The following is a 115,343-nucleotide window of genomic DNA, read 5'->3' on the forward strand; positions in this document are numbered from 1 at the left end:
CGTATACTACGCTAACCTTTTTTATTCGTCAAGATCTTTTTTAAAATTTTTGATCTCACTTAATCACCAACTCTTCGCCTGCTTGTCGCTGACTGCGTGTCAGTGGATGCGCATTATAGGGGCTTAAAATTTTTGTGCAAGCAAAAAAGATAAAATAGTTACCCGGTCGCGCAAGTTTTAATCTTCATAAACTTTAATGGCATGATATTTATTAAGATTATAATCAGATAGTTTTTCAATCAACTTTTCTACAGACTGAGTATAAACTGTACTTAATACAATATTTTCGGACGCAGAAGGAATTATTTGGTCCAGATTATATTTATCATTTAGTAAATTACAGACCCTTGTTGCAATCGCATAACCTGAATCTATTAGACTCGCCTGAGGAAAAAGCGTCTGTAATTCTGTTTTAATAAAAGGATAATGCGTACAACCTAAAACTATTGTATCGGGGATTATTTGTAGTCCAAGCCAAGGTTGCATTAGTTCTTTTAACTGTTTCATATCTACATTAATGCCTTGTAATTTATTTTCGGCTATAATTGCTAATTCCGATAAACCTAACATTTTAACAGTACAATGTGAAGCAAATTGCTGTATTAAATCGGTTATATAAGTTCTTTCAACTGTTGCCTTTGTTGCTAATAATCCTATACATTTATTTTTAGTAAGTAAGCTAGCTGGTTTAATCGCTGGTACAACACCAATAATAGGGAAAGAAAATTTAGCGCGCAAACTAGGTAAACAGATAGTACTAGCTGTATTACAAGCAATAACTGCTAAATCAATTGGATAAAATTTAGTAACAGCCTCAATGACAGAGTTCACTCTATTAATTAAAAACTCTGATGATTTATCACCATAAGGGAACATCTCATTATCGAATACATAGATATAGTGTGCATTAGGTATTTTATTGTAAATTTCATTATAAACAGATAAACCACCAATACCTGAATCAAATATTAACACTGAAGGAGATTGTTTTACGATATTCATTTTAGCTATAGGATATTAAATAATAAATTAGAAACGCGTCATATCGTAAATTGATTAAAAATTAATGCAAGTATTTTACCCAAGCTAATGTTGCATTTAGTTCCATAAATTATAAACTAGACGTCTAGACGGTAAAACTGCTAAAATAAATACTTACTAAAGCTAAATATTATATTTCGAATATTGTGCAAGAATAAGTTAAGGGGGTATTCTATGTCAGAGTTTCTATTTACTTCAGAATCTGTTTCAGAAGGTCATCCAGATAAAATTGCCGATCAGATATCTGATGCTGTACTTGATGCAATTTTAAAACAAGATCCGAAAGCGCGTGTTGCTTGCGAAACATATGTAAAAACCGGTATGGCCTTAGTTGGCGGTGAAATCACTACTTCAGCTTGGGTAGACATTGAAGAATTAACTCGAAAAACAATTAATGATATTGGATATACCAGTTCAGAAATGGGATTTGATGCAAATTCATGTGCGGTGCTTAATGCTATTGGTAAACAATCTCCGGATATCAATCAAGGAGTTGATCGAAACGATCCTCTAGAACAAGGTGCTGGTGACCAAGGTATTATGTTTGGTTATGCTACCAATGAAATGCCAAATCTAATGCCTGCTGCTATAAGCTATGCTCATGACTTAATGCGCCGCCAAGCAGAAGTTAGAAAAAATGGTACACTTCCTTGGTTAAGACCTGATGCAAAAAGCCAAGTAACATTAATTTACCAAGACGGTCAGATAAAAGGTGCTGATACAATCGTTCTATCAACTCAGCATTCAGAAGGTATTGAGCAAAAAGCATTACATGAAGCCGTCATGGAAGAAATCATTAAACCAACATTGCCAGCCGAATGGTTAACACCTAGAACAAAATACTTTATTAATCCAACTGGACGTTTTGTTATTGGTGGCCCTATGGGAGACTGTGGACTAACTGGACGCAAAATCATTGTCGATACGTACGGTGGAGCAGCTCATCATGGTGGTGGTGCCTTTTCTGGAAAAGATCCTTCGAAAGTTGACCGCTCAGCAGCTTATGCCGCACGCTATGTTGCAAAGAATATTGTTGCTGCAGGACTTGCTGACAGATGTGAATTACAAATATCTTATGCAATTGGTATTGCCAATCCTACATCAATCTATGTCAATACTTTCGGCACAGAAAAAATCCATCACGATAAAATTGTATCGCTTATTAAAGAATTCTTTGATTTAAGACCTTATGGATTGATCCAAATGCTTGAGCTAATTCAACCGATCTATCAACAAACTGCAAGTTACGGTCATTTTGGTCGAGATATATTCCCTTGGGAAAAAACTGATAAAGCGGCACTACTACGTGATGCAGCAGGACTATAAACGCATACCAATTTATTTACATAATCAAACTATGGCTTGTTTAAGAACTCACTTAATGCAAGCCAATCAACGTCTACATTCCCAATATAAAGAGCCTAAGATCATTTATAAACCCAAAGGCAGTATTGCTGGTAGTGCCTTTTTAACACGTTGGGAAATTCAACTTAATTCGATTATGTTGCTAGATAATGGTACTCAATTTATTGAGGAAGTTGTGCCTCACGAATTAGCACATCTCATTGTCTTTAAAGAGTTTGGCAAAGTAAAACCACATGGTAAAGAATGGCAATATATTATGTCAGAAATATTAGGAAAAATCCCTGCAACAACTCACCGTTTTCCTATTCAACGCAATACTTATTTATACTACTGTAGTTGTCAACAACATCAATTAACCTCAATAAGACACAACAAAATTCAAAATAATAAAACTAGTTATTTATGTCGTAAATGCGGTACTATACTCAAACTTAAAAGTGCCATTTAGTACTAAGATATTATATGTGTAAGTTAGATTTTCATTTTTACAAAAGTTCGTTATTAATTCTCACTCTTGGCATTATCCTATATATTACGGGAAATTGGTTTATACCTTTATACAATGGAATGACGGTTGTAGTGATTGAACATATTCAATCTCTCTTCTTATTATTTATGTGCTGTTATACCTATTATTATGCAAAACGAGGATCTGAACATTCTGAGCTTTATAGATTTTGGATTTGGACAATTTTCTGGTGGTTTATGCTTTTTGGTCGAGGAATTAGTTGGGGAAGAGACTTTTTCCCTGAGGTACCTCGTTTCTATTATAAAATCATTGCTAGTATATTAATAGCGATCCCAATACTAAGTATATTTTTACCCACGATTCGCCGAGAAATTGCTCGTCGCTACAAATACGAAAAAATACCATTTTGGCATATATTCTTTGCTTTTTTATTCTTAGGTATAGCTGATATTGCTGAACATCGCCGTATTGGACATGAATTTCTAGTTATAACAAAAGAGCGAAAAGATCTCATTGAAGAATTAATGGAAATTCCTTGTCTTCTTTGTTTATCCTTAATAACCTTTTATATGCAAAAAAATGAAAAAAAGAGAGTAGATTCCCTATGCTAAGCTACCGCCACAGTTACCATGCAGGAAATCATGCAGATGTATTAAAACATATTGTTTTAACATTATGTATTGAATCATTAAAGGAAAAAGAAAAGCCTTTTTTATATTTAGATACACACTCGGGGGCTGGACGATATCTATTAAGAAGTGAACATGCAGAAAAAACGGGTGAATATTTATCAGGAATTAATTTACTATGGCAACAATCTAATATTCCTGAATTGCTTAATACATACATATCGGTACTAAGACGTTATAATCCTTTTGAGGAAATAAAATATTATCCTGGTTCACCATTAATTGCGAAGCAATTATTACGTGAACAAGACAAGCTCAACCTTACAGAGTTACACCCAACTGATTACCCTTTATTAAAACAAGAATTTAGTAAAGATAAACGAACAAAAGTTTTACGTGAAGATGGATTTTCCCAATTAAAATCAAAGTTACCTCCACTATCTCGTCGTGGAATAATATTGATTGATCCTTCTTATGAAATTAAAGACGATTATAAAAAAATCCCTGCAGCATTATTTGAAGCATATAAACGTTTTGCAACAGGTGTTTACTTAATTTGGTATCCTGTGGTATCTCGTACACAAACTCAAAAAATGATTGATAATATTGTTAACTTAGGCATAAAACGAATTTCACAATTTGAGCTGGCAATAAAGCCTGATAATAACCAAAAAGGCATGACAGCATCAGGGATGATAGTAATTAACCCACCATGGAAATTACACGAACAAATGCATACAATTTTGCCATGGCTAAAAACAACACTAGACGTTGGAAAAACAGGAAATTTCATCATTAGAGAGCTAAATGGAGTTGATCCTTTATATTAACCATAAGTATCCAATGCGTTAATTTCTTGAAAAATTTCCCCATCGTAAGTAACGATGGGGAGTTGTTTTTAATGATGATCAATAAAAATAAATTTTAAAGCAAATAGTAAAGCAAAAATTATTACACAAAGATTTAATTGTTTAAATTTGCCAGTAAAGGTTTTTAACACTACATAAGAGATAAAACCTAGTGCAACCCCTTCAGTAATTGCAAAGGCAAATGGCATCATAATTGCTGTAATAAAAGCTGGTGTTGCCTCTGTTAAGTCAGACCAGTTAACTTTAACTAAGCTTGAAACCATTAAGATCCCAACAAAGATAAGTGCGCCTGATGTTGCATAGGTAGGTACTAAATGTGCCAGTGGCGAGAAAAAGGCTACCAATAAGAATAATAGTCCAACTACTACTGCGGTTAATCCTGTTCGACCACCCACAGAGATACCTGCGGAACTTTCAATATAGGTTAACACTGATGATGTACCAAATAATCCACCTAAAGATGAGCTAAAACTATCAATTAACAGCGCTTGACGCATTTTGGGGAATCGACCTTTTTCGTCACTAATGCCTGCTTTATCTGTTAGTGCTAAAATAGTGCCTGATGAGTCGAATAAGCTGACAATCATTATTGAAAAAATAACGCCCATGATACCGATATTAAGCGAACCTGCTAAATCTACATGACCAACAACGCTAGTTACACTTGGTGGCATAGATATAATACCTTGGTAAGTGATATTTGGATCGAGCCATAGTGCTAATAAAGTTACAACTAAAATTGAAATTAATACTGCTGCATGAAAGTTACGAGCCGCTAAAATGACAATGATGAAAAAACCTAGTGATCCTAATAGGACTTTAAGCGATAAGATATTCCCCATAGTTAATAGTGTGGAAGGAGAAGCGACTACAATGCCCATATTTTGAAATCCCATAAAAGCAATAAATAGTCCAATACCTGCACTAATACCTACACGTAAGCATTGTGGAATGTGTTCAATTAACCAGTGACGAACTTTAAATAGTGATAACGCAAAAAAGACTAATGACCCCCAAAATATGGCTCCCATACCGACTTGCCAAGAGTAGCCCATTGCACCACAGACGCCATAAGCAAAGAAGACGTTCAGCCCCATTGCCGGTGCAAGTGCTATTGGTAAGTTAGCAAATAAGCCCATTAAAATCGTTGCCAATGCAGTAATTACACAAGTTAGTACAAACACCGCAGATTTATCCATGCCAGTTGCAGATAGAATCGATGGATTAACAAAGATGATATAAACCATTGTTAAAAAGGTAGTACAACCAGCGATAATTTCAGTACCGATAGTTGTTTTTTTCTCTTTCAATTGAAAGGTTTTTTCGAATATTGACTTCATAAGTTTAGGCCTAATTTAGATTGATAAGTAAGAGTAAAAGTTTATAAACAGTTTTACCTATTTTTTACTAAAGGGGAAAAATAAAAAAGATGAGGAGTATTTACTCCGCACCTTCAAATAAACAAAAATTTTTCAGCGTCAATTATTGCTAGTTATTTATTTTGGTCAAGCGTTATTCTAGTTATTTCTCTTTGCTGTATTATAATGCTACAGAATCAGGTTTATTTAACGTGATTTTTACTTTAAGAATTCTATGACTTTCTATTTCAGCTACTTCAAATAAATAATCGCCAATTTGCAAGGTTTCACCAACATTGAGTAAATGTTGAGCTTTTTCCATTAATAGCCCCGCTAGGGTATGATATTCACGTTTATCATCGATCGGTATTGGTACAAAACGGACTAGCTCTTCAACTGGAATATAACCATTAGCAATCCAGCTATTATCATCTAGACATTGAATATCATGTTTAGCATCAATTTCCTCTTCTTCTGTTGGAAAATCACCAGCAATGGTTTCGATAATATCTGTTACCGAGACAACCCCTTGCATTGAACCAAATTCATCAACCACAAAAGCAAAATGAGTTTTGGCCTTTTTAAATTGTTCTAATGCAACCAGTAACGATACGGTTTCTGGAAAGATTAAAGGTTGTTTGATTAGTGAGTGTATATCGATCGGTGCTTTGCTTTGTAGTACATCTTTTAAAAGGTCATTAACTTGGATAATGCCTAAAGGCTCATCAATTGAGTCATTATCAGTGACAACTAAACGAGAATGAGGATTATCAAAGATTTCTTTTATTATAACATCACGATCGTCATTAATATTGACCATATCAACATCAAGTCGAGATGTCATAATGCTACTGACCGAACGCTGTGCAAGTCCAAGTACTCGTTCAACCATGCTGAGTTCTTGATGATTAAACACTGATACTTTTTTATTAGCATCAGATACGATATCAATATTATGAGTATCGGGATCTTCCTCAGCATCACCTTTTAGTAGATGTAAAATAGCTTCGGCAGTACGTTCTCGTAACGGTTTTTTATTTAATGCTTTACGGCGATTTAGTATGGCTAATTGATTAAAAAATTCAATCATGATTGAGAAACCGATCGCCGCATATAAGTAACCTTTTGGGATAATAAAATCAAAACCTTCGGCAACAAGGCTAAATCCTATCATTAATAAGAAGCTCAAACATAGGATCACAATGGTTGGATGGGCGTTGACAAAATTAGCCAATGGTTTGCTTGCAACCATCATAATACCTATTGCTATACAAACGGCAATAATCATCACTGGGATATGTTCGACCATTCCAACAGCTGTAATAACTGAATCAAGCGAGAACACTGCATCAAGTACAACTATCTGAGCAACGACAGTCCAGAAGTGGGATGTCTTTTTAGGTTTACCATCCTCATTTGATGTGCCTTCAAGGCGTTCATTGAGCTCCATGGTAGCTTTAAATAGCAAGAATATACCACCAATTAGCATAATTAGTTGTCGGGCATTAAAACTGATCTCGGATATCGAAAATAGCGGTGTAGTGAGTGTGACTAACCAACCCGTAAACATTAATAATAAAATTCGAGTGATTAATGCAAAAGCAAGACCGGTAACGCGGGCTTTATCTCGTTGTTGGGGTGGAAGTTTCTCGGCAAGAATGGCTATAAAAACAATGTTATCAATACCAAGGACGATTTCAAGTACAACCAGAGTGGATAAGCCAATCCAGATTGTAGGATCCATGATCCATTCCATATGTCAGGTGATTACCTCTAATAAATACAGCACATGCTGCGTTGTAATTCTGTCTGTAATTGAGCAAATAATCAATAAAATATTTATAAAAATTGCATATCCTGTTAAAAACTTTCAGGTAACTATGTGTTTCAGTATAAATTTAGCTTTTCCAAAATGTTGGTGTGAATAAAACTAGTAAGGTAAATATTTCTAATCGCCCAAATAACATGTCAACCACCATTACCCATTTTACTATATCACTGACACTAGCAAAATTATCACTTACACTACCAAGACCAACCCCTAAATTGTTAAGTGATGATGCTACTATGTAAAAAGAGTCAGTGGCATCAATGCCTGTTGCCATAATAATAAATAAGCTAACTAAAAAGACCAACGTATATGCAGAAAAGAATCCCCAAATCGCTTCGATTATGCGTTCAGAAACCACGCGATTATTTAATTTTAAAGTATAAATAGCGTTAGGATGAATAAGGCGCTTTAGTTCACGTGAGCCTTGCATAAACAAAATTAACACACGAACCACTTTTAAACCGCCACCCGTTGATCCCGCACAACCACCAATAAATGAAGCGCACAATAAAAAGATTGGTAATGATGATGGCCATGTGTTGATATCATCGACACTAAAGCCTGCTGTTGATGATATGGATACCACTTGTAAAATAATTTTATCAATGCTCAGGCGGTGTGGTTTATAGAAATAAATAACAATTGTGCAGATAGCAACTAGTATCAGTAGAATAAATATAAATGTTCTGAACTCTTGATCACGCCAGTACTCTTTAATCGAAAAGCCACTTAGTGCGGCAAAATGGAGCGCAAAATTACAGCCGGATAAAATCAAAAAGAGGGTGACGATGTAATTGATTACCGGACTATTAAAATAGGCTAAATTATCATCATGGGTTGAAAACCCTCCCATTGATATTGTAGAGAAACTATGTGACACAGCATCAAATACATTCATACCAGCCAGCCAGAGACAAATAGCACAAAGCGTTGTTAGCAAAATATAAATTGACCAAAGTGTTTTAGCTGTTTCAGCAATACGTGGACGCATTTTACTGTCTTTTTGCGGACCGGGAATTTCGGCACGATAAAGTTGCATTCCCCCTACCCCCAGTAATGGTAAGATAGCAACAGCTAGCACGATAATCCCCATCCCTCCAAGCCATTGCAATAATTGGCGATAGAAAAGTAAAGCTTTAGGTAGATGATCTAACTTAACAATTGTGGTGGCACCTGTTGTGGTTAAGCTTGAAAATGATTCAAAAAATGCAGTATTTAAATTTAAATTAATATGTGTATCAAAAATAAAAGGAAAAGCGCCAATTGATCCTAGAACAACCCAAAATAGTACGACGATAAAAAAGCCTTCACGTGTGCTCAGCTCGTGGCGATGATTACGATTAGGAAACCATAGTGCAATTCCTAAAATTAAGGCAACAAAAAAAGAGCGAACAAAAATTGCACCAGCCCCATCGCGATAGATTAATGCAACAAGTGCTGGTAATAACATGAATATCGATAATAGGGATACTAATAAACCGATAATTCGTAAAATTGATCGCCAATGCATCATGATGATAGTCTCTACTTAAATCCACGTGATGCTTTGATAAGATCATAGGCCGCTTGAATCTCTTGTGCACGTTTTTTGGCGGCTTCAAGCATCTCTTTCGGTAAGCCTTTCGATACTAACTTATCAGGATGATGCTCATTCATTAATTTACGATAAGCTCTTTTTATTTCTGAGATTTCAGCTGTAGCTGCAACACCTAAAATTTTGTAAGCATTTTGTAGGTCGGATTGTGGTGAGCGACCTTGATAATTTCCATAATTATTACTGCGTTGGTATTGGTCTCGTTGTCCGTATTGGTTACTATAGCCATTTTGACGGAAGTGATAACTTCCCATCATCATTTGGATATATATTGCCATTTGTTGACGTGGAATATTAAATTCTTCAGCCACAATAAATAAAATTTGTTGTTCTTTTTCGTCTAAAACGCCATCAACTAATGCGGCTTGGATCAATTGCTCACAAAAAATATTTAACACATTACGTCGAAAACGATATTGTGCGTATAGCTCAGCCAAACGAGATCTTAGTGGGTAGTCACTTGCTTTACCATTATTAAATGAATCTTGTGCTAGTTTTCGGCCGTTTCGGTCAAGTTGTAATCTATCCATAAATTGACTGGCAAGATTAATATCATCTTGTGTAACGACCCCTTTAGCTTTACTTAAGTGACCTAGAACTTCAAAAACAACAGTTAAATAAAGTGTTGGATTTGCTTGTGTTCTTTGTTCGGTCAATTTATTACAAAACATGCGGTAAAGCATTGGCCCAACAAAAAGCCCAAGAATAAATCCCCATCCTGTTTTTAATACAGTGCTCAAAACAAAGCCTGCAATTATTGCCCAGATAAAAGACATATTATTCGTTCACCTCTATTTTATCTATCTTTTGTAAACCTCTCGGTAATGGTGTACCTTTTCGTGCTCGCTCTGCCTTAAATTTTTGTAAATCAGCAGGATATAATGTAAGTTTGCGTTTACCAACATATAACGTTATTGAAGTGTCTTGTGTAATTAATAGAGTATAAGTAAGGCAGTCATCAGCACCTGAAAGTGATACTATTTTATTTCCTTTACCTTTAGCAAGTTCAGGTAAATCTTTTACAGGAAATATGAGCATTCGACCTGCTTTGGTGATTGATAGTAGTAAACTATCTTCAGATGTGATTTCAATTGGTGGCAATATTTTAGATTCTTTAGGCAAATTAATAATTGCTTTACCATTACGATTGCGAGCAATCAAATCACTAAATTTACCAATAAATCCATAACCAGCACTTGAAGCAAGTAATAATTTTTGATCATCATTTTGAGACATGAGCACATGTTCAACTGTTGCACCAGCGGGTAGTGCTAATTTACCAGTTAATGGTTCGCCTTGACTTCGTGCTGATGGTAACGTGTTTGGTTCTATAGCATAACTACGTCCCGTTGAATCGATGAAAATAACAGGTTGATTACTTTTGCCTTTGGCGGCAGCTTTAAAACTATCACCAGATTTATAACTTAAACCAGCAGGATCAATATCATGACCTTTTGCTGTTCTTACCCAACCCATTTCAGATAAAACGACAGTAACAGGTTCAGATGGTGTTAACTCTTGTTCACTAATAGCTTTAGCTTCACTGCGCTCAACAATTGGAGAACGACGGTCATCGCCATATTTTTCAGCATCCTCTTTTAGCTCTTTTTTAATTAAATTACTCAATTTTTTAGGCGAAGCTAACAAAGCTTGCAGATGATCACGCTCTTTTGCAAGCTCACTTTGTTCGCCTTTAATGCGCATCTCTTCAAGTTTGGCTAAGTGGCGAAGTTTTAACTCTAAAATCGCTTCGGCTTGAATTTCAGTTAAGGCAAAACGATTAATTAATTCTTGTTTAGGTTCATCTTCGTGACGAATAATTTCGATAACTTCATCAATATTTAAAAAAGCAATTAATAAGCCATCGAGAATATGGAGTCGTTTTAATATTTTATCTAAACGGTAATTTAAACGTCGAGTGACGGTATTTTTTCGATACTCTAACCATTCAGTAAGAATTTCAACTAAGCCTTTTACTGATGGGCGATTATCAAGCCCAATCATATTCATATTAACCCGATAACTTTTTTCGAGATCGGTTGTGGCAAATAGATGATTCATCACTTGCTCTAAATCTACTCGATTTGAACGTGGCACAATGACCAGACGAGTTGGATTTTCGTGATCAGACTCATCACGTAAATCTTCAATTAAAGGTAGTTTTTTGGCTCGCATCTGAGAAGCTATTTGTTCTAAGATTTTAGCACCCGAAACTTGATGAGGCAGATCTGTAATTACAATATCACCTTCTTCTTTCTTCCAGACAGCACGCATACGGATTGAACCACGACCCGTTTTATAGATTTTCGCTATGTCTTCTGGTGAAGTAATAATTTCAGCTTCTGTTGGGAAATCGGGGCCTTGTATGTGAGCCATTACTTCGTTTAGCGTCGCATTGGGGTTATCAGCAAGCATAATTGCCGCATTCGCGACTTCACGAAGGTTATGAGGCGGTATATCAGTTGCCATGCCGACCGCGATACCTGTTGTACCATTTAATAAAATGTTGGGTAATCTAGCCGGTAACATTTTAGGTTCTTGTAAAGTACCATCAAAGTTAGGCGTATAATCAACCGTTCCTTGTCCTAGTTCACCTAATAGTAGTTCGGCATATTTTGACAAACGTGATTCAGTGTAACGCATAGCGGCGAATGATTTAGGATCATCAGGTGCCCCCCAGTTACCTTGCCCATCAACTAATGGATAGCGATATGAAAATGGTTGCGCCATGAGCACCATCGCTTCATAACAGGCACTATCACCATGAGGATGATATTTACCAAGCACATCCCCGACGGTACGCGCAGATTTTTTAAATTTGGCTTGTGCGTTAAGTCCTAATTCAGACATAGCATAAACAATGCGTCGTTGCACTGGTTTTAAGCCATCTCCAATAAATGGCAAGGCACGATCCATAATGACATACATTGAGTAGTTTAAATAGGCACTTTCGGTAAAAGTGCGTAACGACTGGATTTCTACTCCGTCATGAGTTATCTCACTCATTATTGTTCCTCTAAATCATTCTGTTTGTTAGACATCAAGTTCAACTTGATCGCCTTTTTCTTGTAACCATTCGCGGCGATCTTCTGAGCGTTTTTTAGCAAGTAGCATATCCATTAATGCCATCGTTTGCTCAGCATCATCAAGCGAAAGCTGTACTAAACGACGCGTATTGGGATCCATTGTTGTTTCGCGTAGTTGTAGTGGATTCATTTCACCTAGACCTTTAAAGCGCTGCACATTGGGCTTGCCTTTTTTACGTTTAAGCTGTTCTAAAATGCCTTCTTTTTCTTCTTCATCTAAGGCGTAATGAACTTCTTTTCCTAAATCGATGCGGTAAAGCGGCGGCATAGCAACAAAGACATGCCCATGTTCAACCATCGTACGAAAGTGCCGAACAAATAAAGCACAAAGTAATGTTGCAATATGTAGTCCATCTGAGTCAGCATCGGCTAAAATACAGATTTTACCATAACGTAATTGGCTTAAATCATCGCTATCTGGATCGATACCGATAGCAACAGAAATATCATGGATTTCTTGTGAGCCGAGTACTTCATCGGACGAGACTTCCCATGTATTTAAGATTTTGCCTTTAAGAGGCATAATGGCTTGATATTCACGATCTCGCGCTTGTTTAGCCGAACCTCCCGCAGAATCGCCTTCCACTAAAAACAGTTCAGTACGACTTAAGTCTTGTGATGAGCAATCAGCCAATTTGCCTGGTAATGCTGGACCACTGGTTAATTTCTTTCGAATGACTTTTTTGGACGCTTTTAAGCGTTTTTGTGCACATAAAATTACCATTTCAGCTAGTAATTCGGCTATTTGTACATTTTGATTCAACCAAAGACTAAACGCATCTTTCACAATAGCCGAAACAAATGCCGCACTTTGGCGCGATGATAAACGTTCTTTAGTTTGACCCGCAAACTGAGGCTCTTGCATTTTGACTGAAATAACATAGGCACAGCGTTCCCATATATCATCGGCGGTTAATTTTAATCCTCGTGGTAACAAATTGCGAAACTCACAAAACTCACGCATTGCGTCTAATAATCCTTGACGTAAACCATTAACATGGGTGCCACCTTGTACGGTTGGGATTAAGTTAACGTAACTTTCAGTTAATAATTCTCCACCTTCTGGCATCCAAAGCAGTGCCCATTCTACAGCTTCTGTTTCGCCAGTATGATTACCTGTAAAAGGCGTTTCAGGTAAAAGAGAGTAACCGCTGACAGATTCCATTAGATAATCTTTTAGGCCATCTTCATAACACCAACGTTGTTCGGTATTATTGATTTCATCTTTAAAAATAATTTCAAGGCCAGGGCAAAGTACCGCTTTAGCTTTTAGTAGATGTGATAAGCGTGGGACAGAAAATCTAGGCGAATCAAAATATTTTTCGTCAGGCCAAAAATGAACTTTGGTACCTGTATTACGACGACCACAAGTGCCCGTAATATGCAGATCTTCAACTTTATTACCGTTTTCAAAAGCTATTTCGTACACTTGTCCATCACGATGAACTGTAACTTCAACACGTTTTGATAATGCATTGACTACCGAAATACCTACACCGTGTAAACCACCTGAAAATTGGTAATTTTTGTTCGAGAACTTTCCGCCAGCATGTAAACGACAAAGCAATAATTCAATCGCTGGTACACCTTCTTCAGGGTGAATATCAACCGGCATTCCTCGCCCATCGTCGATAACTTCTAGTGAATTATCTTGAAAAAGGGTAACCTTAACTTTACGAGCATGACCTGCGATAGCTTCATCAACACTGTTATCAATGACTTCTTGCCCTAAATGGTTTGGTCGGCTTGTGTCAGTGTACATTCCTGGTCGATGACGAACTGGATCAAGGCCTTTTAATACTTCAATATCAACGGCATTATAAGTAGATTGTGACATAGTTTTTCTATTTATTCGAATAAATGACGGCTATTATACCAATCTTTGTTTAATAAGACCAAGGTCAATGGTGAAGGCGTTTGATTTGCAATGCTAAACTATATTTATCATAATAAATTAATCATAATGATTAAGGTGGACAACTTATTGAGAGTGAATCATTGGCGCTGTCCTTTAATTGAATTTTATACCTAAATCTCTATGTGCAAATAAATTCATAATGTATTGTTGATCGTGAATTACGGTTGATAATTTAATACCTAGAACAAGTGTTGTATTTATTTTTCGTTTTATATTGTCAATATAGTTTATAACAAAATCAACACCTTTAACAAATCTTAACGAATCTTAACAAAAGTTAATATTTTTTATCTTTAAATGATACTATTTCTTGTTTAAAATTAAATCAATATCCTCTTAATGGGTGATATTTTGTGCATTAATACTACAGAAACACCATTAATTAATGGTCAATAATAACTCAAATATTTAATTCTTTAAAATAATCGTAAATTCACAAAATAGAATAGGTAATGGTATAATGTCATTTAATCATACTTTTCAACAACCAAAAAATTTGATTTCTCTGAGATCGTTACTTTTTAATTGTAAGGTACAGCTATTTTATCCTCCATGTAAACACCTTCTTTCACTTATAAAATTTTTCTCTTCACGTTTAACTCTATTTACTTGTATTTATCTTCTTTTACCTGCAAATAGTGCAATCGCTTTATCAGCAACGACCAATAAAGTAATACGCGGTAGTGCGCCGTATTTAACGTTTGATGGTGGAGCAACCAAGGTAAAAAGCGTTGAAGGGTTGTTAGGCATAAAACTGCCGAATAGTAGCTATATACCACCAGGTATAAATAGCGCTCTTTACCCAAATGCAACGGTAGATACCTCAAATGCAAATAACCCAATAGAAATGCCAAATATAACCAACACTTTCGCCGATATTCAAACCATAGTGCCTATTTCAAATTATCCTAAAGTTTCGTTAACTAATTTGGTTAATGCTTATGGTCGAGATGATGACGGGGATGGTAGCATCAGTGCATCAGGTCAATTAACGATTAAATGGCAAGACAAAAATGGTAAAGACATTACTAATGAGGTTAAAAAACAACCAAATAAGCCATTAAATATTTGTAATGCACCTTATAAACTAACATTAACCGCAACTGATACTAGGTTACAGACAACGTATGGTATACCAGGAGAAAGTGAATTCTCTGGGGCTAGCCACTCATATTACATCAAACCCAATATCAATAAACCTTTGGTGTGTTATGCTCAACCTAATTTAAACTATGGTACGAACGAATATGCTGGTCCAGAGGAACAATGGGATCCAAATCATGGATTTAAAGTACAAGACCTTGGCAATGCATCAAAGAATTTCCCTACAACTGGAGCAAATAATTTATATTTTAAATTAATACTTGAAGGTATGACAGCAAGGCAAATGATTGCTATTAATGGCAATAAAGTAAATCCAGTATTAGGTAAGGGGATTACGCTATCATTGTCAGCTGAAAATAATGCATTAGAGGGTAATATTGTTCGGATAACCTTAAAAGGACCAACACAGAATTCGATAAATAAAACGTTTCACCCAGCAAGATTTGAACTTTATAGTGATAAAGCAAAAAAAAACTTGATTTATCAATTTAAAATAGAGCATTGGTTTATCGTAAAATCAGGGGATACAGGTCAAAATTTCAATAATGCGCTTTCGTTTTGTAAAAATCTTTCTTCACCACAAACGTATTTTGTCCCTGAAGTACAAGATTATACAAACGCAAATGGTTTTGGTTGGAACTTTGGGGTGCCAGGACAAGGCAATACGTATCAACGCAGAATTAGTTATTGGAATTCTTCTAATAATAAATGGGTTGGAGGATTGTTTAATGAATGGGGAATTATTTATGATTATCGTGATGCAGGTTGGGATTTTGGCGACTATTGGGTAATTAATGAATCTCAGGGTAAAAGATATAATGTTTTCGCTCAATTTGGTGATGTAGATTTTCTATTCAATCACCCTTCTAGTGACAGGGTTGCTTGTTTTACTTGGATGAGTGACTTTTAGAAAACACTGGATTATTTACACTTTATGGTTAGAATAACCCGTTAAAAACTCATAAAGCGTTTTCCCCGAAATCGCTTTATGGGGTTTAATCTTATATAATTCTAACAGCTATCTATTTAATCATCATTTCATTCGATTCTTATTAATTTAAACAGTTTTCGTTTTTAGTTTGTTTATTTCTTTTTTAGTATTATTATCAACAAATCCCATATTTATATCAGGGAATAATGTGAGTAAACTACAGAATAAAATAACCCGACGTAATTTTTTACAAAAATCATTAACTATAGCAGGTGTATCTGTACTAACGAATAATATACAATTGCCTTTTGTCTATGCAGAGCCAAACACCAATGCTAGAAGTAAGATAATCCTTACTAATTCCACAGATGAAGAAAAGATTGTTTATAGTGCTTGTTTAGTAAACTGTGGTAGCCGTTGTCCTTTAAAAGTTCATGTCAAAAACGATATTATTACTAAAATATCATCAGAAGATGGGATTAATGATTCCGTTTTTGGCTTGCATCAAATTCGCCCTTGTCTTCGTGGTAGATCTGTTCGTTGGCGAACTTATGATCCTGAACGTTTAAAGTATCCTATGCTACGCATTGGTAAACGTGGTGAGGGTAAATTTAAACGTATTTCATGGGATCAAGCCATTAGTCTACTAGCCAATAAACTTAAATATACCATTAATCAGTATGGCAATGAGGCAATTTATTACCAATATGGTTCAGGTACAACAGGAGCTAATCTTTCTGGGCGTAATGCATGTAAGCGTTTTTTAAGTACAATTGGTGGTTTTTTAAATTATCATGGCGATTATTCGAGTGGGCAGATTTCAGCTATTCGCCCTTATATTTTTGGTAATGCTAAGGATTCTTTACTTGATCAGATAAAGCATTCTGATTTAGTTGTGATGTTTGGACATAACATTGCCGAGACCCGAATGTCGGGTGGAGGGCAAGTTACAGAGCTTTTTCATGCATTAGAACAAAGTAATGCCCGGGTGATTATAATTGATCCCCGTCGCAGCGAAAGTGTGGTGGCGTATAATGCTGAGTGGATCCCGATAATTCCCGGTACCGATGCTGCGTTAGTTGCTGCTATTGGCTATGCTTTACTTGAAGAAAATCGTATTGATGATGCAATGCTCAATCAATATTGTGTTGGTTGGAACACTGAGTCATTGCCTGACAGTGCACCGCCTTTTAGTGATTTTAAATCTTATATTCTCGGATTGGGTAACGATAGAACGCCTAAAACACCAGAATGGGCAGCTAAAAAGACAGGTATTCCTGCGGAACAAATTCGTAAGCTAGCACTGGATATTGTTAACGCTAAAGCTGCATGGATTTCTCAAGGTTTTGGTGTACAGCGCTGGCAAAATGGCGAACATACCGCACGTGCGATTATGATGCTACCTATTATTACAGGACAATTTGGTAAACCTGGTACCAATATTGGGACGTGGGGTGGGAGTGTTATTTATCCTATACCTAGTTTTAACCTTCCAAATCCTGTTAAAACCAGTATTCCTTTCTTTCTATGGACGAAGGCAATTGAAGATGGGCCAAGTATGACAGCTAGAAATTCTTATCTCAAAGGTAAGGAGAAGTTGGATGTAGGTATTAAATTTATCTGGAATTATGCTGGTAATGTAATTGGCAATCAACATTCAGATCTAAATCGTACTCACCAAATTTTACAAGATGAATCTAAATGTGAATTTATTCTTGTTTGGGATACGCATATGACTGCATCAGCCAAATATGCTGATTTATTGCTGCCTGATGTTTCATCAGTTGAAAATAATGATTTGATTAATAACTCTTATTCATCTGGTGCGTATAGTTATTTAATTCGTATGCAACGTACAATTAATCCGCTTTGGGAAAACCGTGCAGCTTATGATGTATTAACCGATCTTTCTGAAAAGCTAGGCGTAAAAGATAAATTTACTGAAGGTCGTTCTCAAGATGAATGGATAGAATATTGTTATGAGCAATTGCGAAAAAATGAACCTAATTTACCTCCTTTTGCTGATACCTATGGTATGGGAGTAATTGAGCGTAGGCTTGCCGATAGTGATAAACAAATTGGTTTAAAAGCTTTTAGAGATGATCCTATTAAAAACCCATTAAACACGCCGTCGGGAAAAATAGAAATCTATTCAGAGGCATTAGCTAATATTGCCAACAAATGGGAGCTTGATGCCGAAGATGTTCTGTACCCAATTCCAGCATATTTGCCTGCTATCGAAGGGAGCGAAGATAAACCAAAACGTAAAAAATACCCGTTGCAACTTATTGGATTTCATACTAAAGGGCAATGCCATTCCTCTTATAGTAATTTGCCGCAATTGCGTGAAGCTGTTGCTAACAGCCTTTGGATTAATCCATTCGATGCCGAGCAAAGGCAGATTAAGCATAGGCAATTGGTCGAGGTTTATAACGATCGTGGTCGTTTGTATATTCCTGCTAAAGTTACGCCACGTATATTACCAGGAGTGATTGCGATTCCGCAAGGAATGTGGGCAAAAACCAATTCTATAGGGATTGATATTGGCGGATGTATTAATCGGTTAACATCATTGCGCCCAACAGTACTTGCAAAATCGAATCCGCAGCATACCAATCTGGTTGAAGTTAAACCATTATCGGTTTCAGGATTAACGTCGTAAATTAAAGAGCGGATAATAAAAATGCAATATGGATTTTATATTGATTCATCAAAATGTACCGGTTGCAAAACCTGTCAACTCAGTTGTAAAGACGAGAAAGACAATGCTTTAGGTGTTCATTTTCGCCGTGTTTATGAATATGGTGGAGGTACTTGGCAGTTGGTTGATGGTATGTGGCAAAACGATACCTTTGCCTATTATTTATCTATCTCGTGTAATCATTGTGAAGAACCAACTTGTGTACAAGGTTGCCCAACAGGTGCGATGCATAAACGAAAGCAAGATGGTTTAGTGGTTGTTAATCAAGATGTTTGTATTGGTTGTCGATATTGCGAAATGCGTTGTCCTTATGGAGCACCGCAATTTGATCATCAAAAAAAGGTCATGTCAAAATGTGATGGCTGTTATGAACGTGTAGCCGAAGGTTTAAAACCAGTATGCGTTGAATCTTGCCCTCAGCGTGCGTTAGATTTTGACGAAATTGAAAAACTACGTCACCGTTATGGTGATGAATGCAATATTGCACCACTACCAAGTTCACAGCTGACTAAACCTAATATTGTGATAAAACCACATGCACATGCTAAAGCATCTGGTGATACCTTAGGTAAAGTACTTAATCCTGAGGAGGTATGAGTTATATGCATGAATTACCATTGGTATTTTTTACGGTACTCGGTCAATTATCTGCTGGGATGGTGCTGATTGGTGGCATATCATCTTTAAGCCATTATTCATACAGTTTAATTAAGATAAATAAAATGAATATGGCGGCTCTGATTGTAATGGCTGTTGCAATGCTTATTGCTTCGCTACATTTAGGTCATCCTTTTCGGGCTCTTAATGTTATTTGGGGTATTGGTCGTTCGCCGATGAGCAATGAAATTTTTTCCTTTGGTCTCTTGTTTGGAATAACATTAGTATGTGTATTACTAACTTATTTTTCTTATCATAATGATGGTAAAAAATGGCTATTGGTCAACTCACTTTGTCAACGTATATATCAAATCCCCAATTTTTCTAAAATATTATCTTTATTGTTGATCTTTTTTAGTTTAATTTTTGTTTGGATGATTGCTCTTACTTATATGCTACCAACGGTTAAAACCTGGAATACCTATTACACAGCCATTCAGATGTATACCTCTATGCTAGTGTTAGGAGGAATTGTTGCAATAGTTTTTGGGATATATCGAATTGGCATAATTTCTTTCTTTATTGGAGTAATATCGATTCTGTTATTAAAAATTCCTTATATTAATTTAATAACCTCAGTATCACCTGAACTTACCCCAAAACAATATATTTGGATGTTAATTCAATGCCTATTATTAGTACTCGCACTTGTTTTAGTTTTTGTAAATATTTATCGATCTAAGCAATCAACAATAATTTACTCTGTTGCTTTTATTATTGTTTTATTTGCCGAGTTATGTGGGAGAATTGCGTTTTATAATTTATGGACTATTCAAATGTAAAATTAATAACATTTTAATGTTTTTAATAACAATAAAAACATACTATACAATAGGGACTGTTGATTTTTTTACAAAAAATAAACAGATATACTAGTGTCTTTCTATAAAAATAACGACTATCTTCTATAAATAATTAATACCAAGATCAAGCACTTATTGATAGCAAAAACTTGACATTATCTCCCCTGGGGTCTAGAATCTTGCGACCCAAAACTTATACACATAGGTTTTGGTCTACAGTTATTAATTACGTATCTAAAAAGCAATTTTAAATTTATTTTAATTAATCAGGAGCTTATTAATGGCAACAATTAATCAGCTGGTACGCAAACCAAGAGCACTAAAGGAAGCAAAAAGCAACGTTCCTGCCCTTGAAGCATGCCCGCAAAAACGCGGTGTTTGTACTCGTGTTTACACAACTACACCGAAAAAACCAAACTCAGCATTACGTAAAGTATGTCGTGTACGTTTAACCAACGGTTTTGAAGTTACTTCTTATATCGGTGGTGAAGGTCATAACCTACAAGAACATAGTGTAATTTTAATCCGTGGTGGTCGTGTTAAAGACTTACCAGGTGTTCGTTACCACACTGTTCGCGGTGCATTAGACTGCGCAGGTGTTAAAGATCGTAAACAAAGCCGTTCTAAATACGGTGTTAAACGACCTAAAGCTTAATGGAACTCCGTTAAGTAAGGCCAAACTATATAATTCCATTTAACTCATTTGAGTTTTGGGTAAACCTGAAAATTTATAACATATAAACGGAGTATTCCAATGCCACGTCGTCATGTTGTCGGTCAAAGAAAAATTCTTCCTGATCCGAAGTTCGGTTCAGAGTTACTGGCGAAATTTGTAAATATTTTAATGATAGATGGTAAAAAATCTATCGCAGAATCAATCGTATATTCAGCTCTTGATAAATTAGCTGAGCGTAGTGGAAAAGACCACTTAGCAGCTTTTGAAGTTGCATTAGATAACGTAAGACCAACTGTAGAAGTTAAGTCACGTCGCGTTGGTGGTTCTACATACCAAGTTCCTGTTGAAGTGCGTCCAGTTCGTCGTAATGCACTTGCAATGCGTTGGATTGTAGATGCTGCACGTAAACGTGGCGACAAATCAATGGCTTTACGCCTAGCGAATGAACTTATGGATGCTTTTGAAAACAAAGGTACCGCTGTGAAAAAACGCGAAGATGTTCATCGTATGGCTGAAGCTAATAGAGCGTTTGCACACTATCGTTGGTAATATTCGCACTTATAATTGTATAAGTGACTTGAATTTGGACTGATAGCCCTTATCTGCTATCGGTCACCAAAATGATGTTTTATTAAGCAAACGATTCTAAACAGAGGATTAATATGGCTCGTACAACCCCTATAGCACGCTACCGTAACATCGGTATCAGTGCACATATTGACGCAGGTAAAACAACAACGACTGAACGTATTTTGTTTTATACTGGCGTTAGTCACAAAATTGGTGAAGTTCATGATGGTGCAGCTACCATGGACTGGATGGAACAAGAACAAGAACGTGGTATTACTATCACATCTGCAGCAACAACAGCTTTCTGGTCTGGCATGGGTCAACAATTTGAACCACACCGTATCAACATCATCGACACCCCTGGACACGTTGACTTTACAATCGAAGTTGAACGTTCTATGCGTGTTCTTGATGGTGCAGTAATGGTTTACTGTGCGGTTGGTGGTGTGCAACCTCAATCAGAAACTGTATGGCGTCAAGCAAACAAATATAAAGTTCCACGTATTGCATTTGTCAACAAAATGGACCGTATGGGAGCTAACTTCTTACGTGTTGTTGATCAAATCAAAACTCGTTTAGCAGCGGTTCCAGTCCCTTTAGTTTTACCAATCGGTGCTGAAGAAGGATTTACTGGTGTTGTTGATTTACTTAAACGTAAAGCAATTAACTGGAATGATGCTGATCAAGGTGTAACATTTACTTATGAAGATGTGCCAGCTGACATGGTTGACCAGGTTGAAGAATGGCGTTCTTTCTTAATAGAAACTGCAGCTGAAGCAAGTGAAGAGTTGATGGAAAAATACCTTGGTGGTGAAGAGTTAACTGAGCAAGAAGTGAAAGCCGCATTGCGTGAGCGCGTACTTGCCAACGAAATCATCTTAGTAACTTGTGGTAGTGCCTTTAAAAACAAAGGTGTGCAATTCATGCTTGATGCTGTTATTGAATACTTACCAGCGCCAACTGATGTACCAGCAATCAAAGGTGAATTACCAAATGGTGAAGCTGCTGAACGTCACTCAAGTGATGATGAACCATTCTCATCATTAGCGTTCAAAATTGCAACAGACCCATTTGTTGGTAACTTAACATTCTTCCGTGTTTACTCTGGTGTTGTTAACTCTGGTGATACTGTTCTTAACTCTGTAAAAGATAAGAAAGAACGTTTTGGTCGTATCGTTCAGATGCATGCTAACAAACGTGAAGAAATTAAAGAAGTTCGCGCAGGCGATATTGCTGCTGCAATTGGTCTTAAAGATGTCACAACAGGGGATACTCTTTGTGCTGAAAGTGCACCAATTATTCTTGAAAGAATGGAATTCCCTGAGCCGGTAATTTCGGTTGCTGTTGAACCAAAAACTAAAGCTGACCAAGAAAAAATGGGCCTTGCTTTAGGTCGACTAGCACAAGAAGACCCTTCATTCCGTGTTCACACTGATGAAGAATCTGGTCAAACTATTATTTCTGGTATGGGTGAACTTCACTTAGAAATCATCGTTGACCGTATGAAACGTGAATTTAAAGTGGAAGCAAATGTTGGTAAACCACAAGTTGCTTACCGTGAGACAATTCGCAATGAAGTAGAACAAGAAGGTAAATTTGTTCGTCAGTCTGGTGGTCGTGGTCAATACGGTCATGTATGGTTAAAAATCAAACCATTGGAAGCTGGTGGCGAAGGCTACAAATTCAACAACGAAATCGTTGGTGGTGTGGTTCCTAAAGAATACATCCCTGCGGTTGATAAAGGCTGTCAAGAACAAATGAAAAACGGTGTTCTTGCTGGTTACCCAATTGTTGATGTTGAAGTCACTATCTTTGATGGTTCTTACCATGATGTTGACTCATCAGAAATGGCATTTAAAATTGCTGGTTCAATGGCATTTAAAGATGGCTTCATGAAAGCTAAACCTGTGCTTTTAGAACCAATTATGAAAGTCGAAGTTGAAACTCCAGAAGATTATATGGGTGATGTTATCGGTGACTTAAACCGTCGTCGTGGTATGATCGAAGGAATGGAAGATACTGCAACAGGTAAAACTGTTAAAGCACAAGTTCCACTTTCAGAAATGTTTGGTTATGCAACAGACCTTCGTTCACAAACTCAAGGTCGTGCTTCTTACTCAATGGAGTTCTTGAAGTACAATGAAGCACCAACAAATATTGCAACCGCAATTATTGAAGCTCGTAAAGCGAAATAATTTTATCTAAATAAAGTAACGCTCCCCTTAATAATTTAAGGGAAGCGATTTAATAAAGGAACATTAAGATGTCTAAAGAAAAATTTGAACGTACAAAACCCCACGTTAACGTTGGTACAATCGGCCACGTTGACCACGGAAAAACAACTTTAACTGCTGCAATTACAGCTGTACTTGCAAAAAAATACGGCGGTCAAGCTCGTGCATTCGATCAAATCGATAACGCACCAGAAGAAAAAGCACGTGGTATCACCATCAACACTTCACACGTTGAATACGATACACCAACTCGTCACTATGCACACGTAGACTGCCCAGGCCATGCTGACTATGTTAAAAACATGATCACTGGTGCGGCACAAATGGACGGTGCTATCTTAGTAGTGGCAGCAACAGATGGTCCTATGCCACAAACTCGTGAACACATTCTTTTAGGTCGTCAAGTAGGTGTTCCTTACATCATCGTATTTTTAAATAAATGTGATATGGTTGATGACGAAGAATTATTAGAATTAGTTGAAATGGAAGTACGTGAACTTCTATCTCAATATGATTTCCCAGGTGATGATACTCCAGTAATTCGTGGTTCTGCGCTTAAAGCGTTAGAAGGCGATGCAGCATGGGAAGACAAAATTGTTGAATTAGCAGAAGCATTAGATAGCTACATTCCAGAGCCAGAGCGTGATATCGACAAACCATTCCTATTACCAATTGAAGACGTATTCTCAATTTCAGGACGTGGTACAGTAGTAACTGGTCGTGTTGAACGCGGTGTAATCAAAGTTGGTGAAGAAGTTGAAATTGTTGGTATCAAGCCAACCACTAAAACAACTTGTACTGGTGTTGAAATGTTCCGTAAATTGCTAGACGAAGGTCGTGCAGGTGAAAACGTTGGTGTATTACTACGTGGTACAAAACGTGAAGAAATCGAACGTGGTCAAGTACTTGCAAAACCAGGTTCAATCACACCACATACTGATTTCGAATCAGAAGTGTATATCTTAAGTAAAGATGAAGGTGGTCGTCACACTCCATTCTTCAAAGGTTACCGTCCACAGTTCTACTTCCGTACAACTGACGTAACTGGTACTATCGAATTACCAGAAGGTGTAGAGATGGTAATGCCTGGAGATAACATCAAAATGACAGTATCATTAATTCACCCAATCGCAATGGCAGACGGCTTACGTTTTGCGATTCGTGAAGGTGGTCGTACTGTTGGTGCGGGTGTTGTTGCTAAAGTTATTAAGTAAAAACTTACCGTAATAAAGAGCTACTATTGACACTCTTTATAATCATTAAAAAAGGTGCATTTAGGTGTGCCTTTTTTATTTTTTAATCCAAAATTACATATATACTTAAAGTTAATTAACCGTAGTAACCTTATATTTTCTACAGCATTATAAAACGTCAAGCCTCGAACATATTTCCGTTAAAAGAAAGCCTTTAGCCAATTATTCTAAATGTCTATTAATACTTTTACTATTAACAGTTATACATAAGGTTGTTATTAGTGAATTTAATTCATGATACTATCAATTAGAAACTTATTTATTTCAATAAATATAAGGGTTAGAATAATTTATCGAAAATATATTATTCGCTTATTGTTAGAAGGATAAAGTTTATTCAAATTAATTTTTACAAGGGAGGATTTTATGGAATATTTACAACTTGGCAACTCTGAGATTAAAGTGTCTCGTCTTTGTTTAGGATGTATGAGTTTTGGTGATCCTGCCAGTAAAATGCATGCATGGACACTTAATCCCGATCAAAGCGAAACAATTATTAAACATGCACTAGATTTAGGAATTAATTTTATTGACACTGCCAACACTTATTCTGCCGGTACAAGCGAAGAATATTTAGGACGGGCAATCAAAAAAAATATCGCTCGCGACAAAGTCATATTGGCAACAAAAGTCTATTTTAACGAAGGACACCTATCAAAAGCCGCCATTGAAAGGGAAATAGACGGATCGCTTAAACGACTTGGCACTGACTATGTTGATTTATACATCATTCATCGCTTTGACGATACAACACCAATGGAAGAAACAATGCAAGCTTTACACAATCTTGTCAAGGCAGGAAAAGTCAGAGCTTTAGGAGCTTCTGCTATGTATGGATACCAATTTTATAACATGCAACTTGTGGCAAAGCAAAATGGTTGGACGCCTTTTATTTCTATGCAAAATCACTACAATTTACTATATCGTGAAGACGAACGTGAGCTTATTCCTATCTGCCAACAATTTAATGTCTCTTTAACACCCTATAGCCCTTTAGCCGCAGGCAGACTTGCTCGTTTAGAGTGGCAAGCCGACACCTTACGCAGCCAAGCCGACCAAGTCGCCAAGTCTAAATATGACAGCACGCAAAAAGCCGATACCAGCATTGTACAAAAGGTTAATGAACTTGCCGAAAAATATGGGGTAACCATGACACAAATAGCACTAGCGTGGCAATTTGCTAAAGGAGTGACAGCACCAATTATTGGAGCGACTAAAACTAAATATCTTGATGATGCAGTTGGGGCGATTTGATTTGTGAAATAAGATGATTACGAAGAAGTTAGCAAACTTTTTAGCCATTTGATGAAATAAATAGCAGTATGATTTGGGGGGAATTTGTGCCTCCCTAATGTAGTAGTTAAGTTTTCTGACACAGCTAATTAGTTTTATTCCAACAATAAAAGAGGATATACCCATTCTCTTTTTAACGTATCAAGCAAGCATTTAAAAATAACCCCAATCAAAGCCCAAAAAATAACATAGATAGCCATTGTTTAGAATTCGTCTTGTTTTTTGATAAACCCGTACTTTGTTATTTCTGACTGGCAGAGTAAAAGTAACCTTTTTTAGAATTTAGATCCTCTTTTTAAGTAATTCAGTCTTTTTTTCATTTTTTTATTTTGATGATCTTGACAAAACCCACAAATAAGTTTGTGTATTTGCCTATTTTGAACAACTCTAATGAGTAAAAATAAGGTACATATAAAATAGACAAACAAAAATTGAGACAAATGGAAGCACAGTTAGCCAAAAGCATAAAAATATTATAAAAGAATTGAATTATAATAAACAATATAGTGGTGGAGCTGGCGGGAGTTGAACCCGCGTCCGAATTTCAATATCAATATAAATAATAACAATTTTTTATTTTGTTTGTTTTTTGCGTGCATTGGGCGTGCATTTTATTTCGATGCTTTTTTGATTGATGTATTACCGTCGTATGATTCAAGGTACGAACCGTAATGCCGAAATAACATTTCAGGCCCTTTATGCCCCATTTGCTCTGCTAACCAGAATAGATTAACACCGTTGCTTAGATGATATGTTGCAAACGTGTGTCTAGTTTGATACGGGTTGCGGTAGCGTACTCCAGATCGTTTTAACACTGGTACCCAAGCTTTTTTTCGTATTGCATCAGCACCTTCCCATTGTTTATTTGTTTTTGGATCCAAAAAAACATACTCATTATGTAAAAAACTAAATTTCTTTTGTTTAGCTAATGCTATTAGTGCATTATTATCCAGATCAATAATACGAGTTCCTGCTTTTGTTTTTGTCCCTTTTTCAACTCCAACTACTCGAGCAGAATTTACATGTACTTTGTTTTTAATAAAATCAATATTTTTCCACTTTAGTGCACAAAGTTCACTAGATCTCATACCGGTTGCAAATGCAAATCTGAATAAATTTTCCCATTGCTCGTTACTACAAAATTGTAATATCGCATTAACTTCATCTGGCGAGAACGGATCAACAATGTAATCACTTTTATCTTGCTCTGTGCTTTTGTCATGATATTTAGATACTGATACAGACTGAACGGGATTAATAGAAATTATCCCATCAATAATAGCATCATCAAGAGATGATTTAAGGTAAGATAAGTTATTACGTTTAGTCTTAATTGATGTTGTTTGTTCTTGTACCCAATTTTTTATAATTCCTGGTGTTAATTCAGTTATGCAAATATCATGAAGATCATGAAGTGCATTAATGCACTTCTGATAGCCGTTGATCGTTGATGGAGATAACTTACGTTTTTCACATAAAGATAAATAACTATCTAAATAGCTCTTAACTTTTAATCCTTTACTCGAATAGCCGAATATTTTCAGCTTACTTGACTTTGGAAAGTAATCAGCATAATTGAAAGTTCCGCGTTCAATACTATTTAATATTTCACCTCTTTGTCGTTCTGCATATTTTATGTTTGATGGCGTAACTGGTAGGCCTCGTAGCGGTTCACGACAGCAAACACCTTTGAACGTAAATGTGATAATTAATGTTTGAACGTTTGCGTGTTTTCGAATTGTTACACCACGCGACATTTTTGCTTTTCCTTTCCTTTCCATTCATCAACCGCTACTATATCTACTTGGCGTTCTTTTATACCTTCAACACGGAAAACATGTACTCCGAAAGCCCAAATGCCTCGTTTGAGCCTTTTATCAACAGCACCTACCGTGTCGCCATATTCACTACAATATTTAGAAATTGGTAAATAACGTATCATTTTTTGCACTCCTTTTACTCCACAAAATTATTAAATAATTGTTATCTGCAACTTAACAATCATTTTGAAACCAAACACATTTGCTCTGCATCGGACATTGCATCATGCAATGCATTATGTTTCATAAAATTAAATGATGAGTAATGCTCTTTAATATAACCACTATTAGTACGATTTAGGGCGTCTATATAAGTCCTAATGTCTCTTACTTGATTATATTTCCATGGTATTGATAATCCATATTCTTCAAATGCATTTTTCAAAATAACCGGATCAAAGTCGGTACCTCTAAAATAGAACATAATTTCAGGGTTATTTTCCTTCCATTCTTCTATTTTGTTAACTAATGCATTAAGAACTTTATTCAAAATTAGGCTTTTGCCATTATTTAAAAATATGTCTTTATGATTATTTGATGGTTGCTTTCTCCACCAATCTAGTGTTGATTGACTAATTGTTCTTCGGGAGTAAAGTAATTGGTTATTTAGATCGCAAACACAATAAAAATGGTAGGTGCTAGTACTTTCATTAAAGTAAGTGTTTTTCATATTTTCTAAAGTTGCATTTAAATTAAATCTATCAAATGCAAATGCTCCAATTGACAATATAATTGCCGTCGGTTTTGTATCTAATGTTTCAATATCAATAATAATAGTGTTAATTGTCATAGTTAGACCTTTATTTTATTTGTTTTTTATATTCATATTCAGTCATAAACTGATTAAATCCGTTTTTACTATTAATCATATTTATAACTTGTTGTTCGCTAAGTTCTGCAGTATTCGGTGTTGCTAACCAAAATTGGGTTAACCTGTGTAACGGGTTGGCTGTTTCCCATAAATTCACTTGAAACTTTGCCAGATAATCAGATAGTTCAGATGTAAAATACTCATTAGCTGTTATAAATGTGTCTGTTTTTAAATATTCGCGTTTTAGTTGATCTCGACAAATAACACCCGCCATTATTTGCCATTTATAACGTACTTCGTTTAACATTCTTGCTTCAAATGATTTAGGTTTGATTTCAGAACCTTTGTAATAAACAAACACATCAATAGCAGTGATATCTAAGATCATGTAATCCTTGGCCACAATTCTAGATATTTGTTGATATTTTAGTGTTGGGTTATATTTTTTGTTTCGCTTCTTTTTCATAATTACGTTCTAGCATTTATTAACTGCAGTTATAAATTACTATCGATATAAGATAATAAGTTTTTGGTTAGGCTTCTTAGCTTGATATAACTATCAGGAACTACATGTTCGGTTGCTTTATTCATAATGTCATTTTTATTTTTTATGCTATGTATTTCCTTGTTCAAAGATGCATTTAAATTAGCTAACTCACCATTTAGAACTTGATACCATTCTAGGCTATCCTTTTGCTTCTTAACCTCAGATTGAAGGTCTTTTATTGTGTTATGATTTCTTGCTAACTCATTTTTTTGTTTTGATATTTCCGTTTTTAGTGAAGATATTTCTTCTTGCATACCATCACTTTTTTTTATTTCTTTTTTCAATAGTTCATTAATTTTAGTTTTTTCATTATCTAATTCGTTGTAATTGTTGCATGATGCATTATATTTTTTAGTTAATTCAGATAGTTTCTTATTTAATAAAATAATCTTTTCATCTGTTTGAGATTGTTTTACAACTGCACTTTGGTCTTTGGAGTTAATATCAATGCTGACAACGATAAAACCGTTTTCAATTCCATTTGCTTCAATGTCAAAACTGGTAATAATCGCTTCAACTGAGTTACCAGGATCGTTTCTATCCTTGATAATTAATGTGTCCCCAATCATGGGATCACGTGCAGTAGTTAGAACTAAAAACTTTTGTTGCCCAGATGAGATTTCAATAAAATTAGAACTATTAACCTTTACGCCATATTCTGCCATTTTTACATCTCCTGTTTGATCAACTCATAAAATCGACGCATGAAGCGGTTATAAGCAACACCACTTGGTACTGGCTCTATTTTTCTCTCAAGCAATGGAATGTCTTTTAACATTGGCCACTCTTTGCCATCATTAGCTATATCACGATGCTCAGTTGCTAATAAAATAAGGTCAGCTTGTTTAACTTCAGGAGAAATAGTTAATGGCAAATTAAATTTTTGCCTGATAACTTGATCAACCTTGTCTTCAACTAGGCGGTAATCAGGTAATAATTTTTTTAGTGGTGACGGGATGTCTTTGCAGTACGCTTCAACAGCATCATGTAACAATGCTTCTAATTTAAATTTATCGGCAACAACGTAACTACATTCAACAGAATGTTGAGCTACAGAATAAAATCTATCAAGCTGGCCAGTGTAACGGCATTCATGAGATAAGCCTTTTGCGATATCTTCAATACAGATTGCATTGGCTGTAGGGTTTTGATAATCAAAATGTAACCCTGAATGTGTTGTAATCCAAGTCATATTAATACTCCACGGTTTAAATTTATAGAACGCCTGCACTCGTTCGGGCTTTCATTATCGAATCAATACGTTTATGTACTAGTTGCACATATTTAGGATTCAATTCACATAAAATTGCTATTCTATTATTAGCGATTGCAACTCCTGCGGTTGTTCCTGATCCTCCGAAAGGATCAAGAATAACGCCATCATCAGGACTGCCACTTAGAATACATGGTTCAACTAATTCTGGTGGAAATACAGCAAAGTGTGCATCTTTATAAGGGCGAGTATTTATCGACCATACCGAACGACGATTTCTTAAACAAATACCATTTTTAATCCTGCATTTATCTCGTGTGCGACTAACATTCGCGTTTGGCTGAATTTGTTTGACAGATGGTTCTAGTAAAATTTCATTATTAAAATAATAGTTTTTTGATTTACTTAATAAAAATAGATATTCATGCGAAGTTGTGCATCTGTCTCTAACGCTAGATGGCATTGCATTTGGTTTATTCCAAATAATATCTTGTCGCAAATACCACCCATCAGCACGTAGAGCGAAAGCCAACATCCATGGGATCCCGATTAAATCTTTTGCTTTTATACCGTGCTGTGGCCATGTTTTTGGTATTTTTGATTGAGCTCCTTGAGGATCAGGTATATAACATTCTTTTTGCGCTTCTTTATTATTCCAGATTCCTTTACCACTTCCTGCATAAGTATCACCGATGTTAATCCATAAAACACCATCATCTCGCAAGACTCGCTTCACCTCTTTAAAAATAGCAACCAGTTTATTTATGTATTCATAAGGGTCCGTTTCTAAACCAATTTGACCATCAATTGAGTAATCACGTAATCCATAATATGGGGGAGAGGTAACACAACAATTAATTGTTTTATCATCTATTTTTTTTAATGACTCTAAGCAATCGCCAGTTAGAACTGTCAGTTTGGAAAACATATAATACTCCACATTTAATTAATAACGTCTGCACTCGTTATTTGTAATTTAAAAATTTTTGAAAAATTATTCTTTTTTAGAATCCTTATTATTAAATTCATCGCATATAATATTTGCTGCTTTTATGATTGTGTTCATCTGCTCATATGTGATAAAACAACCATTGTTTTGTTCATCTATTTCTTTCATAATTGAACAAACTAAGCGTATTTGGTCTACTCTAACCTGTTTATTAGTTGGCATAATCACGCTCATTCTTGCTCCAGTTGTTTTAAATTTTCATCAATTTGATGCTGTATTTTTTCAATTCGTTTTTCTAATCTAAAATTTACAGCTTGCGTTGCGTCGTTTAAACTTGAATGCAATAAATAATCCTTCTTATCAAATCTTGTTTTGTTAAAATAAACAAGATTTTCTGTTATTTTTGTAATTATTAGTTTTTCTGGTTTTAACGCGTGTTGATCTGCATACCAAATAACATCCCCAACTTTTAGCTTTTTCCACTCTTCATCTGTAATCATAATTTACTCCGTTTTTTCAGCCCAGTCACAGCAGTCACCACCACGTTCAAAACCAACTAAAAACTTGTTTTTATCATCTATTAAATTGTTGTCTATCCATTGCATATTATTTAACCTCTTTTAACTCAAGCACTGCATCATTTGAATACACAGACTCTTTTATCTCACCCCAACAAATATCAACGAAATCATGATTATCGTTTTGCAAATAAAAATCCAAGCATTGTTCAGCATAGCTTTTTGCTTCTTCTTCTGTGTTGTGATATTCAAAACCATCGCCGTTGTGGTCATACGTAAAATATTTCATAATCTAATCCTCAATATATATTCAGCTTTATCAATTTCGATTTTTTCTTCATTTCTTGACGGTCCAATCCGTGCATACACAACAAACGTTATTTTTTCTGACATAATTACTCCTTGTTGTATTAAGTAATTGCCACTCTGTCGCCAACGGCGTACCGTCTGGAAATGGTTTTAGACTTGTATATTTCAAATTAGTGGGCTAACCGCATAAGGGACAGATCACTGCTAACACTAATTATCAACGCATATACCAGACGCCCCACTGCGTTATTGCACCGCTTTAGTAAAATCGTTGATTAAATTAGCTAGTTCATTAGCAACTAAAAAGAAATCAGCTTCTATTCGTTTTGCTTTATCATCTAGTGAGATATCGCTATTTTCATCTAACATTTCAGATGAATAGCTAATTTTGGAAAAAACGAGCTCAGTATTTACTGTAAAAACTGTTTGCTGTTTATATGAGAACGATAGCGATTTAATTTCACGCCCGCCATTTAGATAACTTTTGACTTCTTCTGCAGTGAGGTTTTCGTCAATAAGCTTTATTTTCCCATTACCTTCTAATGGGTCGGCTAACATTGCATCATTGAGTACAAAAAAGTTAGGTGGAGTGCTGTCATTACATACCCATTCTTTTAACGTGAATGATATATTATTTTCAACAGAAAGTGGTTTGAGTGCTAATGCGCCTAATTCTTTTCTTATCAAGGCAAGAACGTCCTCGGCTTTTTTAAAGCTGGCTGTTTCTACCGCTATAAATTTATCTTTATCATTAATCCAAACATAGACGTATTGATCTTTTGTGAAAGCAACAGGTAATAAGTCAACAATAACATCATCTTTTGCACGAAGTCTTTCACTCTTAGTAACGCTACGACCTAGTTTTTGTTCGAGTTTTTCAATTCGTTCAGATGTTTTTTTCTTGATAACAGATGATGGTAACAGCTTGCTTTCAATGCGTAACTTTAATAACGAGTGCCCTTGGACCTGTAATTTTAATACGTCATCGTCATCAATTGGCGAAACAAAACCTTTTTTAATTGAATCTGTTGGTCCGCAGGGTGTGAATGCCATGTTTTTTAACATGTCGTTGTCTAAACGTTCTATGCCGCTGTTATTTTTATCGAATTGATAAATAATTAGGTTTTTGAAAAACATATTTAATACTCCACATTTTATTTTATCTTTCTGCACTAAGATGTTTAATTAATCGCAATGGTTCGGGTAAACAAAGTCGTCTATCATGTCACAGTCAAATACAAGTTTGGATTGTCCGTAATAAAGAGCAATAATTAAGTTTTGATATTTTGTGTTTGTGGGTTGAATCAATTTTCCAATACATTCGCCATCAATTTTTGCTGAATAAACTTCATAAGCGTAACATTCATCATCATATTCGCCGCATTTACCTTTTATTTTTTCGTCTAAACGGCGACAAGCGAGATTGTTGTCCAATTCGTACTCACTTCCATCCATGTATGATGAATAACTCTCATTTTTAGGTATCTTATCAAAATAGATATGCATATAATAACAACTGCTTTCATTAGTTCTGACGTCTGGTCGATCCCATCCCTTCTCCATGGCTTCTTCTGCATATTCTTCAACAAAAGCCTCCAGTAAATCAGAAAGATAAATATATTCAGGAATAGGGTATTCATTAATAATGTTATTAAGCATTTTTGTCGCTTTATCCACAAAATTTTGCTCAACATTCGATGAAATCCATTGTCGTTGAAGCGAGTTGACAATTAATTGGTTATATTTAGGTAGAGAAATAACATCTTGAATATTAGCAGGTAATGCTTCTTTGAACGCTTCTTTTACAGCTAGCCCAAAATCGCTATACCGGCCAAATGCAGATTCAATTGTATTTTTAAATAATTCTTCAAGTGCTTCATCAATTATTGAGGCAGGTTTATCACTATTGTTAAAACGGTCAACACCTTCTAGTAACAAGTCTTTTAATGTTTTATCTGTCATTTTCATTCTCCACAAATGTTGTAAATAATTTTGTTCGTGAGCCCTCTGCACAGGACTCACATGTTTGTTATTAATAAAAACGCTCTGGTCTGCACTCCAAGAGCGTACGATTTACTCCACTAATCATTCTGTAATCAGGAATTGCATTAACTAAGTGTGCCTATCTTTATACTTGTTAGGCTCAAGTGTCCTTTTTGTCACCACAACAGTAAGGAATTTATTTATAAAATAATGTTATTTATGTATAATTTATACACCACAACAATAAGGATAAGACTAATGTCAAATGAAGAACAAAATATAGCAATATTACATGCGACCATGAAAGCAAGACCTAAAAAGCTTCAGCCAGTTTATGAGCCTAATCAGGAAGAAAAAGGCGCTCCACCAAAACCACGTCCACAACCAAATCCTAATAAATAAGGTAAATTGTTATGAGTGATGAGGATAAATACAAATATAGTGTTCCCCCTAAAAAAAGGCCAACACCTATACCAACACCTAAAAAGTAGAGATAAACGTGAATAAACCAAAATTCAACGGAGGTGTTCCTCCTAAAAAACGACCAACACCAAAACAAGACAATACAAAAAATAAGTAATGCTGGTTGTTTTACCACTCACAGCTATCGTGGTAAGATTAGTTGTCACGCCAATCTTAGATTTAATAATTTAAGATAAAGGGGAGTATTATGTCTGAAACTGACCAAACACAAGAATTATCATGTCGAGATACTTTAATTTTCGATATTCACTATAACTATTACAGCAATAAAATGACTTCACTCCTATTAGGACGAGTTGATCGTTTTTTGTCTTTTATTGTTGTATTCTTAGGTGGTGCTGTTTTTGCTGATGTTAAAAACTCTATGTGGTATGGTTTGATAATTGCATTATCAATGGCACTTAAACAAGTATTTCAGTTCTCTGAATCATCAGCTAGAGCTGACTCTCAGTGTAAAGCTTTTCTTCGATTGATTAGAGATGAATCTCATATTAATTGTGATTTAGAATTGACAAAACAAATTCAAGATGTAGAAAAAAATGATATACATCATTTGAAAGCAATCGAATTCGCTGCTATGCAAAGGGCTACTATTGTTTTAAGGGCAGATGTTGAATGTGATAGTGTCGTTTCTTTATCTAGACTTCAAAAATTAGTTGCATGGTTTGCTGGCGATCTTCCCGAAGAGAAAGACTACAAAAGCTTTATCAAAAATTAACCCCAAATATAAAATACACTTAGTTAATACTGTTCCTGATTTTTAAAGAACTATCAAAACAATTCATTAAAAAACACTGTATATAAATTCAGTATTTTATTATAATGAATAACTCTAATTAACTGATCTAAAACTATGGACGAGATTAAAACAATAAAACACAGTTGTGTTATATGCCAAAGCCAAGAATATCTTTTCGAACATGAACCTAAGCTAAATCCAAATGATGAAGCGGTTTTTGTGAAAAGCATTTCATGCGCTTTATGCGGTTATCCAATTTCAGCAATAGAATTCATGGAATCAGAAACGGGGTTTAAATACGACGAACTGAAAACAAGAATAATTAATTAGATGTTTTGATTTTTAAAGAGCTATGTAAAATTAACTGCATCCAATTTTAGATAACTAAACAAAAAAGTCAATATTATTTTTATAGAATAATAAAATAATTTTAGAAAGGTAAACGTTATGGTAGGAGAAAGTGACCTTATCAGGTCACTATTTTAGTGTTATTTTATTTTGCACGTTTTTTCTACATCTGTAACGATATTATCGTAGTTATCAAGATCAAAAAATGCAATAAATTCCGCTTTGGTATTTTTTGTTAATGGTTTCATTGTAACAATGATACGTTTCTTATGTTTCATGAAGTTAAACACTTCTGTAACATCGAGACTACCTTGTTCTAGTTCTATATACTCACCATTAGAAAACATTTTTTTTCTAATGGTGTTTTTATTAAGATCCTCAATTAAAACCTCTACCTCACCTGCATTTTTGAAGTTAGGGTCTTCTGTGTAAATGAAAAATCTTAAATCCCCATTATCATTTACACTAAAAAGATCTGTGCAACCGATCGACATTGAAGTGTTTTTTTCAGAGCTTCTTTCTGCATGAATACTCGCTGTTATTTCTGTTTGACCTTCTTTTTTTACTTCCCAGTCCGCATAAGCCATATTGCTCATATAGCTCAACAATAAAATTAATGATATACATTTATATTTCATACTCGTCTTTTCCTAAATATTCTATGTTCAACCATTGTACCTATTATACGTATTTGCTGGTTTAATGTGCTCATGGGGCTATAATCTGGGTTTAATGGTATTAATTCAAACTGCATCCTATTATGCTTGTCATAACCTAATTCACGATATTTTTTAAAGGTTGCTTCTGATTCGCCGTTCATTGCGACAACAAATTCACCAGGATATGGACGTACTTCAGGATCTACGATTATTAAATCACCTTCTTTAAACTCGGGCTCCATTGAATCCCCTTTTATTTTAAGTGCAAATGCTTTTTTTGATAGATCTAAAGAGGTTATTATATATTCAAATCCTGTTGAGTCTCTTAGTTCACAAGACTCTGTCCACGCTCCAGCTTGGACGTAACTAATTAATGGTACTTTGTATGAATGTAATTCTACTGGGACTATATTAGATTCAAAGTTTCCCTTTAATAACCACGCAAAATCACAATTAAGAGCAATTGACAGATCAAATAAATTTTTAGAACTGGGTGTAGATATATCTGACTCCCATTGCGAAACAGAAGAATGGTTTGCCCCTTTTATTGATTTAGCTAGTTCGCGTTGGGTTAAGCCCAGTTCTGTTCGTTTTTGTTTTATTCTAGATCCAATTGTATTCATAAAGACACCTATTAATAAATAGTTTAGTTATCTTAACACCTGTTGACTTTAGATAAATAAACATATAATATTTAGAAAACTAAACAAAAAAGGGGGCGTAAATGTTCAAAAATATTGTTTTAAATTATTTTAATGGTGTAACTCCATTAGCTAAAAGTTTAGGTATATCAAAAGGGGCTATCTCTCAATGGGGAGACATTATTCCCGAAAAAAATGCTTATCGGATACAGGAAATAACTAATGGAGCATTAAAAGTTGATACAAAATTATATCGAAATAAACATTAAAACAACCACAAAGAATAAGAGGCAAATGTGGACAATAGAAATTACCCAACACCGAAAGAGATAACCGATGCTATTCATCAGTTAATCACATCATTTGACGGTAAGTACCCTGAAATGGCAAAACGTCTAGATCCAACATCAGGTACAGAGAATGCATTGCGCAATCGAGTGCGTCAATTAAACGGGCAAATGGTACCGCTGGGAATGATATTAGAAATGGAAGCAGAAGCCAATTCTAATGTTATTACAGAGGCAATTGCAAAATATCGAGGCGGTGTTTTTGTTAAGTTACCTGAATTTAATGAATTTGATAACGATGAGTTACTAAATAAATTTAATAATCTTATTGCAGAACTGGGTCAATTTTGTCGGCAACATAATGAATTTACTGCAGATGGAATATTAGATAAAAAAGAGAAAAAGTCATTAAAAGCTACGTCGTATGCAATTCAATGTAGATTGAGTGAAATTATCGTTATAACTGAGATGATTTTTGGAAAGGGTGACCGATAGCAATTTTGCAGAAGGCTATCGGTCGGTTGCGAAAAAACACTTGTGGAGTATTAGTCGCATGAATAGTTTAACACTAAATTGTACTGTAACGCAATTGCGTTGTAAGTTTTCACAATCAGGCTTTGAATATGAAGCTATGATAAATCACATCTGGACACCTGTCAGCCACAAAATTGCCGAAGAATTGTGGGAATATTTCAAAAGGTTTTATGTATGAGCCGATTATTTGATGTTGTTTCTCAAATGAGCGGGCAACGGAATAATATTAGTATTCCACGCCCTTACATTATATTTTGCAAAGGCGATTACAATCTTGCTGCCGTTCTTGCTCAACTTGTTTTTTTATCAGGGTTAGGAATGCGTGATGATGGTTGGTTTTGGAAAAAAAATGAAGAGTTGGGAGATGAGCTTGGTTTGACGGTTGACCAAGTTAGATATTCGATCAAGAAGTTAAAGTTATTACTCGGTAATAGTTTAGAAACGTGTAAAAAGAAAGCATACGGAACGCCAACAACTCATTATAGGTTTAATGAAAATGAGCTGGTTAAATTATTGTTTCCTGAAGAAGTCCGATTCGGTAAAGTTCCCGAATCAGAGGGGGAACCGTTACCGCACTCATTCGGTAAAATTACCGAATCGAAACGGGAAAATTCCCGAAACCATGGATTCGGTAAAATTCCCGAATCTATAACAGATCCTATTACTAACATACAGATCCTAATTTCTTTGTCTCGAAATTTTTCAAATTCACAAGACGAAGAAAAATTAAATAAATTTTTATCCAAATATCCTGATGCGTTTATCTATACACCTGGTGGTAAAAAATGGGGTACCGAGGACGATTTAAAAGCTGCCGATTATATTTATAAAAAAATTCAGGATGTAAATCCAACCGCACAGGTACCGAATTGGTTCGAGTGGGCTAATGATATTCGATTACTAAGAACACAAGTGCTATGCGATAAGTTTAGTAATCCACATCATGAAATTTGTCGCCGTTTCAAAATAGCGTATCAAGATGATTTTTGGAATAAAAATATTTTAAGCCCAGCAAAACTACGTAAGCACTGGGATAGATTCCATTCTACAACAAACAATAAACCAACATCATCAGAAATTGATTGGCACAGTACAGGCTGGGCAGGAGGAACGGTATGAAATCGTTAGCCGAAATTTATGACAATGGTAATGGTTTAGCAGTTAAAGCTCAGCCTGTTGATCGCAAAACTTATGTTATTAATGAAATTGAAAAACAATTCAATCAAATATTCATTGCGTTAAAAGCGGTATTTCCTGCGATAACTGCTGTTATTAAAACACAATCAGATCTGGATACGTTTAAAAAACAATGGTTATTGTCATTTGCTGAAAATGGCATAACAACGTTACGTCAGTTTGAAATTGGTATGAAGAAAGCACGCCAACAAAACACACCATTTGTCCCATCGCCTGGTCAATTTATATCATGGTGCAAAGAGGGCGAGGCATCAGATATGGGGTTACCAACAGTTGCTCAAGTTATGCGAGAGTTCAACAAGTATAGTGCTGAGATTGGTTTTTCATGTCAAACAGCAGAGCAATTCCCTTGGTCTCATCCAGTTATGTACTGGATTGTTACCGACCTTAGAAAACACATGCGCCAATACAACCAATCTGAGTTTGAGGTTGAAAAGCGTGCAGAAATGCTAATTAACAGGTGGGCCAAGAAATTGATGAATGGTGAAGTAATACCTGAAATTCGTGTCCAACTAGAAGAAAAAAAGTCAGGCTACGGCGTATATTATTGCAATTCTGATGCAGTCAACGCGATGAGAGAAAGGGCGAGAGAGAAAGCAAAAAGGAGTATAGCAGAAAATGGCTAAAGTTGATTATAAACATTCAAAAAGCAAAACTGATTCAGATATAAAAGATCTATGGCAAACGCCGATTGAGTTATATGAATTTTTAAATGCTCGCTTTAGTTTTGTTTGTGATGTAGCTGCTAGTGATCACAATCATTTGCATTTGAATTATTTAACTGAGACATATGATTCGTTACTAAATGGATGGTCACACTTAAAAAGCGGTTTTGCTTTCTGCAATCCACCTTACTCTCGTATATTGCCATGGGTCAAAAAGGCACGTGAAGCCGCAGATCATGGTGTTGGTACCGTGATGTTGTTACCCGTTGATACATCTGTTGAATGGTTTAACGAATTACGAAAATTAGCTAGTGAAATTTATTTTATTGTTAATGGTCGTATTTCATTTGTCAGATCTGACAATAAACAAAAAATTCACGGTAATAATCGTGGTTCATTATTTGCGGTATTCAATCCCAAGGCGTTTGGTGATTGCCGTGTTTCATTTGTTGATAGAAGTGAAATTTATGCAACATACGAAAAAATTAAAGAAGCATTGCCAGATCCTACTGTGAGCGCTGTCTGGCCAAAAGAGGTTGATCAGATATTTAATTCAATTGAGTATGCAACAAATTTAACAATTGAACATCAAACAAAAGTTAAACAAAGCATTAACAAAATGATTATTGATCGGCTATCGCCAGAGCAAATCAATAATGCTGCTCGGTTTTTGGTAAATAGAATGGAGGCTATGCCGTGATTGTTTTATCTTTATTCGACGGCATCAGTTGCGGTCGTGTTGCGCTCGAACGTGCAAATATTAATGTAACAAAATACTACGCTAGCGAAATTGACAAATACGCAATACAAGTTAGTCAAAACAATTATCCCGATATTGTCAGACTTGGCGATATCAATAACTGGGAAAATTGGGATATTGATTGGTCAGGCATTGATTTGATCTTAGCAGGTTCTCCATGCCAAGGGTTTTCATTCGCAGGCAAACAATTAGCGTTTGATGATAAACGCTCAGCGTTATTTTTTAGATTTGCCGAAATACTATCGCATGTCCAATCAGTTAATCCCTCTGTTAAATTTTTACTCGAGAACGTCAGAATGAAAAAAGACTACGAAAGAGTAATAACATCAGTTGTCGGCGTTGAACCGATAATGATTAACAGTGCATTGGTGTCGGCGCAAAACCGTAAAAGATTGTATTGGTGCAACTGGCATGTAGAGCAACCTGATGATAACGGTATTCTATTAAAAGATATTATTCATGAAAATATTGTTATTACAGGTTGTAGTGAATTACCTAAATTTAATTGCAATCCTAGTGGCAAAGGCATGAACGGGATGGTTACACCTGTGACAGCCACAAAAAGCCTAACTTTAACAACCAATAAAGGGGAAGGGCCAAAAATCGCAATACCATTTGATTCAGTTATTGGAATACGCCAAAAACCTCGAGGAAAAAATAAAGGGGGCGTTTATGCCAACAAAAGCCCAGCTTTAACAAGTAATTCTTGGGAACATAATAATCATTTAATGTTTGCTGTTGATAAAGAAAAAAGTAACTGCATAACATCGAGTATCGGTAGAACCACGGATAGAGAATATTTTTATAAAAACCAAGGTCAGTTAGTTTATTGTTTGCAGCCTTATATTGTCCCTTTTGATAAAACGTTACAAATTTTGGATAAAGAGGTTATTAAAGGAAAGATTGGTTATTTTCGCACAGACAGCCAGGCAAATCGTGTTTATAGCATACATGGTAAGGCAGTAACGTTGTGCGGTGATGCCGGAGGCGGAGCGGCAAAAATGGGGCAATACCTATTTGGTTGTATAACTCCCGATAGAATCGAAAAGAGACAAAACGGTCAACGATTCAGCGAAGGTAAAAAATTCTATACACTAACCTCGCAAGATAAGCACGGCATTTTAATAGACGGCTACATTAGAAAGCTAACACCAATAGAGTGCGAACGCCTGCAAACTCTACCGGATAATTACACAGCAGGCATTAGCAATTCACAGCGTTATAAATGTCTTGGAAATGGTTGGACGGTTAACGTTATAGCTCATATTTTAAAAGGTATTGGGGTGGAGTGTAAAAAATGAAAGCATTTGCATTAGCACTAACTTTTATTTCTATTTTCTTTATCGGATATGGTGTTGCACATAGTGAAATATCAACAGAATGCCAAAAGCTTAATGCTTTTTATGTTGGTAATGTTGTATATGAATGTAGGGTCAAATAATGATAAATATTAATTTAGAACGCTTGGAGTTTGAAAAAACAATGCGTAAAAAAGGGTGTCCTGATATTCATTTAAGAAAGGACCGAAAGGGCGGATATTTAAGAAAAAACATGGAGTCAGCATTTCAAGGTTGGATATTAAAAGCGACTCAAAGCAGCATGATGACTAAACAAGCTACAGTAACTGTTTCATGTGATTTATTAAATGAATTGCTATGTGCTCAAAATGAAATTATTGTTAATTATAAAATAAATAAAGGTGAACATATTTATTGTGGTCGCTGGAATGAAGAAATTAATGATTTTATTGAAACGTACAATCAAGTCGCAGAAATACTTAATATTGAAAAAATGAAGTTGGTTCCAAATGATTGAATTAACATTACCATTCCCTCCATCAATGAATACTTACTGGCGCAACTTGAATGGCAGAACGCTACTAAGTGTTAAAGGTCGAAAATATAAAACTGCGGTTATTGCAGCAGTCTATGAGCAATTAAAAAAGAAGCCTAAACCAATTACAGATAATGTCGCTGTCAAAGTTGAATTTTATCCGCCTAATAATATTAGGCGTGATATGGATAATTATTTTAAGGCTTTGTTCGATTCACTTACAACAGCAGGGGTTTGGGTTGATGATAGTCAAATAAAAAGAATTGAATCTGACTGGCTTAACGATAATAAAGGAATGGTTTTAATAAGCATTTGTGAAAAAGCTGCATAAAAAATAAATAAAAACCCGATTTACTGGGTTTTTATTTTTTCAAATTCACAAAATCAATTATTTATCATATTTAAATTTATGTATTCTAATCTGCTTAATATATCGTAATTTGTTATCTCTTCAAGTTTATCAGCCAATAAAAACAGTAAACATACCATCTTACATCTTTTATTTTCTTTATAATTTTATATAATGTATATATTAACAGTGTCAGAGTGCAGACTGACATATTGCGAAAAGGTGCTTAACAATGCAGATGTTAAGCGTGTATTGAAAACAAGTGGAGTATTAAAATGTATAGACAATCTTCTATGGTGGTAAGCAATGCCACATCAACAATGCCGTCATGCAATCAGTTAACCATGTCTAGCCGTGAAATAGCTAACTTAACAGGTAAGTTACATGCACATGTGATTAGAGATATAAACAGCATGCTAAACGACCTATTAAAAGATGATCCAAATTTGGATGATGAAATAAAACAAAATGTTACGTTTGAATATGATAGCAGAGAGTATGTTTCTAACGTTTGGCTAGGTCGTAAATATATCGAGTGTTTACTCACTGGGTATAGTTCTTCGTTAAGAATGAAAGTAATTAAGAGATTACATGAACTAGAAGACAGTGTATTTCAATTACCAAAAACTTTACCAGAAGCATTGCGAGCATATGCTGATGAATGTGAAAAAAATTTAAAATTGGAAAGTAAGATACAAGAGGACGCTCCTAAAGTCGCTTTTGTTGATAATTATGTAACAAGTCGCAATTCTAAATCTCTGCGAGAAACAGCAAAGATTCTCAAAATGTCAGAAAGAGCTTTGATAGATGCATTGATCAGAGATAGGTTTTTGTATCGGTTATCAGGTAATTTGTTGCCTTATTCTCGCCCTAGCATAAAACCCTATTTTACTGTTAAAACTGGTTCCGCCGAAAATGGACATGCATACTCACAGACTCGAATAACTGCAAAGGGAATTTCGTGGATAGCTAGCCGTTATGCATCAGAATTAATGGTTAACTAATGAAAGCAATACTTACTCCATATTGCCAACCAGAACTTGGGCTAGTCATTCTTAAACCTGGTGCAGAGTTACTAAAAAAACTGTGCACAGGTAATCGTATTATTATTTCTCAAAGCGGTGAGGAACACGCGGGTATTAAATCGGGTATTATTCAAGATGAACAACCGTTATTAAATAATAAATATATCGATCCATTTATATTACATGACACAGTAGTTGATAAACTAAAAAATCTATATAACTTTGATTATTGGTTAAATCAACGATATAAATGCCAGTTAGAAGATGGCGAGTATTGTCATCATGAATTAGTGAATGAAAAAGTTGGCAATTCAGCTATTCGTGTGTGCTGGCATCACAATAAAGATTTAGTTATTGATGATAAGGTGAAAATGCTAGCAAAGCGCAACTTAAAACAATTTCTAATTGAATGCATTATAAACCAGTTAAAGCATGATAGTAACCATCGGTTATCAATTCAAGAACTGGCTTGGTGGTCCGTAATCAACAAACTGCATGAACTCATACCTGAGAACATGGCCAGATTACTACATAATAGGACAATTGAAGAAATAAAATCTGTTTATAAAGAATCTGAATTAGTTGCTAGTGATGACCGTTCAGAGCCTAGATTACAAAATGAAATAAATAACACATACCAACACCTACAAGCACTATCTAAACCAGTTAAGAAAATAGCTGTAGATCCTGAGTCGCCAGAATCGTTTATGCTTAGACCAAAAATGAAGCGGTGGGAATCAGCGAAATATACTCAATGGGTAAAAGCTCAGCCATGTGTTTGCTGTGGTAAACAAGCTGATGATCCTCACCATATAATCGGTTATGGACAAGGCAAGATGGGAGGAAAGGCTCATGATATCTTTACATTGCCACTCTGCAGAATTCATCACAACGAGTTGCATAAGAACGCCGAAGAGTGGGAACAAAAGCACGGTTCACAAATATTATTGTTAATTCAATTTTTGGATCGTGTTTTTGGGATGAAAGTAATCACGTAACAATAACTTTTTAAATTTTATTGATAAATAATTTTGGACTTCTTTACGTCTATGTATCTAGATGGTAAAATGACATTATTGTGGAGTTTGAGCAATAAACAGAGTGCAGACTGTTTTTGTGAAAGTCCTCTCTATAATTTTACGGAGAGTATATGAAGAGAGATATTAAACAAGTCCTTGTCGCATGGGCTAATGTTAGACGTAGTATAAGAACGGGTTTAGAATACCCTTATAAATCCCCATCAATACTTAACAATAATAATGGCTTTGATTCTCGACCATTACTAAGTGAAGCTGAAGCTCAGCTCGTTGATAATGCAGCGCTTAAATTATCGAAAATAGATCCGATTTCATATTCAATTTTAAAATCTGTTTATATTCATAAACAGTCATGCAGACAACTCGCAAAAAATATTCACAAAAGCAACGATTTTGTTGGGGATAAGCTAAAAATAGCGGAAATCTACGTGTTAGCTAAAATCGATGACGCAATGAATGATGTCATATTATAAATTTTTATATTTGAGGCTTGACGTGTCGCGATGTCTCGACATATAATGTGCCTAAATTGCGGTTTTCGCATTTAAATTAAACCCCGACTTATTCAGTTGGGGTTTTTTATTGCACAGAAATTATGGCGAGAGATATAAACGCTATTACTCCACATTAGCTCCACAGTGTTTATATCGCTGCAACTCGCCGCCTTTCTTTATGTGATGGGGGACTGATACATGTTGCTGCATGTAGCAGTCATCAATACCCACGCGTCATGGTCATGAGTATCAACCAAGCCCCAGCTGATCAGCGGGCATATTCTACAGGACTACTGTAAAAATGACCAGTAAAAAAAGCGATCAAATTCAAATAGATAACTTAACATTGATTCATGATGATTGTCTGAATGTACTTAAATCATTGCCTGATAATCATATAGATCTCATTTTAACTGACCCTCCGTACTATAAAGTTAAATCAAATAGTTGGGATAAACAATGGAAAACTGCGGATGATTATTTAGCTTGGCTAGATGATATCTTTGCTGAATTCTGGCGAGTTTTAAAGCCAGCGGGTTCTTTATATGTGTTCTGTGGTCCCCACTTATGTGCTGAAACTGAAATATTAATCAAACAAAGGTTTAATGTTTTAAATCACATTGTTTGGGCAAAGCCTAATGGCACATGGTTACGGCAACATAAAGAATCATTACGAACATATTGTACATCTAGTGAGCGTATTATTTTTGCAGAGCATTATAATGCAGAAGGTAAATTTAAAGGGCAAGTTGGTTACGCGTCAAAGTGTGAGAATTTGCGACAGACTATATTTGCTCCACTAATTGAGTATTTTAGGAATGCGCGTGATGAACTTGGTGTTTCCGCATCAGATATTAATCGGGCAACAGGCAGACAAATGTGTTCGCACTGGTTCAGCTATAGTCAATGGCAGTTACCGAATGAAAAACAGTATAAAGCCCTACAAGAGTTATTTAATCAAATAGCAAAAGAAAAAATACAAAAAGGTCAGCTGCATGAAAATTGTAACGTTTTATCAAGTGAATATTCTGTATTAAGCCATGATTATGAATTTCTATTTAAGCAGTATGATGAATTAAAAAAAGAATACGAACACTTACGACGCCCATTTAATGTGACAAAGCATGTTCCTTATACGGACGTTTGGACACATAAGCCAGTCGCTTATTATCGAGGTAAGCATCCATGTGAAAAACCATCAATGATGTTAGAGCAGATAATAAGTGCAAGTTCTAAAGATGGCGATTTGGTCGCTGATTTTTTTATGGGCTCAGGTTCAACATTAAAAGCAGCTAGAAAATTAGGTCGCTTTGGACTTGGGGTTGAGTTTGAAGAAGAAACGTTTTTGAAAACAGTTTCAGAAATTAAAGAAAACAACTATTTAAGTTAAAAGGGTAAAAACATGCAAGAGCCAGCCACTACATCAGCATTTTTAGCGGTAATGTGCGCTATTGGTGTTGTGTCTGGATCTGACGCATATCCAGTAATAATTAGTTCATTTGCCGGCGCAACACTATATATGACATCTAGTCATAATATTAGTTTGAGTCGGCGGTGGTTGTATTTTATTTTGTCATTTTTTCTTGGTATCACGACATCTAATGCCGTTGGGAAAATTATAGCTGCATTGGTCCCATTTGTTCAGTTAACTGTTGATCAGTCATTAGGTGCGTTGTTGTCCTCCGCATTTATTGTAAAAGTGCTGGTGTATTTTTTAGAGAATAAAGATGTCGAAAAATCTATTTTTAGTTCAATTATAAAATGGCTCTCCAATACTAGGAGGGATGATTAATGTATCTATTAGCTAGTTTATTTAACTTCGATATGAACTCGGTACAACCCTTCCTTAAATGGATTGTGGTTTTATTGAGTTTATCATCTGCAGGCGTGTTGTTTTGCTATAGACGTGGTAAGTCAAAGTTTAGATTCTTTCCATCTCTTTTGGCTTATTCATTAATGCTTGCAATGATTTCCGATCCTATTCTGGTATTTATAGGTCAACCTAAAATAATTGATCTTACGGAAATATTAGGTAGAAGTTTTATTCTGGCTGTTTTGTTGGCACACAACGGTAATGTTGTTGGCGCATTTAAAAATGCAACATGGCCAAGGATATTTAATTTTCGGAGGAAGAATGAAAACAAGCATTAATGGAAAATCTAAATTAAAGTCGTTTGAGGGATTACGGTTAATAGCATACCAATGCTCAGCAGGTGTTTGGACTATCGGTTGGGGTCATACTTCAGGAGTAAAAGAGGGCGATAAAATAACAGTCGGACAAGCTGAAATTTTCCTAACGGGTGATTTAGTTCAGTTTGAAAATGCAGTGAATAAATTAGTTAAAGTGCCGATTAATCAAAATCAATTTGATGCTCTAATTTTGTTGGTTTTCAATATCGGCATTACTGCATTTACTGGTTCAACATTATTAAGAAAATTAAATGCGGGTGATTATTTAGGGGCATCTAATCAATTTTTGGTGTGGAACAAAATCAGGGTAAATGGCGTTAAAAAACCGAGCCTTGGTTTGACTCAACGTCGCCAAGCTGAAAAAGAGTTATTTGATAGAGCGTAATCATGAATAAAAAAATAGCAATAACTATCTTTGTTCTGATCGTGTCGTTAATTTCAAGTAATGGTTTTTGGGTTTATAACTATGAACGCTTAAAGGGCAAAATTGCAAAAATACAGTTGAGTTACGCTCAAGAAGATTTGAAGCGAGAGAAAGAGTATGTTGGTAAGTTGGAATATCAGCGCGAACTGACAAAAAGTTCAATCGAAACAGTTGTGCAAGAAACAAATCTTTATATGAACTTAAACGAGCAGTTACAAGGTGAATATGATGTATTACAGAAAGATATGGATGCATTACTTAAAAGTGACGAGTGTGGCAATAGTAATATTGCTGATGATGTCCGCCGTAGGTTGTTCTCAACAAACTAAAATTCAGTATGTAACTCCGACTTACATTCCATTGCCAGATAACATATCGAAACAAAATCCTGAACCTTCAATAAATGAGCAAAATCTTGTTAAGTGGAAAGATGCGCTTAAATTAATGAATGAATATAAAACATGGGGTGAAAAAGAGCGGAATCGTGCTAACTCATGTATAACTATTTACGAAAAAGTGATTGGTGAAAATAATGCAAACAGTAAAGATAAACACAAATAACAACACAATTATTAGCGAATGTGATTCAGTAGTGATAGCTAGACCTGGTCAACTGATGTTTGATTCAGCTATTGATGAAGCTGTGAAAAATGGTTATGACAGGCCGGAAAGCATGATTGTGACGGGTGGTGCTACTGAAATCGAAAATGGTGTTTATCGTGACGATAGCACTGTTTTTATTCATCCTCGCTATATCAATGATAAATCCGAGATTATAGGTTTGGTTTGCATGTCAACAAGCGCAAAAGATGAGCTTTCATATTTGTTTATTTATGAAGGTGAAAGCGTCTTTATAACAAACTCTAATGGTGTCGAGATTGAGGTGTTGAGGTGAGATGTAAGGCAAAAGGCTGTTGTGTTTGTGCGTATTCAGCAAGTGGTTATTGTGATAAACATTTATACATGATCAAGGTGAATAAAATAAAACGGCAAATGGATTGGTCTGTTTGTAATAAGAAGGGATGTAAGAACAAAACATCACAAGGAAAACGTTACTGTTCTCAACATAATTGGTTTGTCTAATTTGGAGTTAATATGCCAGCTCGCACACCAAAAGCGTGTAGAAAACAAGGTTGCCCAAGGGTTACAACTGATGCGTCAGGTTATTGTACAAGTCACAAACCAACTGAGAACGGTTGGGCTAGGTACCAAAAAGGTCGCTCTAGACATGAGCGAGGGTATGGATCATCTTGGGATAAGCTAAGAAAGCAAGTCTTGCAACGTGATAAATATATTTGTCAGTGTGATGAATGTAGGGGTTTAGGCTTAGTTAAAGAAGCTACTCATGTTGATCACATCATTGCAAAAGCACATGGCGGAACAGATGATCTAAGTAATCTGCGTGCAATTAATAAGCACTGTCATGACAAGAAAACAGCAAGAGAACGGCTTAGGTAGGGGGGATCAAATCTCTGTAGCTTTTCTTCCTGAGTACCGCCCCCCTAGGCAAATTTTTACAACCGCGAAAAATGAACTTTAAATTGGAGATGTTATGGCTGGAGCAAGCGGACGGTCAGGACGTAAGCCAAAACCAGTCGCAATTAAAAAGCTCACGAACAATCCGGGCAAACGTAAACTCAATAAATATGAACCCACATTTACACCAATAAAAGGTGTTACCCTTCCAGAATGGTTTGTAGAAGCTGAATTGCACCTCGCTATTATAATGTGGGAGCTAACAGCAAAAGAGCTGTGTGCTGAAGGACTATTGTGTGTAACCGATTTGAGTATTCTTGAGCGTTGGTGTGTCGCATATGAATTTTGGCGTAGAGCTGTAATTAATATTGCTCGGCAGGGTAATACCGTGATCGGCGCAACTGGTGGACCAGTAAAAAATCCTGAGTTAACTGCCAAAAAAGAACAAGAATCTGAAATGAACACAACTGGCGCACTGCTGGGTTTAGATCCTAGTAGCCGTCAAAGATTGATTGGTTTAGCGACTAAAGAAAAATCAAATAACCCATTTAGTAATTTATAGTTATGGCCAAAAAATCATATAAAAATGTTAATGCTGCAAATCAATATGCAAGAGATATTGTTAAAGGAAAAATTATTGCGTGTAAATATGTAATTGACGCATGCCAAAGGCATTTAGATGATTTAGAACAAGAAAAAAATAAGTCATTTAAATATAAATTTAATAAAGATCTTGCGGAAAAAGTATGTAAATTTATTCAATTATTGCCGCATACAAAAGGCGAATGGGCATTTAAACGAATGCCGATCACATTAGAGCCGTGGCAATTATTTATATTTTGTTGTGTATTCGGATGGGTTCATAAAAAAACAAATTTACGTCGATTTCGTGAAGTGTACACTGAAATTCCGCGTAAAAATGGGAAGTCGGCAATTTCAGCAGGAACGGGGTTATACTGCTTTTCGGCGGATAATGAATTTGGTGCAGAAGTTTATTCTGGTGCCACGACTGAAAAACAAGCTTGGGAAGTTTTTCGTCCTGCTAGATTAATGTGTAAACGAACCCCTCTTCTTTGTGAAGCTTTTGGTATAACCGTAAATGCATCTAATCTTAGCCGAATTGCAGACGGTGCACGCTTTGAGCCGTTGATTGGTAATCCTGGTGACGGGGCTTCTCCGAGTTGTGCAATTGTTGATGAATATCATGAACATGATACCGATTCACTTTACACAACAATGCTAACCGGTATGGGTGCACGTAAACAGCCGTTGATGTGGGCGATTACAACCGCAGGTTATAACATTGAAGGTCCTTGTTATGACAAGCGTCGAGAAGTAATTGATATGCTAAATGCAACAGTCCCGAATGATGAACTGTTTGGCATTATTTACACGATTGATGAGGGCGATGACTGGACAGATCCATCCGCACTTGAAAAGGCCAATCCCAATATAGGAATTTCTGTTTATCGTGACTTTTTATTAAGCCAACAACAACGAGCAATTAATAATGCAAGATTGGCAAATACGTTTAAGACTAAACATTTAAATGTGTGGGTTTCAGCAAAATCAGCATTTTTTAATATGATCAGTTGGGCAAGCTGTGAAGATAAAAGTTTATCATTAGAGCAATTTGAAGGGCAATCAGTAATACGCGGATATGATCTTGCCAGAAAATTAGATATGAACAGTGGAGTCAGACTATTTCACCGAATTATTGATGGTAAACGCCATTATTATTGTATTTCTCCAAAGTTTTGGGTGCCATATGACACTGTTTACGGTGCTGATGTCGAAGATAGAAAAACAGCAGAACGCTTTCAAAAATGGATTAATACTGGGCATCTAGATGTTACTGACGGTGCCGAAATTGATTATCGTGAAATATTACATGACGCTATTGAGTCAAACAAAGATAATCCTGTCACAGTTTCAGCGATAGATCCGCACGGGGCAACAAACTTATCGCATCATCTAGCTGACGAGGGATTAAACCCAGTCACAATTATTCAAAACTTTACTAATTTAAGTGATCCAATGAAGGAATTGGAGGCTGCTATTCAGTCGGGTAGGTTTCATCACGATGGTAACCCCATTTTGACGTGGTGTATTAGTAACGTTGTTGGAAAAAACGCACCAGGTAATGATGATATTGTTCGACCAATAAAAGAGCGAAACGAAAACAAAATTGATGGAGCGGTAGCGTTAATAATGGCTATTGGTCGAATTATTCTATCTGAACAAGATGATGAAGATTCTATTTACGAAAAAACGGATGTCTTATGCTAAACATAATTATTTTTTTAATTGGTATTCTTGGCGGTGCTTTAGTCTCCTACGGGGCTTGGCTGATATTGCCAGCATGTGGTTTTATTACTGCAGGTTGTATTTTTATCATGTGGTCATATTTTGCTTCAAAGGTGATTGCTAACTCACAACAAATTGAAAATAAAGAAGGTTAATAATGTTTACTCCCTCAATGTTCAAAGGGCATAAAATTCAACAGAGTGGAGCTTGGCGTTGGATTAGCTCTATTTCTGGAAAATCAAGCGCGTCAGGGGTGATGGTAAATCGTGAAACAGCATTTTCACAAAGCGCAGTTCAAGCGTGTGTTACTCTTTTAGCCGAGTCTGTAGCACAGTTGCCCTGTGAACTCTATCGTCGTGGTAAAAATGGACAGCGAGAACGAGCAACAGATCACCCTTTATATGATTTAATTCATAATCAGCCAAATAAAAAAGACACTATTTTTGAATTCAATGAACAAAAGCAAGGCTATCTGGGCGTTGATGGAAATAGTTATTCATTAATAGAGCGTGACGGAAGTGGTTATGTAACAGAGTTAATCCCTGTAAATCCTAAAAAAGTTCAGGTTTTAAAAGGTCCTGACGGATTACCTTATTATAATCTTTTAGATCACAACGAAATTGTCCCCATGCACATGATGCATCATGTTAAAGCATTTTCGTTTGATGGTTTTGTGGGTGTTTCACCGCTACAAACTAATGCCGATGTTATCGGTTTGAGTATTGCCGTTGATCAGCATGCATCACAGGTGTTTGCCAACGGTACAACAATGAGCGGTGTAATTGAACGACCTAGTGATGTCAAACCAATTGAATCTCAAGAAAAAGTCGATGCTATTTTAAATAAATGGAGAGAAAAGCATAGCGGTATACGCAATGCATTCTCAGTAGCGTTACTACAAGAGGGCATGACTTACAAACAATTGGCTATGGATAACGAAAAGGCACAACTACTAGAAAGCCGCCAATACGGAGTAATTGAAGTCTGCCGATTATATAAAGTTCCTCCTCATATGATCCAGTCCTTGGACAAAGCCACATTTAGCAATATTGAGCATCAAGGGTTACAGTTTGTTATTTATACTTTATTGCCGTGGTTAAAACGTCACGAGGCAGCAATGATGCGTGATTTATTATTACCGTCAGAACGTAAAGATTTATATATTGAATTTAACGTGTCGGGATTGCTTAGAGGCGATCAAAAGGCACGATATGAATCGTATGCAATTGGGCGTCAATGGGGGTGGTTATCTGTCAATGATATCCGAAGAATGGAAAACCTAACCCCAATATCTGGCGGCGATACTTATTTAACACCATTGAATATGATTGATACATCAATGTTAACAGGAATTAAAAAAGCAACGCCATCTCAAATAAAAGAAATAGAGACAATACTATGCCGAAATTAATTAATTATCCTCATTTAGCTAATCAGGTTTTTGGAGTTCCTCATTATGCAACACCGCAAACATTGAACGCAGTAAAAGCGGTTGTTGTTCCGCGGATGCTAAGTGGTTCATTGACATTATCAGATCTGGAATTGAATAAAATCAATTTAAGCACAAATGATGTTGAAGCAACTGCTGTGACAAGCACAGCTAGCCCAGTTAAAGTTATTCCCATTCATGGTTTGTTAACTACACGTCGTGGCTCAATCAATGCCGCATGTACCGAGCTTGTTAGCTATGAGAAATTACGTACTGATATCAATCAAGCACTGAATGATTCATCAATAAAGGAAATTGTGCTTGATATAAATTCTGGAGGTGGATCAGCAACAGGTTGTAAAGAGCTGGCTGATTTTATTTTTCAAGCAAGAGAAATAAAACCAATAACGGCTATTGTTAATTATTGCGCTTTTTCTGCTGCTTATTTCATTGCTTCGGCATGTTCTAAAATTATTATCAGTGAAACATCAGGAGTTGGATCAATTGGTGTAATTCTAGAGCATATGGAAATGTCAAAGCTGGAAGAAAATGCTGGCGTTAAATTTACAACACTCTATCGAGGTGATTATAAAAATGCAGGTTCAATTCATGAGCCATTAAGCGATCATGCGATGGAATTTCTTAACGCACAGCTTGACTGGATGTATAAATTATTTACTGAATCAGTTGCTAAATATAGAGGTGTTGATGTTCAAACGATTATCAATACACAAGCAAGATGTTATTTTGGTAATGAAGCAATAAGCGCAGGACTAGCGGATGAATTACAAACGCCTCAAAATGCAATTAATTTAATTGCATCACAGTATCAACAACAAGCAAAAGCTCAAAATAACATTAAGATTCGTGCACAGGCAATTGATCACGCATCACGAATTTAATAATTTTTTACTCTCATCAAGCGACTTCGGTCGCTTTTTTTATATCTAAATCAAGGTGAAAACATGTCTAAAATTCTAGAATTACGAAGAAAACGTTCAGAAGTAAATGATAAAGTGCAAGCTTTAGCAAAAAAGTCAGAAGCTGGGTTAACGAGTGATGAGTCAGCTCAGTTCACTCAACTTTGTACTGAATTTGATGAAATTACAGCGCAAATAGAACAACTTGAAAAAGCAGAAAAAATGCAAGCAGCTATTGCACAACCAGTTAGTGCCGTTAATGCTCCGGCAGTTGTTGTTAAGCAAGATCTTAAACAATATCCTGGTGCTGGATTGGCCAGAATTGCAATGTCTATTGCTGCAGGTAAAGGTAATCTTCAAGATGCTGCAAAATTTGCCGAAACAGAAATCGGAGATAAAGGCGTTTCAATGGCAATTAGTACTACACAGGCATCGGGTGGTGCATTAATTCCGCAAAATTTATATAGTGAAGTTATTGAGCTTTTACGTGATCGCACTGTAGTTCGAAAACTGGGGGCTCGTTCAATTCCATTGCCAAATGGTAATTTGAGTTTGCCTCGTATGTCAGGTGGCGCAACAGCTTCCTATGTTGGCGAAGGTAGTGATGCAAAAGCCACAGAGTCAAAATTTGATGATGTTAAATTAACGGCTAAAACAATGATTGCGCTGGTGCCGATGTCTAACCAATTAATTGGTCGAGCAGGCTTCAATGTTGAACAAATGGTATTAGCTGATGTGCTGTCAGCAATTGCAGTACGTGAAGATAAAGCCTTTTTGCGTGATGATGGTAATAACAATACACCGAAAGGGTTTAAAGCCACAGCAATGGATAACTCACGTAATGTTGATTGGTCGGGTGCTGTGAATTTGAATGAAGTTGATAAATATTTAGATTCATTGATTTTAAAACTAATGGAATCAAACAGCTTGATGATTAAATGCGGATGGGCTATGTCGCCTCGTACGTGGATGTATCTGTTTGGGCTACGTGATGGGAATGGCAACAAAGTCTATCCAGAAATGGCGCAAGGCATTTTGAAAGGATATCCGATCGAACACACAAATGCCATTCCATCAAATTTAGGTACAGGATCAAATGAAACCGAAATTTATTTTGCGGATTTCAATGATGTTGTCATCGGTGAAGATGGCAATATGACAATTGATTATTCACGAGAAGCGACATATATCGACGCGAATGGTAATCAAGTTTCAGCTTTTGCACGTAACCAATCATTAATTCGTGTTGTTACTGAACATGATATCGGGTTCCGTCATCCTGAAGGATTATCACTCGGGTCAAAAGTTGCATTTTAATTTAGATAATTTGTCTAATTAAAAACATCAATAATAAAGCCATCGAAGATACTGATGGCTTTATTTTTAGGAGAATATTATGAGCAAAACTAAAAATCTAATTGCTGATGCACAATTATCTGTACTGTCGATAAACAAAGAGCAAATCTTAGCGAATGGGACAGATCAAGCAGTTATTACAATTCAATTAAAGGACTCAGACGGTAATGATATTAAAAATCTGTCTAGTGAATATAAAGTTGCGTTAATTTCTGAAAGTAAAAGTATTTTGTCTGCACTGACAAGCAATGACGACGGTACATATACCTGCACTGTTTCAACAACTAATGTTGGTGCAGAAACATTTAGCTTTAGCGTGAATGATGTGGTTAATCAAAATTCAATTGAATTGAAATATATTGAAGAAAAAAGTCCAGATTTACCACCGTTACCACCTGATGATAAAAAAACACAGCAACCGCAAAAAGGTGCTAAAAACGATACTAAAGTTAAAGTTATTGTTGAATTTATTTGTCCTTTTAGTCGTTATTCACGTGGTGATATTGCAGGTTTTGATACTAGTTATGCAAAAGAATTAGTTGAAACACGGAATGTGGCCAAATTTTATAAAAAATAATTGAGGCATCAATATGATTGTTGACTTAGGAATAATGAAGCAACATCTATCTATAGATAATGACTTAACAATTCATGACGAATTAATTAAATCTTATATTCAAGCAGCTCATCGGCATATTGAAAACGAGTTAAATTCTAAAATAGTAACATCATCAGAACAAATATCTGAATGTGGATCAAAAAAAGTAATCTATGTTGATGAATCTTTGCGCCAAGCTGTTTATTTAATTGTTACTCATTGGTTTGAAAATAGAGGAATTATTTCAGTTGGGAATAATGTTAATAAATTACCTATGGCTGTGGATGTTTTATTGTTTCCTTACCGAGAACACTTTATAGGCTAACAAAAATGATCCATTCAGGTGAATTAACCAAATACATATTAGTAAGAACAAGGGAAGATATCCCTATTCACGCTTATGAGTTACAAAAAACTCATGTTAATCGATTCCATACTTTTGCGAAAATTGTTCATGCAAAATCATCAACATATTTAAATTCTGCACAAATAGATAACACAATTACTCATTATGTGATTATTAGACGTCGAGATGATAAATGTTTAACAACCGACAATGAAATTGTTTTTAAAAATAGAATTTATAGGATCAAAAGAGTAAGAGAAATAGAAGAGTCTACCAGTTTTTTACTAATTGAATGTGAGGAGATTGGCACAGATGAATGATTACAACGTTCATGTTGATTTTAAATTAACAGAAGTAGCTGAACTTGACCGAAAAAAAGTGCGTAAAACCTTCGTCAAAATCGGTAGAAAAATTCAAGCAACATCACGCGCATTAGTTAGTAAAAAACAGGTTTCCAAAAGTGGCGAATATCCGGGATATCGAAGTGGTAAGTTGAGTCGTTCAATCGGTTATAAAGTCCCAAGACCAACATCACGTCGCCCAGGATTAATGGTTATTGTGATGCCAAATGTTAAAGGCGGTAGCAACATGGAAAAACTGATGGGGCCATACTATCCAGCATTTCTATTTTATGGTGTTCGGCGTAATGCCAAACGAGGGAAAAGCCATAAAAAAGGCGCATCAGGAGGAACGCCCTGGCGCATTGCACCACGTAAAAACTTTATGATTGACGCATTAAATAAAGAATCGTCATGGAGTAAATATGTATTAGCTAAAGAGCTAGTTAACGCAATGAAGCAGGTTAAACAATGAAACTATCACATATTGTTCACACATTACGTCATTTTAGCCCTAGCTTTGCAGGCCGTGTTGGTGGTGCTGCTGAATTTTCAGCTATCAAAGATACGGCATTTTTAAAATTACCTGCGGCTTATGTTGTTCCGCTTGATGATAGAGCACAAGATAACCAGTCGCAAACTGATTATTGGCAAAATGTGACAGAGGGATTTGGGGTTATTGTTGTATTAAAACCGCTAGATGAACGGGGGCAGCACGAAGCATACGACATTGTCGAAAATATCAAAGTTGAACTGTGGCGAGCATTGCTGGGGCTTGAGCTTTCACCCGCCCATTACCCTATTCAATATGATGGTGGTGATTTACTTGATTTAGATCGAGGGAGAATTTTTTATCAATTTAATTTTAGCGCAGTGCGGGAAGTTGGGTTTGATGATACTCGACAATATTTTGATTTAAACGCTATTGATAACCCAATTCCTGATCCTGACTGGCAACCCGATATAAACAAACCAGATATTACCGAACCTCCGCAGTACAACCCGTTAAACATCGGCGACTTTGATACTTTAGCAGGGGCTGTTAATGAACAGGATTCAAAGGTAACCGTTAATTTTGAACACAATAATATCTATGAGGGCAATAATGATAATTAAACCAGTGAGTGGCAAGCAGGTATATGACCCCAATAGCGGGGATTATTTACCAGCAGACGGTCGTAATGTTGAGTTTAACCAATACTGGGCTAGACGACTAACAAATAATGATGTTGAAGAAGTTACAAACATCAAAGTAAAACAAGAAAAAAAGGTAGCTAAAAATGACAATTAGTTTTAACAACATTCCTAGCAATATAAAAGTGCCGCTATTCTATGCGGAAGTGGATTCCTCTGCGGCCAATACAATCCAAGATAGCGGTGCTTCATTAATTATTGCTTATCCATTGGCTGAAAGTCCAATTGAGCGTAATAAACTTATTATTATGCCAACAGCAGATCACGCTAAAAAACTCGCAGGACGAGGCAGTCAATTATCTAGAATGGTTGAAGCCTATCGCAATATTGATAATTTTGGTGAGCTTTTTGTCATCGCTGTAGATGAACCCACAGCAGGCTCGAATGCGTCTGGTACTATCCAAATATCAGGTATAGCAGAAGAAACAGGCACATTAAGTCTCTATATCGGCAACAGTAAAATTCAATCACGAGTAACCGTCTCTGATACTGCAGAAACCATAGCAAACGGATTACATAATGCGATTAATACTCATCTTGATTTACCTGTTACCGCAACCGTGACGAATAGTACAATAACGCTAACAGCTAAAAACAAAGGGTTGAGTGGCAATGACATTCCTTTGTGCTTTAACTACTATGGCACAATCGGCGGAGAAGAAACCCCAGACGGTTTAAATATTGTTATCACTCAAATGCACGGCGGAACTGGCACTCCAGATTTAACTCCCGTTATTGCGGCTATGGGGGATAAACTCATTGATTTTATCGCATTCCCATTTAATGACTTATCATCTTTGGCAACATTTAATCATGAAATGGATGATACTACGGGTAGATGGAGCTATGCGCGCCAATTGTATGGACATGCTTATACCGCTAAAAAAGGTGATTTATCCGAACTTGTAGAGTTTGGCGATAAATTAAATTACCAACATATTACCGTTGCAGGTTATGAGAAAACCATTCAAACGGGTATTGATGAATTAATTGCGATGCGAACTGCTCGTAATGCTGTATTTATTCGTAATGATCCGGCTCGACCAACGCAAACTGGATTATTAAATGGTGCATTGCCAGCATCTGATAGCAATCAGTTTACACTAACAGAGCAACAATCATTATTAAGCCATGGCATTGCGACAGCATATGTTTCTAGCGGTAATTTATTAATTCAGCGAGATATCACCACATATCAACGTAACAGTTACGGTGTAGCCGATAATAGCTATCTTGATAGTGAAACACTTCATACGCTCGCTTATGTATTACGTAAATTACGTAGTGTGATCACATCTAAATACCCAAGGCATAAATTGGCTAATGACGGAACCAGATTTGGTGCAGGGCAGGCAATTATTACACCCGCAGTAGCTAAGGCGGAAATCAACGCCACTTATCGTCAACTAGAATTATTAGGCTTAGTTGAAAATTTTGAAGTATTCAAGAAGAACTTAATTGTTGAACGAAATGTGAACGACCCAAATCGATTGGATGTGCTATTCCCACCCGATCTCGTTAATCAACTACGCGTTTTTGCTGTGTTAGCACAGTTTAGATTGCAATATCCAGAGGAGAAAAACTAATGACACAACGACGTATTGCAGGAACAACTTACATTAAAGTTGATTCTATCCAGTTATCATTAACGGGCGGTATTGAAGTCCCAATGAATACTAACGTTAAAGAAAGTATTTTGGGGTTAGATAATAGCGTTCACTACAAAGAAACATTCCGTGCTCCATACATTAAAGGGACTTTTAAAGTACCGAGTGATTTTCCAATCGACAAGTTAATGTCTAGCGATTCAATGACCGTTACCGCAGAATTGGCCAACGGTAAAGTTTACGTTTTATCTAATGCTTGGGTTGAAGGTGAAGTTAATCACAATGCCGAAGAAGGTACAGCAGAAATCGAATTTCACGGTGAAGAAGGATTTTATCAGTAATGAAAGAATTTAAATTATCACAGCCGATTATGGCACACGGCAATGAGTTACATGTGCTGGAATTAAAAGAGCCAACAGTCAAAGATATCAAAAAATTAGGCTTCCCATTTGATAACCAAATGATTGGTGACCCTAAAAAAGTGGCCGATTACATTGTTGCGCTAGGTAACGTTACGCCAAGCTCCGTTGAGCAACTTACACCCTATGATTTTTTAATGATTACGAGTGAAATTATGATGTTCTTCGGCCCAAAGGAGAAGGTGGAGAATACAGCGGAGGAACAACCGACAGCGGAATAATTACAATCGAATATCTTGTAAACCTTTGTTTTGACCTTGCCAAGTACTGGCAACTCTCCCCTTTTTATATCATAGAAGAACGTTCACTATCCGAAGTTTTTGAATTATGTGAACAAGCAAATCGCATAGAAAATAGCAAGGAATCATAAATGGCAGGCTTTAACTTAAAAGCAGTGGTGACATGTGTTGATAAGCTGTCACCTCAATTAAATACCATGAAAGGCAAACTTGAAAAGTTCCAAAAAAGCATGAACAAATCAGGCTTTGGCAAACTTGGTTTAAAAGATGCAGTAACTGGGCTAACTATCTCTGCGCCGTTTGTTAAAGGGGTGAAAGATGCGATGGGGTATGAAGAAAAAATGGCTGACATTAGGAAAGTCGTTGACTTTGATACGCCTGAACAATTTAAACAAATGGGTCAAGATATTCGTGAAATGTCATTACGCTTACCAATGGCGGCTAAAGATATCGCCTCTATCGTTGCAGAGGGTGGTCAGGCAAATATCCCAAAGGATGATTTGCTACGATTTGCCGAAGATGCCGTAAAAATGGGTATTGCGTTTGATACCACAGCCGAAGAAGCAGGCAGTACAATGTCAACATGGCGAACTGCTTTAAAACTGACTCAAAGTGAAGTAGTTGAATTATCTGATAAGATTAACTTATTAGGTAATAGCCAGAATGCGAAAGCAAAGGAAATTTCAGATGTAGTTACACGAATGGGTACGCTTGCCGCACAATCAGGGGTTAGTGCTGATAAATTAGCGGCATTAAGTTCAACAATTATTGCAACGGGTACCAATACCGATCAAGCGGCTACAGGTATTAAAAACTTTATGCTGACGCTAACATCAGGTAAAGCAGCGACAGCGAAACAACAAAAGGCATTTCAACAACTTGGATTCACATCAACCCAAATAGCAAAAGGGATGCAAAAAGACGCACAAGGGACAATTATGTCTGTGTTAGAGTCATTAGGTAAGGTATCGGCTGATAGACGTGCAGCGGCATTAACAGTGTTGTTTGGAAAAGAAAGTGTTGCCGCAATATCGCCATTACTCAACAATATGGAGTTATTAAAAAAGAACTTTGATCAGGTTGGTGACGCATCTCATTATGCTGGGTCAATGCAGAATGAATATGAATCCCGTTCAAACACAACTGCAGGCAAATTACAATCATTTAACAATGCTCTTACCGATGTTAGCCTATCAATTGGTGATTCATTACTACCATCTTTCGCAGAATTATTAGTTGGACTAAAACCATTAGTGGTTTCATTCGGTCATTTCATCCAAGAAAACCCTGAACTAGTGAAAATGGCTGCGATGGCGGTTGCGGGGTTAATTGGTCTTCGTGTTGCGTGTGCGGGGGTGAATATCATTGTTGGCGCGCTATCAACAGGGATCAGTATTTACAACGGCGTGCTCAAAGCTAATGAATTGGCAACAAAGTTTCATTCGGCAGCTCAAATAAAATTATCAAATGTATTTAAAAAGGTACGTGCAGCATCAATGGCTTTAAATGCGGTAATGGCGGCGAACCCAATAGGATTTATTATGACTGGCATTGCTATCGCCGCAGTGTTAATTATCACATACTGGGATGATATAGTTAAATTTTTTAAGTGGTTGTGGGGGGTGATTAAGCCTTATGTAATGCCGATTATCAATTTCTTTATTGAAGGGTTCAAAGTTGGAGCTTCTTTTATTGTTAATGCTTGGGGTGCTGTTAGTAAGTTCTTTAGTGGATTATGGGAATTTATCAAACCCTTTGTCATGCCTATCATTAACTTCTTTATAGCAGGTTTTAAAGCAGGCGGTGAAGGGATTGTAAAATCATGGGAAGTTGTAGGTAAATTCTTTAATGGTATCTGGGAGTTTATCAAGCCTTATGTAATGCCGATAATTAATGTATTTGTCGAACCATTTAAAAATGCGGGGGAAGCTATTCCAAAAGTGTGGGAAAGTGTTCAGAATTTCTTTAAAAACTTGTGGGATAACGTTAAGTCAGGCATCCAACCGCTACTAGATGCGTGGGACTATATTTTTGGTGATGATGAAAAGGAAGTAAAAGTTAAGATTGATACGGCAAATTTACCGAAAGAAATGGCGAAACCAATGGTTACATATCCGTATTATCAAGCACCACAAATGCCACTAAACAACTTTTCAAATAATAATGTAAATCGCAACAGTAAAGGCGAGCTTGTTGTTAAGTTTGAGAATGCACCGAATGGCACAGTAGTAAAAGAGACAAAACAGGCATCAGGTTTTAATACTAAAACTGACGTTGGCTGGAATCCCTACGCTAACTTTGGGAGAAATTAATGAGTTTTATGAGCTTTATGAACTTAAACTGGTTAAATAATTTATTGCCGGCCAGTTTCCGAGGTGTTCCTTTTCAAGTTAGTGGCACCTCATCAGAATTCGGGCGGCGGAATCAGACGCATGAATACCCATTCAGGGATGTTCCATACACCGAAGATCTGGGACGTTCAGCACGTAAAAATAAAATTGACGCCTTTGTGGTTGGTGATGATCACAAAGAACAAGCTGAAAAACTGGTAGAGGCAATTGAGGAAGAGGGAGCAGGAACATTAATACATCCTATTCTTGGCGAACTTAATGTCAATATTGTGGGTACAGCAACTGTCAGCAACTCCGTTGAAAACGGTCGAATGAGTGTTATTTCATTTTCATTTGTCGAAGCAGGTGAGTTAATATTCCCTGATTCGTCGGTAGCGACTGATGATGTAGTTGATGAAAATGCAGATAATGTAGATCAAGCACTATTAGATGCGTTTGAAGATTTTGACTTAATTGATGCGCCTGATTTTGTACAGCACAGTATTCTTGATGACACCATGTCAATTTTAAATGATATCGCAGATGCTTATAATGCGATAACTCCATATGTTAATGATGCGGTTAAAATCCTAAATGGTGACTTGTCGCCAATCCTTGGTGCGGGTGGTTCATCCATTATTAATTCAATCAAAAATGTTTGGAAGAGTGCAACAAAATTTTCCAATTCTATAAATGGGTTGATAGCAAGAGTAAAGGTGTTTAACGGTATATCATTTATAAAAAGCATTTTACCCGGTGCTATTTGGTCAACCGATAGCAAATCAACTAAAAAAAGAAAGAAAAATCAAAACTTAATTAATACTGCTATTCGAGTAACCGCACTAACAGAAGCATCACGAATAATCGCATCACTACCGAAACAGGTTGAAGATAAAAGGAAGCAAGCTTTTGCTCCTGTGGCATTAGAATCAACAAAAGGTAAAAAAGAGCATTCTTTTGACCAAGATCATACGTTACCAACTCATCATTCAACGGCTAACATAACAAACACTCCCGTATCAACATCATCAACAGTTGAAAAAAGTAACACAATTTCATTTGATGATTTACTGGATATCAAAGAATCCATTAATGGATTCTTTGATAAAGAATTGTCACGAACCGAGCATGATGGTTTATACATTGCGCTAGTAAAATTAAAGGCTGCGGTTAACCAAGATATCAATGCACGCTTAATCAAAATAGAAAAAACAATTGTCTATATTCCTAATGAAGTGTTGCCTGATTTGGTTTTAGCTCACTATCTTTATAACAATGCTATGCGTTGTGAGGATATATCGATTCGTAACAACATTCTTCATCCTGGTTTTATTCCTGTTAAAGAGCTGCGAGTACCGAAACCATGAATCAAAATAAAGTTTTTTTGAAAGTTAACCGTCAGTATTTTGGTGGCTGGACTGATGTAAGTATTTCGGCAGGTATTGAACGGCTAGCCCGTGATTTTAATGTCACTATCACCCGCCAATGGCCTTCATCAACTGACAATACAGAAACAAAAATTGATGTTAAAAATGGTGATTTAGTTGAAGTGTATATCGATGATGATGTGGTTTTAACCGGTTACGTTGAAGCGTTGCCGATTCGGTACGATGCAGGGTCGCTATCAATGGGCATTGTCGGTAGGAGTAAAACGGCTGATTGTGTTGATTGTAGTGCGGTACCCAAACAATATAGCGGTAGTTCAACTATTCAAGTTATTCAAGATTTGGTTAAACCATTCAAACTGAATGTTATTAATCAAGGCAGTGATGCAGGTTCCGTTAGTATTCAAGCGGATCAGGGGGATACCGTTTTTGATGTCATTAGTAAAATAATGGGCATGCAACAAATTGTTGTGTTTGATGATGAGCAAGGGCAAGTAATAATTGGTGATATTGGTTCAGATGAGGCAAACACAGCTTTGGTTTTAGGGGCTAATATTTTGTCTGCGGATACTGAAAAGAGTATCAAAGAACGGTATTCCGATTATTTTGTCTCAGGGCAAGGCGTCGGTGATGATGAAAACTTTGGTGAAGCAACACTAGCATCAGTTAGATCCACATCTAAAGATGAAGGGATCTTAAGATACCGCCCTCTAATCATTAAACAGTCTGGCGATTCGAATAACGGTACTTGCCAAGAACGCTGTGAAATGGAAAAAGTGCTGAGAGCAAGCAAAACCAGAGAAGTTACATACACGGTTCAAGGTTGGCGGCAAGGTGATGGAACGTTATGGAAACCGAATCAAATGGTTGTCGTTGATGATCCGCTACTGGGTTATGATAATGAAAAACTGGTTATTGCCGAAGTTAAATACAGCTTAAGCAGTCGAGGAACGTTATGTGAATTAAAAGTAGGACCCGTTGAAGCATATTTGCCAGATAGGAAGAAAACCAAGAAGAAAAAAGGTAAGAAATCAGATGGTGAGGTATTCTAATGCGTAAAGTTTTAAATAAAATAATGAACCTTGTATCTCGTGGCTATATCACATTCAGTAACAGTGCAAGCAAATGCCAGACGTTGCAAATCAAAATGTCGGGCGGTGAACAAAAAAGTGATGTCGAGCATATCGAGCCATACGGGTTCACATCAAGACCATTGGATGGCGCAGAAGCAGTGGCGCTATTTTTAGACGGCGATAAATCGCATGGTGTGATTCTTGCTGCTGGCGATCGTCGCTATCGTATTAAGTCGCTTAAAAAAGGTGAAGTTGCTATTTACACAGACGAAGGTGATTACATTATTTTTAATCGCAATAATGAAATCAATGTAAAAACTAAGCGATTTATTGTGAGTGCTGATGATGAAATAGTGTTAAATACAAAAAACTTAACAGTTAACGCATCATCAGGAACGCAATTTAATACACCATCATTAAAATCGTCTGGAGAAATAGAGGATAAAACTAGCACTATTTCAAACATCAGAACCATTTATAATGGTCATACGCATAACGAAACAAACTCGGTCACACAAACTCCTAATCAATTATTAGAATAATTCTCACTTCATTACATAAACCGTCATTAGACGGTTTTTTTATGGCTAAAACAAAATGATATTAACAGTAAATGGTAGAAATACTTATCCCACTAATATTCAAAATAAGTTATATCGTGCGCTAATAATTTCGCTATTCACATGGCGACGAAAAAACACCAGTGATGATTCAGATCATCCGTACGGTTGGTGGGGCGATTCATACCCTAGTATAGCAAATGACAAAATTGGGTCACGCCTTTATTTATTGGCTCGCTCAAAATTAACAAATCAAACAGCTAACTTTGCAAAAATTTACATAAAAGAAGCGGTGCAATGGATGATTGATGATGGGCTGGCATTACGTATTGATGTTTCAGTAAAACGAACCGATTTAACCGTTTTAGTTGCTACTATCAATATTTACAAAAAAGATGGTAGCAATGAAGAATTTAGGTTTGACAACTTATGGAGTGATATTAATGTCTAGTGGATTTTCAAGACCAACATTACCGGATTTAATCACAACTATACGCAATGATTTATATGCGCGCCTAGCTGTTGATGATGAATTAATTTCATTACGACGTAATGACCCGGAAGTGTACGGGCGAGTTATAGCTGGGGCCACACATGTGTTATTGGGCTATATTGAAAATATGGCCAAAAATATTTTACCCGATCAAGCAGACGAAGCTTGGTTGATTCGGCATGGAAATATGAAGCGTTGCTATAGAAAACAACCTACGCCTGCGGTTGGTTATATTCGATTTGATGAAGTGGCTGATGGCATTGTTATTAATAAAGACCAAAAGGTCAGGCGTCAAGTTGATCAGTGCATGTATACAGTTACCAAAACGACAACATCCGCAAATAATGTTTTAAGAGTGCCCGTAGTGTGTGACGAGACAGGCAAAAAAGGAAACTGTGATGATGGTACCAGTATGTCACTGATTACACCTGTTACTGGTCTATCATCAACTTGTTTTGCAGATTCTATTGAGTCAGGTGCTGATATAGAGGATTTAGAATCTTTTAGAAAACGAGTTATCGACAGGTGGTACTACACACCTCAAAGCGGAGCCGATCAAGATTATGTACAGTGGGCAAAAGAAGTTCACGGCGTTACACGGGCTTGGTGTTATCGTCATTGGGCAGGAGCGGGGAGCGTTGGCGTGATGATTGCAAATAACGATCCGGTAAATCCAGTTTTAGACAGTACCACAATTCAACATGTCAAAAAACATATTGAGCCATTAGCACCCGTTGCCGGCTCTATGCTAATCGTTTTTTCACCGATACCTAAGCCCATTAATTTTAAAATTATGGTCACACCTGATAACCCAGAAATTCGTTATCAAATAGAAGCCGAGTTAAAAGAATTTTTGTTACGCGAAGGGAGACCACAATCAACACTATTTAGATCACGTATTAGCGAAGTGATTAGTTCATCATTCGGCGAGTATGCTCATGAATTAGTTTACCCCGATAAAGATATTTTTGTAGAAAAAAATCAGGTAGCGGTCTTCGGGGGGATTGAATGGATTTAGAAAAACAATACCGAAGCATGGTAGAGCACTTATTGCCCTACGGTCCAGCGTGGGATAAATCAGAGCCAATCCTTTTATCACTAGCATTAACACTATCAAAAACGCATATTCGATTAGATGATTTAATGCAAGAAATCAATCCCAAAACGACAACAGAACTCATAGATAGATATGAGCAAATTTGCGGATTACCCGATAGTTGTTACCCATCGGAGGTTCAAACGCTAACTACTCGACGCAACCGTTTAGATTCTAAGATAAATTTGGTAGGCGGCATAAGTAAAGAATTTTTTCTACAAGTTTTAAAAGCCAACGGCTATTTAGACGCCACGATCACAAACTATAACAATGATGTTTTTACCTGTGAATCAACATGCCAAGACTATTTATACGATGAGGAGTGGCGTTTCTATTGGATTGTAAACATACCTCACAATTATCAAATAACAGAAATGACCTGTAATGATGGATGCGATTCACATTTGAGAACGTGGGGGGATAAGCAAATCGAATGCATAATTGAAAAATTATGCCCATCACATACTTATGTAATTTTTAAATACGGAGCAATCAATGCATAGAATTGACACACCAACAGCCCAAAGAGATAAGTTTGGTCAAGGGAAAAATGGCTTTACTCGTGGTAATCCACAAACAGGCACACCAGCAACGCAATTAGATTATCTTTATTGTGATGCTATCCAAGAAGAAATTGCTAATGCGATTGAGTCAGCAGGTATTAAACTGGATAAATCAAAGCATGACCAACTCGCTACAGCTATTAAAGAATTTGTCAAAAAAGGGAGTGTAAAGCTTAACTCAGCAACCAACAGCACATCAGAAACAGAAGCAGCAACGCCGAAAGCCGTGAAAACCGCATACGATTTAGCGTCAAACGCAGTGAAAAAGTCTGGTGATGAAATAACGGGACAGTTACGGTTTTCGCCAACATCTTATGGAATAAAATTTTTGCATGAAAACAAAAATGAAATGGTACTGCGACCGTCAGGTGATAGTTTTATATACGCATTTTATGACGCTAAATCAAATACATGGACAAACAAATTACGATACGCAGCAAACGATAACACATGGCGTTTTGAAAACATTGATGATGTTGCGATTAATGGTAAATCAGTTTTAAAAGCAGGCGATTACGGTATCGGCTCATCCGTCGGTGCTATTGCTAATAATTTTGATGATCATTTGGTGGGTGGATTTTATCAATGTAGAACGACAGATTTTACCGATTTACAACTATCAGGTAATAGCACAGCAACATTATTAGCATATCCGAGCAGTAGCTCAACATGGAAAGTTGAACAGCTATCAGTAGTTAACTCAAAAGAGCCACGCATTTATTATCGCTGTGACACGAAAGAAGGTAAGCAGCAATGGCACGAAGCAATTACTACAGCAAATATTAATGATTATTTACCGGTTGGCATCCCGCAACCGTGGCCAACTGCTACACCGCCAGCCGGCTGGCTAAAATGCAACGGTTGGAAATTTGATAAAAATAAATATCCGAAACTTGCAAAAGCATACCCGTCGGGTTATTTGCCAGAAATGAGAGGGGAAACTGTTCGCGGGTGGGATGACGGTCGCGGAGTTGACCCCGGTCGTGAAATTTTAAGCTGGCAAGGTGACGCTATACGTAATATTTGGGGTTGTTTAGAAACGTTCATGACAGGTGCAACGCATCAAAATATTAGCTCGGGGGCGTTCCACGCAAGCGTGAATTCCGTCGGTGCGTATCAAACCGGGAACTGGTCGGGTGGTTCACATCAAAAATTAATATTCGACGCAGCTAAACACGTTCCAATTGCCCATGAGAATCGCGTTAGAAGCGTGGCATTTTTGTACATAGTTAAAGCAGAATAATTAAGGAGATTTATAATGAAATATCAATTAAAACCAAAAGCGGCACAGTTTGATAAAGATGGTTTTGTAACAAGTGAGGGATGGGCATTAATTTATAACACAGATACAAAAACAGGCGAATTTATCAACGCAACATACGAATATGTTGCGGAGGGAATCGGTTTACCGGATCATGTTTGTTTAGATGCCCCGAATCCAGTTGATGATGAGCACGCAATCGTTAGAGTAGGCGACAAGTGGATATATCCAGTAGACCACAGGGGTAAAAAAATCTACTCAACAAAAACAGGAGCAGAATCAACAGTAACCGAAATCGGCGATATTCCTAATGATTACACGCTGTTAAAACCAAATTCTGAGTTTGATTTTTGGGACGGTGCGTGGGTATTAGATGAAAATAAACAGCATCATCATTATGTCATGTTAGCATCAGTGCAAAAAAATCAGTTACTAAGCGAAGCCAGCTCACAGATTGATTATCTACAAGATGCTATTGATACTGATATTGCAACAGACGAAGAAAAAGCACTGTACGCATCATGGAAAAAATACCGGGTTTTACTAAATCGTATTGATGTTGATACTGCGCCAGATATCGATTGGCCAGAAAAGCCATAATAAAATTAAAACACACTATCAATCTTCAACTTACAATACTCAACAGCGTCATGTAGCATCTCGGCGATATCGTATAGTGTTTTATGCGTTTGATAGAACACATAATTGTGCTAGTCGTCGCTGTTGAGATGAAGTAATAAAATGCTCTGGAAAAATTTCACGTGCATTTCACGTGCATTTTTATGTCCTGATATAGTCTATTTTGAGTCAGTTTTATGTATAAATAAACAGTGGTTTTATTTTTTAATGTTTTGATTTTATTAATTTTTTGTTTTAATGGGTGGTGGAGCTGGCGGGAGTTGAACCCGCGTCCGAAATCTCTACATCCTCGGTACTACATGCGTAGTTTGTTTTTGAATTTCATCTACCCGCTGCGAACAAACACGCTACTGATAGACTAGCTTGATTAAGTTTAATGCTTCCGCCCCAAGCAAGGCTTCCACACGATCTCGTTTGGGTTTGACTCCTCTTGATCCCCGTCCTACGAGCGGAGGCTAGGGAGAGAAGGCTCTATACAGGTTATTAAGCTGCTAGTGCGTAGTTTTCGTCGTTTGCGACTATTTTTTTGCGGTTTATTTACGAGGCCTACCGCACCTCGGCATGCACCTTGGGTTTCGCAAATCCCGTCGAATCCAGAATCAGCCCCAATTGTGAATTGTAAATAAAAAAACAATATTAAGGCATTATAGGTGAATTCAAAATGGAATACAAGTTAGCTAGCTTCAAGGTTGGTCTAGTTATCGGCAAATTTTTCATCTTTTAATGCTGCGTGATATTATTAACAGCACATTTTTTCCTTCACATATCACATTTCAGCCATTGCAGAGCTGACTTGAGGTGATAATAAAACATTATAAATGTTTGTCGTAAAAGGGGAATTGGTAGGTAGTGGCTCAATTTCAAATGCATCAAGTCCTGTGGCTTTGCTCGTTTTATTTTTAGTACTTCAAGCGGCGCTTGTTGATCAACTATTTTTCACAGGCATCATTAATAAGTATTGCCGAAGGCCTCATTAAAGCTAATTTTTCTTTTGTAATAGTTGAATAGTTTTTTTTGTTAATGGGAGAATGGTAACAACAAAATTGGCTTGTTTTAATACATTGCCTAAAAATATATAATCATGCGGCTAAGTTAGCTGGTAAAGTAGCAGAGCGTAAATATTTTTCAGCTATGTCACTTAATATCAAAGTAATCATTAAATATTCCAATAAATATACATAGCCCAAATAACGCCTTATCATCAGCAGAATATTATGCGTTGACAACATAAAATAGCCATCAAAAAACAGCCATAAAATGTAAACATTTTATTACAACATTTACTTGAATTGTCATCACACTTACTTTTTAAACCAAATTCATAATTAACTAACAATCATAAAAAAATTATAATTTAATAAATAATAAAAATTCCATTTACTATTATGTAATTTTGTGTTTACATAATAACCGAATATGTAATTATTATTTTACATTTAAAAATATAAATGATTTTAACAAGGAAAATAAAATGTTAAAAGATACTTTAAATAATGTTCGAATCAGAGACGAACATATGTTAATCACACCTGAAGAAATCAAACAGCTTTACCCTCTTTCTCATGATTTAGAAAATCAAATTGCCTTATCACGCCAAACTGTTGTGGATATCTTAGAACGACGTGATCACCGCTTACTTATTGTATGTGGTCCTTGCTCTATTCATGATCCTGTTGCTGCAATTGAGTATGCGCATAAATTAAAAAGACTATCGGACGAAGTTAAGGATCACTTATTTATTGTCATGCGTGTTTATTTTGAAAAACCAAGAACCACTGTTGGTTGGAAAGGTATGATTAACGATCCTCACATGGATAGCTCATTTGATATTGAGCATGGACTAAAAAAAGCCCGTAAATTACTGCTTGATATTACTCAAATTGGCTTGCCTATTGCAACTGAAGCACTAGATCCCAACACACCACAATACATTGGCGATTTAATTAGTTGGTCTGCAATCGGGGCAAGAACTACTGAATCACAAACGCATCGAGAAATGGCATCTGGCCTATCAATGCCTGTTGGTTTTAAAAATGGAACTGATGGCAGTTTAGATGTTGCAATTAATGCGATGAAATCAGCCTCTATGCCTCATCGTTTTGTAGGAATTAACCAAAAAGGACAAGTAACGGTTTTACAAACAACAGGCAATCCACACGGCCATGTTATTTTGCGTGGCGGTAAAACACCAAATTATGATGCTGAAAATGTCGCATTGTGCGAAACACAAATGAAAAAGGCAGGATTGTTACCTAACTTAATGGTTGACTGTAGCCATGCAAATTCAAATAAAGATTATCGAAATCAACCTATTGTTGCTAATTCCATTATCGAGCAAATAGAAAAAGGCAATAATTCAATTATTGGTGTAATGATTGAAAGTAACTTATTTGAAGGAAATCAGCCTTCCGAGCAACTACCAGAAAACTTTAAATATGGCGTATCTGTGACTGACGCATGTATTAACTGGGAAGAAACAGACGAGCTATTACGAAAAATGGAGCACGTTTTAGCGCAGCCACTTATCGAAAGACAAAAGCACTCAGTTACTGCTTAAACTACTCAACAAATAAACATATCGCCGACACCATTGTCGGCGATCTTTGTTTTATTTAACCTAATTGCTTACGAGCATTACGGAATATTCTCATCCAAGGGCTATCTTCACCCCAGTTATCAGGATGCCATGAATTAGTTACTGTTCTAAATACCCGTTCTGGATGTGGCATCATAATAGTTGCCCGCCCATCTTGAGATGTCACTGCAGTAATACCGTTTGGCGAACCATTTGGATTAGCAGGGTATTGCTGTGTTACTTTGCCAAAATGGTCAATATAACGTACGGCAATTAATCCTGATGCCTCTAAACGGCTTAGATGAACATCATCACCCACTTCAACACGTCCTTCCCCATGTGAAACAGCAATTGGCATATGCGAACCAGCCATATCAGTAAATAGCAACGAAGGGCTTGATTGAATTTGCACTAAACTAAAGCGGGCTTCAAAACGTTCTGACGAATTACGAACAAAACGAGGCCACAAATCCGCTCCCGGAATTAGATCTTTAAGATTCGACATCATCTGACAACCGTTACAAACCCCTAACGATAAAGTATCTTTGCGATGGAAGAATCGTTCAAACTCATCACGCACTTTTTTATTAAATAAAATAGATTTAGCCCAACCTTCACCTGCTCCTAAAACATCGCCATAAGAGAAGCCACCACAAGCAACCAGTGTACTAAATTGACTAAGTGTAATTCGACCAGAAAGTAAATCTGTCATATGTACATCGATTGCTTGAAAGCCTGCTCTATCAAATGCTGCTGCCATCTCGACATGCGAGTTAACACCTTGTTCACGCAAAATGGCCACTTTAGGTTTTGTACCTTTGGCAATATAAGGCGCAGCAATATCGGCTTGCAGATCAAAAGTTAGCTGCACATTTAATCCTGGATCATCTTCATTTTGTTTAGCTTGATGTTCTTGATCTGCACATTCAGGATTATCACGTAAACGTTGCATTTGCCATGTCGTTTGCGCCCACCATGTTCTCAAGGTTAAGCGTGATTCACTGTATACTGTAGCCGAGTTATCACGCATAATAATTTGTTGACCAGTTTTAGCACTACCAAGAACATGAACCGCATGGGATAAGCCAAACTGCTTAAAGCAAGCCATCACATCATCTAAACGATTATTAGCTACTTGAATAACTGCGCCTAATTCTTCATTAAATAACGAAGCAATCACATCATGACCTAACGAGGCAATATCTACATCAATACCACAATGTCCAGCAAAAGCCATTTCGGCCAATGTCACAAACAGTCCACCATCAGAACGATCATGATAAGCAAGCAAAGCATTTTGGCTTACTAAAGCCTGAATCGCATTATAAAAAGCAAGCAGCTCTTTAGGATCATGGACATCCGCTGTTTTTTGCCCTAAATGACGATACACTTGGGCTAGTGCGGTGGCTCCTAGTGCTTGATGGCCTTTCGATAAATCAACCAACAATAAAGTATTATCCTGATCAGTACGCAATTGTGGTGTCACTGTTTTACGCACATCTTCAACACGCGCAAATGCCGAAATCACCAATGATAATGGTGAAGTCATGGTTTGTTGCTCACCATCTTGTTGCCATGTCGTTTTCATGGACATCGAATCTTTACCAACAGGAATAGCAAGCCCTAAAGCTGGGCATAACTCTTCACCAATAGCTTTAACGGCCTCATAAAGACCAGCATCTTCGCCCGGATGTCCTGCTGCTGCCATCCAGTTAGCCGAAAGCTTAATCCGTTTGATATCACCAATATTGGTTGCGGCAATATTCGTAATTGCCTCACCAACTGCAAGCCTTGCTGATGCGGCAAAATTAAGTAACGCAACGGGCGCACGCTCGCCGATTGACATAGCCTCACCATAATAACTATCCAAACTTGCAGTAGTCACAGCACAATCAGCAACCGGCACTTGCCAAGGACCGATCATTTGATCACGAGCAACCATACCCGTCACTGAACGATCGCCAATGGTAATTAAAAAGGTCTTTTCGGCAACGGTTGGCAAATGTAGAACACGTTTGACCGCATCATATAAATTAATTTCAGACGTTGAGAAATTATCACCATGTGCTTGGTGAGTTTTAACATCACGTTGCATTTTAGGCGTTTTACCAAGTAGCACATCTAATGGCAAATCGATGGGATGATTATTAAAATGCTCATCATGCAAGATAACCGCCTTATTGACGGTTGCCTGACCAATCACCGCATAAGGTGCACGCTCACGCTGACAAAGTTCAGCAAATAATGCCAATTTATCGGGATGAATCGCAAGCACATAGCGCTCTTGCGATTCATTACACCAAACTTCTAGTGGTGACATACCTGGTTCATCGCTAAGTATTTTACGAAGCTCAAACTGACCGCCACACCCACCATCGCTAACAAGTTCAGGCATTGCATTAGACAAACCTCCAGCACCAACATCATGAATAAATAAGATAGGATTATCTTCACCAAGCTGCCAACAGCGATCGATAACTTCCTGACAACGGCGCTCCATTTCAGGATTATCACGCTGAACAGAAGCAAAATCCAAATCAGCATCGGACTGACCCGACGCCATAGACGAAGCCGCCCCACCACCTAAGCCAATATTCATAGCAGGGCCACCTAACACAATCAGTTTAGAGCCCGCTGGAAACTCACCTTTTTGGATATGTTCACGGCGAATATTACCCATACCACCAGCTAACATAATCGGTTTATGATAACCTCGAAGCTCCTCGCCATTATGGCTGTTAACCTTTTCTTCATAAGTACGGAAATACCCTAACAAAGCCGGACGACCAAATTCATTATTAAACGCCGCACCACCTAAAGGGCCATCCATCATAATATCAAAGGCGCTCACAATGCGATCAGGCTTACCAAAATTTTGCTCCCAAGGTTGTTCAAAATTAGGAATACGTAAATTAGAAACTGAAAACCCTACTAAACCGGCTTTAGGTTTAGCACCTCGACCAGTTGCCCCTTCATCACGAATCTCACCTCCACTGCCCGTTGCCGCACCCGGCCAAGGTGATATAGCTGTTGGATGATTATGTGTTTCAACTTTCATTAAAATATCTGCATATTCTTGATGATAGCAGTAGGTTTTATTCTCATTATCCGCAAAAAAGCGCCCAACGATTGAACCATCCATCACTGCGGCATTATCTTTATAAGCGGACGAAACATAATCAGGAGTGTGTTCAAAAGTATTTTTGATCATCTTAAACAGTGATTTAGGCTGCTTTACCCCATCAATAACCCAATCGGCATTAAAAATCTTGTGACGACAATGCTCAGAATTGGCTTGTGCAAACATATAAAGCTCAATATCAGTAGGATTACGATTTAGTTTTTTAAAGTTCTCAACTAAATAATCAATCTCATCAGATGCTAACGCCAAACCTAATTTAAGATTAGCCTCATCTAATGCCGCACGCCCCTGACCTAATAAATCAATGGTTGTAACTGGTGCAGGTGATTCAACATGAAATAACTGCTCGGCTTGATCAACATGGCTAAAGACCGCTTCCATCATGCGATCATGAATTAATGCTATAAAATCGTTTTTTTGCCAATCGGTTAATTCTGAACTTACTTGCACATAATAAGCAATCCCCCTCTCGATACGGCGAATCTGTGATAAACCGCAATTATGTACAATATCAGTTGCTTTTGATGACCAAGGCGAAATCGTTCCCACTCTTGGCGCCACTAAAAAGAGTTGCTTACTAGCCGTTTGTTTAACATTGATTTGTGCATTTTTTGGACCGTATTGTAATAATTTATCTAACGTTAACTGTTGTTCAGCCGTCAACTCGCCAACCAAATCAACAAAATGCAGATATTGGGCTTCAATATCGATAACAGGAATAGATTTTTCACAACAAGTAGATAATATTTTATTAATACGAAATGCAGATAAGGCCGAGCAACCAGCTAAAATTTTCATGAAAATTACTCTTTTTAAGCTAAAAATAGAGAAGAAATAAGACAATATTATAAAAGAAAGCGCACGATGTGGCTATATTAAATACAGTTAATCAAGAGATAGATAAAAAGTCTGTTTTTCAACCAAAAGAAATAACTAAAAAAGAAAAACAAAATCAATATGATAGAAAATTATTTTTTACCAAGAATTGGATCTATTTTGGTAAGTGAAATAAATTAAGTGTAAGGATTAGGATATTTTGATACAGGAATAAGATAGGTATATTGACCTTGCTGTGTTATGGAAAAGCTTTTTACTCTAAAATCATTCAGGTAGAGCATTGATTTTATTAAATTTTTATTTAAGCGTTTTTAGTGAAATCAAGCATTTATAAGATATTTAGTACTAAAGCTTTTATATTTCATTTAACTGTTAAATTTTAGCAAAGAAATTTCAATTAACTAAAATTTTAAATAAAAAAACAAATTATTATCAAGTTACTCTAATGATAGTTTATTCAAACATATTGATTTATTGATTAATTACTGATTTACTGTTCATCAGCAAAATACTAACTTATTATTTTAATTAACTATAAAAACAAATAAGTAATCATGAAATAAAAAATATAAGGAAAAATTAGAATGGAATTTCTTTTTTATTTCTTCTTCTTCGCAGTAGTAATAATTATAGTGGCATTTATTAATCTTTTTAGTTTGAAAGATCAAATTGTCCGGTTAAGAATTCAGTTAACAGAGGTACAAGGGGTCCTTTTATCACTCAAAGAACAACTTTATCAACAAAATAGTTCGGCTGAGTTAGAAGAAAATTCAGATGAAAAAGAGGATATTGAGCTCGATAATACTAATTCGCAATTTGAATATTCAAATAGCAATACTACTGAAGAAACAGCGGATATTGCTGTTCAAATAGAGCCTCCAACCGAAATTTCTTTACCTTGTGCAGCTAATAATAACCATTTAAACGATGGACTTTTGCAACTTAATGAGCAAAATGAACCCGCCCTGTTACAAGAAAATATGCAACTTGATTCAGTAACAGTAGAACAACCCGATTCTCAATATCAAGAATTCAGTCAGGAAGAAGAGTTACCAACATTAGCTAGCGAATCTCTGGCGATAGAAACTCCAGAACAAGAAAAAATCAATCTTGATGAAGCTGCATTACAAACAGCAGATCCATTTAACCCACAATACAGACCAGTTACAAATACTGGACCCAATCCGTTATTTATTTTTTTTAATTGGTTAATTAAAGGCAATGTAATTGCCAAAATTGCTATTGTGATCTTATTTTTAGGTCTAACCTATCTATTTAAATACAGTATTGAACATGATTATATTTCACCTGAGATCAGAATCTTAGGAACCTTAGTATTAGGTTTTGTTTTGTTAGGAATCGGTTGGAAATTAAGACATAAACGAGAAATCTACGCCTTAATATTACAAGGCGGTGCCTTTGCTATTTTATATCTGACCATATTTGCCGCCTATAGGTTATACGAACTTGTACCTATGTTAATTACGTTTGCTATTTTGTTAATTATTTGCTCAACAAGCATTTTATTTTCCATTTTGCAAAGAGCTATGAGTCTAGCAATTATAGCCTGTATCGGCGGTTATGTGACACCGATTTTACTATCCAATGGTTCAGGCAATCATATTGCTTTATTTAGTTATTATTTGATGATTTCCAGTGCTATTTTAGTTGTTAGCATCTGGCAGTCTTGGCGAATACTTAATTTATTAGGATTTTTATTCACCTTTGTAATATCTCTACTATGGGGAATGAGTAATTTCCGCCCTGGGTTTTACATTGAATGCCAAATATTTATCATCGCCAATATGTTAATTTATGGTATTTTAGCTGTTTTATTCTCGGTTCGAAGTTTTAATAAAGAACATAATCAAAATGCTATTGATTTAATTTTACTATTTGGCACACCGTTATCCGGTTTTGCATTACAATATTCTATTACCAATCAGTGGGAATTTGGACCTGCATTTTCATCATTGGCATTTGGTCTGTTTTATATTATTGGCTCTTATTTCATTCTGCGCTTGTTGAAATCTTCAGCAAAAAAAATCTCGCTTTATGGCTTGGCCATTGGTCTATCATTTAGTACGTTGGCTATTCCACTTGCCTTTAGTGCCAATTGGACTGCCACAATTTGGTTATTTGAAGGAACAGCATTAAGTTGGATTATGCTTTCGCAAAAACATTATCGTACTGCTTTATTAGGTGTCGCAATTACATTATTTGGTATTGTTTCAGCTTGTATATCTTTCGAATATGAACAATTAAATCCGAGCTCGCTTACACTACTACTTGGTATTATAAGTGCCATTTTGCTAGTGAATGCCTGTTTATGGCATTGCTATGGTTGTAGAATTAATACAAATAATTTACTTAAAACGATGTTTATCGCTGTTGCTGTTATATTTTGGGTAATATGGATTTTATCAAGTATTTATTTACATATTGACAATACAACACCAAAAGTATTACCAATTTTATTATGCTTCACTTTTTCTTCATGGCTATGGTATATCGTTGGGAAAAAAATCAATTGGCATCAGCTCTGTTATTCTGGGTTAACCTTATGGCTAATGATATTACTAGCTTTATTTAAAAGCTATGCCGAATCCTACTATTTATTAAACTCTGGCATTTGGAGCGTGGTTTGGATCATAGCCTTTGTTAGTGCTTACTATTATTTACATATTGGAAAGGCACTTATCACAAACAGTATTGTAAATCGTAGTTTTAAAATAAATAAACAAAATACTTATCGTTTATTTGATATGTTACACATCAGTTTATTTTGGATGATTTTATACTGGATAACACGAGAATCTACTCATTTACTTAATCAATTACCATGGGGATACGAAGTAATAAAATGGAGTGTAACTGCAACTATTGCTAGCAGCATTATTCTACTATTTTATATACTGATTAAACGCCAAATTATGACCACAATATCATTAATTAAATCTTATTGGATGATAGGTTTATTACCTGTTGTTATCTATTTAGGATTTTATTTAATAGTTGGGCTTGGTATGAGTGGTCAAATCATTTATTGGAATTATGTTCCTATCATTAATCCACTTGAAGAAAGTGCAATCTTTGCTTTAATGATGTTTAGCGTTTGGTTAAAACTTGCAATAAACCATTTACAACTAAATAGCAGGATAATGAATCTTGCAAGCTTTAAAATACCATTACCTAATATGGTTCTAGTGCCTTTAATTGTTTTAACCTTTTTCTGGGGAAACAGTATCGTTTTACGCTGCTTAAGCCAAATGTTTGACATATCTTGGACAGCTAATTCTTTATGGCACAATAATATTGTCCAAATGACTGCATCATTACTTTGGATGTTAACTGCAGTAATATTGGTGACTATTGGACACCGTTATTCACTTCGGAAAATATGGTATAGCGGTGAATTTATTCAAGTGATCGTTATTATTAAATTAATATTTGTAGATATCCGTGAGCTTGATGGATTACTTCGTGCATTTGCCTTTATTGGTGTTGCGTTATTAATGCTGTTAATTGGGTATTTAGCACCATTACCGCCTAAGTTAAAAAATGGTGATACTGATGAATAAATACACTATAAAAAATAGGTTTAAGTTTAACAATGACGTTTTCAGAAATCATTCTGATAATATCATTCAGTTTAATATAACAATAAATAAAAATTTGTGAATGTCATTGATTATTATGGATAAAAAATTATGAAAAAATTTCTATTGAGTTCGCTGTTATTAATAAGTGGATTTAGCCAAGCGATAGACAAAACTAACCAGTATGCCTATGGTGCCATGATTGATATCTCCAACGATACTAGCATGTATAGCAGAATAGAACTGACTCATGATGTTTATACACAAACATTATCAAGTTCATTAGATGATATTCGCATTTTTAACCAAAAAGGTCAGCCTGTACCTTATGCATTAGTCAATGTTTATCAGCAAAGTGATAATAATCAAACTTTTCCAGTGGCTATTTACGCGTTAAATGAAAACAAAGATGAAGATCAAAGCAAAATGGCGATTGAACAGTATAATATCAATATCAACAATAAAGATGTTCAAATCTATCTCGATAAAGCAAATAGCCAAGGTGACTATACCGCAAGGTATTTATTGCAAATTCCCGAAAATGTTAAGTTAGAACAAGCCATAAGTCGTTTATCCATTGATTTTGATGTAGCTGAAAATCAAAATTGGCAAGCAATTGCTAAATTGCTTTATAGCCAAGATTTAAGTAATTGGCAAACTGCACTCAATAATGTTCCAATGATGTCTTTGACTGATAACAATAGTAATCAGTCACTTAGAGTAAATACAATTGATATACCAACAAACACTAATTACAAAGCACGCTATTGGATTTTATTATTAAAGTCAGATCAATCCACAGTTCCTAACGTCAAAAAAATTGAATTTACTTCAAGAAAAGAAACACCAAAATTAGCTCTTTTCCCAATTAACTTCGAACTAACATCATCAGATGGTCAAGAAGCAACTTATCAGTTACCATCACCTCAACCAGTTAGAGAGTTATCAATTAAGCTACAAAACCCACGTATGGTTTTACCTACTAGCATCTATTATAAAACCGATGACAAAGATAAAACATGGCATAAACTTGATGACTATATTATTCGAAACATAGATAGCAATGATCATAGCCAACATATCAGTGCTGGATTAATTATTAAACAAGTAAAAATTAAAGCCATCAACGCAAGCTTTGATGAAGCACCACAACTAACAGCTTACCGCAATCGCATGAGTGTTGTTTTTAATAGCGCCAATAATGGTCCCTTCATTTTAGCTTGGGGATCAGCAAAAGCAACGTCTGCATCGTTAAGTGAAAAAGCATTACTTTCAGATTCAATATCTGTAGTTGATGTGCCACAAGCCTTTGTTGGTGAAAATATTAAACTAGCAGGTAAAAAAGTATTATCCCAAGCAAATAATGATCCGACAAGAGATTCAATTTTACCTAAATGGTTAATTTGGGTTAGCTTAGTTATTGGCGCTATCATATTAATTATTATTGCATTAAAATTAATTAACGAAGTTAAAAAGTCATAAAAATGACTAGAAATAAGCACTTAATAGAAATTTACTCCATTGAGTGCACCACACATCTAAATACTGATAATTTTTAATTAGATAAGATGATAGAGACAATAAAAGGTTTTGATTTTAGCTTAAGTCATTGTGGTAACGAACATTCGCCAACTTAAGCCGGCGAATTGTAGCATATTAAATTACGCTTCGTTCCAGCTATCTCTTAACCCTACGGTTCGGTTAAACACTAGCTTATCTTCAGTTGCAAACTTGCTATCTAAACAGAAATAACCTTCTCGTTCAAATTGATAAGCTTTCCCCGCCTGAGCTTTTTGTAAACTAGGTTCAACAAGACCTTGCTTAATCACTAACGAAGTAGGATTAATGGTTGATAAAAAGTCCTCTGCTGCACCTGGGTTTGGCGTATTAAATAGACGGTCATACAGGCGAATTTCGGCTGGTTTTGCAAATTTAGCTGAAACCCAATGAATTACACCTTTGACTTTACGTCCATCTTCAGGATTTTTATTTAAGGTTGCTGGATCATAACTACAATAAATAGTTTGAATATTACCTTCGGCATCTTTTTCAACTCGATCTGCTCGAATCACATAGGCATTACGCAATCGCACTTCTTTACCTAATACTAAGCGTTTGTAGTTTTTGTTGGCTTCTTCTCGAAAATCCGCACGATCAATATAGATTTCACGAGTGAAAGTGACTTCTCGATGACCCAGTTCAGGACGATTTGGATGATTTGGCATATTAAGCACTTCATCAATAGTATCCGAGAAGTTTTCAATGACAACTTTAACCGGATTAAGCACCGCCATAGCACGAGGCGCATTTTCGTTAAGATCTTCGCGAATACAAAACTCAAGAGTACTCATTTCTACGGTATTTTCTTGTTTTGTCACACCAATTCGACGACAAAATTCACGGATCGAAGCTGGTGTATAACCACGACGACGTAAGCCTGAAACAGTCGGCATACGCGGATCATCCCAACCATCAACAATCTTTTCTGACACAAGTAAATTTAATTTACGTTTTGAAGTAATCGCATATTCAAGATTTAATCTTGAGAATTCATACTGATGAGGCCGTGCCTCGATTGTAATATTATCTAATACCCAGTCATATAAACGGCGATTGTCTTGGAATTCAAGTGTACAAAGTGAATGGGTAATATTTTCGATCGCATCAGAAATACAGTGGGTGAAATCGTACATTGGGTAAATACACCATTTATTACCTGTTTGGTGATGTTCTGCAAATTTAATACGATATAACACTGGATCTCGCATCACAATAAATGGTGATGCCATGTCAATTTTAGCACGCAGACATGCTTTTCCTTCGGCAAATTTTCCCTCTTTCATTTGGGTAAAAAGCGCTAAATTCTCATCGATGCTACGATCACGATAAGGGCTATTTTTACCCGGCTGAGTAAGTGTTCCTCGATATTCACGGATTTCATCAGCTGAAAGCTCATCAACATAAGCAAGTCCTTTATTGATTAGCTCAATAGCATATTCATATAATTGGTCGAAATAGTCAGATGAGTAACAAATTTCGCCATCCCATTCAAACCCTAACCAACGGACATCTTCTTTAATCGACTCAACATACTCTATATCTTCTTTAGTCGGATTGGTATCGTCAAAACGTAAATTACATTTACCTTTATAATCTTGCGCAATACCGAAATTTAAACATATTGATTTAGCATGACCAATATGTAAATAACCATTAGGCTCTGGAGGAAAACGTGTGTGCGTAGTTTTATATTTTCCTGCTGCTAAATCAGCATCAATAATTTGACGAATAAAATTAGATGGACGATTATCTGTTTCGCTCGGTAATGAACCGCTCATAAAAAAACCTCTGGTGATATATTTATTAATAACAAATTGAGAATATTTGCTATATTATTGCTTATTATGTAATGAATATAACAAATTTTTCTTATTTCTGAAATGGAAAACAGACGATTCCCATCGACAAAATTAGTCTTTGATTAAACCCTGCTATTTTTAACAAAAAAACATATCTTTTTAGCAAAAACACAAAAATAAAAAATTAAACAAAATAAAAGCTCTACCTGACGGTTTTCGCTAAAAATACAACTAATTATTTTTATTCATCACCCGATTTCAATGAAACCACAAATCTTGCTCCACCTAGTGGGCTAGTGACAACAAAGGCTTTACCATTATGAAATTCTGCCATTAGTTTTACATAAGCTAAACCGAGTCCATAACCTCCAGTTGAGCGAGTTCGGCTCGTATCAAGTCTTGCAAAAGGCATAAAAATCTTTTCACGTGCATCAAAGGGAATGCCCACACCATCATCATCGATTTCAAGAATGACTCGATTTTCTTGTTTTGTGATATTCAAAACTGCTTTATGTGCTGCATACTTAAAAGCATTTAGTAACAAATTTTTAACTATGGTTTCAACTAAATTAGTATCAATCATTGCATATGCATCTTGGCTATTACAAGTTAGTTCAAATCCTTTTGGTTTAAATAATGTTAAGGATTGGCAAACTTTTTCACTCCACTGTTTTAATGATACCCTCGTGAAGTTTAATTCAACATTGCTTTGCTGCATTTTAAAGTAATTTAAACTAGCATTGATTAATGTCTCAAGTTCATTAATATCATCACTCATGCCTTTTTGTAGCAAAAATCTCTCTTTTTCATCGGTTGACTCTTCAAGCATACTAAGTTCAAATCGCATACGGGCAAGAGGTGTACGTAATTCATGAGCCATCGCATGAGAGATTGTTTGATTGGTACTAACTAGATGTTCAATATGCGTTCCCATATTATTTAAAACATTTGCTAGCGGCTTAAATAACCAACCTTTAACATTTTCGGTTCGGGCTTTTAAATTACCTTGCCCTAACTGCTCGGCAGTTTGTCTGATATTAACTAGATCCTTCCATACGGCACTAAAAGCCATATAAATTAAAATAAAAAAAACAATAGCACTAAACAAAGCCCAAATAACAAGAAAGATGGTCAACGACATGGTATTGGATGCCAAAATATCCCGCATTACAATCGGGCCTAATTGAAGCAAATTGCCATCTTTTAAATCTATATAAACAATCTCATTATCACCATCATAAGAAAAACCAAGTTTTTTTAACTCGTTAAGCACAGTATCAGGTAACGGTGTGTTAATTGGTAACACTTCGATAGGGTAGCCAAAATAAGGTTGCAATTCATTAACCACTTCTTGAAGGGGTCGATCTTTATGTTCTTTAATTTGCATACGAATCAGATTCACTGTACCTCGTTGAGATTCACGAAATACAACATGATCATCTGGCATATCGGTTAATGATGAAGGTAATGAATCAAAAACCAATAAAGCGCCATAAGCAATAATACTTTGCAATAAAAGTAAAATAACTAGATAAAATACAATACGGCGATTAAAAAATAGCGGCTTGGCTAATAATTGACTCAATGATTTTCTCCTTCTCGCATAAATAAGTAGCCTTTTCCTCGCACTGTTTTTATGCGAGACGGATTATCTGGATCATCGAGTAATTTACGACGAAGTCTTGAAACACGAGCATCAATAGAACGATCGCTACCATCAAAATCGATCCCTCTTACTTGAGAAAAAATATCATCTCGAGAAAGAATAGTTCCCGCATTATAAGCAAGCAACCATAGCAGATCGAATTCGGCAGTAGTTAAATCAATTTCTTGCTCGTGCAAGAGTACTTTTCGGTTTTCACCGTCTATGACTAGATTATCAAATATTAAAGTTTTATTATTCTGTGGTAAAACAAACTCTTTCGTATTGTCTTTGTCGGTTTCTATCTGTTTCCGTCGTAATAAAGCTCGTATTCGCGCTAGTAATAATCTGGGTTCAACTGGTTTTGCTAAATAATCATCCGCTCCCAATTCAAGCCCAACAATTTCATCAATATTATCTTCACTTGCTGTCATGATCAGTATAAAATTACTAAACCATGTACGAATATCTCGACAAATATCAAAACCTGTTTTTACAGGTAACATTACATCTAAAATAACTAGATCGGGATTAAGTTGTTGAATCTTTTCTTCTGCCCCTTCTCCACTATTATGCCATTCAACAAGATATCCTTGCCGAATTAGATAAACTTGAATTAAATTAGCTAAGCGCTGATCATCTTCAATGATTAATATACGTTCACTCATTATCTGTTCTCGATTACTGTAGCTTGTACCTAGAGATACCTCATTATACAGATAATTTTTTTCCCGTTACAAAATATATACAAAGAGGCTACAAAGTTTATAGCAACTCTATGAGAGAATTTACGCCAATATCTATAAATAGACTATTTTTTATCAAAATGAATACTTTTTCATCAATAGCGAACCATCTTTTTCATCCATCTTATCCACAAAATCACACGCCAATTGTTTTGTGTGATTTTGATGGTACGATTAGTGTTAAAGATGTCACCGATACTTTACTAAGCCACTTTGGTCAAAATGGTTGTGATGAGCTTGAAGAATTGTGGATTAACGGTAAAATTGGCTCTCAAGAGTGTATGAGTAAACAAATTGCATTAATGGATGCAAGCTTAGATGAACTCAATCAAGTTTTATCACAAATTGAAATAGACCCGGATTTTAAAGCTTTTATTCATTATACCGAACAGAACAATATTCCCGTTCATGTGGTCAGCGACGGTTTAGATTATGCCATTGAGTTTATTTTAAAACGTCATGGTATTGAACATTTACCAATTTTTGCTAATAAATTAATGCATAATAACGCACGCAGCTGGCGCCTTGAGTTTCCTTACGCAAACAAGGACTGTATTAAGCAAAGTGGTAATTGCAAATGTAATCATGTAAAAAAACAACAGCACTTTTCGCAAATATTATATGTTGGTGACGGTACATCAGACTATTGCGTATCACATAATGTTGATTTCGTTTTTGCCAAAGACAAGTTAGTTAATTATTGTGAAAAAAATAAAATTGAACATTGTAAGATTACTAGTTTCGCAGATGTAACCTCGGCATTAAAACGGGCACAACATGCCGTTATCCCTGTCATGATGGTAAAATAAAGGAATATTAATGAGTACAATTCAAGATTTATCTTACTTTCTACCAGGTAATAAAAATGGCGTACTTTTGATTCATGGTTTAACTGGTACCCCTAATGAAATGCGCATTTTAGCTAATGGATTAAATAAAACTGGATTTACTGTCTATGCAATCCAATTAGCTGGGCATTGTGGTACTGAAGAAGATCTGTGTAAAACAACATGGCAAGATTGGTATAAAAGCGTACAAGATGGCGCAGATTATTTAGCACAGCATGTAGATAATGTTTTTGTTGCTGGATTATCAATGGGTGCGCTACTTGCACTAAAACTTGCTGCCGATAGACCTGAACAAATTAAAGGTGTTGGCGTTTTAGCCCCCACATTTTGTTATGATGGTTGGAGTATGCCATTTTGGGCAAAAAAACTTTTCTTCTTATTAGTCTATTTTAAAAAATTGGGTATTTTTCAAAAAAAGGTTTTCATTGAAAAACCACCCTATGGACTTAAAGATGAACGCATTCGCGCAGTAGTGTCCGAAAGCATGTTAAGTGGCGATGCGGCATCAGCAGGGCTTGCTGGTAACCCGTTTCCTGCACTTGCCGAAATGCAGTTATTGGCAAAAGAGATGCGCAAACAATTACCTAAAGTAATTTCGCCTTGTTTAATTATGCATTCAGGCAATGATGATATCGCCAATATAGAAACTAATGCCAAATTGGTTGAAAAATCGGTATCAGGCTCAACAAAATTAGTGGTCTTAAATGATAGTTATCATTTAATTACTATTGACAGCCAACGCCGTGAAGTGATCAAAGAGTGTGCATCGTTCTTTGATAATATCGCAGAAGGAATAAAAGCATAATGTCACCATTAGTTATTATACTTTGGATTAGTAATATCTGTTTTGATACGCTAGGACAAGTCGCTTTTAAATTTGCAGCCATCGCGCCAAATAATCGCGATGGCTGGTACTACTGGCTAGATTTATCGAAAAATAAGTGGATTTGGGTTGGTGTTATATCTTATATTGCTGAATTTTTATTATGGCTAGCCTTTTTAACCTTAGTCCCTCTTTCTCAAGGCGTATTACTTGCTTCATTTAATATCATTACGATTATGTTAGTTGGTCGAATTATTTTTAAAGAATTACTAACCATTTATCGCTTAATTGGGATGCTATTAATCACAGCTGGTGTCATTTTTGTAGGAATGTCTTAATATGGCTAGATTTTATTTAATTGGATTTTCTGTATTGCTCTTTTTTGACACAATTGCGCAATGTAGTTTTAAATTAACGGCTATCGAAGCTCAACCATTAGAAATGAGTATTCAATGGTTAATCCGAGTATTTACCAATCCTTGGATTTATATTTCAATAGTAGGATATATTCTTACTTTCTTCACTTGGATGACATTATTAAAAAAAGCACCTGTAGGCCCTGCTTTTGCTGCATCACATTTTGAAGTTGTGACAGTTATGATTGTTTCAATCTGGTTATTTCACGAACCTATTACATTATTCAAGTTAATAGGTGCAATATTAATTGTTTCAGGTATTCTCTTTTTAGCTTTAGCAGAAAGTAAATTATCTAAACAAAATTTACACAATCATCAACATTAAATTCTGATCACAATAATGGGAAGGTAGGTAAGGCTTTATACCTAAAATACCTGCTTTCCTAAAACTTTTTTGCCAGTTTATACTGCTAATGCCTTTAATAAGGTTAAATTAAGTTGATGTTGCTCTCGTTGCCAATTGATAAGCTTATCTGGCGATATGGTAGGTTGTTTATCGAGCGAACTGAGTAAACGTTTGAACCAATTTGATGGCTGCCATATAGATAGCTCTCCCGTAATATCACTACCAATAATTCTAGGTTTTATTGATGATATAGTATCAAGAATATGATATTTTTGTAGTTTACCTTGATCCCAATTGGTATGAATTACATCTTCGCTCAATGCATCTTTATCAATCGATAAGTAAACGGGTTGTGCACTGTGATACTGTTCTGATAAAAAGCTCGCAATAAGATCATCTGGTGTTGCAAAATGTCGAAAAGCGTGTCCTAAACCAATTTTTTTGGCCCATGCAACATTGACTTCCAAGCTCCAATAAGTCAACTTTTTATGAAAAAGCGCTGACCATCTATTTTCCCAAAAATGAGAAAGCCCAATATCATGAGACGTAATACCAAGTACATGTACATGACTAACAAAAGGCAAACTTGCCACATAACTAACCCATGAACCACAATGAATACCAAACAAATATCGCATATTGTCTGGATGATTATCAAAAATTACGACTTGAATTGGATTCTCGGCAGAGTATTGTTTAGCTAGATTTTCAATCAGTAATAATGAAATATGGTGATAATCACCACTACCCATTAATACCGTGCCATGGTTTTCAGGTAAAGATTGCTGTAACACATCATTAAATTGGTAAAATTTTTTCTTAGTACAACCAAAACGAATCGCATCTTGCCATTGGGTAAAATCAATCGTTTTAGCATGACAAATTTCACCAACACTTCTATCAAAATTGAGAATAATAGGACATGTCATGTTACTTTCTCCTTGTCACTTTCAAAATGACCAATGAATCTACGCAATACGGTTCTTAATAATGGGTTGCGAATATAGACAAGATGTTTAGTAAAGGTGAATTTTGCACCTAACGAAGCTTTTACTTCGGGATCAGTCCAACCTGCAATATAGTGACTAAGACCTTGCTGTAAAGCATATTCAAGATTAACAAACCAACTTACAAAATAGAGATTAAGTTCCCTTGCCTGTGGATAAACCATACCGATATATTTATCAACTAGCATATTATTAACAACAAAACAAATATTGAACCCCACCAACCTATCATTATAGTGATAAGTCACTATATGTGCATTTTGGGTTTTACATTGTAATAGTTGGGTGAAAAATGGTTTGGTCAATAAGTCAAAATGTATTTCACTTTGCTGATAAACATTAAGATACAATTGATAATACTCATCTAGAACAGTATCATTAAAAAAACAATCATCACCACTATGCAAAACATTAATATTTAATTTTTCACGTGATCTTAATTTTCTTCTAAAATTTTTACGTCGGCTATAAGAAAACCGTAAAAAAACCTCGTCCATATTTGCAAAATCAATCGGAACCCAAGCTAATGCCTGTCCTTCAACTTCTATAAAACCATTTTCTTTTAATGACGAAATAAAATCCATTGAATAATGGTTGTCTTTTTCGTTTAGTAAAGGAGACGCAACAGGAATATCTTTAACAATAAAAAAAGGATACTGCTTAGCATAAGCTGCTTTAAGGTGTTCAGCCAATTGATTCGCATCAACGTTATCAGTTAATAATGCATATTCCGAAACAGTAGCACCAACAAAACAAGTATGAGGTTGTAAATAACGCCGCCATTTATTATAAAAAGGAAGTTTCTGAACTTTATGCCTGAAATCATCATCTGCAGTAGTAAGAAGATCAAACTTAGCAGAAAAAATAGGCACACCATCTTCGCTCAGCCATGCTGAAAAATCTTGCGGAGGATGAGCTAAAAAATTGTCTATTAATTCATTAGGTTCTAACTGATTAAGGTATTTCATAAGGTAAATCTATGATTGGCTGTAACACATAATCCCGCCAATAGACATTGACGGGATTATGAAGATCAAACAATTAAAGTTCTTTTTTCGCTCGGGTAATTAACTGATCTAGAAGTTCAATACCTTGATCAATTTCCTGACGAGAAATGTGTAAAGATGGTGCAAAAGTAATCACATTTTTATAGTAACCACCAATATCAAGCACTAATCCCATTTTGGTACCTTTCCAATCAAGATCACCTGACATACCAATATCAACCATTTTGTCAACTAAGGCTTTATTAGCTGTAAAGCCATCTTCTGTACAAATTTCTGCGCGAAGTGCCAAGCCTAAACCATCAACTTCACCAATTTCTTTATGTTTCTTCTCAAGTGTTTTTAAACCCTCAAGGAAATAAGCACCACTATCCATTACCATTTTTTCGTAATCTGTTTCAGAAGTCATTTTTAATACTTCAAGACCAACAGCTGTACCTAATGGATTTGATGCAAAAGTTGAGTGGGTTGAGCCAACTGGGAATACTTGAGGATTGATTAATTCTTCACGCGCCCATAAACCACCTAGTGGATTAAGACCATTAGTTAATGCTTTAGCAAAAACAACAACATCAGGTTTAACATCAAAGTGTTCAATTGACCAAAGTTTACCTGTACGATAAAAGCCCATTTGGATTTCATCAACCACCAATAAAATACCATACTGATCTAAAACTTTTTTAAGTCCTTTAAAGTAATTACGAGGAGGAACAATATAACCACCTGTTGCCTGTAAAGGTTCAGCATAGAACGCTGCATATTCAGCTTGCCCAACTTTTGGATCCCAAACACCGTGGTATTCAGTTTCAAATAAACGCGCAAATTCTGCGACTAAATGTTCACCATACTCTTCTGCTGTCATGCCTTTTGGACGACGGAAAGGATATGGGAATGGAACAAACATAGCACGATCACCAAAATGACCATAGCGACGACGATAACGATAACTTGATGTAATTGATGAAGCACCTAGAGTTCGGCCATGGTATCCACCTTGGAAAGCGAACATTAATGATTTACCACCAGTAGCATTACGAACAACTTTTAAAGAGTCTTCAATACACTGTGAACCACCTACATTGAAATGTACCCGCCCTTCATAACCAAATCGCTTTTCCATACCTTGAGCAATAGTTTTAGCTAATTCAATTTTAGTTGGGTGTAAATATTGGCTAGCACATTGTGGTAAGGTATCAATTTGCTTTTTAAGAACATTATTTAAACGCTCATTGGCATAACCGAAGTTACATGCAGAATACCACATTTGCAGATCAAGGAAAGCTTTGCCTTCTTTGTCATACATATAACTACCTTCACAACCATCAAAAATTTTTGGTGGTTCTACATAATGCACTGTATCACCGAAAGAACAATATTTTGCCTCATCTGCTAACAAAGTAGCATCATCAGGACGGCTATTAATCATTTCTAAAGTTGGTTTACTCATAAGTTGTCTCACTAATTGATATTCAAACATGATAAAATGTGGCATTATTATTCAGGAAATTTGTTTGTTACAATGTACAATTAATGTATAGATTGTGTGACGACAAAACTAACCATCAATAAGATATAAAATTAGTATAAATAACGACAGGTGATCACCTTTTATATATGGGTATGAAAAATGAAAAAAACATTTTGTACACTATCTATTTTATCAATAATAACTTTAGGAGTTACCCAAATTGCATTAGCTGACACTACCTCTATCGGGGTTGGTGTGGGTCGGACTAATTCACCGTATAAAAGTTATAGTGCTAATTATTACCCTATTCCTCATATTGATTATGATAATGGTCTGTTTTTTATCGATGACTTGTCAGCAGGTATTTATGCTTATAATCAGGACAATCAAAGCGTGTCTATTGGCGCACGTTATTTATCTAACGAATTTAAGCCACATGATTCAGATAACCACCAATTAAGACTACTTGATAGCCGCCATTCAACATTACTTGCAGAAATCGAGTATTCTATTGATACCAATTGGGGAAGTTTTTCCAGTAGTGTAGGAACTGATGTATTAAATGAAAGTAATAGTATTTTAGTAAATGCTGATTATACCATTCCTTACATGCAAGGCAATTTGATTGTTGCGCCCACCATCGGTATAAATTGGGCTAATAATAAGCACAATGATTATTATTATGGTGTTTCACATAAAGAAACCTCTCGTTCAGGATTACGATACTTTAATGCTGATGCGTCATTGACACCTTATGCTGAATTAGCTGCACAATATTCATTAACCCCAAATATTGCGACATTTGGTGGTGTTCATATTGACAAATTAACTGGTGATGTGGCAGATAGCCCAATGGTGGACAATAGCACTGTAACCTCGATTTATATGGGTGTTTCTTATAGCTTCTAATAAATATACATTTATACTCAATCACTAAATAATGACAGTTTATTATTCTCTATAAGCTGTTACTTATTTAAACAATGATAACCCTTTATCACAAAATGCAGGAAATAGAAAAGTATGCTTTGGTTTAAAAATGCCATAATTTACCAACTTAATAGCGACACGTTACTTAATAAAGATGCAATAGAAAAAGCGCTAAAGTCTCACCCTTTTACTCCATGTGGTAATTTAGACACCACAAAAATGGGTTGGGTTTCGCCTTATCATGATAATAACCAAGATGATTTTATAGTTGATATGCAAGGGCATTTATTATTACGGATCAAAAAAGAAACAAAAATATTACCAGCACCCGTAATAAAACAAGCTTTATTAGAAAAAATCGATAAACAAGAACAAGCACTAAGCAGAAAACTAACTAAAAACGAAAAGGCGACTTTAAAAGATGAAGTTATGATTGATCTAATGCCAAGGGCTTTTAGTAAATATAATCATTATTGGTTATGGTTAGATACGCATAATAAACGCATTATTGTTGACTGTAGTAGCTTTAAACAATCAGAAGATATCTTAGCGATTTTACGTAAAGAGCTTGGCTCACTCGCTTTAACCCCTTTATCGATTGATAAACCACTTGAACAGGTTATGACCTCATGGGCTAAGGAAAACCTAAAATTCCCACCATTTTTATTAGGTGATCAAGCCGAACTAAAAGATCCTCTTGAAGGAAATGGAATTATTAGCTGTAAAAATCAAGAAATCACCAGTGATGAAATGCGTGTCCATTTCGATTCAGGGAAATGGATCACTAAAATTAAAATTATTGATGAAAGAGGCGTTAGCTTTATTGTTAATAGTGACTTAACATTTAAACGAATTAAGTTTGATTCTGCTATTTTGGATGAAAACGAAGATATCGGTTCAGATGAATTTAATAAGCGATTAGAAGCTGACTTTTTTATTATGGCTAATGCATTAGCAAATACTATTAATGACTTTTACATAACAATTAACAAAATTATTTGATAAAATTATCTAAATTTTTTTTATTGTAACTGCAATAACTATAGATTTGCCTATTATCTATGCTATACTTGACAACAGATTATGGGTAACATAATTATATAAAAATAAGTATTGTTCTTTTTAATTTAAATGAATTTTAAACAATAAAAGAAACTAAACATCGTCTATAACAACATATAAGTTGAGGCAATAAAATGAAAAAAACTACTCTAGCTCTAGCAATCGCAGTTGCAAGTTTAACAGCTACTGCAGCTAACGCAGCATACGAAGACAACACTTTTTATACAGGTGCTAAATTAGGTTGGTCAGAGCTTTATCGATTAGATGCACATAAAGTTCGTGGCTTTGATAAAGATGAAGTTGGTATTAAAACTTCAAATCGTAGCAATGTTGCTGGTGGCGCTTTCCTTGGCTTCCAAGCAAACCCATATTTAGCATTTGAGTTAGGTTATGATTGGTTAGGTTCTGCTAAATATAAAAGAACTTGGACTGATGATAAGACTAAAGCGGGTAATAGTAAACTTTCTGCACAAGGCGTTTCATTAACCGGTAAATTAAGCTACCCTATCATTGGCGATCTAGATATTTATGGTCGTGCTGGAGGCATGGTTACTATTGCTAAATGGAAGAATGATATTAAAGAAAGATACGGACGTGGTGGCACAAAAACTGACCTATCTCCAGTTTATGCATTAGGTCTTGACTATCGTTTAGACGAAGACTTCTCTACTCGTTTAGAATACCAATATGTTCAACATATTCATACTAAAAGCAAAGCAACTCCAGACGCAGGTACTGTAAGCTTGGGTATTACTTATCGTTTAGGTTCACCAGCTACTCCAGCACCAGTTGAATTAAAAACTGAAGTAAACCGCTATGTATTAAATGAAGATGTGCTATTTGCTTATGCGAAAGCTGACTTAAAAGAAGAAGGTCGCCAAGCATTAGACAACTTACTAACAAATCTTGTTAAACTTAACCCAACTGAAAGCGCTATCGTAGTAATTGGTCATACTGACCGTATCGGTTCAGTTAGTTATAACCAAAAACTATCAGAACAACGTGCTAACTCAGTAATGAAATATTTAATTGCTAAAGGTGTTCCTTCTAACCTAATTAGTGCTCGTGGTGTGGGTAAATCTCAACCAGTTACTGGTACAAAATGTAATGCTCTTCGTGGTGCTAGCTTAAAAGCTTGTTTAGCTCCAGATCGTCGTGTTGAAATTGAAGTTAAAGCACTTAACGAGAAAGAAGTTCAAGTAACTAATGAAACAAATTAATTTTTTGTTATTTAGATACTTCATTAAGACCCGGTTATAAGCCGGGTTTTTCTTATTTTTATTGTTAACAACTAAATTAAATATTACCTTAGATCTACAAATTATCCACAAAAAAGATTATAATACTTCACGATATTGTTAGTAAGCAAAGTTAAAGGAGTTGCCGTGCCTACCGCTATTTGGCAAGATTGCCTTTCTCAATTACAAGAAGAAATCCCCACAACAGAATTCAACTTATGGATTCGCCCGTTGCAAGCGGAAATGGTTGATAATAAACTCTATATCTATGCGCCCAATAGATTTGTCCTAGATTGGGTAAGAAATAAATATTTAACTACTATTTCTCAACTATTAAATAAACTAATTAATGACGATTCTCTAAAATTATTTCTTGAAGTTGGTTCAACCGTATCCGCAGATAAAAAAGAACAAAATAACCAAAAGAAAGCAGAGGTTGTTCCTGCATGGAAAACAACAAAAGAAACCAATAATAATCATGTGTATCATTCAGGTATTAACCATAAGCACACTTTTAATAGTTTTGTTGAGGGTAAATCAAACCAACTTGCTGTTGCGGCTGCAAAACAAGTAGCTGAAAATCCAGGAAAAGCTTATAATCCACTATTCTTATATGGTTCCACCGGTTTAGGTAAAACGCATTTATTACATGCAGTTGGCAATCAAATAATGGCAAAAAAAGCCAACGCCAAAGTTGTTTACATGCATTCCGAGCGCTTTGTGCAAGACATGGTCAAAGCACTACAAAATAACGCTATCGAAGAATTTAAAAATTACTACCGTTCTGTTGATGCTTTACTTATCGATGACATTCAGTTTTTTGCAAATAAAGAGCGATCTCAAGAAGAATTTTTCCATACCTTTAACTCTTTATTAGAAGGTAATCAGCAAATTATTTTAACGTCAGATCGCTATCCTAAAGAAATTAATGGCGTTGAAGACCGACTAAAATCACGTTTTGGTTGGGGACTAACCATTGCAATTGAGCCACCAGAACTAGAAACACGGGTTGCAATTTTAATGAAAAAAGCCGAGGAAAATCATATTAAATTACCTGAAGAAGTCGCTTTTTTTATTGCTAAACGATTACGCTCTAATGTTCGTGAATTAGAAGGTGCTCTTAATCGGGTTATCGCTAATGCTAATTTTACTGGTAAGGCCATTACCATTGATTTTGTTAAAGATGCCTTAAAAGATTTACTCGCTTTACAAGAAAAACTTGTCACCATTGAAAATATACAAAAGACAGTTGCCGAATATTATAAAATTAAAGTATCAGATTTACTTTCTAAACGTCGTTCTCGTTCTGTGGCAAGACCACGGCAAGTAGCAATGGCGCTTGCCAAAGAGCTCACCAATAAAAGCCTACCTGAAATCGGTGACGGCTTTGGTGGAAGAGATCACACGACTGTATTACATGCATGTAGAAAGATCGCAGAGTTAAAAGAAGAAAGTAATAACATTAAAGAAGATTACTCCAATTTAATTCGAACATTATCAACTTAAAAAGAATCAATACTATGAAATTTATTATAGATCGTGAAAAACTAATAAAGCCATTACAACTTGTAAGTGCACCATTAAGTAGTCGCCCTACACTACCAATTTTGGGGAATTTATTATTACAAGTGAGTGATAACACGCTATCGATGACAGGAACTGATCTTGAAATAGAGATGATATCTCATCTACCATTAATTGAACCAAGTGAACCAGGTGCAACAACCGTGCCAGCAAGAAAGTTTCTTGATATCTGTCGAAATTTACCTAATGACGCCAAAATTTCGATAAGCGTTGACGATAACCGATTGATGATTCAATCAGGACGTAGTAAATTTTCATTATCAACACTACCAGCTACCGATTTTCCAAATCTAGAAAATTGGCAAAGTGATGTTGAACTTTCAGTTCCACAAAAAACCATTAAACGCCTTATTGATGCAGTACAATTTTCAATGGCGAATCAAGACGTAAGATATTACCTAAATGGCATGTTATTTGAAATTGAAGATGGTTTACTAAAATCAGTTGCAACAGATGGACATCGATTAGCTTTATGCTCACAACCTATTGAACAAGATACTAAAACTAATCATTCTGTCATTTTACCAAGAAAAGGGGTACTAGAGCTTGCAAAACTGGTTAGTGATAACGAAGAATTAATCAATATGCAAATTGGTAATAATAACTTACGGGTTAATCTTGGTGATTTCACTTTCACATCAAAACTCATTGATGGAAGATTCCCTGACTACAAACGAGTATTGCCACGCAACCCAGATAAACCACTTGAAGTATCTTGCGAAGAACTCAGAAACGCCCTATCAAGAGTTGCGATCTTATCTAATGAAAAATTCCGTGGTATTCGACTTTATGTCCATAACAATCAAATAAAGATTACAGCAAACAACCCAGAACAAGAAGAAGCAGAAGAAGTTATTGACGTAAAATATGAATCCGCAGAGCTTGAAATTGGCTTCAATGTAACCTATCTACTTGATATATTAAATACATTGAAATGTGATAGCGTACAACTATTATTAACCGATGCAACATCAAGTGTACAAATAGAAGATATCAATAATCAGACAGCAACTTATGTTGTTATGCCAATGCGCTTATAATCCAATCTTACTTAATATTCCGGCTTCGTCCGGAATAATTTAAAGCATATGACTCTTTCAAAAATCAAAGTTCATCATTTTCGTAATATTAGTTATGCACAGCTAACTTTATCGCCAAATTTCAACTTCATTGTTGGCGATAACGGGAGTGGAAAAACGAGCTTACTTGAAGCTATTTATATGCTTGGTCATGGTCGTGCATTTAGACATACTCAATCTAATCGAATTATTCAACACGAACAGCCAGAACTAGTATTATTCAGCGAACTAAACACAGCCAATCAACAAAATCACTCAATTGGGCTTGCTAAATCGCGTAATAATGATAATAAAATCAGAATAGATGGAGATGAAGGTTATCGATTAACCGATTTAGCCAAATTATTACCCATTCAACTAATCACACCTGAAGGATTTGATTTATTGACTGGTGGACCTAAATATCGCCGAGCATTTATTGATTGGGGATGTTTTCATCACCACCCTGAATTTGTTCATTTATGGAATAATTTAAAGCGTTTATTTAAACAACGCAATGCATTATTAAAGCAATCCCATAGTTATAATCAATTATTACCTTGGGACAAAGAACTTGCACCCATCGCTGAAAAAATTAGCCACATTAGAGAAAACTACTCACAACATATTTTTCCTGAAATTATACAAACTTGCCATGATTTCTTACCCGAATACCAACTTAATTGCCAATATTACCAAGGTTGGGAGCATGGTACTGATTATGCTGAAATATTACGCAAACAGTATGAACGAGACAAACTCCTTAACTACACATCAGCCGGACCACATAAAGCAGATATTCGATTACGTGTTGATAACATTCCAGTTGAAGATCTATTATCACGTGGTCAATTAAAATTATTAATGTGCGCATTACGTTTATCTCAAGGTGAATATTACTCTAAGCAAAATACCCAAGCTTGTATCTACCTACTTGATGATTTTGCATCTGAATTAGATAACAATAAACGCGAATTGTTAGCCAAACGTTTAAAACAAGCTAATTCACAAGTATTCATAACTGCAGTTAACCAATCGCAAATTACCCATATGATCGATGAAAATGATAAGATTTTTCACATAAAATCTGGTATAATTTCGTAAATATACAGAACGATATAAACAATCAAAAAAGTCGAGAAATCCATGTCCAATTCTTATGATTCTTCTAGCATTAAAGTACTCAAAGGGCTTGATGCTGTCCGTAAACGTCCAGGTATGTATATTGGTGATACTGATGATGGTACAGGACTTCACCATATGGTTTTTGAAGTTGTTGATAATGCCATAGATGAAGCATTAGCTGGATATTGTCACCATATTGAAGTAACAATCCACCCTGATAACTCTGTTTCTGTACGTGACGATGGTCGCGGTATTCCAACAGGTATTCATGAAGAAGAAGGTATTTCAGCAGCAGAAGTTATCATGACCGTATTGCATGCTGGCGGTAAATTTGATGATAATTCTTACAAAGTATCTGGAGGTTTGCATGGTGTAGGTGTTTCAGTTGTTAACGCCTTATCAGATAAATTAGAATTAGTTATTTATCGTGATGGAAAAATCCACCAACAAGTTTATAACTTAGGTGTCCCGGAAGCTCCCCTAAAAGTAATTGGCGAAACACCTGAATCTGGCACTTATGTACGCTTCTGGCCAAGCCCAGAAACATTTACCAATATTGAGTTTGTCTACGAAATATTAGCAAAACGACTACGAGAATTATCATTCTTAAACTCAGGCGTATCAATAAGATTACTTGATGAGCGCACAGGCAAAAATGAACATTACCATTACGAAGGTGGCATTCAAGCGTTTGTTGAATACTTAAACAAAAATAAAAATCCTATTCATCCTAAAATATTTTACTTCAGCACAGAAAAAGACGGTATTGGTGTTGAAGTAGCACTACAATGGAACGATGGTTACCAAGAAAACATCTATTGCTTTACTAACAACATTCCACAACGAGATGGCGGTACTCACTTGGCGGGTTTCCGTGGAGCAATGACGCGCACATTAAACAACTATATGGAAGCTGAAGGATACAGCAAAAAAGCCAAAATCAGCGCCACAGGCGATGATGCTCGTGAGGGTTTAATTGCGGTAGTATCAGTTAAAGTACCTGACCCAAAATTCTCATCACAAACCAAAGACAAATTGGTATCATCAGAAGTAAAATCCGCCGTTGAATCCGTAATGGGCGAAAAGTTAACAGAATATCTACTTGAAAACCCAAGTGATGCCAAAATTGTTGTCGGAAAAATCATCGATGCTGCAAGAGCACGAGAAGCCGCCCGTAAAGCGCGCGAAATGACACGTCGAAAAGGCGCCTTAGACTTAGGCGGATTACCAGGTAAACTTGCTGATTGCCAAGAAAAAGACCCAGCTTTATCTGAATTATACTTAGTGGAAGGGGACTCTGCGGGGGGCTCAGCAAAACAGGGGCGCAACCGCAAAAATCAAGCAATCTTACCGCTTAAAGGTAAAATTTTAAATGTCGAAAAAGCCCGTTTTGACAAAATGCTCTCATCTCAAGAAGTCGGAACACTAATTACCGCATTAGGTTGTGGAATTGGCCGTGATGAATATAACCCAGACAAAATGCGTTACCACAGCATTATTATCATGACCGATGCCGACGTTGATGGCTCGCATATTCGAACATTATTATTAACATTCTTCTACCGACAAATGCCAGAAATCATTGAGCGAGGTTATGTTTATATTGCACAGCCACCTTTATACAAAGTCAAAAAAGGCAAGCAAGAACAATATATCAAAGATGATGAGGCAATGACGCAATTTCAAATTGCCTTAGCGCTTGAAGATGCATCGTTACATGTCAATGACCATGCACCTGCACTTGCAGGCGAAGCATTAGAAAAACTAATTGCTGAATATCAAAAAGTCGAAAAACTTATTACAAAAATGGAGCGTCGCTATCCAAAAGCGTTGCTATTGGAATTAGTTTATCATGATGTATTAAACGAAAGTATTTTACAAAACCAACAACAAGCCGAAAATTGGGCAAAAACCCTTGTTGAAAAACTATCAAATAAAGAACAACATGGTAGCAGCTACCTTTATTCAGCTGAATATAATGAAAAAGCACAACTATATGTGCCAATCATTAAAGTAAAAACTCATGGTGTAGATACTCATTATCCATTAGATCAAGTATTCATCCATAGTAATGAATACCGTAATATCTGCCACCTTGGTGCACAATTAAAAGATCTACTTGAAGACAGCGCCTTTATTCAACGTGGAGAACGCAAACAACCCGTAGAATCTTTTGATGAAGCTGTTGATTGGTTAATTAAAGAATCACGTCGTGGATTAACTATTCAGCGTTATAAAGGACTAGGTGAAATGAACCCAGAACAGTTATGGGAAACCACAATGGATCCAACCAGTCGTCGCATGTTGCAAGTCACCATAAAAGATGCAATTGAAGCGGATCAATTATTTACCACATTAATGGGGGATGAAGTTGAACCACGCCGACTATTTATTGAAGAAAATGCCCTTAAAGCGGCGAATTTAGATTTTTAAATATTGTCGTGATAAAAAGTAAAAAAATCAGACATAATGTCTGATTTTTTTTGTGCAAAGGAATTAGGCGTTGTTTTTTACTCTAAAATTGCTCAGGTAGACCATTGATTTTATTAAATTTTTTATTTTTAAATGAAATCAAACAATTATAGGCTAGCTATTTTTTTATTACGTTGAATTTGGCTTTTTAAGAAAAGCGTTTTTGTTATTTGATAATAGCTATTAATAACAACTTGTTAATAACAACCAGTTAATAGCAAAAGCGCAAGCTTTTAAGGCGTATCGGTCGAGGTGCTATTTTGGTTTTCTGCCATCAAAGCTCAAAGCTCACAAACTTTGCCTGCTCAGCGCCCCAACACTTGCGCTGGGGCTTTATTCTTTTTTATATTTTCCTCTCTGGCACCATAACCACCCCCGCGCCCTAAGGATTAAGAACTAAACGCTAAAAACTAAGGTGTGGTGCAAACAGCACCGAAGGCGTAGGAAGAAGCGCCAGTGCCGCCGACGGAGCCTTCGGACGAGGGAACAAAGAAGCCATTGCTACCGATCGTGTCGCTTGTCCAGCAGGTGTTGTTGAAGAAGCCCGCACCAACGTAGTTGCCCAAGTAGCCCCACTCCGTGAAAAAACCTGCTCCTATATGACGCATGTAACCATTACCACTAGACGGCGGCGTGGCACCTACTGCACCAGTACAAGGAGCGTAACTATTCATGCCCCAGCCAGAACAAACCGCATTGGTTAAATCCCTTACCCGTGACAAACGATAACCCAAACTATCACACCATGTGCTTTGATTAGAAAGGCTATCTCTTCGAAGTCCCCGATCGACGAACCACTGCCTCAACACAAATCCATACCTAACCTCATTACCTTGACTATCCCTACCAACCAACTCAAATGTCTGTGGCAAAGAAGGACGTCTAAGTGGACTTGGATTATCTGAATTCATCTGAGTACTATCAGCTTTAGGACCATTCAATGTTACCTGCGTGTTTGAGTAAACCCAATTCACCGTTGCTGTTATATCACCACTACCACCATATGTGGTAACAGACCAACTCAACTGACTTGCATCTATCCCAACTATATCCAAATCAAAATACAATCTATCTGCACCTGTTGTTGGAAAATTTAAACCGTAAGATGATGGATTTGTTGACTGAACTAAAAAACCCTTTGCTGGATTCCACATGCTAGGTGGACCTGCATAATCGCCTGTACCTTTATTTAGATTTGGCCTGACCGCACAAATAACGGGCTGTGACGGTAAAGTGATATAATACTCCGCTGTTCCTCCACTAAAAGTACTACTATCTGGCAAACCATATTGTGTAGTTAAACTACCTCCTGTACTACTTAAGGTTACCTTATAAGGTGCATTACATATATCTAATGCATCGCCACGACTAACAGCATTTCCATCTTTATCAGTTATTGCTAACGATATACTTCCTAATGCGGTAACACCATTTGTACCCTGACCATCTCCATCATCATCTCCCCATTTACCTTGTGTCACTAAGTCATTTATATTTATTGAGTCGCTTAATGGCGGGACTATCATTTCAATATCAGCCAAGGTATCCCCTACATTAGGTAACTTGATTGGCGCTGTTGGTGATGAAGAATTATTTTGCGATGTGAATGTTCGACCATCCGATAACTTAATACCTAATAAGTCCTCTATTTTAGTCACTTTAGTAACACCGCCATCAAAGGTTAAATAAGGTGCAGTACCCTGAATGTAATTAAAAGTAGTAGCCGATAATGCCTGCGATTCTAAGGAGTACGGCAATAACAACAACGGCACTAATGCCAATGGGATTTTTAAAGATAGTTTTGTGGATAATTTCGATGATATAAATGAGTTTCGTGCAAAAACTCGTCGAATAGGATTATTTGATAAATTTAAGACATAAGTTTGCCGGTGCTTGTACCTAGAATGATAATGCATTATGGTTTACCTATTAAGTAATTATTTATTTTATTTAGATTTTTATAATTGTTTGCTTATTTAATAAGCTTGTTTTCCTATAATGGCGAAAGTATAACCATTTATAAAATAGTTGGCTAGTTTTTTAGCGGACTTTTTTGTAAAGAAATGTAAAGATAAAAACGATTTGTCTTTATAGATAGGTGAATTTTCTAATTAAAATAAGGTGTTAGTTTTATAATTTTTTGTATTTTGCGGAATGATTAATATTGCTGATAACATCTAAAACACAAACACACCCAACAACCTAGTTTAGCGTACTAGCTTTACTTCGTTATCGGCATATTTTGATGCTGTGATAAAGCTGGCTGATTAACATTGTAGTGCTATAAGCGTGTTTCTTGCTCTAAAATCGTTCAGGTGGACTATTGATTTTATTGAAATTTTTATTTTTAAATAAACCTAGCGGTTATTGCAGGCTTAGAGGGGGCAGTGTAATGGTTTCGGATGTTGTCACTGATGTTAATTATTTCCACAAAAGGTCAAAACATTCGAAACCTAGCTAACCTAAATCAAAAATTAAAGCGTTTTTAACCAAGCTTTAACATCGCTACCTAAGCTTTTATGTCGCATTGCGTATTGTACAAATGTTTGTACATAGCCAAGTTTATTACCGCAGTCATGACTACGACCTTTTATGCAATAGGCATCAACACAATCTTCTTCAAGTAACATAGCAATTGCGTCGGTCAATTGAATTTCACCACCTGCACCTAATGGCGTTTTGGCAAGTAGAGGCCAGATTTTTTCAGATAGAACATAACGTCCAACAACGGATTGGTTTGATGGTGCTTCTTCAACTGATGGTTTTTCAACTACGCTGTACATTTGTGCAACATTACCCGCAGATAGCTCTTGACCACGACAATCAACAATACCGTAAGAAGAAACTAATTCTTTTGGCACGGGCTCTACCATGATTTGGCTATGTTTGGTTTCATGGTAATTTTTGATCATTGCAGCTAAATTATCGCTGGTAAGGTCACTTTCGTATTCATCGATAATCACATCAGGTAAAACAACAGCAAATGGTTCATCACCAACTAAAGGATAAGCACATAATACCGCATGACCAAGCCCTTTTGCCAAACCTTGGCGGACGCTAGTTATGGTAACATTTTTAGGTAAAATGCCTTGTACTTCTTGCAATAATTGACGTTTAACACGCGCCTCTAACATGGCTTCTAATTCAAAACTGGTATCGAAATGGTTTTCAATTGAGTTTTTTGATGAGTGCGTAACAAATATAATTTCAGTTATGCCTGCGGCAATACACTCTTTAACTACATATTGAATAAGTGGCTTGTCAACAACGGGGAGCATCTCTTTTGGAATAGCTTTAGTTGCTGGTAACATACGAGTACCCAAACCGGCAACAGGGATAACCGCTTTTGTTACTTTTCCATTTACTGAATTGTCTAAATTTGATGTCATTTTATTTCCTTAAAACAAATTAACTAATTATGTCGCTATGAGTAACTTCACTATGGCGACCATTAACAAATGTATTTTTGACTCGAACTGACTTTAACACATAAGCAATCCAAATACTGGTATAAATGATTGCTATCACAATATCTTTTATAAAAGAAAACTCAAATTTAACTTCAAATGGTAACACTATAAAAAGATACCAACATCTTTGAATTAGCTTAAAAACAATAAAACTGCTACTAAATATAATAAAAAAGTTAGGAAATTTATAACTTTTAGTAAAATATAAAAATATAATATAAGCGTTTAAAAGCAATAATAAACAATTTAGACCCATGTCACCTAAAATAAACAGACCCAAATGAATTGTGTGCATTTTCGAGTAGGGATCCAATAATTGTGTCCATACGTCGATAAAATCAATCGCATTTAGTCTAGAAAAAGTAACATATCCAATAAAAATAAAACAAAAAAATAATTCAATACCAACTAAAATTAGCCAACCGCCTAATCCTTTAAGTTCTTTTTCCTTGATCATTTTTGTACCTGTTTAATAATCGATAAATCGTTAGATTCAATTAGCAAAGGATTATCTCTGTCTTTAGCTAAAGAATCAATAGCGATATAAACGATTTGGCAATTTTGTAACACGGCTTGTCTTATACTACAAATTTATCCCCTGTTAAATTTGTGTATTTACCTATTTTTTGAACGACTCTAATTAATAAAAACAAGGTAAATATAAAATAGACAAACAAAAACTAAGAAAATGGCAACAGGACTGGATAAAAGCATAAAAATGTAGAAAGACTTAGGAAAACAAGCATTCTATCTGAGTATTTTTAGCCAATTCAGCGCTTACTCAAAAGATTTTTTATTTCAAAAAAGCGCTTTTGCTATCTAATCACAAAAGCGCAGCTTTATTGGTTTAACACTCATCTTATGATAGGGTAGCTTTCTATTAGGATTAATGGCTAAAAACTAAGGTGTAACACAAATCACATATAGAGAAGCAGGATAATCATAGCCGCCTATATCACCAAAGCGTGGCCACACAATGAGCTGGTACCTGTGGCCATCACTTTCGTCACTCGTCCAGTGAAACCCTTCTCTAAATCCTGCGCCATAAACTGAGAGTACCCCCCACTCTGCAATAAACCCCGCGCCTATTCGACGCTGATAATAATTACCATTTGAGGACGGCGTAGCGCCAACAGCGCCTTTACACCAAGGTCCTGAGTTAAAATTGAAACAAACTGCGTTAGTGACATCTTTTACTTTAATAAGTCGATAACCTAAACTACTACACCAACTTACTTGATTAGGAAGAGTTTCGAGTTTATTAGGCCCTCCACTGACAAACCATTTCTGCAAAACAAATCCATATTTTACAACTTCACTACCTGAACTATCCCTACCCACTAGCTCAAATGTCTGTGGTAAATTTGGCACAGTAATTTTACCTGGATCTGTTGACTGTTTCTGACTATTATTTGCCATTGGCCCGGTTAACTTAACACGTGCTACAACTTTTCCTTTATCGGCAGGAGTAGTCATCCACCACTCATCAGCAACAACACTCGTCACTGTTGCTGTTATTCCCTCATGTGTGACAGGTTCCCATATCAATTCCCCTTCATATCCGTCTATCAATAAATCAAAATATAACCCATCAGCACCCGTTGTCGGAAAATTTTGACTGTATAACATCGGGTTAATTTGAACTAAGAATCCCTTATATGGATTCCATATTTCAGCTGGACCTGCCAGATAGTCGCTATCGTGAAAATCGTCAAGAACCCCACCGCCAAATCGTAGACTCGGCCTTGCGTAATTGATAACTGGCGACGGAATAATTATTGCATCACTACGATTACCCGATCGTTCAATTTTACTTATTGATGCCTGTAAATTCCATGAAGACGACAATAATAATGCTAATACTAGCACGGCTTTTTGAGATAATTTCGGCAATAATGCCGATAATAATTTAAGTGATAACTTCGAGAATATAAACGAGGAAAGCGTAAAAAATTGCCTAAGGGCGTTATTTGATAAATTTAAGAGATAGGTTTGCCAGTGTTGGTGTTTGGTGTTTGGTGTTTAAAATTATACAACATAATATTCCGCCTGTCAATTAATCATTTGTTTTATTTGGTTTTTTATTAGTTCACTAAGTGAACTGAATTGGTTTTAATTATAACTATAAAAAAAATACTTGGCTAGTTTTTGCGTTTTTTTAGGATTGCTAATAACCTTCTGATTTATCAAAAAGATTATTTCAGGTATATGCTAGATGATGTATTTAATAAAAATTCGATAGGTTTGAATATTGGCAATTTTCCATAATTAAAGGTGCAATTCGTAAATTTAACGAACCGCACCCAACAAGTAAAAATATAAAATACAAAATATTTTACTCTAAAAATAGTTAAAAAACGGATATTTTGCTAGACATAGATAACCTTAGTTACATTTTATCACTCACTTTTTCGGCTGTATGTGAAATGGCTTTTCCACCCGATTCGACATCTTGACCAACACCTTTTACGGTGTTACATCCAACAACTAAAGTCGCCATTGCTATACCTAATATTAACATTAACATTTTATGGAACATAAAAATACACTCCTTTATTAACATGATTGTTTTAGTGCAGCAAATGCTTCTGCCACACGTTCGATATTATGGTGATTTAAACCCGCTACACACATTCTTCCGCTACCCACCAAATAAATAGCAAAATTATCTTTTAATTGTGTAACTTGCTCTTTACTAAAACCGGTATAACTAAACATGCCCTGCTGTTTTACTAAATAATCAAAATGACAATCAGGTGCCGCTTTTTTTAATAATTCAACCAGAGTTGATCGCATGGTTACGATGCGAGTTCTCATGGATTCGACTTCTTTTAACCATTGCGCTTTAAGTTCTGGATTATTTAAAACATAACTCACTAACTGCACACCATATGCCGCTGGGGTTGAATAATTTTGGCGAACCGTTGCTTGTAACTGTCCTAACACACGGTTAGCGATCTGGTTGTTATCACATAAAACGGATAATCCTCCCACTCGTTCACCATAAAGTGAAAATGTTTTCGAAAATGAGTTACTAACAAATCCACACAATCCTACATCTGCCATTTTTCGAATCGCATAAACGTCTTGTTCAATACCTTTGCCAAAGCCTTGATAAGCAATATCCATAAATGGAATAAGATCTCGTGCTTGTAAAACTGCTATTACTTTATCCCACTGTGCTTGCGTTAGATCAGCGCCAGTTGGGTTATGGCAACAAGGGTGTAGTAAGACTATGCTTTTAGCTGGTAGTTGATTTAATGTTTCAAGCATTGCTTCAAATTTTACGCCACATGTTTGTTCATCAAAGTAAGGATATTGGTTTACTTTAAAACCAGCACCATTAAAAATGGCGATGTGATTTTCCCAAGTTGGATCGCTGACCCATACTTGTGAATTTGGGAAATAGCGAAATAAAAAATCAGCACCTATTTTAAGAGCCCCCGATCCGCCTAAGGTTTGTATCGTTGCGATACGTTTATCTTTAGAGGCCGAATGATCTTCACCAAATAATAAAGATTGGATCGCTTGGCAATAAGCTGGTAGGCCACTCATGGGTAAATACAATTGAGCATCTTGGTTGTGATGATAGATATAATCACGCGCCGTTTTAATACATTGTAATTGAGGCACTATGCTATTTTCATCATAATAATAACCAATACTTAAATTTATTTTGTTTTCTCGACTATCATTAATAAATTCAGTTACTAGTGATAAGATGGGGTCCCCTGAGTACGGCTCTACTTTTTCAAACATTTTTACAATCCAATTGGTACAAATAATAATAATAAATAATTGTAGATTATTGCACCAACTCTATTGGCGATCAATCATTAAATAATAGTTTAATAGCAAATAATTAAGTTGATTTTTGGTTGGAAAATTGCCGTTTTTTAATAAGATGAATAAAGAACAAAATAACCCAAAAAGTCATGTTTTTATATTAATTTTATACTGAAACACATAGTTACCTGAAACTTTTTTACAAAAATTAGCACCTATTGGTGCTAATCTGATAAGCAAATTTATTTAGCGGCAATAACTTCGATTTCGACTTTGGCATCTTTGGGAATTCGAGCTACTTGTACGCAAGAACGTGCAGGGAAAGATGCATTATTTTCAATAAAAAAGGCTTCGTATACTGCATTTACCGTAGCAAAGTCATTGATATCAGCTAAGAAAATAGTCGTTTTAACGATATTACTTACTTGATAGCCAGCCGCAGTGATGATCGCTTTAACATTCGCTAAACTCTGTTTGGCTTGCTCTTTAACACAAGTTGGCATTTCACCAGTTGTTGGATCTAATGGAATTTGTCCTGAGGCAAATAACATATTACCTAAATCTACTGCTTGAACATAAGGCCCAATAGCTGCTGGCGCTTTATCAGTACTAATTACTTTTGCCATGTCCGATTTTCTCCTTTTTAGTCTAAACTATTCTGTTTTGTAATTATTAATAATCGTCTTTTTCTCTTTCCTCATTTCAACAGGAACACAATTTTGTGTCAAGTCAGTGCAAAATTATGATCGTGGGACTTATTGAAATTTTCTGATATGATAATGGCAATTTTTCATTTATTACGAGAGTTAATATGTTCGAGAATTTAACCGACCGTTTATCACAGACATTCCGCAATATTAGTGGTCGAGGACGATTATCTGAAGATAATATCAAAGATGCATTGCGCGATGTTCGTATGGCACTACTTGAGGCCGATGTTGCACTACCCGTAGTTCGTGAATTTATTAATCAAGTTAAAGAAAAGGCTGTTGGATTAGATGTCAATAAGAGCTTAACCCCAGGTCAAGAATTTATCAAAATAGTTCAGGCAGAATTAACAACTGCTATGGGTGAGGTTAATAGTTCGCTCAATTTGGCAACTCAACCACCCGCAGTGATTTTAATGGCAGGTTTGCAAGGGGCAGGTAAAACAACGAGCGTTGCTAAGCTAGCTAAATTTTTAAAAGAAAAACATAAAAAGAAAGTGTTGGTTGTTTCTGCCGATGTTTATCGCCCTGCTGCGATTAAACAGCTAGAAACATTAGCTAAAGCTATTGATGTTGAAGTTTTTCCATCTGATATTGCTGAAAAGCCAGTCAATATTGTTAATAAAGCTATTTCGCATGCTAAATTGCAATTTTTTGATGTGTTAATTGTTGATACTGCAGGCCGTTTGCATGTTGATAGCAATATGATGGATGAAATCAAAGTGCTACACCAAGCTATCGATCCAGTTGAAACACTATTTGTGGTCGATGCTATGACAGGGCAAGATGCCGCTAATACCGCTAAAGCGTTTAATGATGCATTACCGCTTACTGGTGTAATTTTAACAAAAGTTGACGGGGATGCTCGTGGTGGTGCAGCGTTATCAATTCGCCACATTACCGGTAAGCCAATTAAATTTTTAGGAATGGGTGAAAAGACAGATGCTTTAGAGCCATTTTATCCTGATCGCATTGCTTCACGTATTTTAGGTATGGGCGATGTGCTATCTTTAATTGAAGAATTACAAAGCAACGTCGATCGCGAAAAAGCAGAAAAAATTGCCAAGAAGCTAAAAAAAGGTGATAAATTTGATTTTAACGATTTCCAAGATCAGTTAAAACAGATGCGTAATATGGGCGGAATGGGGGCTTTGTTAGCTAAATTACCCGGTGTTGGTCAACTTCCTGATCATATTAAAGCACAGATGGATGATAAAATTACCATCAAAATGGAGGCAATCATTGGTTCAATGACATTAAAAGAGCGTGCTAATCCTGAAATCATTAAAGGTTCTCGTAAACGCCGTATTGCCAACGGTTCGGGAACTCAGGTTCAAGATGTCAACAAGCTGTTAAAACAGTTTGAAGATATGCAAAAGATGATGAAAAAAATGAAAGGTGGCGGCATGATGAAGATGATGCGCCAAATGAAAGGATTAATGGGCGGAGGTATGGGATTACCTCCTCGTTAAGTCATTAATACTAAATTTTCAATTAAATGAGTTATAACTGAGTACTTAGTAACTGTTAACTATAGCTCGCCGTACAACCATTATCCACTTATAATTAGTGCGATAGTGGTTTTAATTGTTTAATTGTTTGGTTTACTCGATTTTATTTTTACTGGGCGACTCATAGTTAGCACTGTACCTATTGATGAGGTAATAATAAAAATAATGGCTAACCACTGGTAGTGGGTTAGTTGTTCATGCAAAACAATGAATCCAGAAAGCGCGGCAAAAACAGGCGATAAGCTCATTAATGTACTAAATGTTTGTGCTGGTAATTTTGGTAGTGCAATCATGTCTAATCCATAAGGGATTGCTGATGCTAATAACGAGACCAGAAAAACCATTGGGAGCAATTCCAACGAAAACATGGTACTGCCACTTTGCCAAATTCCAATAGGAAATAAAAAGCACGAAGCAATGACTGATCCAATCGCTACGCTGGCTGAGCCATAAATAGTGCTGGCTTTGCGTCCAAATAAGATATAACACGCCCAACCACTTCCAGCTAATAGCGCAAATAAAATACCCTTGGGATCTAAATTGCTTGAAGCTTGTTCAATGGGTAAAAGCATAGCCAAGCCAATAATAGCAACACCTAACCAAATAAAATCAAGTACTTTACGCGAGGAGCACATCGCCACCATAATTGGCCCTGTGAGTTCAATGGCAACTGCAATACCTAGCGGAATTCTTGCGATTGCATTGTAAAACGCTAAATTCATACAACCAATTGAAATACCGTATAAAAAAATGTATTTTAATGCTTGTTTTGTCAGTGTTTTACGCCACGGCTTGAATATTAAAATTAACATAATTGCTGAAAAAAATAATCGCCAAGCTGTCATCCCTTCAGGCCCTAATACAGGAAACAGATATTTGGCTATTGAGGCACTGCCTTGCACTGAAATCATCGAGATAAAAATTAACAAAACAGGCCAAAACCTTTTAAGCATAAATAATTACCTTAAATTAAAGTTATTGTATATGAAACTAATGACAAAAAGTTTCAGGAAACTATGTGTTTGAGTATAAAAAGCATATATTTAATTGATTTATTGGCTAGTTAGTTTTCTCTTTTTACTGACAATAAGGCAAGATCTTGTAACGCTTGTTTATAAGGCGAATCAGGTAAAATTGCGATAACGTCAAACGCTTTTTGCGCTTCTTTTTGAGCAGTTTGTAACGTAAAATCTAGCGAACCACATTCGTCCATGATGTTTAAAATACGATCTAATAATTGTCGACCATTACCTTGCTCTATTGCTTGGCGTATTAATGCCGCATCTTGGGCGTTTTTTGTGTGGTGCATAGCATGTAAAAGCGGTAGAGTGGGCTTGCCTTCGTTAAGATCGTCCCCTAAATTTTTACCTAATTTTTGGTTGCTATCAGCACTATAATCGAGTAGATCATCAATGATTTGAAAGGCTGTGCCTAAATATTTTCCATATTCTTGTAGGGCGAGTTCTTGCTCCTCACTAGCTCCAGCTAGGACAGCAGCAGAATGCGATGTTGCTTCAAATAGACGTGCCGTTTTTCGATAAATTACATCTAAATATTGTTCTTTTGTGATATCTGGATCGTTACAATTAATCAACTGTTGTACTTCACCTTCAGCTATTACATTGGTTGCAGCCGACATGATCGTCAATACTTTGAACGATTCTGTACGTACCATCATTTGAAAAGAGCGTGTGTAAATATAATCGCCAACTAATACGCTCGCGGCATTGCCAAAAAGTGCATTGGCGGTTGATTTGCCTCGGCGTAAATCGGATTCGTCAACAACATCATCATGCAATAAGGTGGCGGTATGAATAAATTCAATAAAAGCAGCAGTGATAATATGTTTATCGCCTTGGTAGTTGAGTGCTTTGGCTATTAATAATGCGATAACAGGGCGTATACGTTTGCCACCACTACTAATGATGTAATTGCCTAATTGATTAATTAAAGCCACATCAGAAGTTAGTTCTGCCTGTATTGCCTCATTTACTTTGACTAAATCATTTTTAACAAGATCGAGTATTTGATTCATTGATGGAGTATTCATCAGCCTAACCACTACAAATAATAGATATTTATTTTCTATTATCTGATAAATATCTTTATGCAACAAGGTTTCATCTATCTTATTTTAAAATAATACTACAAATGATAAGCATTTTCATTTAGAATAACTGTCATTAAGTTAAATATGATTATTATTATGAAGATTAACTTTGATATAGATCTCGATAATACTAAGGCCCCTTTGAGTCCAATTAAAAAAAAGCCTAAAAACAACTATGTATGTACATCAGTTTCTGTATTGTCGCATCTTATCTTATTTGCTCTGCTCTTTAGTTCTGCCTTGTTTGCTAAAAATGTTGCTGTTGATGAAGGCGATAATGCGATTAAAGCTATTATGGTCGATCTATCCCAATTTGCCGCCCCTGAACAATCATTAGTTGAAAATACTCCAGAAATTCAAGGTGCGGAAAATAGTGAACTGATCGATAACAAACAAATTGAAGAAAAACCAATTGATCCTGTTGTTGAACCAGAAGTGGTTAAGGAAGAAAATCCTAAATCTATTCTCGAAAAAATATCTAATAAATCAACAGTTGAGCCCCAAAAGGAAGTTGTAGTAAAAAAAGATAAAAAGCCGAAAAAAAAGCGCAGGTCAGTCCAAAAAGCTTCTCATAAACAAGTTAGGCAAGAAGTGGTTAGTGATAATTTGGCAAATACCTCTGTTGCACCCAAACTTTCAGATAATCGCCAATATTCAGGTAATCCTTCTCCAATTAGACGGAATCAACCTGAGTATCCACGCCGAGCGCTTGATATGCGCTTAGAAGGCTATGTGGTAGCAATGTTTGATGTTAACAGCGATGGGCGAGTTGAAAATATTCGCATTGTTGAAGCAAATCCTAATAATATATTTAATCGTTCGGTAATAAATGCCATGAAAACTTGGAAGTACAAATCAATTCCAGCAAAAGACCTAAAAATTAGAATTATTTTTAACCGTGATAAATCAATTAAGTTGGATTAATAATTAGGTAGATGAAAACAAAAAACCGTAATTTTTATTTTAAAAATTACGGCAACGACACAATTAATGAGTAAATTTATTTTCCATTAATTTTTCAATTTCAGCTGGGTCTTTTGGAACATCACCTGTCAGAACTTCATTTCCTGTGTCAGTAATTAAAATGTTATCTTCGATCCGAATACCGATACCTTTATATTGTGCTGGTACATCTGATTCTTGATTAATATAAAGCCCTGGTTCAACGGTCAATACCATTCCTGGCTCTAAAATTCGATCTCGTCCACTACCAACATCATGTACATCAATACCTAACCAATGGCCTAAACCGTGCATGTAATATTGTGTATAAGCTTTATTAGCAATTAAGCTATCAACATCACCTTGCATAATCCCGAGTTTTACTAAACCTTCTACCATCGTTCTTATAACTTGATTATTGACTTCCATAATTGAAGTGCCCGGTTTAAATAATTTAATGGCTTGATATTGTGATGCTAAAACGATGTTATAAATTTCAAGTTGAGCTTGGTTAAATTTGCCATTGATAGGAAAAGTGCGAGTTATATCGCCTGCATAGTACTGATATTCACAACCCGCATCAATTAAAACTAAATCGCCATCTTTTAACTGCTGACTATTATTTTCATAATGTAGTATACATCCATTATTACCACTACCAACAATAGTGTTATAAGATGGTGCTCGTGCGCCATGCCATGCAAATTCATGCAAGATTTCAGCTTCTAGTTGATACTCATACATATTCGGTTTACATTTTTGCATTGCTCGAACGTGAGATTGTGCGCTGATTTTGCAAGCCTTGCGCAATATTTTTATTTCAAAATCTGATTTAAACATGCGCATTTGATGAACTATCGGTCGCCAATCGATCGTGCTGTTTGGTGCATAAAGATTTAATCTACTCCCTTGTCGCAGCGTATTCATTGTGCGATTTACAATGCTATCGGCATATTGATACTGTTGGTCAGCATGGTAAACCGCCGTTTTGCCATTTAATAAATCAGGTAATACTTTTTCAATTTCATCAAATATATAAGCTTCATCAACAAAAACCGTCTTTAATGCGGCATCTTGACCTAAACGGTAACCAGTCCAAGTCTCTGCTAGCGTATCTTTGGGGCGATTAAATAATATGTATTTAGTTGTATTATCTTTTTGTTTAACTACTGCAAATACCGCTTCTGGTTCAGAAAAAAGTGTAAAATACCAAAAGTCGCTATTTTGTCGATATGGGTAGTGGGTGTCATTACTCCTCGTCATTTCTGGAGCAGCAAAAAAAAGTGCAACACTATTTGGTATCATTTGAGCTAGTAATTTTTCTCGACGTGCAAAAAGTTCTGTTTCGATATCAGTATTTATCATTGTGATGCCCCTGAAGATGTAATGTTATTAATATCAATGGATTGTTGGAGGTGTGTCAGCCTCATTAAATTCGTTAAATTCATCAAAACATAGCATAGAAGTTATGCGAACATACTCTTTTATCTCTTCAAAAGCAAAACCAAGCTCTTGTTGATCTTCATTTTCATCATAGCCTAGTTTAACAATTTGACGTAGGTCATAAATAGCTTCACCAACATCACCTTTGATGTGGTTAATTTTAGGTTGCACAAGTCCAATACCAAGTAAAAAATGATTTACCCAACCAACTAAATCATCCAGTTGTGTATATAAATCTTTGTCGCTAAGTAATAACTGAAAGCTGAA

At 35.9% G+C, this 115,343-nt stretch carries 115 protein-coding genes, 1 other RNA gene and 2 pseudogenes (1 of these 118 running past the window's edge); 77 read left to right on the forward strand and 41 right to left on the reverse strand.

Annotation, left to right across the window (positions count from 1 at the left end):
• Window positions 1–177: 177 nt before the first annotated feature.
• Window positions 178–1,002, reverse strand: a complete 825-nt coding sequence (murI, locus tag ACGH6S_RS02500) for a glutamate racemase (RefSeq protein ID WP_411578252.1) — start codon at window positions 1,000–1,002, stop codon at window positions 178–180.
• Window positions 1,003–1,215: 213 nt separating this feature from the next.
• Here murI and metK point away from each other — a divergent pair, with 213 nt between their 5' ends.
• Genes metK through ACGH6S_RS02520 form a run of 4 tightly spaced genes read left to right on the forward strand, consistent with a single transcriptional unit; the run spans window position 1,216 to window position 4,334 of the window.
• Entirely contained in the window at window positions 1,216–2,367 is a 1,152-nt protein-coding gene (metK, locus tag ACGH6S_RS02505; protein WP_296300545.1) for a methionine adenosyltransferase, read from the forward strand.
• A complete protein-coding gene (locus ACGH6S_RS02510; RefSeq protein WP_034913345.1) occupies window positions 2,351–2,854 on the forward strand; it encodes a SprT family zinc-dependent metalloprotease in 504 nt (167 codons plus the stop codon). The genes metK and ACGH6S_RS02510 overlap by 17 nt, the downstream gene beginning before the upstream one ends.
• 14 nt (window positions 2,855–2,868) lie before the next feature.
• Window positions 2,869–3,486, forward strand: coding sequence for a hypothetical protein (locus ACGH6S_RS02515; RefSeq protein WP_085165635.1), 618 nt, complete (start codon window positions 2,869–2,871; stop codon window positions 3,484–3,486).
• Entirely contained in the window at window positions 3,480–4,334 is an 855-nt protein-coding gene (locus ACGH6S_RS02520; RefSeq protein WP_296300543.1) for a 23S rRNA (adenine(2030)-N(6))-methyltransferase RlmJ, read from the forward strand. The genes ACGH6S_RS02515 and ACGH6S_RS02520 overlap by 7 nt, the downstream gene beginning before the upstream one ends.
• Before the next feature lie 68 nt (window positions 4,335–4,402).
• Here the strand turns inward: ACGH6S_RS02520 and ACGH6S_RS02525 are convergent, their stop codons facing one another.
• The 6 genes from ACGH6S_RS02525 to parE all read right to left on the reverse strand — a co-directional run bounded on the left by ACGH6S_RS02525 (window position 4,403) and on the right by parE (window position 14,079).
• Window positions 4,403–5,713 (reverse strand): NCS2 family permease, encoded by a 1,311-nt coding sequence (locus tag ACGH6S_RS02525; protein WP_411578253.1) that lies wholly within the window; start codon window positions 5,711–5,713, stop codon window positions 4,403–4,405.
• 199 nt (window positions 5,714–5,912) lie between these two features.
• Complete coding sequence (locus ACGH6S_RS02530; protein ID WP_034913350.1) at window positions 5,913–7,487, reverse strand: TerC family protein; 1,575 nt, start codon at window positions 7,485–7,487, stop codon at window positions 5,913–5,915.
• A gap of 142 nt (window positions 7,488–7,629) precedes the next feature.
• Window positions 7,630–9,072 carry a TrkH family potassium uptake protein gene (locus ACGH6S_RS02535; RefSeq protein ID WP_065561201.1) on the reverse strand — a complete coding sequence of 481 codons (1,443 nt, stop codon included), beginning with the start codon at window positions 9,070–9,072 and terminating at the stop codon, window positions 7,630–7,632.
• A gap of 14 nt (window positions 9,073–9,086) precedes the next feature.
• Window positions 9,087–9,932, reverse strand: coding sequence for a co-chaperone DjlA (gene djlA / locus ACGH6S_RS02540; protein ID WP_085165641.1), 846 nt, complete (start codon window positions 9,930–9,932; stop codon window positions 9,087–9,089).
• Between the two features lies 1 nt (window position 9,933).
• Window positions 9,934–12,162, reverse strand: coding sequence for a DNA topoisomerase IV subunit A (gene parC / locus ACGH6S_RS02545; protein ID WP_085165643.1), 2,229 nt, complete (start codon window positions 12,160–12,162; stop codon window positions 9,934–9,936).
• Between the two features lie 27 nt (window positions 12,163–12,189).
• Complete coding sequence (gene parE / locus ACGH6S_RS02550; protein WP_174799358.1) at window positions 12,190–14,079, reverse strand: DNA topoisomerase IV subunit B; 1,890 nt, start codon at window positions 14,077–14,079, stop codon at window positions 12,190–12,192.
• 541 nt (window positions 14,080–14,620) lie between these two features.
• Here parE and ACGH6S_RS02555 point away from each other — a divergent pair.
• From ACGH6S_RS02555 to ACGH6S_RS02595, 9 genes are all read left to right on the forward strand, one after another.
• On the forward strand, window positions 14,621–16,174 hold the full coding sequence (locus tag ACGH6S_RS02555) for a hypothetical protein (RefSeq protein WP_174799357.1): 1,554 nt from the start codon (window positions 14,621–14,623) through the stop codon (window positions 16,172–16,174).
• 229 nt (window positions 16,175–16,403) lie between these two features.
• On the forward strand, window positions 16,404–18,857 hold the full coding sequence (locus ACGH6S_RS02560; RefSeq protein WP_411578254.1) for a DMSO/selenate family reductase complex A subunit: 2,454 nt from the start codon (window positions 16,404–16,406) through the stop codon (window positions 18,855–18,857).
• A 21-nt stretch (window positions 18,858–18,878) separates the two neighbouring features.
• The gene (locus ACGH6S_RS02565; protein WP_296300536.1) at window positions 18,879–19,493 is read left to right on the forward strand and encodes a DMSO/selenate family reductase complex B subunit; all 615 of its coding nucleotides are present in this window, start codon (window positions 18,879–18,881) and stop codon (window positions 19,491–19,493) included.
• On the forward strand, window positions 19,490–20,335 hold the full coding sequence (locus ACGH6S_RS02570; RefSeq protein ID WP_174799354.1) for a dimethyl sulfoxide reductase anchor subunit family protein: 846 nt from the start codon (window positions 19,490–19,492) through the stop codon (window positions 20,333–20,335). Before ACGH6S_RS02565 ends, ACGH6S_RS02570 begins: the two co-directional genes overlap by 4 nt.
• A gap of 301 nt (window positions 20,336–20,636) precedes the next feature.
• A complete protein-coding gene (gene rpsL / locus ACGH6S_RS02575; protein WP_034883792.1) occupies window positions 20,637–21,011 on the forward strand; it encodes a 30S ribosomal protein S12 in 375 nt (124 codons plus the stop codon).
• Between the two features lie 99 nt (window positions 21,012–21,110).
• Window positions 21,111–21,581: a 30S ribosomal protein S7 gene (gene rpsG, locus ACGH6S_RS02580; RefSeq protein ID WP_034915550.1), complete on the forward strand. Its 471-nt coding sequence runs from the start codon at window positions 21,111–21,113 to the stop codon at window positions 21,579–21,581.
• A gap of 113 nt (window positions 21,582–21,694) precedes the next feature.
• Entirely contained in the window at window positions 21,695–23,797 is a 2,103-nt protein-coding gene (gene fusA, locus ACGH6S_RS02585) for an elongation factor G (protein WP_065590403.1), read from the forward strand.
• A 68-nt stretch (window positions 23,798–23,865) separates the two neighbouring features.
• Window positions 23,866–25,050, forward strand: coding sequence for an elongation factor Tu (gene tuf, locus ACGH6S_RS02590; protein WP_411578255.1), 1,185 nt, complete (start codon window positions 23,866–23,868; stop codon window positions 25,048–25,050).
• A gap of 405 nt (window positions 25,051–25,455) precedes the next feature.
• Window positions 25,456–26,343 carry an aldo/keto reductase gene (locus tag ACGH6S_RS02595; protein WP_411578256.1) on the forward strand — a complete coding sequence of 296 codons (888 nt, stop codon included), beginning with the start codon at window positions 25,456–25,458 and terminating at the stop codon, window positions 26,341–26,343.
• Window positions 26,344–26,993: 650 nt separating this feature from the next.
• Here the strand turns inward: ACGH6S_RS02595 and ACGH6S_RS02600 are convergent.
• The 12 genes from ACGH6S_RS02600 to ACGH6S_RS02655 all read right to left on the reverse strand — a co-directional run bounded on the left by ACGH6S_RS02600 (window position 26,994) and on the right by ACGH6S_RS02655 (window position 34,511).
• A complete protein-coding gene (locus tag ACGH6S_RS02600) occupies window positions 26,994–28,139 on the reverse strand; it encodes an Arm DNA-binding domain-containing protein (RefSeq protein ID WP_411579482.1) in 1,146 nt (381 codons plus the stop codon).
• A complete protein-coding gene (locus tag ACGH6S_RS02605) occupies window positions 28,124–28,324 on the reverse strand; it encodes an excisionase (RefSeq protein ID WP_160430358.1) in 201 nt (66 codons plus the stop codon). Before ACGH6S_RS02605 ends, ACGH6S_RS02600 begins: the two co-directional genes overlap by 16 nt.
• Window positions 28,325–28,383: 59 nt before the next feature.
• Window positions 28,384–28,992, reverse strand: a complete 609-nt coding sequence (locus ACGH6S_RS02610; protein WP_411578258.1) for a 3'-5' exonuclease — start codon at window positions 28,990–28,992, stop codon at window positions 28,384–28,386.
• A 10-nt stretch (window positions 28,993–29,002) separates the two neighbouring features.
• Entirely contained in the window at window positions 29,003–29,479 is a 477-nt protein-coding gene (locus ACGH6S_RS02615; RefSeq protein ID WP_411578259.1) for a hypothetical protein, read from the reverse strand.
• Window positions 29,480–29,508: 29 nt separating this feature from the next.
• Window positions 29,509–30,225 carry a hypothetical protein gene (locus ACGH6S_RS02620; RefSeq protein WP_411578260.1) on the reverse strand — a complete coding sequence of 239 codons (717 nt, stop codon included), beginning with the start codon at window positions 30,223–30,225 and terminating at the stop codon, window positions 29,509–29,511.
• A 2-nt stretch (window positions 30,226–30,227) separates the two neighbouring features.
• The gene (locus tag ACGH6S_RS02625; RefSeq protein ID WP_411578261.1) at window positions 30,228–30,752 is read right to left on the reverse strand and encodes an HD family hydrolase; all 525 of its coding nucleotides are present in this window, start codon (window positions 30,750–30,752) and stop codon (window positions 30,228–30,230) included.
• Window positions 30,753–30,774: 22 nt separating this feature from the next.
• Window positions 30,775–31,701, reverse strand: coding sequence for a DNA-methyltransferase (locus tag ACGH6S_RS02630; RefSeq protein ID WP_411578262.1), 927 nt, complete (start codon window positions 31,699–31,701; stop codon window positions 30,775–30,777).
• 66 nt (window positions 31,702–31,767) lie between these two features.
• On the reverse strand, window positions 31,768–31,956 hold the full coding sequence (locus tag ACGH6S_RS02635) for a hypothetical protein (protein ID WP_411578263.1): 189 nt from the start codon (window positions 31,954–31,956) through the stop codon (window positions 31,768–31,770).
• A complete protein-coding gene (locus tag ACGH6S_RS02640; protein ID WP_411578264.1) occupies window positions 31,953–32,222 on the reverse strand; it encodes a hypothetical protein in 270 nt (89 codons plus the stop codon). Before ACGH6S_RS02640 ends, ACGH6S_RS02635 begins: the two co-directional genes overlap by 4 nt.
• A 106-nt stretch (window positions 32,223–32,328) precedes the next feature.
• Entirely contained in the window at window positions 32,329–32,529 is a 201-nt protein-coding gene (locus ACGH6S_RS02645) for a hypothetical protein (protein ID WP_296318132.1), read from the reverse strand.
• A gap of 266 nt (window positions 32,530–32,795) precedes the next feature.
• Window positions 32,796–33,686, reverse strand: a complete 891-nt coding sequence (locus ACGH6S_RS02650; protein WP_411578265.1) for a recombination-associated protein RdgC — start codon at window positions 33,684–33,686, stop codon at window positions 32,796–32,798.
• Between the two features lie 48 nt (window positions 33,687–33,734).
• Window positions 33,735–34,511: a hypothetical protein gene (locus ACGH6S_RS02655; protein ID WP_411578266.1), complete on the reverse strand. Its 777-nt coding sequence runs from the start codon at window positions 34,509–34,511 to the stop codon at window positions 33,735–33,737.
• Window positions 34,512–34,790: 279 nt separating this feature from the next.
• Between ACGH6S_RS02655 and ACGH6S_RS02660 the strand changes: the two genes are divergently transcribed.
• From ACGH6S_RS02660 to ACGH6S_RS02670, 3 genes are all read left to right on the forward strand, one after another.
• Window positions 34,791–34,934 (forward strand): hypothetical protein, encoded by a 144-nt coding sequence (locus tag ACGH6S_RS02660; RefSeq protein ID WP_411578267.1) that lies wholly within the window; start codon window positions 34,791–34,793, stop codon window positions 34,932–34,934.
• Between the two features lie 268 nt (window positions 34,935–35,202).
• Window positions 35,203–35,733: a hypothetical protein gene (locus ACGH6S_RS02665; RefSeq protein WP_411578268.1), complete on the forward strand. Its 531-nt coding sequence runs from the start codon at window positions 35,203–35,205 to the stop codon at window positions 35,731–35,733.
• 135 nt (window positions 35,734–35,868) lie between these two features.
• Window positions 35,869–36,084 carry a hypothetical protein gene (locus ACGH6S_RS02670; protein WP_411578269.1) on the forward strand — a complete coding sequence of 72 codons (216 nt, stop codon included), beginning with the start codon at window positions 35,869–35,871 and terminating at the stop codon, window positions 36,082–36,084.
• A 158-nt stretch (window positions 36,085–36,242) separates the two neighbouring features.
• On the opposite strand, the gene ACGH6S_RS02675 is transcribed toward ACGH6S_RS02670, so the two are convergent.
• Together ACGH6S_RS02675 and ACGH6S_RS02680 are read right to left on the reverse strand one after the other, a co-directional pair.
• Entirely contained in the window at window positions 36,243–36,740 is a 498-nt protein-coding gene (locus tag ACGH6S_RS02675) for a hypothetical protein (protein WP_411578270.1), read from the reverse strand.
• Window positions 36,737–37,384 (reverse strand): LexA family protein, encoded by a 648-nt coding sequence (locus tag ACGH6S_RS02680; protein WP_411578271.1) that lies wholly within the window; start codon window positions 37,382–37,384, stop codon window positions 36,737–36,739. The genes ACGH6S_RS02675 and ACGH6S_RS02680 overlap by 4 nt, the downstream gene beginning before the upstream one ends.
• A 101-nt stretch (window positions 37,385–37,485) precedes the next feature.
• Here ACGH6S_RS02680 and ACGH6S_RS02685 point away from each other — a divergent pair, with 101 nt between their 5' ends.
• From ACGH6S_RS02685 to ACGH6S_RS02905, 45 genes and pseudogenes are all read left to right on the forward strand, one after another.
• Complete coding sequence (locus ACGH6S_RS02685) at window positions 37,486–37,671, forward strand: Cro/CI family transcriptional regulator (RefSeq protein WP_065611330.1); 186 nt, start codon at window positions 37,486–37,488, stop codon at window positions 37,669–37,671.
• A 27-nt stretch (window positions 37,672–37,698) separates the two neighbouring features.
• Complete coding sequence (locus ACGH6S_RS02690; protein WP_160430343.1) at window positions 37,699–38,184, forward strand: YmfL family putative regulatory protein; 486 nt, start codon at window positions 37,699–37,701, stop codon at window positions 38,182–38,184.
• Window positions 38,185–38,397: 213 nt separating this feature from the next.
• Window positions 38,398–39,342 (forward strand): replication protein 15, encoded by a 945-nt coding sequence (locus tag ACGH6S_RS02695; RefSeq protein ID WP_411578272.1) that lies wholly within the window; start codon window positions 38,398–38,400, stop codon window positions 39,340–39,342.
• Window positions 39,339–40,046, forward strand: coding sequence for a replication protein P (locus ACGH6S_RS02700; protein ID WP_411578273.1), 708 nt, complete (start codon window positions 39,339–39,341; stop codon window positions 40,044–40,046). The genes ACGH6S_RS02695 and ACGH6S_RS02700 overlap by 4 nt, the downstream gene beginning before the upstream one ends.
• Window positions 40,039–40,785 carry a phage N-6-adenine-methyltransferase gene (locus tag ACGH6S_RS02705; protein ID WP_411578274.1) on the forward strand — a complete coding sequence of 249 codons (747 nt, stop codon included), beginning with the start codon at window positions 40,039–40,041 and terminating at the stop codon, window positions 40,783–40,785. Before ACGH6S_RS02700 ends, ACGH6S_RS02705 begins: the two co-directional genes overlap by 8 nt.
• On the forward strand, window positions 40,782–42,146 hold the full coding sequence (gene dcm / locus ACGH6S_RS02710) for a DNA (cytosine-5-)-methyltransferase (protein ID WP_411578275.1): 1,365 nt from the start codon (window positions 40,782–40,784) through the stop codon (window positions 42,144–42,146). The genes ACGH6S_RS02705 and dcm overlap by 4 nt, the downstream gene beginning before the upstream one ends.
• Entirely contained in the window at window positions 42,143–42,286 is a 144-nt protein-coding gene (locus ACGH6S_RS02715; RefSeq protein ID WP_411578276.1) for a hypothetical protein, read from the forward strand. Before dcm ends, ACGH6S_RS02715 begins: the two co-directional genes overlap by 4 nt.
• Window positions 42,286–42,660, forward strand: coding sequence for a hypothetical protein (locus tag ACGH6S_RS02720; RefSeq protein ID WP_411578277.1), 375 nt, complete (start codon window positions 42,286–42,288; stop codon window positions 42,658–42,660). Before ACGH6S_RS02715 ends, ACGH6S_RS02720 begins: the two co-directional genes overlap by 1 nt.
• The gene (locus tag ACGH6S_RS02725; RefSeq protein WP_411578326.1) at window positions 42,656–43,009 is read left to right on the forward strand and encodes a RusA family crossover junction endodeoxyribonuclease; all 354 of its coding nucleotides are present in this window, start codon (window positions 42,656–42,658) and stop codon (window positions 43,007–43,009) included. The genes ACGH6S_RS02720 and ACGH6S_RS02725 overlap by 5 nt, the downstream gene beginning before the upstream one ends.
• A 293-nt stretch (window positions 43,010–43,302) precedes the next feature.
• A complete protein-coding gene (locus ACGH6S_RS02730; protein ID WP_411578278.1) occupies window positions 43,303–44,031 on the forward strand; it encodes a phage antirepressor KilAC domain-containing protein in 729 nt (242 codons plus the stop codon).
• Window positions 44,031–45,050, forward strand: a complete 1,020-nt coding sequence (locus ACGH6S_RS02735) for a DUF968 domain-containing protein (protein ID WP_411578279.1) — start codon at window positions 44,031–44,033, stop codon at window positions 45,048–45,050. The genes ACGH6S_RS02730 and ACGH6S_RS02735 overlap by 1 nt, the downstream gene beginning before the upstream one ends.
• A 152-nt stretch (window positions 45,051–45,202) precedes the next feature.
• Window positions 45,203–45,562 carry an antiterminator Q family protein gene (locus ACGH6S_RS02740; RefSeq protein ID WP_411578280.1) on the forward strand — a complete coding sequence of 120 codons (360 nt, stop codon included), beginning with the start codon at window positions 45,203–45,205 and terminating at the stop codon, window positions 45,560–45,562.
• A 322-nt stretch (window positions 45,563–45,884) separates the two neighbouring features.
• The gene (locus ACGH6S_RS02745) at window positions 45,885–46,973 is read left to right on the forward strand and encodes a DNA-methyltransferase (RefSeq protein ID WP_411578281.1); all 1,089 of its coding nucleotides are present in this window, start codon (window positions 45,885–45,887) and stop codon (window positions 46,971–46,973) included.
• 12 nt (window positions 46,974–46,985) lie between these two features.
• Window positions 46,986–47,375 carry a putative holin gene (locus tag ACGH6S_RS02750; protein WP_086320829.1) on the forward strand — a complete coding sequence of 130 codons (390 nt, stop codon included), beginning with the start codon at window positions 46,986–46,988 and terminating at the stop codon, window positions 47,373–47,375.
• The gene (locus ACGH6S_RS02755; RefSeq protein ID WP_411578282.1) at window positions 47,375–47,734 is read left to right on the forward strand and encodes a phage holin family protein; all 360 of its coding nucleotides are present in this window, start codon (window positions 47,375–47,377) and stop codon (window positions 47,732–47,734) included. The genes ACGH6S_RS02750 and ACGH6S_RS02755 overlap by 1 nt, the downstream gene beginning before the upstream one ends.
• Window positions 47,718–48,158, forward strand: a complete 441-nt coding sequence (locus tag ACGH6S_RS02760; protein ID WP_411578283.1) for a lysozyme — start codon at window positions 47,718–47,720, stop codon at window positions 48,156–48,158. Before ACGH6S_RS02755 ends, ACGH6S_RS02760 begins: the two co-directional genes overlap by 17 nt.
• Window positions 48,159–48,160: 2 nt before the next feature.
• A complete protein-coding gene (locus ACGH6S_RS02765; RefSeq protein ID WP_411578284.1) occupies window positions 48,161–48,526 on the forward strand; it encodes a hypothetical protein in 366 nt (121 codons plus the stop codon).
• Window positions 48,492–48,758, forward strand: a complete 267-nt coding sequence (locus ACGH6S_RS02770; protein ID WP_411578285.1) for a hypothetical protein — start codon at window positions 48,492–48,494, stop codon at window positions 48,756–48,758. The genes ACGH6S_RS02765 and ACGH6S_RS02770 overlap by 35 nt, the downstream gene beginning before the upstream one ends.
• Complete coding sequence (locus ACGH6S_RS02775) at window positions 48,730–49,092, forward strand: hypothetical protein (protein WP_411578286.1); 363 nt, start codon at window positions 48,730–48,732, stop codon at window positions 49,090–49,092. Before ACGH6S_RS02770 ends, ACGH6S_RS02775 begins: the two co-directional genes overlap by 29 nt.
• A 200-nt stretch (window positions 49,093–49,292) precedes the next feature.
• Window positions 49,293–49,655 (forward strand): HNH endonuclease, encoded by a 363-nt coding sequence (locus tag ACGH6S_RS02780; RefSeq protein ID WP_411578287.1) that lies wholly within the window; start codon window positions 49,293–49,295, stop codon window positions 49,653–49,655.
• 94 nt (window positions 49,656–49,749) lie between these two features.
• Entirely contained in the window at window positions 49,750–50,235 is a 486-nt protein-coding gene (locus tag ACGH6S_RS02785; RefSeq protein WP_411578288.1) for a phage terminase small subunit P27 family, read from the forward strand.
• Window positions 50,236–50,237: 2 nt separating this feature from the next.
• On the forward strand, window positions 50,238–51,962 hold the full coding sequence (locus ACGH6S_RS02790) for a terminase large subunit (protein ID WP_411578289.1): 1,725 nt from the start codon (window positions 50,238–50,240) through the stop codon (window positions 51,960–51,962).
• On the forward strand, window positions 51,956–52,135 hold the full coding sequence (locus ACGH6S_RS02795; RefSeq protein ID WP_086365943.1) for a hypothetical protein: 180 nt from the start codon (window positions 51,956–51,958) through the stop codon (window positions 52,133–52,135). Before ACGH6S_RS02790 ends, ACGH6S_RS02795 begins: the two co-directional genes overlap by 7 nt.
• Before the next feature lie 2 nt (window positions 52,136–52,137).
• Window positions 52,138–53,391 carry a phage portal protein gene (locus tag ACGH6S_RS02800; RefSeq protein ID WP_411578290.1) on the forward strand — a complete coding sequence of 418 codons (1,254 nt, stop codon included), beginning with the start codon at window positions 52,138–52,140 and terminating at the stop codon, window positions 53,389–53,391.
• Window positions 53,379–54,311, forward strand: coding sequence for a S49 family peptidase (locus ACGH6S_RS02805; protein ID WP_411578291.1), 933 nt, complete (start codon window positions 53,379–53,381; stop codon window positions 54,309–54,311). The genes ACGH6S_RS02800 and ACGH6S_RS02805 overlap by 13 nt, the downstream gene beginning before the upstream one ends.
• Before the next feature lie 63 nt (window positions 54,312–54,374).
• Window positions 54,375–55,646 carry a phage major capsid protein gene (locus ACGH6S_RS02810; protein ID WP_065611390.1) on the forward strand — a complete coding sequence of 424 codons (1,272 nt, stop codon included), beginning with the start codon at window positions 54,375–54,377 and terminating at the stop codon, window positions 55,644–55,646.
• Between the two features lie 79 nt (window positions 55,647–55,725).
• Window positions 55,726–56,262 (forward strand): Ig-like domain-containing protein, encoded by a 537-nt coding sequence (locus ACGH6S_RS02815; RefSeq protein ID WP_411578292.1) that lies wholly within the window; start codon window positions 55,726–55,728, stop codon window positions 56,260–56,262.
• Window positions 56,263–56,296: 34 nt separating this feature from the next.
• Window positions 56,297–56,608 (forward strand): head-tail connector protein, encoded by a 312-nt coding sequence (locus tag ACGH6S_RS02820; RefSeq protein ID WP_411578293.1) that lies wholly within the window; start codon window positions 56,297–56,299, stop codon window positions 56,606–56,608.
• 5 nt (window positions 56,609–56,613) lie between these two features.
• Window positions 56,614–56,949, forward strand: a complete 336-nt coding sequence (locus ACGH6S_RS02825) for a head-tail adaptor protein (RefSeq protein WP_411578294.1) — start codon at window positions 56,614–56,616, stop codon at window positions 56,947–56,949.
• Window positions 56,942–57,442, forward strand: coding sequence for a hypothetical protein (locus ACGH6S_RS02830; RefSeq protein ID WP_411578295.1), 501 nt, complete (start codon window positions 56,942–56,944; stop codon window positions 57,440–57,442). The genes ACGH6S_RS02825 and ACGH6S_RS02830 overlap by 8 nt, the downstream gene beginning before the upstream one ends.
• On the forward strand, window positions 57,439–58,083 hold the full coding sequence (locus tag ACGH6S_RS02835; protein ID WP_411578296.1) for a hypothetical protein: 645 nt from the start codon (window positions 57,439–57,441) through the stop codon (window positions 58,081–58,083). Before ACGH6S_RS02830 ends, ACGH6S_RS02835 begins: the two co-directional genes overlap by 4 nt.
• Window positions 58,073–58,258 carry a DUF2635 domain-containing protein gene (locus ACGH6S_RS02840; protein ID WP_267380573.1) on the forward strand — a complete coding sequence of 62 codons (186 nt, stop codon included), beginning with the start codon at window positions 58,073–58,075 and terminating at the stop codon, window positions 58,256–58,258. Before ACGH6S_RS02835 ends, ACGH6S_RS02840 begins: the two co-directional genes overlap by 11 nt.
• Window positions 58,248–59,747, forward strand: a complete 1,500-nt coding sequence (locus ACGH6S_RS02845) for a phage tail sheath subtilisin-like domain-containing protein (RefSeq protein WP_411578297.1) — start codon at window positions 58,248–58,250, stop codon at window positions 59,745–59,747. Before ACGH6S_RS02840 ends, ACGH6S_RS02845 begins: the two co-directional genes overlap by 11 nt.
• Entirely contained in the window at window positions 59,747–60,109 is a 363-nt protein-coding gene (locus ACGH6S_RS02850; RefSeq protein WP_091123698.1) for a phage tail tube protein, read from the forward strand. The genes ACGH6S_RS02845 and ACGH6S_RS02850 overlap by 1 nt, the downstream gene beginning before the upstream one ends.
• Complete coding sequence (locus ACGH6S_RS02855) at window positions 60,109–60,408, forward strand: phage tail assembly protein (RefSeq protein ID WP_411578298.1); 300 nt, start codon at window positions 60,109–60,111, stop codon at window positions 60,406–60,408. The genes ACGH6S_RS02850 and ACGH6S_RS02855 overlap by 1 nt, the downstream gene beginning before the upstream one ends.
• Before the next feature lie 149 nt (window positions 60,409–60,557).
• The gene (locus tag ACGH6S_RS02860) at window positions 60,558–62,738 is read left to right on the forward strand and encodes a phage tail tape measure protein (RefSeq protein ID WP_411578299.1); all 2,181 of its coding nucleotides are present in this window, start codon (window positions 60,558–60,560) and stop codon (window positions 62,736–62,738) included.
• Entirely contained in the window at window positions 62,738–64,123 is a 1,386-nt protein-coding gene (locus ACGH6S_RS02865) for a DNA circularization protein (protein ID WP_411578300.1), read from the forward strand. Before ACGH6S_RS02860 ends, ACGH6S_RS02865 begins: the two co-directional genes overlap by 1 nt.
• The gene (locus tag ACGH6S_RS02870) at window positions 64,120–65,193 is read left to right on the forward strand and encodes a phage baseplate assembly protein (RefSeq protein WP_411578301.1); all 1,074 of its coding nucleotides are present in this window, start codon (window positions 64,120–64,122) and stop codon (window positions 65,191–65,193) included. The genes ACGH6S_RS02865 and ACGH6S_RS02870 overlap by 4 nt, the downstream gene beginning before the upstream one ends.
• Entirely contained in the window at window positions 65,193–65,756 is a 564-nt protein-coding gene (locus ACGH6S_RS02875; protein ID WP_411578302.1) for a phage baseplate assembly protein V, read from the forward strand. Before ACGH6S_RS02870 ends, ACGH6S_RS02875 begins: the two co-directional genes overlap by 1 nt.
• Before the next feature lie 55 nt (window positions 65,757–65,811).
• The gene (locus tag ACGH6S_RS02880; protein ID WP_411578303.1) at window positions 65,812–66,225 is read left to right on the forward strand and encodes a phage GP46 family protein; all 414 of its coding nucleotides are present in this window, start codon (window positions 65,812–65,814) and stop codon (window positions 66,223–66,225) included.
• Window positions 66,179–67,285 carry a baseplate J/gp47 family protein gene (locus ACGH6S_RS02885; RefSeq protein WP_411579483.1) on the forward strand — a complete coding sequence of 369 codons (1,107 nt, stop codon included), beginning with the start codon at window positions 66,179–66,181 and terminating at the stop codon, window positions 67,283–67,285. Before ACGH6S_RS02880 ends, ACGH6S_RS02885 begins: the two co-directional genes overlap by 47 nt.
• Window positions 67,276–67,866 (forward strand): YmfQ family protein, encoded by a 591-nt coding sequence (locus ACGH6S_RS02890; protein ID WP_411578305.1) that lies wholly within the window; start codon window positions 67,276–67,278, stop codon window positions 67,864–67,866. The genes ACGH6S_RS02885 and ACGH6S_RS02890 overlap by 10 nt, the downstream gene beginning before the upstream one ends.
• Window positions 67,859–68,137: pseudogene (locus tag ACGH6S_RS02895) on the forward strand (tail fiber protein); the annotation flags it as partial. The gene ACGH6S_RS02890 and the pseudogene ACGH6S_RS02895, both read left to right, overlap by 8 nt.
• Before the next feature lie 582 nt (window positions 68,138–68,719).
• Window positions 68,720–68,956, forward strand: a pseudogene (locus ACGH6S_RS02900) (phage tail protein); the annotation flags it as partial.
• A 228-nt stretch (window positions 68,957–69,184) separates the two neighbouring features.
• Entirely contained in the window at window positions 69,185–69,787 is a 603-nt protein-coding gene (locus tag ACGH6S_RS02905) for a tail fiber assembly protein (RefSeq protein WP_411578306.1), read from the forward strand.
• Window positions 69,788–70,068: 281 nt separating this feature from the next.
• Here ACGH6S_RS02905 and ssrA read toward each other — a convergent pair.
• Window positions 70,069–70,433: a transfer-messenger RNA gene (gene ssrA / locus ACGH6S_RS02910) on the reverse strand.
• A 322-nt stretch (window positions 70,434–70,755) separates the two neighbouring features.
• The gene (locus ACGH6S_RS02915) at window positions 70,756–70,899 is read right to left on the reverse strand and encodes an NAD(P)-dependent oxidoreductase (protein ID WP_411578327.1); all 144 of its coding nucleotides are present in this window, start codon (window positions 70,897–70,899) and stop codon (window positions 70,756–70,758) included.
• 398 nt (window positions 70,900–71,297) lie between these two features.
• Between ACGH6S_RS02915 and ACGH6S_RS02920 the strand changes: the two genes are divergently transcribed.
• On the forward strand, window positions 71,298–72,383 hold the full coding sequence (locus tag ACGH6S_RS02920; protein ID WP_411578307.1) for a 3-deoxy-7-phosphoheptulonate synthase: 1,086 nt from the start codon (window positions 71,298–71,300) through the stop codon (window positions 72,381–72,383).
• Window positions 72,384–72,438: 55 nt separating this feature from the next.
• Here the strand turns inward: ACGH6S_RS02920 and purL are convergent, their stop codons facing one another.
• A complete protein-coding gene (gene purL, locus ACGH6S_RS02925; protein ID WP_411578308.1) occupies window positions 72,439–76,341 on the reverse strand; it encodes a phosphoribosylformylglycinamidine synthase in 3,903 nt (1,300 codons plus the stop codon).
• A 623-nt stretch (window positions 76,342–76,964) separates the two neighbouring features.
• Here purL and ACGH6S_RS02930 point away from each other — a divergent pair.
• Window positions 76,965–79,961 carry a DUF2339 domain-containing protein gene (locus ACGH6S_RS02930; RefSeq protein ID WP_174799350.1) on the forward strand — a complete coding sequence of 999 codons (2,997 nt, stop codon included), beginning with the start codon at window positions 76,965–76,967 and terminating at the stop codon, window positions 79,959–79,961.
• 129 nt (window positions 79,962–80,090) lie between these two features.
• Window positions 80,091–81,461: a DUF3999 family protein gene (locus ACGH6S_RS02935; protein WP_411578309.1), complete on the forward strand. Its 1,371-nt coding sequence runs from the start codon at window positions 80,091–80,093 to the stop codon at window positions 81,459–81,461.
• Window positions 81,462–81,640: 179 nt separating this feature from the next.
• Here ACGH6S_RS02935 and glnS read toward each other — a convergent pair whose 3' ends face one another.
• The 3 genes from glnS to ACGH6S_RS02950 all read right to left on the reverse strand — a co-directional run bounded on the left by glnS (window position 81,641) and on the right by ACGH6S_RS02950 (window position 85,648).
• On the reverse strand, window positions 81,641–83,317 hold the full coding sequence (glnS, locus tag ACGH6S_RS02940; protein ID WP_411578310.1) for a glutamine--tRNA ligase: 1,677 nt from the start codon (window positions 83,315–83,317) through the stop codon (window positions 81,641–81,643).
• 262 nt (window positions 83,318–83,579) lie between these two features.
• Window positions 83,580–84,923: an ATP-binding protein gene (locus ACGH6S_RS02945; RefSeq protein WP_411578311.1), complete on the reverse strand. Its 1,344-nt coding sequence runs from the start codon at window positions 84,921–84,923 to the stop codon at window positions 83,580–83,582.
• On the reverse strand, window positions 84,920–85,648 hold the full coding sequence (locus tag ACGH6S_RS02950; RefSeq protein WP_034914270.1) for a winged helix-turn-helix domain-containing protein: 729 nt from the start codon (window positions 85,646–85,648) through the stop codon (window positions 84,920–84,922). Before ACGH6S_RS02950 ends, ACGH6S_RS02945 begins: the two co-directional genes overlap by 4 nt.
• Before the next feature lie 110 nt (window positions 85,649–85,758).
• On the opposite strand from ACGH6S_RS02950, the gene ACGH6S_RS02955 reads away from it, so the two are divergent.
• From ACGH6S_RS02955 to ACGH6S_RS02970, 4 genes are read left to right on the forward strand one after another with little or no spacing between them, the layout of a single operon-like run.
• On the forward strand, window positions 85,759–86,535 hold the full coding sequence (locus tag ACGH6S_RS02955; protein ID WP_411578312.1) for an MtnX-like HAD-IB family phosphatase: 777 nt from the start codon (window positions 85,759–85,761) through the stop codon (window positions 86,533–86,535).
• A 10-nt stretch (window positions 86,536–86,545) separates the two neighbouring features.
• Window positions 86,546–87,379, forward strand: coding sequence for an alpha/beta hydrolase (locus ACGH6S_RS02960; protein WP_411578313.1), 834 nt, complete (start codon window positions 86,546–86,548; stop codon window positions 87,377–87,379).
• Window positions 87,379–87,735, forward strand: coding sequence for an EamA family transporter (locus ACGH6S_RS02965; RefSeq protein WP_034914277.1), 357 nt, complete (start codon window positions 87,379–87,381; stop codon window positions 87,733–87,735). Before ACGH6S_RS02960 ends, ACGH6S_RS02965 begins: the two co-directional genes overlap by 1 nt.
• A 1-nt stretch (window position 87,736) precedes the next feature.
• Window positions 87,737–88,138, forward strand: coding sequence for a DMT family transporter (locus tag ACGH6S_RS02970; protein WP_065560840.1), 402 nt, complete (start codon window positions 87,737–87,739; stop codon window positions 88,136–88,138).
• A gap of 77 nt (window positions 88,139–88,215) precedes the next feature.
• Here ACGH6S_RS02970 and ACGH6S_RS02975 read toward each other — a convergent pair whose 3' ends face one another.
• From ACGH6S_RS02975 to ACGH6S_RS02985, 3 genes are all read right to left on the reverse strand, one after another.
• The gene (locus ACGH6S_RS02975; RefSeq protein WP_411578314.1) at window positions 88,216–89,088 is read right to left on the reverse strand and encodes an arginase family protein; all 873 of its coding nucleotides are present in this window, start codon (window positions 89,086–89,088) and stop codon (window positions 88,216–88,218) included.
• The gene (locus tag ACGH6S_RS02980; protein WP_411578315.1) at window positions 89,085–90,134 is read right to left on the reverse strand and encodes a GNAT family N-acetyltransferase; all 1,050 of its coding nucleotides are present in this window, start codon (window positions 90,132–90,134) and stop codon (window positions 89,085–89,087) included. The genes ACGH6S_RS02975 and ACGH6S_RS02980 overlap by 4 nt, the downstream gene beginning before the upstream one ends.
• A gap of 73 nt (window positions 90,135–90,207) precedes the next feature.
• Window positions 90,208–91,617, reverse strand: a complete 1,410-nt coding sequence (locus tag ACGH6S_RS02985; RefSeq protein WP_141671132.1) for an aspartate aminotransferase family protein — start codon at window positions 91,615–91,617, stop codon at window positions 90,208–90,210.
• 180 nt (window positions 91,618–91,797) lie between these two features.
• Between ACGH6S_RS02985 and ACGH6S_RS02990 the strand changes: the two genes are divergently transcribed.
• The 7 genes from ACGH6S_RS02990 to gyrB all read left to right on the forward strand — a co-directional run bounded on the left by ACGH6S_RS02990 (window position 91,798) and on the right by gyrB (window position 101,068).
• The gene (locus tag ACGH6S_RS02990) at window positions 91,798–92,547 is read left to right on the forward strand and encodes a MipA/OmpV family protein (RefSeq protein ID WP_085164497.1); all 750 of its coding nucleotides are present in this window, start codon (window positions 91,798–91,800) and stop codon (window positions 92,545–92,547) included.
• A 114-nt stretch (window positions 92,548–92,661) separates the two neighbouring features.
• The gene (locus ACGH6S_RS02995; RefSeq protein WP_296302790.1) at window positions 92,662–93,570 is read left to right on the forward strand and encodes a recombination-associated protein RdgC; all 909 of its coding nucleotides are present in this window, start codon (window positions 92,662–92,664) and stop codon (window positions 93,568–93,570) included.
• Window positions 93,571–93,764: 194 nt separating this feature from the next.
• Window positions 93,765–94,850: a porin OmpA gene (gene ompA, locus ACGH6S_RS03000; protein ID WP_174799344.1), complete on the forward strand. Its 1,086-nt coding sequence runs from the start codon at window positions 93,765–93,767 to the stop codon at window positions 94,848–94,850.
• Window positions 94,851–95,015: 165 nt separating this feature from the next.
• Window positions 95,016–96,374, forward strand: a complete 1,359-nt coding sequence (gene dnaA, locus ACGH6S_RS03005) for a chromosomal replication initiator protein DnaA (RefSeq protein WP_034914300.1) — start codon at window positions 95,016–95,018, stop codon at window positions 96,372–96,374.
• Window positions 96,375–96,388: 14 nt separating this feature from the next.
• Window positions 96,389–97,492, forward strand: coding sequence for a DNA polymerase III subunit beta (gene dnaN, locus ACGH6S_RS03010; RefSeq protein ID WP_065589226.1), 1,104 nt, complete (start codon window positions 96,389–96,391; stop codon window positions 97,490–97,492).
• 48 nt (window positions 97,493–97,540) lie between these two features.
• Window positions 97,541–98,614 (forward strand): DNA replication/repair protein RecF, encoded by a 1,074-nt coding sequence (recF, locus tag ACGH6S_RS03015; RefSeq protein ID WP_411578316.1) that lies wholly within the window; start codon window positions 97,541–97,543, stop codon window positions 98,612–98,614.
• A gap of 42 nt (window positions 98,615–98,656) precedes the next feature.
• On the forward strand, window positions 98,657–101,068 hold the full coding sequence (gyrB, locus tag ACGH6S_RS03020; RefSeq protein ID WP_411578317.1) for a DNA topoisomerase (ATP-hydrolyzing) subunit B: 2,412 nt from the start codon (window positions 98,657–98,659) through the stop codon (window positions 101,066–101,068).
• A 449-nt stretch (window positions 101,069–101,517) separates the two neighbouring features.
• On the opposite strand, the gene ACGH6S_RS03025 is transcribed toward gyrB, so the two are convergent.
• The 7 genes from ACGH6S_RS03025 to ACGH6S_RS03055 all read right to left on the reverse strand — a co-directional run bounded on the left by ACGH6S_RS03025 (window position 101,518) and on the right by ACGH6S_RS03055 (window position 108,989).
• On the reverse strand, window positions 101,518–103,023 hold the full coding sequence (locus ACGH6S_RS03025) for a hypothetical protein (RefSeq protein WP_411578318.1): 1,506 nt from the start codon (window positions 103,021–103,023) through the stop codon (window positions 101,518–101,520).
• Between the two features lie 558 nt (window positions 103,024–103,581).
• Window positions 103,582–104,496 carry a UTP--glucose-1-phosphate uridylyltransferase GalU gene (gene galU, locus ACGH6S_RS03030; RefSeq protein ID WP_065626360.1) on the reverse strand — a complete coding sequence of 305 codons (915 nt, stop codon included), beginning with the start codon at window positions 104,494–104,496 and terminating at the stop codon, window positions 103,582–103,584.
• A 19-nt stretch (window positions 104,497–104,515) separates the two neighbouring features.
• A complete protein-coding gene (locus tag ACGH6S_RS03035; protein WP_085165995.1) occupies window positions 104,516–105,034 on the reverse strand; it encodes a DUF2569 domain-containing protein in 519 nt (172 codons plus the stop codon).
• Between the two features lie 443 nt (window positions 105,035–105,477).
• On the reverse strand, window positions 105,478–106,470 hold the full coding sequence (locus ACGH6S_RS03040; RefSeq protein WP_174799339.1) for a hypothetical protein: 993 nt from the start codon (window positions 106,468–106,470) through the stop codon (window positions 105,478–105,480).
• 496 nt (window positions 106,471–106,966) lie between these two features.
• Window positions 106,967–107,098 carry an entericidin A/B family lipoprotein gene (locus tag ACGH6S_RS03045; protein WP_370738315.1) on the reverse strand — a complete coding sequence of 44 codons (132 nt, stop codon included), beginning with the start codon at window positions 107,096–107,098 and terminating at the stop codon, window positions 106,967–106,969.
• Between the two features lie 35 nt (window positions 107,099–107,133).
• Window positions 107,134–108,336: an aromatic amino acid transaminase gene (locus ACGH6S_RS03050; RefSeq protein WP_174799338.1), complete on the reverse strand. Its 1,203-nt coding sequence runs from the start codon at window positions 108,334–108,336 to the stop codon at window positions 107,134–107,136.
• 269 nt (window positions 108,337–108,605) lie between these two features.
• Window positions 108,606–108,989, reverse strand: a complete 384-nt coding sequence (locus ACGH6S_RS03055; protein ID WP_034915311.1) for a RidA family protein — start codon at window positions 108,987–108,989, stop codon at window positions 108,606–108,608.
• Between the two features lie 185 nt (window positions 108,990–109,174).
• Here ACGH6S_RS03055 and ffh point away from each other — a divergent pair, with 185 nt between their 5' ends.
• Entirely contained in the window at window positions 109,175–110,542 is a 1,368-nt protein-coding gene (gene ffh, locus ACGH6S_RS03060; RefSeq protein ID WP_411578319.1) for a signal recognition particle protein, read from the forward strand.
• 119 nt (window positions 110,543–110,661) lie between these two features.
• Here ffh and ACGH6S_RS03065 read toward each other — a convergent pair whose 3' ends face one another.
• The gene (locus tag ACGH6S_RS03065) at window positions 110,662–111,534 is read right to left on the reverse strand and encodes an EamA family transporter (RefSeq protein WP_085165999.1); all 873 of its coding nucleotides are present in this window, start codon (window positions 111,532–111,534) and stop codon (window positions 110,662–110,664) included.
• Window positions 111,535–111,644: 110 nt separating this feature from the next.
• A complete protein-coding gene (gene ispB / locus ACGH6S_RS03070) occupies window positions 111,645–112,631 on the reverse strand; it encodes an octaprenyl diphosphate synthase (RefSeq protein ID WP_174799337.1) in 987 nt (328 codons plus the stop codon).
• Between the two features lie 156 nt (window positions 112,632–112,787).
• Here ispB and ACGH6S_RS03075 point away from each other — a divergent pair, with 156 nt between their 5' ends.
• On the forward strand, window positions 112,788–113,615 hold the full coding sequence (locus ACGH6S_RS03075) for a TonB family protein (RefSeq protein ID WP_411578320.1): 828 nt from the start codon (window positions 112,788–112,790) through the stop codon (window positions 113,613–113,615).
• A gap of 63 nt (window positions 113,616–113,678) precedes the next feature.
• Here ACGH6S_RS03075 and pepP read toward each other — a convergent pair whose 3' ends face one another.
• Window positions 113,679–114,998 (reverse strand): Xaa-Pro aminopeptidase, encoded by a 1,320-nt coding sequence (gene pepP, locus ACGH6S_RS03080; RefSeq protein WP_411578321.1) that lies wholly within the window; start codon window positions 114,996–114,998, stop codon window positions 113,679–113,681.
• 33 nt (window positions 114,999–115,031) lie between these two features.
• Window positions 115,032–115,343: the 3' portion of a UPF0149 family protein gene (locus tag ACGH6S_RS03085; protein ID WP_174799334.1), read on the reverse strand. The gene runs 240 nt beyond the window's last position; only the last 312 of its 552 coding nucleotides appear in the window; its start codon lies beyond the right edge, outside the window — the gene reads right to left on this strand; the stop codon is at window positions 115,032–115,034.

This window comes from Gilliamella sp. BG3 (assembly GCF_046635605.1).
GTDB lineage: Bacteria > Pseudomonadota > Gammaproteobacteria > Enterobacterales > Orbaceae > Gilliamella > Gilliamella bombi.

Bases quoted from the DNA above. Each gene is read 5' to 3' on its own strand.
- murI (WP_411578252.1), bottom strand. From the start codon at position 1,002: ATGAATATCGTAAAACAATCTCCTTCAGTGTTAATATTTGATTCAGGT.
- metK (WP_296300545.1), top strand. From the start codon at position 1,216: ATGTCAGAGTTTCTATTTACTTCAGAATCTGTTTCAGAAGGTCATCCA.
- ACGH6S_RS02510 (WP_034913345.1), top strand. From the start codon at position 2,351: ATGCAGCAGGACTATAAACGCATACCAATTTATTTACATAATCAAACT.
- ACGH6S_RS02515 (WP_085165635.1), top strand. From the start codon at position 2,869: ATGTGTAAGTTAGATTTTCATTTTTACAAAAGTTCGTTATTAATTCTC.
- ACGH6S_RS02520 (WP_296300543.1), top strand. From the start codon at position 3,480: ATGCTAAGCTACCGCCACAGTTACCATGCAGGAAATCATGCAGATGTA.
- ACGH6S_RS02525 (WP_411578253.1), bottom strand. From the start codon at position 5,713: ATGAAGTCAATATTCGAAAAAACCTTTCAATTGAAAGAGAAAAAAACA.
- ACGH6S_RS02530 (WP_034913350.1), bottom strand. From the start codon at position 7,487: ATGGAATGGATCATGGATCCTACAATCTGGATTGGCTTATCCACTCTG.
- ACGH6S_RS02535 (WP_065561201.1), bottom strand. From the start codon at position 9,072: ATGCATTGGCGATCAATTTTACGAATTATCGGTTTATTAGTATCCCTA.
- djlA (WP_085165641.1), bottom strand. From the start codon at position 9,932: ATGTCTTTTATCTGGGCAATAATTGCAGGCTTTGTTTTGAGCACTGTA.
- parC (WP_085165643.1), bottom strand. From the start codon at position 12,162: ATGAGTGAGATAACTCATGACGGAGTAGAAATCCAGTCGTTACGCACT.
- parE (WP_174799358.1), bottom strand. From the start codon at position 14,079: ATGTCACAATCTACTTATAATGCCGTTGATATTGAAGTATTAAAAGGC.
- ACGH6S_RS02555 (WP_174799357.1), top strand. From the start codon at position 14,621: ATGTCATTTAATCATACTTTTCAACAACCAAAAAATTTGATTTCTCTG.
- ACGH6S_RS02565 (WP_296300536.1), top strand. From the start codon at position 18,879: ATGCAATATGGATTTTATATTGATTCATCAAAATGTACCGGTTGCAAA.
- ACGH6S_RS02570 (WP_174799354.1), top strand. From the start codon at position 19,490: ATGAGTTATATGCATGAATTACCATTGGTATTTTTTACGGTACTCGGT.
- rpsL (WP_034883792.1), top strand. From the start codon at position 20,637: ATGGCAACAATTAATCAGCTGGTACGCAAACCAAGAGCACTAAAGGAA.
- rpsG (WP_034915550.1), top strand. From the start codon at position 21,111: ATGCCACGTCGTCATGTTGTCGGTCAAAGAAAAATTCTTCCTGATCCG.
- fusA (WP_065590403.1), top strand. From the start codon at position 21,695: ATGGCTCGTACAACCCCTATAGCACGCTACCGTAACATCGGTATCAGT.
- tuf (WP_411578255.1), top strand. From the start codon at position 23,866: ATGTCTAAAGAAAAATTTGAACGTACAAAACCCCACGTTAACGTTGGT.
- ACGH6S_RS02595 (WP_411578256.1), top strand. From the start codon at position 25,456: ATGGAATATTTACAACTTGGCAACTCTGAGATTAAAGTGTCTCGTCTT.
- ACGH6S_RS02600 (WP_411579482.1), bottom strand. From the start codon at position 28,139: ATGTCGCGTGGTGTAACAATTCGAAAACACGCAAACGTTCAAACATTA.
- ACGH6S_RS02605 (WP_160430358.1), bottom strand. From the start codon at position 28,324: ATGATACGTTATTTACCAATTTCTAAATATTGTAGTGAATATGGCGAC.
- ACGH6S_RS02610 (WP_411578258.1), bottom strand. From the start codon at position 28,992: ATGACAATTAACACTATTATTATTGATATTGAAACATTAGATACAAAA.
- ACGH6S_RS02615 (WP_411578259.1), bottom strand. From the start codon at position 29,479: ATGAAAAAGAAGCGAAACAAAAAATATAACCCAACACTAAAATATCAA.
- ACGH6S_RS02620 (WP_411578260.1), bottom strand. From the start codon at position 30,225: ATGGCAGAATATGGCGTAAAGGTTAATAGTTCTAATTTTATTGAAATC.
- ACGH6S_RS02625 (WP_411578261.1), bottom strand. From the start codon at position 30,752: ATGACTTGGATTACAACACATTCAGGGTTACATTTTGATTATCAAAAC.
- ACGH6S_RS02630 (WP_411578262.1), bottom strand. From the start codon at position 31,701: ATGTTTTCCAAACTGACAGTTCTAACTGGCGATTGCTTAGAGTCATTA.
- ACGH6S_RS02635 (WP_411578263.1), bottom strand. From the start codon at position 31,956: ATGAGCGTGATTATGCCAACTAATAAACAGGTTAGAGTAGACCAAATA.
- ACGH6S_RS02640 (WP_411578264.1), bottom strand. From the start codon at position 32,222: ATGATTACAGATGAAGAGTGGAAAAAGCTAAAAGTTGGGGATGTTATT.
- ACGH6S_RS02645 (WP_296318132.1), bottom strand. From the start codon at position 32,529: ATGAAATATTTTACGTATGACCACAACGGCGATGGTTTTGAATATCAC.
- ACGH6S_RS02650 (WP_411578265.1), bottom strand. From the start codon at position 33,686: ATGTTTTTCAAAAACCTAATTATTTATCAATTCGATAAAAATAACAGC.
- ACGH6S_RS02655 (WP_411578266.1), bottom strand. From the start codon at position 34,511: ATGACAGATAAAACATTAAAAGACTTGTTACTAGAAGGTGTTGACCGT.
- ACGH6S_RS02660 (WP_411578267.1), top strand. From the start codon at position 34,791: ATGTCAAATGAAGAACAAAATATAGCAATATTACATGCGACCATGAAA.
- ACGH6S_RS02665 (WP_411578268.1), top strand. From the start codon at position 35,203: ATGTCTGAAACTGACCAAACACAAGAATTATCATGTCGAGATACTTTA.
- ACGH6S_RS02670 (WP_411578269.1), top strand. From the start codon at position 35,869: ATGGACGAGATTAAAACAATAAAACACAGTTGTGTTATATGCCAAAGC.
- ACGH6S_RS02675 (WP_411578270.1), bottom strand. From the start codon at position 36,740: ATGAAATATAAATGTATATCATTAATTTTATTGTTGAGCTATATGAGC.
- ACGH6S_RS02680 (WP_411578271.1), bottom strand. From the start codon at position 37,384: ATGAATACAATTGGATCTAGAATAAAACAAAAACGAACAGAACTGGGC.
- ACGH6S_RS02685 (WP_065611330.1), top strand. From the start codon at position 37,486: ATGTTCAAAAATATTGTTTTAAATTATTTTAATGGTGTAACTCCATTA.
- ACGH6S_RS02695 (WP_411578272.1), top strand. From the start codon at position 38,398: ATGAGCCGATTATTTGATGTTGTTTCTCAAATGAGCGGGCAACGGAAT.
- ACGH6S_RS02700 (WP_411578273.1), top strand. From the start codon at position 39,339: ATGAAATCGTTAGCCGAAATTTATGACAATGGTAATGGTTTAGCAGTT.
- ACGH6S_RS02705 (WP_411578274.1), top strand. From the start codon at position 40,039: ATGGCTAAAGTTGATTATAAACATTCAAAAAGCAAAACTGATTCAGAT.
- ACGH6S_RS02715 (WP_411578276.1), top strand. From the start codon at position 42,143: ATGAAAGCATTTGCATTAGCACTAACTTTTATTTCTATTTTCTTTATC.
- ACGH6S_RS02720 (WP_411578277.1), top strand. From the start codon at position 42,286: ATGATAAATATTAATTTAGAACGCTTGGAGTTTGAAAAAACAATGCGT.
- ACGH6S_RS02730 (WP_411578278.1), top strand. From the start codon at position 43,303: ATGTATAGACAATCTTCTATGGTGGTAAGCAATGCCACATCAACAATG.
- ACGH6S_RS02735 (WP_411578279.1), top strand. From the start codon at position 44,031: ATGAAAGCAATACTTACTCCATATTGCCAACCAGAACTTGGGCTAGTC.
- ACGH6S_RS02740 (WP_411578280.1), top strand. From the start codon at position 45,203: ATGAAGAGAGATATTAAACAAGTCCTTGTCGCATGGGCTAATGTTAGA.
- ACGH6S_RS02745 (WP_411578281.1), top strand. From the start codon at position 45,885: ATGACCAGTAAAAAAAGCGATCAAATTCAAATAGATAACTTAACATTG.
- ACGH6S_RS02750 (WP_086320829.1), top strand. From the start codon at position 46,986: ATGCAAGAGCCAGCCACTACATCAGCATTTTTAGCGGTAATGTGCGCT.
- ACGH6S_RS02755 (WP_411578282.1), top strand. From the start codon at position 47,375: ATGTATCTATTAGCTAGTTTATTTAACTTCGATATGAACTCGGTACAA.
- ACGH6S_RS02760 (WP_411578283.1), top strand. From the start codon at position 47,718: ATGAAAACAAGCATTAATGGAAAATCTAAATTAAAGTCGTTTGAGGGA.
- ACGH6S_RS02765 (WP_411578284.1), top strand. From the start codon at position 48,161: ATGAATAAAAAAATAGCAATAACTATCTTTGTTCTGATCGTGTCGTTA.
- ACGH6S_RS02770 (WP_411578285.1), top strand. From the start codon at position 48,492: ATGATGTCCGCCGTAGGTTGTTCTCAACAAACTAAAATTCAGTATGTA.
- ACGH6S_RS02775 (WP_411578286.1), top strand. From the start codon at position 48,730: ATGCAAACAGTAAAGATAAACACAAATAACAACACAATTATTAGCGAA.
- ACGH6S_RS02780 (WP_411578287.1), top strand. From the start codon at position 49,293: ATGCCAGCTCGCACACCAAAAGCGTGTAGAAAACAAGGTTGCCCAAGG.
- ACGH6S_RS02785 (WP_411578288.1), top strand. From the start codon at position 49,750: ATGGCTGGAGCAAGCGGACGGTCAGGACGTAAGCCAAAACCAGTCGCA.
- ACGH6S_RS02790 (WP_411578289.1), top strand. From the start codon at position 50,238: ATGGCCAAAAAATCATATAAAAATGTTAATGCTGCAAATCAATATGCA.
- ACGH6S_RS02795 (WP_086365943.1), top strand. From the start codon at position 51,956: ATGCTAAACATAATTATTTTTTTAATTGGTATTCTTGGCGGTGCTTTA.
- ACGH6S_RS02800 (WP_411578290.1), top strand. From the start codon at position 52,138: ATGTTTACTCCCTCAATGTTCAAAGGGCATAAAATTCAACAGAGTGGA.
- ACGH6S_RS02805 (WP_411578291.1), top strand. From the start codon at position 53,379: ATGCCGAAATTAATTAATTATCCTCATTTAGCTAATCAGGTTTTTGGA.
- ACGH6S_RS02810 (WP_065611390.1), top strand. From the start codon at position 54,375: ATGTCTAAAATTCTAGAATTACGAAGAAAACGTTCAGAAGTAAATGAT.
- ACGH6S_RS02815 (WP_411578292.1), top strand. From the start codon at position 55,726: ATGAGCAAAACTAAAAATCTAATTGCTGATGCACAATTATCTGTACTG.
- ACGH6S_RS02820 (WP_411578293.1), top strand. From the start codon at position 56,297: ATGAAGCAACATCTATCTATAGATAATGACTTAACAATTCATGACGAA.
- ACGH6S_RS02825 (WP_411578294.1), top strand. From the start codon at position 56,614: ATGATCCATTCAGGTGAATTAACCAAATACATATTAGTAAGAACAAGG.
- ACGH6S_RS02830 (WP_411578295.1), top strand. From the start codon at position 56,942: ATGAATGATTACAACGTTCATGTTGATTTTAAATTAACAGAAGTAGCT.
- ACGH6S_RS02835 (WP_411578296.1), top strand. From the start codon at position 57,439: ATGAAACTATCACATATTGTTCACACATTACGTCATTTTAGCCCTAGC.
- ACGH6S_RS02840 (WP_267380573.1), top strand. From the start codon at position 58,073: ATGATAATTAAACCAGTGAGTGGCAAGCAGGTATATGACCCCAATAGC.
- ACGH6S_RS02845 (WP_411578297.1), top strand. From the start codon at position 58,248: ATGACAATTAGTTTTAACAACATTCCTAGCAATATAAAAGTGCCGCTA.
- ACGH6S_RS02850 (WP_091123698.1), top strand. From the start codon at position 59,747: ATGACACAACGACGTATTGCAGGAACAACTTACATTAAAGTTGATTCT.
- ACGH6S_RS02855 (WP_411578298.1), top strand. From the start codon at position 60,109: ATGAAAGAATTTAAATTATCACAGCCGATTATGGCACACGGCAATGAG.
- ACGH6S_RS02860 (WP_411578299.1), top strand. From the start codon at position 60,558: ATGGCAGGCTTTAACTTAAAAGCAGTGGTGACATGTGTTGATAAGCTG.
- ACGH6S_RS02865 (WP_411578300.1), top strand. From the start codon at position 62,738: ATGAGTTTTATGAGCTTTATGAACTTAAACTGGTTAAATAATTTATTG.
- ACGH6S_RS02870 (WP_411578301.1), top strand. From the start codon at position 64,120: ATGAATCAAAATAAAGTTTTTTTGAAAGTTAACCGTCAGTATTTTGGT.
- ACGH6S_RS02875 (WP_411578302.1), top strand. From the start codon at position 65,193: ATGCGTAAAGTTTTAAATAAAATAATGAACCTTGTATCTCGTGGCTAT.
- ACGH6S_RS02880 (WP_411578303.1), top strand. From the start codon at position 65,812: ATGATATTAACAGTAAATGGTAGAAATACTTATCCCACTAATATTCAA.
- ACGH6S_RS02885 (WP_411579483.1), top strand. From the start codon at position 66,179: ATGAAGAATTTAGGTTTGACAACTTATGGAGTGATATTAATGTCTAGT.
- ACGH6S_RS02890 (WP_411578305.1), top strand. From the start codon at position 67,276: ATGGATTTAGAAAAACAATACCGAAGCATGGTAGAGCACTTATTGCCC.
- ACGH6S_RS02905 (WP_411578306.1), top strand. From the start codon at position 69,185: ATGAAATATCAATTAAAACCAAAAGCGGCACAGTTTGATAAAGATGGT.
- ACGH6S_RS02920 (WP_411578307.1), top strand. From the start codon at position 71,298: ATGTTAAAAGATACTTTAAATAATGTTCGAATCAGAGACGAACATATG.
- purL (WP_411578308.1), bottom strand. From the start codon at position 76,341: ATGAAAATTTTAGCTGGTTGCTCGGCCTTATCTGCATTTCGTATTAAT.
- ACGH6S_RS02930 (WP_174799350.1), top strand. From the start codon at position 76,965: ATGGAATTTCTTTTTTATTTCTTCTTCTTCGCAGTAGTAATAATTATA.
- ACGH6S_RS02935 (WP_411578309.1), top strand. From the start codon at position 80,091: ATGAAAAAATTTCTATTGAGTTCGCTGTTATTAATAAGTGGATTTAGC.
- glnS (WP_411578310.1), bottom strand. From the start codon at position 83,317: ATGAGCGGTTCATTACCGAGCGAAACAGATAATCGTCCATCTAATTTT.
- ACGH6S_RS02950 (WP_034914270.1), bottom strand. From the start codon at position 85,648: ATGAGTGAACGTATATTAATCATTGAAGATGATCAGCGCTTAGCTAAT.
- ACGH6S_RS02955 (WP_411578312.1), top strand. From the start codon at position 85,759: ATGAGAGAATTTACGCCAATATCTATAAATAGACTATTTTTTATCAAA.
- ACGH6S_RS02960 (WP_411578313.1), top strand. From the start codon at position 86,546: ATGAGTACAATTCAAGATTTATCTTACTTTCTACCAGGTAATAAAAAT.
- ACGH6S_RS02965 (WP_034914277.1), top strand. From the start codon at position 87,379: ATGTCACCATTAGTTATTATACTTTGGATTAGTAATATCTGTTTTGAT.
- ACGH6S_RS02970 (WP_065560840.1), top strand. From the start codon at position 87,737: ATGGCTAGATTTTATTTAATTGGATTTTCTGTATTGCTCTTTTTTGAC.
- ACGH6S_RS02975 (WP_411578314.1), bottom strand. From the start codon at position 89,088: ATGACATGTCCTATTATTCTCAATTTTGATAGAAGTGTTGGTGAAATT.
- ACGH6S_RS02980 (WP_411578315.1), bottom strand. From the start codon at position 90,134: ATGAAATACCTTAATCAGTTAGAACCTAATGAATTAATAGACAATTTT.
- ACGH6S_RS02985 (WP_141671132.1), bottom strand. From the start codon at position 91,617: ATGAGTAAACCAACTTTAGAAATGATTAATAGCCGTCCTGATGATGCT.
- ACGH6S_RS02990 (WP_085164497.1), top strand. From the start codon at position 91,798: ATGAAAAAAACATTTTGTACACTATCTATTTTATCAATAATAACTTTA.
- ACGH6S_RS02995 (WP_296302790.1), top strand. From the start codon at position 92,662: ATGCTTTGGTTTAAAAATGCCATAATTTACCAACTTAATAGCGACACG.
- ompA (WP_174799344.1), top strand. From the start codon at position 93,765: ATGAAAAAAACTACTCTAGCTCTAGCAATCGCAGTTGCAAGTTTAACA.
- dnaN (WP_065589226.1), top strand. From the start codon at position 96,389: ATGAAATTTATTATAGATCGTGAAAAACTAATAAAGCCATTACAACTT.
- recF (WP_411578316.1), top strand. From the start codon at position 97,541: ATGACTCTTTCAAAAATCAAAGTTCATCATTTTCGTAATATTAGTTAT.
- gyrB (WP_411578317.1), top strand. From the start codon at position 98,657: ATGTCCAATTCTTATGATTCTTCTAGCATTAAAGTACTCAAAGGGCTT.
- ACGH6S_RS03025 (WP_411578318.1), bottom strand. From the start codon at position 103,023: ATGCATTATCATTCTAGGTACAAGCACCGGCAAACTTATGTCTTAAAT.
- galU (WP_065626360.1), bottom strand. From the start codon at position 104,496: ATGACATCAAATTTAGACAATTCAGTAAATGGAAAAGTAACAAAAGCG.
- ACGH6S_RS03035 (WP_085165995.1), bottom strand. From the start codon at position 105,034: ATGATCAAGGAAAAAGAACTTAAAGGATTAGGCGGTTGGCTAATTTTA.
- ACGH6S_RS03045 (WP_370738315.1), bottom strand. From the start codon at position 107,098: ATGTTAATATTAGGTATAGCAATGGCGACTTTAGTTGTTGGATGTAAC.
- ACGH6S_RS03050 (WP_174799338.1), bottom strand. From the start codon at position 108,336: ATGTTTGAAAAAGTAGAGCCGTACTCAGGGGACCCCATCTTATCACTA.
- ACGH6S_RS03055 (WP_034915311.1), bottom strand. From the start codon at position 108,989: ATGGCAAAAGTAATTAGTACTGATAAAGCGCCAGCAGCTATTGGGCCT.
- ffh (WP_411578319.1), top strand. From the start codon at position 109,175: ATGTTCGAGAATTTAACCGACCGTTTATCACAGACATTCCGCAATATT.
- ACGH6S_RS03065 (WP_085165999.1), bottom strand. From the start codon at position 111,534: ATGCTTAAAAGGTTTTGGCCTGTTTTGTTAATTTTTATCTCGATGATT.
- ispB (WP_174799337.1), bottom strand. From the start codon at position 112,631: ATGAATACTCCATCAATGAATCAAATACTCGATCTTGTTAAAAATGAT.
- ACGH6S_RS03075 (WP_411578320.1), top strand. From the start codon at position 112,788: ATGAAGATTAACTTTGATATAGATCTCGATAATACTAAGGCCCCTTTG.
- pepP (WP_411578321.1), bottom strand. From the start codon at position 114,998: ATGATAAATACTGATATCGAAACAGAACTTTTTGCACGTCGAGAAAAA.